The organism is Micromonospora chalcea, from assembly GCF_028768405.1.
Classification (GTDB): domain Bacteria; phylum Actinomycetota; class Actinomycetes; order Mycobacteriales; family Micromonosporaceae; genus Micromonospora; species Micromonospora chalcea.
Genome location: NZ_CP118233.1, coordinates 1,839,497 through 1,954,839, shown reverse-complemented (window position 1 = coordinate 1,954,839; position 115,343 = coordinate 1,839,497). Strand labels below are relative to the sequence as shown.

Annotated in this window: 88 protein-coding genes (2 of these 88 running past the window's edge); 51 read left to right on the top strand and 37 right to left on the bottom strand. The window is 73.6% G+C overall.

Going from position 1 to position 115,343, the window contains the following annotated elements; translation table 11 throughout:
• Positions 1-468: the beginning of a nucleotide disphospho-sugar-binding domain-containing protein gene (locus tag PVK74_RS09015; RefSeq protein WP_274478792.1), read on the bottom strand. It extends 696 nt beyond the left edge of the window; 468 of the gene's 1,164 nt are visible here — the first part of the coding sequence; it begins with the start codon at positions 466-468; the stop codon falls past the left edge of the window.
• 193 nt (positions 469-661) lie between these two features.
• On the opposite strand from PVK74_RS09015, the gene PVK74_RS09010 reads away from it, so the two are divergent.
• The gene (locus PVK74_RS09010; RefSeq protein WP_064445596.1) at positions 662-1,828 is read left to right on the top strand and encodes a cytochrome P450; all 1,167 of its coding nucleotides are present in this window, start codon (positions 662-664) and stop codon (positions 1,826-1,828) included.
• A 7-nt stretch (positions 1,829-1,835) separates the two neighbouring features.
• Here the strand turns inward: PVK74_RS09010 and PVK74_RS09005 are convergent, their stop codons facing one another.
• Positions 1,836-2,699, bottom strand: a complete 864-nt coding sequence (locus tag PVK74_RS09005) for a TauD/TfdA dioxygenase family protein (protein WP_064445597.1) — start codon at positions 2,697-2,699, stop codon at positions 1,836-1,838.
• A 161-nt stretch (positions 2,700-2,860) separates the two neighbouring features.
• On the opposite strand from PVK74_RS09005, the gene PVK74_RS09000 reads away from it, so the two are divergent.
• The 6 genes from PVK74_RS09000 (at position 2,861) to PVK74_RS08975 (ending at position 10,171) form a co-directional block, all read left to right on the top strand.
• Complete coding sequence (locus PVK74_RS09000) at positions 2,861-3,886, top strand: methyltransferase (protein WP_274478791.1); 1,026 nt, start codon at positions 2,861-2,863, stop codon at positions 3,884-3,886.
• Between the two features lie 244 nt (positions 3,887-4,130).
• Entirely contained in the window at positions 4,131-5,150 is a 1,020-nt protein-coding gene (locus PVK74_RS08995; RefSeq protein ID WP_210882484.1) for a polyprenyl synthetase family protein, read from the top strand.
• Positions 5,147-6,184, top strand: a complete 1,038-nt coding sequence (locus PVK74_RS08990; protein WP_064445599.1) for a UbiA family prenyltransferase — start codon at positions 5,147-5,149, stop codon at positions 6,182-6,184. The genes PVK74_RS08995 and PVK74_RS08990 overlap by 4 nt, the downstream gene beginning before the upstream one ends.
• Positions 6,181-7,881 (top strand): prenyltransferase/squalene oxidase repeat-containing protein, encoded by a 1,701-nt coding sequence (locus PVK74_RS08985; protein WP_274478790.1) that lies wholly within the window; start codon positions 6,181-6,183, stop codon positions 7,879-7,881. The genes PVK74_RS08990 and PVK74_RS08985 overlap by 4 nt, the downstream gene beginning before the upstream one ends.
• The gene (locus tag PVK74_RS08980) at positions 7,878-9,149 is read left to right on the top strand and encodes an FAD-dependent oxidoreductase (RefSeq protein WP_274478789.1); all 1,272 of its coding nucleotides are present in this window, start codon (positions 7,878-7,880) and stop codon (positions 9,147-9,149) included. Before PVK74_RS08985 ends, PVK74_RS08980 begins: the two co-directional genes overlap by 4 nt.
• Complete coding sequence (locus tag PVK74_RS08975) at positions 9,146-10,171, top strand: histidinol-phosphate transaminase (RefSeq protein WP_274478788.1); 1,026 nt, start codon at positions 9,146-9,148, stop codon at positions 10,169-10,171. The genes PVK74_RS08980 and PVK74_RS08975 overlap by 4 nt, the downstream gene beginning before the upstream one ends.
• Here PVK74_RS08975 and PVK74_RS08970 read toward each other — a convergent pair.
• Together PVK74_RS08970 and PVK74_RS08965 are read right to left on the bottom strand one after the other, a co-directional pair.
• Entirely contained in the window at positions 10,076-11,077 is a 1,002-nt protein-coding gene (locus PVK74_RS08970) for a 2-hydroxy-acid oxidase (protein ID WP_274478787.1), read from the bottom strand. The genes PVK74_RS08975 and PVK74_RS08970 overlap by 96 nt on opposite strands.
• Positions 11,078-11,092: 15 nt before the next feature.
• Positions 11,093-12,031, bottom strand: a complete 939-nt coding sequence (locus tag PVK74_RS08965) for a 3-oxoacyl-[acyl-carrier-protein] synthase III C-terminal domain-containing protein (RefSeq protein WP_064445604.1) — start codon at positions 12,029-12,031, stop codon at positions 11,093-11,095.
• A 71-nt stretch (positions 12,032-12,102) separates the two neighbouring features.
• Here PVK74_RS08965 and PVK74_RS08960 point away from each other — a divergent pair, with 71 nt between their 5' ends.
• The 9 genes from PVK74_RS08960 (at position 12,103) to PVK74_RS08920 (ending at position 24,194) form a co-directional block, all read left to right on the top strand.
• On the top strand, positions 12,103-13,299 hold the full coding sequence (locus tag PVK74_RS08960) for a glycosyltransferase (RefSeq protein ID WP_274478786.1): 1,197 nt from the start codon (positions 12,103-12,105) through the stop codon (positions 13,297-13,299).
• 48 nt (positions 13,300-13,347) lie between these two features.
• A complete protein-coding gene (locus PVK74_RS08955; RefSeq protein ID WP_210882509.1) occupies positions 13,348-14,325 on the top strand; it encodes an ATP-binding cassette domain-containing protein in 978 nt (325 codons plus the stop codon).
• Positions 14,326-14,348: 23 nt separating this feature from the next.
• On the top strand, positions 14,349-15,113 hold the full coding sequence (locus PVK74_RS08950) for an ABC transporter permease (RefSeq protein WP_030499122.1): 765 nt from the start codon (positions 14,349-14,351) through the stop codon (positions 15,111-15,113).
• Positions 15,114-15,234: 121 nt separating this feature from the next.
• Positions 15,235-16,887, top strand: coding sequence for a class I adenylate-forming enzyme family protein (locus PVK74_RS08945; RefSeq protein WP_420800518.1), 1,653 nt, complete (start codon positions 15,235-15,237; stop codon positions 16,885-16,887).
• Positions 16,888-16,931: 44 nt separating this feature from the next.
• A complete protein-coding gene (locus PVK74_RS08940; protein WP_274478785.1) occupies positions 16,932-17,408 on the top strand; it encodes a hypothetical protein in 477 nt (158 codons plus the stop codon).
• A gap of 347 nt (positions 17,409-17,755) precedes the next feature.
• Complete coding sequence (locus PVK74_RS08935) at positions 17,756-18,754, top strand: glycoside hydrolase family 11 protein (protein WP_064445607.1); 999 nt, start codon at positions 17,756-17,758, stop codon at positions 18,752-18,754.
• Positions 18,755-18,885: 131 nt separating this feature from the next.
• On the top strand, positions 18,886-19,314 hold the full coding sequence (locus PVK74_RS08930; protein ID WP_030499126.1) for a Fur family transcriptional regulator: 429 nt from the start codon (positions 18,886-18,888) through the stop codon (positions 19,312-19,314).
• Between the two features lie 23 nt (positions 19,315-19,337).
• On the top strand, positions 19,338-21,614 hold the full coding sequence (katG, locus tag PVK74_RS08925; RefSeq protein WP_113972965.1) for a catalase/peroxidase HPI: 2,277 nt from the start codon (positions 19,338-19,340) through the stop codon (positions 21,612-21,614).
• Between the two features lie 381 nt (positions 21,615-21,995).
• Complete coding sequence (locus tag PVK74_RS08920) at positions 21,996-24,194, top strand: carbohydrate-binding module family 20 domain-containing protein (RefSeq protein ID WP_274478784.1); 2,199 nt, start codon at positions 21,996-21,998, stop codon at positions 24,192-24,194.
• A 53-nt stretch (positions 24,195-24,247) separates the two neighbouring features.
• On the opposite strand, the gene PVK74_RS08915 is transcribed toward PVK74_RS08920, so the two are convergent.
• Positions 24,248-24,769 (bottom strand): RICIN domain-containing protein, encoded by a 522-nt coding sequence (locus PVK74_RS08915; RefSeq protein WP_043323284.1) that lies wholly within the window; start codon positions 24,767-24,769, stop codon positions 24,248-24,250.
• Between the two features lie 194 nt (positions 24,770-24,963).
• Here PVK74_RS08915 and PVK74_RS08910 point away from each other — a divergent pair, with 194 nt between their 5' ends.
• Positions 24,964-27,738 (top strand): helix-turn-helix transcriptional regulator, encoded by a 2,775-nt coding sequence (locus PVK74_RS08910; protein ID WP_274478783.1) that lies wholly within the window; start codon positions 24,964-24,966, stop codon positions 27,736-27,738.
• On the opposite strand, the gene PVK74_RS08905 is transcribed toward PVK74_RS08910, so the two are convergent.
• The 3 genes from PVK74_RS08905 to PVK74_RS08895 form a co-directional block, all read right to left on the bottom strand.
• Positions 27,666-28,883: an MFS transporter gene (locus PVK74_RS08905; protein ID WP_113972962.1), complete on the bottom strand. Its 1,218-nt coding sequence runs from the start codon at positions 28,881-28,883 to the stop codon at positions 27,666-27,668. The two genes, PVK74_RS08910 and PVK74_RS08905, sit on opposite strands and share 73 nt — an antisense overlap.
• A 76-nt stretch (positions 28,884-28,959) precedes the next feature.
• A complete protein-coding gene (locus PVK74_RS08900; protein WP_113972961.1) occupies positions 28,960-29,433 on the bottom strand; it encodes a hypothetical protein in 474 nt (157 codons plus the stop codon).
• Positions 29,434-29,507: 74 nt separating this feature from the next.
• Positions 29,508-30,320 carry a hypothetical protein gene (locus PVK74_RS08895; RefSeq protein ID WP_274478782.1) on the bottom strand — a complete coding sequence of 271 codons (813 nt, stop codon included), beginning with the start codon at positions 30,318-30,320 and terminating at the stop codon, positions 29,508-29,510.
• A 110-nt stretch (positions 30,321-30,430) separates the two neighbouring features.
• Between PVK74_RS08895 and PVK74_RS08890 the strand changes: the two genes are divergently transcribed.
• Together PVK74_RS08890 and PVK74_RS08885 are read left to right on the top strand one after the other, a co-directional pair.
• Complete coding sequence (locus PVK74_RS08890; RefSeq protein ID WP_064445612.1) at positions 30,431-33,109, top strand: cation-translocating P-type ATPase; 2,679 nt, start codon at positions 30,431-30,433, stop codon at positions 33,107-33,109.
• Between the two features lie 19 nt (positions 33,110-33,128).
• Positions 33,129-34,010: a universal stress protein gene (locus PVK74_RS08885; RefSeq protein ID WP_064445613.1), complete on the top strand. Its 882-nt coding sequence runs from the start codon at positions 33,129-33,131 to the stop codon at positions 34,008-34,010.
• Positions 34,011-34,059: 49 nt separating this feature from the next.
• On the opposite strand, the gene PVK74_RS08880 is transcribed toward PVK74_RS08885, so the two are convergent.
• Both PVK74_RS08880 and PVK74_RS08875 read right to left on the bottom strand, forming a co-directional pair.
• Positions 34,060-34,359 (bottom strand): STAS domain-containing protein, encoded by a 300-nt coding sequence (locus PVK74_RS08880; protein WP_043323291.1) that lies wholly within the window; start codon positions 34,357-34,359, stop codon positions 34,060-34,062.
• A complete protein-coding gene (locus PVK74_RS08875) occupies positions 34,356-38,510 on the bottom strand; it encodes a SpoIIE family protein phosphatase (RefSeq protein WP_274478781.1) in 4,155 nt (1,384 codons plus the stop codon). The genes PVK74_RS08880 and PVK74_RS08875 overlap by 4 nt, the downstream gene beginning before the upstream one ends.
• A 313-nt stretch (positions 38,511-38,823) precedes the next feature.
• On the opposite strand from PVK74_RS08875, the gene rph reads away from it, so the two are divergent.
• The 7 genes from rph to mmsB all read left to right on the top strand — a co-directional run bounded on the left by rph (position 38,824) and on the right by mmsB (position 48,724).
• Positions 38,824-41,418, top strand: coding sequence for a rifamycin-inactivating phosphotransferase (gene rph / locus PVK74_RS08870; RefSeq protein ID WP_274478780.1), 2,595 nt, complete (start codon positions 38,824-38,826; stop codon positions 41,416-41,418).
• A 48-nt stretch (positions 41,419-41,466) separates the two neighbouring features.
• Positions 41,467-41,835, top strand: a complete 369-nt coding sequence (locus tag PVK74_RS08865) for a MerR family transcriptional regulator (protein ID WP_069088436.1) — start codon at positions 41,467-41,469, stop codon at positions 41,833-41,835.
• A 42-nt stretch (positions 41,836-41,877) separates the two neighbouring features.
• Entirely contained in the window at positions 41,878-42,972 is a 1,095-nt protein-coding gene (locus tag PVK74_RS08860) for an oxidoreductase (RefSeq protein ID WP_064445616.1), read from the top strand.
• 174 nt (positions 42,973-43,146) lie between these two features.
• Entirely contained in the window at positions 43,147-44,523 is a 1,377-nt protein-coding gene (locus tag PVK74_RS08855; RefSeq protein ID WP_274478779.1) for a glycoside hydrolase family 10 protein, read from the top strand.
• Positions 44,524-44,718: 195 nt separating this feature from the next.
• On the top strand, positions 44,719-45,858 hold the full coding sequence (gene chvE / locus PVK74_RS08850; protein ID WP_043323299.1) for a multiple monosaccharide ABC transporter substrate-binding protein: 1,140 nt from the start codon (positions 44,719-44,721) through the stop codon (positions 45,856-45,858).
• 83 nt (positions 45,859-45,941) lie between these two features.
• Positions 45,942-47,480 (top strand): multiple monosaccharide ABC transporter ATP-binding protein, encoded by a 1,539-nt coding sequence (mmsA, locus tag PVK74_RS08845; protein ID WP_064445617.1) that lies wholly within the window; start codon positions 45,942-45,944, stop codon positions 47,478-47,480.
• Entirely contained in the window at positions 47,477-48,724 is a 1,248-nt protein-coding gene (gene mmsB / locus PVK74_RS08840) for a multiple monosaccharide ABC transporter permease (protein WP_064445618.1), read from the top strand. The genes mmsA and mmsB overlap by 4 nt, the downstream gene beginning before the upstream one ends.
• A gap of 59 nt (positions 48,725-48,783) precedes the next feature.
• On the opposite strand, the gene PVK74_RS08835 is transcribed toward mmsB, so the two are convergent.
• Positions 48,784-50,439: a glycoside hydrolase family 27 protein gene (locus PVK74_RS08835; protein ID WP_064445619.1), complete on the bottom strand. Its 1,656-nt coding sequence runs from the start codon at positions 50,437-50,439 to the stop codon at positions 48,784-48,786.
• 643 nt (positions 50,440-51,082) lie between these two features.
• Here PVK74_RS08835 and araB point away from each other — a divergent pair.
• The 9 genes from araB (at position 51,083) to PVK74_RS08790 (ending at position 63,350) form a co-directional block, all read left to right on the top strand.
• On the top strand, positions 51,083-52,756 hold the full coding sequence (gene araB, locus PVK74_RS08830) for a ribulokinase (protein ID WP_043323306.1): 1,674 nt from the start codon (positions 51,083-51,085) through the stop codon (positions 52,754-52,756).
• Positions 52,753-53,424, top strand: coding sequence for an L-ribulose-5-phosphate 4-epimerase (locus PVK74_RS08825; RefSeq protein WP_043323308.1), 672 nt, complete (start codon positions 52,753-52,755; stop codon positions 53,422-53,424). Before araB ends, PVK74_RS08825 begins: the two co-directional genes overlap by 4 nt.
• 96 nt (positions 53,425-53,520) lie before the next feature.
• On the top strand, positions 53,521-54,516 hold the full coding sequence (locus tag PVK74_RS08820) for an ABC transporter substrate-binding protein (RefSeq protein ID WP_043323310.1): 996 nt from the start codon (positions 53,521-53,523) through the stop codon (positions 54,514-54,516).
• A gap of 70 nt (positions 54,517-54,586) precedes the next feature.
• On the top strand, positions 54,587-56,128 hold the full coding sequence (locus PVK74_RS08815; protein ID WP_274478776.1) for a sugar ABC transporter ATP-binding protein: 1,542 nt from the start codon (positions 54,587-54,589) through the stop codon (positions 56,126-56,128).
• Positions 56,125-57,195, top strand: a complete 1,071-nt coding sequence (locus tag PVK74_RS08810) for an ABC transporter permease (RefSeq protein ID WP_043323315.1) — start codon at positions 56,125-56,127, stop codon at positions 57,193-57,195. The genes PVK74_RS08815 and PVK74_RS08810 overlap by 4 nt, the downstream gene beginning before the upstream one ends.
• The gene (gene yjfF, locus PVK74_RS08805) at positions 57,192-58,184 is read left to right on the top strand and encodes a galactofuranose ABC transporter, permease protein YjfF (protein WP_043323316.1); all 993 of its coding nucleotides are present in this window, start codon (positions 57,192-57,194) and stop codon (positions 58,182-58,184) included. The genes PVK74_RS08810 and yjfF overlap by 4 nt, the downstream gene beginning before the upstream one ends.
• A 26-nt stretch (positions 58,185-58,210) precedes the next feature.
• Positions 58,211-59,713 carry an L-arabinose isomerase gene (gene araA / locus PVK74_RS08800; protein WP_064445621.1) on the top strand — a complete coding sequence of 501 codons (1,503 nt, stop codon included), beginning with the start codon at positions 58,211-58,213 and terminating at the stop codon, positions 59,711-59,713.
• A 247-nt stretch (positions 59,714-59,960) separates the two neighbouring features.
• Positions 59,961-62,039 carry an RICIN domain-containing protein gene (locus tag PVK74_RS08795; protein WP_205796401.1) on the top strand — a complete coding sequence of 693 codons (2,079 nt, stop codon included), beginning with the start codon at positions 59,961-59,963 and terminating at the stop codon, positions 62,037-62,039.
• A gap of 321 nt (positions 62,040-62,360) precedes the next feature.
• Positions 62,361-63,350 carry a LacI family DNA-binding transcriptional regulator gene (locus tag PVK74_RS08790; RefSeq protein ID WP_176722811.1) on the top strand — a complete coding sequence of 330 codons (990 nt, stop codon included), beginning with the start codon at positions 62,361-62,363 and terminating at the stop codon, positions 63,348-63,350.
• Positions 63,351-63,470: 120 nt separating this feature from the next.
• On the opposite strand, the gene PVK74_RS08785 is transcribed toward PVK74_RS08790, so the two are convergent.
• The 3 genes from PVK74_RS08785 to PVK74_RS08775 form a co-directional block, all read right to left on the bottom strand.
• Positions 63,471-66,224 (bottom strand): beta-L-arabinofuranosidase domain-containing protein, encoded by a 2,754-nt coding sequence (locus PVK74_RS08785; RefSeq protein ID WP_274478775.1) that lies wholly within the window; start codon positions 66,222-66,224, stop codon positions 63,471-63,473.
• 55 nt (positions 66,225-66,279) lie between these two features.
• Positions 66,280-67,662, bottom strand: a complete 1,383-nt coding sequence (locus tag PVK74_RS08780; protein ID WP_187694449.1) for a glycoside hydrolase family 43 protein — start codon at positions 67,660-67,662, stop codon at positions 66,280-66,282.
• Positions 67,663-67,844: 182 nt separating this feature from the next.
• Positions 67,845-68,057 (bottom strand): hypothetical protein, encoded by a 213-nt coding sequence (locus PVK74_RS08775; RefSeq protein WP_069088443.1) that lies wholly within the window; start codon positions 68,055-68,057, stop codon positions 67,845-67,847.
• Between the two features lie 166 nt (positions 68,058-68,223).
• On the opposite strand from PVK74_RS08775, the gene PVK74_RS08770 reads away from it, so the two are divergent.
• Positions 68,224-69,450, top strand: coding sequence for a sensor histidine kinase (locus PVK74_RS08770; RefSeq protein ID WP_187694448.1), 1,227 nt, complete (start codon positions 68,224-68,226; stop codon positions 69,448-69,450).
• A complete protein-coding gene (locus PVK74_RS08765) occupies positions 69,438-70,094 on the top strand; it encodes a response regulator transcription factor (RefSeq protein ID WP_030499160.1) in 657 nt (218 codons plus the stop codon). Before PVK74_RS08770 ends, PVK74_RS08765 begins: the two co-directional genes overlap by 13 nt.
• Before the next feature lie 56 nt (positions 70,095-70,150).
• Here PVK74_RS08765 and PVK74_RS08760 read toward each other — a convergent pair whose 3' ends face one another.
• A complete protein-coding gene (locus tag PVK74_RS08760) occupies positions 70,151-71,317 on the bottom strand; it encodes a serine hydrolase domain-containing protein (RefSeq protein ID WP_274478774.1) in 1,167 nt (388 codons plus the stop codon).
• Between the two features lie 235 nt (positions 71,318-71,552).
• Between PVK74_RS08760 and PVK74_RS08755 the strand changes: the two genes are divergently transcribed.
• Positions 71,553-72,023, top strand: a complete 471-nt coding sequence (locus PVK74_RS08755) for a hemerythrin domain-containing protein (protein WP_043323332.1) — start codon at positions 71,553-71,555, stop codon at positions 72,021-72,023.
• 51 nt (positions 72,024-72,074) lie between these two features.
• On the opposite strand, the gene PVK74_RS08750 is transcribed toward PVK74_RS08755, so the two are convergent.
• Complete coding sequence (locus PVK74_RS08750) at positions 72,075-72,932, bottom strand: hypothetical protein (RefSeq protein WP_043323334.1); 858 nt, start codon at positions 72,930-72,932, stop codon at positions 72,075-72,077.
• A 350-nt stretch (positions 72,933-73,282) separates the two neighbouring features.
• Between PVK74_RS08750 and PVK74_RS08745 the strand changes: the two genes are divergently transcribed.
• From PVK74_RS08745 to PVK74_RS08725, 5 genes are all read left to right on the top strand, one after another.
• Complete coding sequence (locus PVK74_RS08745; protein ID WP_274478773.1) at positions 73,283-74,899, top strand: cellulose-binding domain-containing protein; 1,617 nt, start codon at positions 73,283-73,285, stop codon at positions 74,897-74,899.
• Positions 74,900-75,063: 164 nt separating this feature from the next.
• Positions 75,064-75,888, top strand: a complete 825-nt coding sequence (locus PVK74_RS08740) for an ABC transporter ATP-binding protein (protein ID WP_043323336.1) — start codon at positions 75,064-75,066, stop codon at positions 75,886-75,888.
• A 28-nt stretch (positions 75,889-75,916) separates the two neighbouring features.
• The gene (locus PVK74_RS08735) at positions 75,917-76,909 is read left to right on the top strand and encodes an ABC transporter substrate-binding protein (RefSeq protein WP_274478772.1); all 993 of its coding nucleotides are present in this window, start codon (positions 75,917-75,919) and stop codon (positions 76,907-76,909) included.
• Positions 76,910-76,914: 5 nt separating this feature from the next.
• Entirely contained in the window at positions 76,915-79,017 is a 2,103-nt protein-coding gene (locus tag PVK74_RS08730; RefSeq protein WP_069088447.1) for an iron ABC transporter permease, read from the top strand.
• A 45-nt stretch (positions 79,018-79,062) separates the two neighbouring features.
• On the top strand, positions 79,063-79,965 hold the full coding sequence (locus PVK74_RS08725; protein ID WP_274478771.1) for a siderophore-interacting protein: 903 nt from the start codon (positions 79,063-79,065) through the stop codon (positions 79,963-79,965).
• Between the two features lie 46 nt (positions 79,966-80,011).
• Here the strand turns inward: PVK74_RS08725 and PVK74_RS08720 are convergent, their stop codons facing one another.
• Genes PVK74_RS08720 through PVK74_RS08705 form a run of 4 tightly spaced genes read right to left on the bottom strand, consistent with a single transcriptional unit; the run spans position 80,012 to position 85,228 of the window.
• Entirely contained in the window at positions 80,012-81,796 is a 1,785-nt protein-coding gene (locus PVK74_RS08720) for an IucA/IucC family protein (protein WP_064445629.1), read from the bottom strand.
• Positions 81,793-82,377 carry a GNAT family N-acetyltransferase gene (locus PVK74_RS08715; RefSeq protein WP_113972947.1) on the bottom strand — a complete coding sequence of 195 codons (585 nt, stop codon included), beginning with the start codon at positions 82,375-82,377 and terminating at the stop codon, positions 81,793-81,795. The genes PVK74_RS08720 and PVK74_RS08715 overlap by 4 nt, the downstream gene beginning before the upstream one ends.
• Positions 82,374-83,648: a lysine N(6)-hydroxylase/L-ornithine N(5)-oxygenase family protein gene (locus tag PVK74_RS08710; RefSeq protein WP_210882560.1), complete on the bottom strand. Its 1,275-nt coding sequence runs from the start codon at positions 83,646-83,648 to the stop codon at positions 82,374-82,376. The genes PVK74_RS08715 and PVK74_RS08710 overlap by 4 nt, the downstream gene beginning before the upstream one ends.
• Before the next feature lie 26 nt (positions 83,649-83,674).
• Complete coding sequence (locus tag PVK74_RS08705; protein ID WP_069088450.1) at positions 83,675-85,228, bottom strand: pyridoxal phosphate-dependent decarboxylase family protein; 1,554 nt, start codon at positions 85,226-85,228, stop codon at positions 83,675-83,677.
• Between the two features lie 228 nt (positions 85,229-85,456).
• Between PVK74_RS08705 and PVK74_RS08700 the strand changes: the two genes are divergently transcribed.
• Together PVK74_RS08700 and PVK74_RS08695 are read left to right on the top strand one after the other, a co-directional pair.
• Positions 85,457-87,493, top strand: a complete 2,037-nt coding sequence (locus PVK74_RS08700; RefSeq protein WP_274478770.1) for a penicillin acylase family protein — start codon at positions 85,457-85,459, stop codon at positions 87,491-87,493.
• Positions 87,490-88,047 (top strand): GNAT family N-acetyltransferase, encoded by a 558-nt coding sequence (locus PVK74_RS08695; protein WP_274478769.1) that lies wholly within the window; start codon positions 87,490-87,492, stop codon positions 88,045-88,047. The genes PVK74_RS08700 and PVK74_RS08695 overlap by 4 nt, the downstream gene beginning before the upstream one ends.
• A gap of 13 nt (positions 88,048-88,060) precedes the next feature.
• Here PVK74_RS08695 and PVK74_RS08690 read toward each other — a convergent pair whose 3' ends face one another.
• On the bottom strand, positions 88,061-90,286 hold the full coding sequence (locus PVK74_RS08690; protein ID WP_043323352.1) for a hypothetical protein: 2,226 nt from the start codon (positions 90,284-90,286) through the stop codon (positions 88,061-88,063).
• Between the two features lie 174 nt (positions 90,287-90,460).
• On the opposite strand from PVK74_RS08690, the gene PVK74_RS08685 reads away from it, so the two are divergent.
• Both PVK74_RS08685 and PVK74_RS08680 read left to right on the top strand, forming a co-directional pair.
• Positions 90,461-91,378, top strand: a complete 918-nt coding sequence (locus tag PVK74_RS08685) for a thioredoxin family protein (protein WP_113972942.1) — start codon at positions 90,461-90,463, stop codon at positions 91,376-91,378.
• 22 nt (positions 91,379-91,400) lie between these two features.
• Positions 91,401-92,630 (top strand): epoxide hydrolase family protein, encoded by a 1,230-nt coding sequence (locus PVK74_RS08680; protein ID WP_274478767.1) that lies wholly within the window; start codon positions 91,401-91,403, stop codon positions 92,628-92,630.
• A gap of 53 nt (positions 92,631-92,683) precedes the next feature.
• On the opposite strand, the gene PVK74_RS08675 is transcribed toward PVK74_RS08680, so the two are convergent.
• Together PVK74_RS08675 and PVK74_RS08670 are read right to left on the bottom strand one after the other, a co-directional pair.
• A complete protein-coding gene (locus tag PVK74_RS08675; protein WP_030499177.1) occupies positions 92,684-93,649 on the bottom strand; it encodes a golvesin C-terminal-like domain-containing protein in 966 nt (321 codons plus the stop codon).
• Positions 93,649-93,801 carry a hypothetical protein gene (locus PVK74_RS08670; RefSeq protein WP_166456009.1) on the bottom strand — a complete coding sequence of 51 codons (153 nt, stop codon included), beginning with the start codon at positions 93,799-93,801 and terminating at the stop codon, positions 93,649-93,651. Before PVK74_RS08670 ends, PVK74_RS08675 begins: the two co-directional genes overlap by 1 nt.
• Before the next feature lie 210 nt (positions 93,802-94,011).
• Here PVK74_RS08670 and PVK74_RS08665 point away from each other — a divergent pair, with 210 nt between their 5' ends.
• Positions 94,012-95,247, top strand: coding sequence for a glycoside hydrolase domain-containing protein (locus PVK74_RS08665; RefSeq protein WP_274478766.1), 1,236 nt, complete (start codon positions 94,012-94,014; stop codon positions 95,245-95,247).
• Between the two features lie 55 nt (positions 95,248-95,302).
• Here the strand turns inward: PVK74_RS08665 and PVK74_RS08660 are convergent, their stop codons facing one another.
• The gene (locus PVK74_RS08660; protein ID WP_043323357.1) at positions 95,303-96,193 is read right to left on the bottom strand and encodes an SGNH/GDSL hydrolase family protein; all 891 of its coding nucleotides are present in this window, start codon (positions 96,191-96,193) and stop codon (positions 95,303-95,305) included.
• Between the two features lie 411 nt (positions 96,194-96,604).
• Here PVK74_RS08660 and PVK74_RS08655 point away from each other — a divergent pair, with 411 nt between their 5' ends.
• Positions 96,605-97,678 (top strand): hypothetical protein, encoded by a 1,074-nt coding sequence (locus tag PVK74_RS08655; protein WP_274478765.1) that lies wholly within the window; start codon positions 96,605-96,607, stop codon positions 97,676-97,678.
• Between the two features lie 63 nt (positions 97,679-97,741).
• Here the strand turns inward: PVK74_RS08655 and PVK74_RS08650 are convergent, their stop codons facing one another.
• From PVK74_RS08650 to PVK74_RS08590, 13 genes are all read right to left on the bottom strand, one after another.
• Positions 97,742-99,595, bottom strand: a complete 1,854-nt coding sequence (locus tag PVK74_RS08650) for an AfsR/SARP family transcriptional regulator (RefSeq protein ID WP_274478764.1) — start codon at positions 99,593-99,595, stop codon at positions 97,742-97,744.
• Positions 99,596-99,696: 101 nt separating this feature from the next.
• The gene (locus PVK74_RS08645; RefSeq protein ID WP_043323360.1) at positions 99,697-100,653 is read right to left on the bottom strand and encodes a Gfo/Idh/MocA family protein; all 957 of its coding nucleotides are present in this window, start codon (positions 100,651-100,653) and stop codon (positions 99,697-99,699) included.
• Positions 100,637-101,482, bottom strand: a complete 846-nt coding sequence (locus PVK74_RS08640) for an inositol monophosphatase family protein (RefSeq protein WP_064445640.1) — start codon at positions 101,480-101,482, stop codon at positions 100,637-100,639. The genes PVK74_RS08645 and PVK74_RS08640 overlap by 17 nt, the downstream gene beginning before the upstream one ends.
• Positions 101,479-102,012, bottom strand: coding sequence for a flavin reductase family protein (locus tag PVK74_RS08635; RefSeq protein WP_113972936.1), 534 nt, complete (start codon positions 102,010-102,012; stop codon positions 101,479-101,481). Before PVK74_RS08635 ends, PVK74_RS08640 begins: the two co-directional genes overlap by 4 nt.
• Positions 102,009-103,502 carry an amino acid adenylation domain-containing protein gene (locus PVK74_RS08630; RefSeq protein ID WP_113972935.1) on the bottom strand — a complete coding sequence of 498 codons (1,494 nt, stop codon included), beginning with the start codon at positions 103,500-103,502 and terminating at the stop codon, positions 102,009-102,011. Before PVK74_RS08630 ends, PVK74_RS08635 begins: the two co-directional genes overlap by 4 nt.
• 61 nt (positions 103,503-103,563) lie before the next feature.
• Positions 103,564-104,676, bottom strand: coding sequence for an acyl-CoA dehydrogenase family protein (locus tag PVK74_RS08625; protein WP_113972934.1), 1,113 nt, complete (start codon positions 104,674-104,676; stop codon positions 103,564-103,566).
• A complete protein-coding gene (locus PVK74_RS08620) occupies positions 104,669-105,829 on the bottom strand; it encodes an acyl-CoA dehydrogenase family protein (protein WP_274478763.1) in 1,161 nt (386 codons plus the stop codon). Before PVK74_RS08620 ends, PVK74_RS08625 begins: the two co-directional genes overlap by 8 nt.
• Positions 105,826-106,080: a phosphopantetheine-binding protein gene (locus PVK74_RS08615; protein WP_064445644.1), complete on the bottom strand. Its 255-nt coding sequence runs from the start codon at positions 106,078-106,080 to the stop codon at positions 105,826-105,828. The genes PVK74_RS08620 and PVK74_RS08615 overlap by 4 nt, the downstream gene beginning before the upstream one ends.
• 4 nt (positions 106,081-106,084) lie before the next feature.
• On the bottom strand, positions 106,085-107,332 hold the full coding sequence (locus PVK74_RS08610) for a type III PLP-dependent enzyme domain-containing protein (protein WP_274478762.1): 1,248 nt from the start codon (positions 107,330-107,332) through the stop codon (positions 106,085-106,087).
• Positions 107,325-108,824, bottom strand: coding sequence for a class I adenylate-forming enzyme family protein (locus tag PVK74_RS08605; protein WP_274478761.1), 1,500 nt, complete (start codon positions 108,822-108,824; stop codon positions 107,325-107,327). Before PVK74_RS08605 ends, PVK74_RS08610 begins: the two co-directional genes overlap by 8 nt.
• A complete protein-coding gene (locus PVK74_RS08600; RefSeq protein WP_064445647.1) occupies positions 108,821-110,065 on the bottom strand; it encodes an acyl carrier protein in 1,245 nt (414 codons plus the stop codon). The genes PVK74_RS08605 and PVK74_RS08600 overlap by 4 nt, the downstream gene beginning before the upstream one ends.
• Before the next feature lie 76 nt (positions 110,066-110,141).
• Complete coding sequence (locus tag PVK74_RS08595) at positions 110,142-111,356, bottom strand: inositol-3-phosphate synthase (protein WP_051610915.1); 1,215 nt, start codon at positions 111,354-111,356, stop codon at positions 110,142-110,144.
• Between the two features lie 39 nt (positions 111,357-111,395).
• On the bottom strand, positions 111,396-112,670 hold the full coding sequence (locus PVK74_RS08590; protein WP_274478760.1) for a DegT/DnrJ/EryC1/StrS family aminotransferase: 1,275 nt from the start codon (positions 112,668-112,670) through the stop codon (positions 111,396-111,398).
• A gap of 105 nt (positions 112,671-112,775) precedes the next feature.
• Here PVK74_RS08590 and PVK74_RS08585 point away from each other — a divergent pair, with 105 nt between their 5' ends.
• Together PVK74_RS08585 and PVK74_RS08580 are read left to right on the top strand one after the other, a co-directional pair.
• Positions 112,776-113,912: a glycosyltransferase gene (locus tag PVK74_RS08585; RefSeq protein WP_274478759.1), complete on the top strand. Its 1,137-nt coding sequence runs from the start codon at positions 112,776-112,778 to the stop codon at positions 113,910-113,912.
• Between the two features lie 14 nt (positions 113,913-113,926).
• A protein-coding gene (locus PVK74_RS08580; RefSeq protein ID WP_274478758.1) for a condensation domain-containing protein crosses the window boundary here: on the top strand, positions 113,927-115,343 show its 5' portion. It continues 23 nt past the right edge of the window; the window shows 1,417 of its 1,440 coding nt (coding positions 1-1,417); its start codon is at positions 113,927-113,929; the stop codon falls past the right edge of the window.

Sequence of the window (115,343 nt, the reverse complement as noted above, 5' to 3'; positions counted from 1 at the left end):
GGCGAGCGGCCCGACCACCGACTCCGGGTCGAGGCGCAGCGTGGTCGAGGAGTCCGGCCCCCACAGGTTCAGCACGCCGGGTACGCCGAGCGCGGCGGCGGCCACCGGCGCGGCCAGGTTGAACGGCTCCCAGAGGATCAGGTCCGGCCGCCAGGACCGGCCGAAGGAGACCAGCTCGTCGAGCACGGCGTCGGCGAAGCGGACCACCCCGCCGTCGGCGGTGATCGCCGGCTCCAGGGCGTCCGCCGTGGCGGGCCCGTCGAGCGGCGCCACCGCGCCGATCCGGCCGGCGAACGCGGCGGCGAAGTCGACGTCGGCGCCCAGCGGCACGGCGGCGAGCCCGGCCGAGCTGATCGCGGCGACCATCGAGGGGTGGCTGGCCACCCGCACCTCGTGGCCGGCGGCCTGGAGCGCCCAGCCGAGCGGGACCAGGCTGTAGAAATGCGACCGCCAGCCCCACGTCGACATCAGAATTCGCAGAGCCGCAGTCAAATCCCACCAATCCGCGCGTGAAACGGCAGTCCTGGCCAACCGATGCTAGGTGATGGAAGCGGTACGCGGAAGGTCGCGGACGACCGCAATGGATATTGACGCCGGGCTAACCGATGCTGGAGTCTTAGCCGGTGCCCGAGGTGGACCGCGATCGGCAGGCGGTGGTGCGTTGAGCGTCAATTCCGGGTTGCGTTCCTATCCGTTCGAGCCATTCACCGGCGATCTTCCGGCCGAGCTGCTGGAGATGGTCGTGACCGAGCCGGTCAGCCGGGTGCGGCTGCCCGACGGGCGGGCCGCCTGGCTGGTGCTCGGCTACGAGCAGTGCTGCACCGTGCTGGCCGACCCCCGTTTCTCCCGGCTTCCGCTCGGCGCCACCGCGACGCCGGACGGCGGCGGTCCCCGCGAGTTGAACATGGACGGTCCGCCGCACGCGGCGGTGCGCCGGGTGGCCGCGCGCGCGTTCACCGCCCGCCGCATCGAGACGTTCCGTCCCCGGGTGCAGCGGCTGGTGGACGAGCTGGTCGAGGCGATGCTCGCCGGCCCGCGCCCGGCCGACGTGGTGGCCGGGCTGGTCGCGCCGCTGCCGGTGTTCGTGGTGTGCGACGTGCTCGGCGTGCCGGCCGCCGACCGTCCCCGCTTCTACGCCTGGATCGAGGGGCTGAACTCGGTCACCGCGTACGGCTCGGCCGACGCCGCGACCGCGCAGGCCCAGCTGCGGGACTACCTGGCCGGTCAGCTCGCGCGTAAGCGGGCCGAGCCCGGCGACGACCTGCTCTCGGCCTGGGTCCGCGGCACGCACGAGCTGGCCGACGCCGAGCTGGTCGAGCTGGCCATGGGGGTGCTGCTCGGCGGGCTGGAGATCAACTCGACGAGCGCCGGCCTGCTCGCGCTGTTCCGGCACCCGGAGCAGCTGGCCAAGCTGCGCGCGGCACCGGAGAAGCTTTCCGCGGCCACCGACGAGATCCTGCGCTACACGTCGGTGAGCGCCATGTTCCGGGTGCAGGTGGTCCGGGAGGACCTGGTCCTCGGCGGCGTCGGCATGCGCGCCGGGGACTGCGTGATGGCGGTCCCGTGGGCCGGCAACCGCGACCCCCGGTTCTTTCCCGAGCCGAACGTCTTCGACATCGACCGCAGGCCGGACGCCCCGCATTTGACCTTCGGCTTCGGGCCGCACTTCTGCCTCGGTACGGCGCTGGGCCGGATGCAGGTGGAGCTGTCGCTGGGCGCGCTGCTGACCCGGATGCCGGCGCTCGCGCCGGCGGTGCCGCCGGCCGAGATCCCGTGGCGGCACGACCGGATGAACGGCGGCATCGCCTCGTTCCCGGTGACCTGGTGAGCGGCGGTCAGTAGCTCTCCACCGCGTTGACCCGGCCCGGCCAGTAGCGCTCGCCGGGCGCGGGCGCGTAGTGCTCCCAGCGCGGCGGGTTCCCGGTCGGGTGGTCGCCGAGCACGGTGATCCGCTGCCCGCGGCGCAGTCCCTCGTAGTCGTTCACCGCGTAGTGCTGGGTGACCCGGTTGTCCCAGACCGCGACGTCCCCGGTCCGCCAGCGGTAGCGGCAGGTGAACTGGGGACTCTCGGAGAAGGCGAACAGGTGCTCCAGCAGCGCGTCGCTCTCGTTGCGGGTCAGCTGCGGGATGTGCGAGGTGAACAGCCGGTTGACGTACAGCGATCGACGCCCGGTCTCCGGGTGCACCCGGACCACCGGGTGTTCGGCCCGGCTGGTGAACTCGGTGCCGATCCGGATGACGTGGATGGCGGTCAGCCCGTCGACCAGGTCACGCATCGGCGCGGAGAGCGCCTCGTAGACCCGGCACTGGTTGGTCCACATGGTGTCGCCGCCGACCTCGGGCAGCTGGACCAGGTGCAGGATCGAGGCGATCGGCGGGCTCTGGTGGAACGTCATGTCGGTGTGCCAGACGTCGACCTTGCCGCCGTCGGCGGAGTCGATGACGACGATCTCCGGGTGCCCGTCCAGCCGTGGCAGATAGGGGTGCAGCTCGACCTCGCCGAAGCGGCGGCCGAACGCCACGTGTGCGGCCGGCGTCAGCCCGGTCTGGCCGGCGAGGAAGACCACCTGGTGCTTGAGCAGCAGGTCGTGGATCAGCGCGAAGCCCTCGTCGGTGAGCGTGTTGAGGTCGATGCCGTGAACCTCGGCGCCCAGCGCGCCGGAGACGAGCCGGACCTCGGCCGCGATGGATGTGGTCATCGATGATCCCTCCGGTCTGCGCGCCACGGCTGGTCCGCGAATTGTTCCACGTCAGTGAATGTCCTCACCAGCCGTCGTCGTTGACTCACCCGGCGTACGCCTGGAACCATTCGGTGCCGGCGGGGGCGGCGAGGCCGGCCCGCGACGTGGAGGAGGCGCGGGTGGCGATCGATGCCCCGATCGAGGGTGACGCGGCGGAGCGGCTCGACCGGCTCACCGACCTGGCCACCCCGTTCGCGGTCCGTACGGCGGTGACCCTGCGCGTGCCGGACCTGATCGCCGACGGTGTCACCGGCCTGGCCGAGCTGGCCGGCGCCGCCGGGGCCGACGCCGCCGCGCTGGGCCGCCTGCTGCGCTACCTCGCGCACCGGGGCGTATTCGTCGAGGTGTCGCCGGACGTCTTCGGCCTGACCGACGTCGGCGAGCTGCTCTGCGACCGCGAGGGCGGTGGCCTCGGCGCCTATCTGGACCTCGGCGGCCTCGGCGCGCGGATGGACCTGGCCTGGGCCGGTCTGCCGCACGCGATCCGCACCGGCGGGCCCGGCTACCGCGAGGTGCACGGGCGGGACTTCTGGGCCGACCTGGACGCGCACCCGGACCACCGGGCCTACTTCGACGCGCTGATGCTCAGCCAGCAGCGGTTCACCGCGCCGGAGGTCGCGGCGCTCTACCCCTGGCGCGAGGCGGGCCACGTGGTGGACGTGGCCGGGGGCGCGGGCGGGCTGCTGCGGGAGGTGCTGGGCGCCCATCCGCACCTGCGGGGCACGCTCGTCGACCGCCCCGAGCCGGTGGCCACCGCCGCCGCGGCGTTCGCCGAGTGCGGCCTCGCCGACCGGGTCGAGACCGTGGTCGGGGACTTCTTCGCCCCGCTGCCGCCCGGCGCCGACGTGTACGTGGTCTCGCGCGCGCTCACCGACTGGAGCGACGCCCACGCCACGGCGATCCTGCGGCGCTGCGCCGAGGCGGCCGGAGCGGCCGGCCGGGTGCTCGTCATCGAGGTGCTGCCGACGGTGCCGCACGTGCCGCACCTGTCCGCGTACGACCTGCGGATGCTGGTGCTCGTCGGCGGCCGGGAACGCGGGTTGCCCGAGTTCGCCGCGCTGGCCGCCGCCGCGGGCCTGTCGCCCCGGCGCACGTACCACGGCGCCGACGGGCTCACGCTCATGGAGTTCGCCGCCGGCGCCTGAGGGCGCGTCGCACCTGTCCGGTGCCGTCCCGTGCGCCCGATCATTGACGTATATGCATCGACATGGCGGCCCTGGGTGGAAGGGCGGTTTTCTCTGGGCATCGGTCAATGTGCTGAGAAATGCGGTCACGACATTTGCCGCCACCCATATCCGCTCGCATTTATCAATGGTTGTTCGCGGGGAGGGCGGCCGGTAACGTCTCGCGTGGCGACTAGCCGATCCCTCGCGAAAGGGTCGACGCGTCATGACGGTTGCTGGCTCCACGCGATATCCGCCCTTCATCGACGACCTCGCCCGCAGCGAATCGGGACGGCTGCTGCGCGCCGAACTCGGACGGCGGTGGCCCGAGACACCCGACCAGCTCGACGCGATAGTGCGCTACGCGCTGCTGCCGGCGGGCAAGATGCTGCGCCCGATGATGACGCTGCACGCGGCCGAGGCGGTCGGCGGATCTCCCCGCGACGCGCTCGCCGCCGCGCTCGCCACCGAGTACCTGCACGTCGCGACGCTCGTGCACGACGACATCATCGACGCCGACACGCTGCGCCGCGGCCGCCCCGCGGTCCCGGTGGCGTACGGCATCCCCGGCGCCATCGTGGCCGGCGACCACCTGATCTTCCACGCCTTCCGGGCCGTCGTGGAGGGCGCTCCGGACACCCCCGCCGGCCCGGTCGTCGCCGCGGTGGCCGCGCTGGCCGAGGCGGGACAGGACCTGTGCCGGGGGCAGGCGCTGGAGGCGCGGCTCGTCGGCGACCTGGACGCGGGCGCCCGCTGGTATCCGGAGATGATCCGGCTCAAGACCGGCGCGCTGTTCCGCGCCGTGTGCGAGATCGGCGCGCTGCTCGGCGGCGCGGACCAGCCGGTTGCCGCCGCGCTGGCCCGGTACGGCGAGCACCTCGGGATGGCCTTCCAGATCCGCGACGACCTGCTGTCCTATCTGGCCACCCCGGAACAGACCGGCAAACCGGCGTCCAGCGACCTCAACAACGGCCGCCCCACCCTGCCGCTGCTGCTGGCGTACGACGCGGTCACCGACGCGACCCGGGTGGAGCTGCTGGCGGTGCTGCACCGGCGCGGCGCCGGTCCCGGCGACGTCGAGTGGGTCGCCGCGCTGCTGCGCGACGTCGGCGCGGTCGACGGCGCCCGCCAGCGGATGGTGGGGCACGCCGAGCGGGCCCGCGCCGAGCTGGCCGTGCTCACCCCGTCCGCGGGCGCGGACGTGCTCACCGGCATCGCGGCCTGGATGACGAGCGGGACGGCGTGAGCACGGCCGCCGCCGTGCGGGCACTGCGGGCCCACGTCGAGACCTGGCGGCCCTACACCCTCTGGTACGTGGGGCTGGTCGGCCTGGCCGGCGCCGCCGTGGCCGGCGGCCCGCACCATCCGTGGGTGCTGCTGTCGGCCTGGGCCGCGCCGACCGCCGGCTGGCTCGGCGGCCACTATCTCGGCGACTACTTCGACAGGCACCTGGACGCCGGCAGCAAACCGCACCGGCCGATCCCCTCCCGGCGCCTCGGCGCGGGCACCGCGCTCTGGTGCGGCTGGGCCTGTTTCACGCTGCTCGGCGTCCTGGCCGTGCTGGGCGGGTGGGGCACCACCGCGGCGGCGCTGCTGGCCGGGTGCGGCATCGTCGCGTACAGCAGGTGGTTCAAGGCCCGCGGCATCGCCGGAAACCTGGTCCGGGGCGCGCTCGGCGCGGTCGCGCTCGTCTACGGCGCGCTCGCCGCCGGCCTCGCCCCGGACCGCGCCTCGGCGACGCCGGTGCTGCTCGCGCTCGTCGTCGCGTTCTGGTCGCACGACGCGATGTCCAACCTGGTCGGCGCGTTGCGCGACATCGACGGCGACCGCGCGGGCGGTTACCGGACGCTGCCGGTGGGGCGGGGCGTGCCGTTCGCGGTGCGGACCGTGCTGGCGCTCTACGCCGTCGCGATCGCCGCCGCCGTGGCCGCCGGACTGCTCGCCGGCCGGGACGCGCGGACCGCGTACCTGATCACCGTGCTCGTGGTCCTGCTGACCGGCGTGGTGGCACTGGCCCCGCTGGTGCGCCGGCGCGGCGGCATGCCGGTCGTGGTGGCGCTGCGCGCGCACTCGGTCCTGGTGGTGGAGCGGGTCGCGCTGGCCTCCGCGGCGGTCGGGCTGGGCCTCGGCGTCGCCGTGCAGCTCGCGCTCGCGCTGCCGATGGTCGCGCTGACCTGGGTCGCGCAGCGCGCCATGCGTGCCCGGCACGAACTCGGTCCGCCGGTCGCGGGCCTGACCCTCGCCACCCGCAGTCGAGTACCGGTGGAGGACGCGCCATGACCACTGTGACCACCGAGGCCGTCGGGAAGGCCGTCACCGCCGGCGCGGAGGCGCTCCTGCGCCGGCGCCGCCCCGACGGCGCGTTCGGCGACGACCCGCCCGCCTCGGTGCTGGGTACCGCGGGCGCGGTGGCCGCGCTGCACGCCGCCGACCCGTCCGGCTGCGCGGACCTGGTCGGCGCCGGAACCGCGTGGCTGCGCCGGCAGCAGCACGACGACGGCGGCTGGGGCGGCGTGGTGGGCGCCGGCACCGAGGTCGTGCCCACCGCCGTCGCGATCGCGGCGCTGGCCCTGACCGCGCCGGCCGACAGCGCCGGGGCGATCGCGGCGGGCCGGACCCGGCTGGCCGCGCTGGGCGGCGTCGACACCGTCACCGACCCGGCCATCTCCTTGCTCTGCCGCCAGTTGCTCACCATGGCCGGGATGACCGCCGAGGCGGGCCCGCTGCGCCGGCTGCCACTGGAGATCGTCCTGTTCGACCGGGTACGCCGGCAGCGCCTGTCGTTCCGTACCGCGCCGTTCATCGGGCTCGCCCTGATGCAGGCCGACCTGCTGCCCACCGGCCGCCTGCGCCGGGCCACGCTGGGCCGGGCCCGGCCGGTGGCGCTGCGGCTGCTGCGGTCCATCCACGACCACGAGGGCGGCACCGGCGCGCTCAGCGAGGACCCGTGGCCGGCCGCGCTGGTGCTGCTCGGCCTGGCCCGCAGCGGCGAGGCGCCGGACATCGCCCGCGCCGTCGTCGGCTGGCTGCGCCGGGCGGTGCGCCCCGACGGCGCCTGGGACGCGGTCACCAACCTGGACCTGACCCGGACCGGGTACGCGGCGACCGGGCTGATCGCGGCCGGCTACGCCGACGACCCCCGGCTGCGCGCCACCCGGGAGTTCCTCCACGCCGGCCGCAAACCGGAGGCGTTCGAGGTGCTGGACGTGCCGCCGGGCGGATGGAGCTACTCGAACGCGCGCGGCTGGCCGGTGACGCTGGAGTCCGCCGAGATCCTCTCCGCGCTGGCCGGCTTTCCCGGGGCCGACGCCGACCCGGTCCTGCGCGACGGACTGGCGTGGCTGGTCGGCCGCCAGGACAGCCGCGGCTCGTGGAGCCTGTGGGTCCGTGACACCCGGCTCGCCAACGACGGTCCGTGCCCGGCCATCACCAGCCAGGCGATCCTCGCGCTGCACGACGCCGGCCACCCGGACGACCATCCGGCGATCGCCCGGGCGGCGGCCTGGCTGCTGACCCGGGCCGCGCCCGACGGCACGTTCGAGAACCTCTGGTACCGCGACCACACCTCCGGCACCGCCGTCGTGGTCGCCGCGCTGTCCCGGGTCGGGCACGCCCGGCACGAGGTGGTGCGCCGGGCGGCCCGGTGGCTGCGCGACACCCAGTTGCCCGACGGCTCGTGGGGGCCGGGCGACGGCACGGCGGGCTCGGTCGAGGAGACGTCCTGGGCCGTCCAGGGTCTGCTCGCCACCGGCGACCCGGACGCCGCCGGGGCGGTGGACCGGGGCGTGGCCCGGCTGGTCGCCGCCGCCGGGCCGGACGGGAACTGGCCGGCGGCCCGGGTGTGCAACTACATCCGCCACCACATGCGCTATCCCAACGCCGTGATCACCCAGGCGCTCGCGCTGCGGGCACTCGGCGAGTACCGCCGGGCCGCCGCCGCGCGGCCGGACGTGGCGCCGCCGGCGGTGACCCGATGACCCCCGACGTGGTGGTGGCCGGCGCGGGCGCCGGCGGCCTGGCCTGCGCCCGCGCGCTCGGCGCGCTCGGCCTGCGGGTGCTGGTGCTGGACCGGCAGCGCACCCCGGCGTCGATCGCCAAGGGCGAGATCCTGCAGCCCGAGACGGTACGCATCCTCGACTCCTGGGGCCTGCTGGACGCCCTGCGGGCCACCGGCGCGCGCCCGGTCGGGCGGCTGGCCATCCGCGACCCGGCCGGCGAGCCGTTGCTCTGCCTGGACTACGCGGGGCTGCCCGGCGCGTACCGGCAGATCCTCTGCGCCGACTACGGCGACCTGCGCCGCGTGCTCACCGACCGGCTGCCGCCCGCAGCGCGCATCCGGTGGGGAGCGCGGGTCACCGGCGTCCTGCGCGACAGCGACGGGCGCGTCGGCGGCGTCCGGTTCGTCGCCGACGGCGCCGAGCAGGAGATCCACGCGCCGCTGGTGGTCGCCGCCGACGGCATGTCGTCGCCGCTGCGCCGCGGCGCCGGGATCGCGGTCCGGCGCCAGGAGTACCCGCACGGCCTGGTCGCCTTCGACGTGGCCGGCGCCGACGTGGCCGAGGAGGTGTCCGCCTACCGCACCGGCCGGGGACTCTGCCTGGTCTACCCGCTGCCGGGCGGGCGGTGCCGCCTGTACGCGCAGGTGACGCCGGACGAGTTCCGGGGGCGCGTCGACCTGGGCGCGTGGTGCGACCGGCTGCTCGCCGACGTGCCGGCGATCCGCCCGCTGGGCGCGGCGTTGCGCGCGAGCCTGGACCGGCGCCAACTGCTCGCGGTCTACCGGCTGCGCAGCGCGCGCCTGGCCGTGCCGGGGCTCGCGCTCGCCGGCGAGGCCGCCCACGCGGTGCACCCGATGGCGGCGCAGGGCGTCAACAGCTCCCTCGGTGACGCCGAGACGCTCGCCGCCTGCCTGGCGGCCGAGGGCGGCGCGCCGGAACCGGCGGCGGTGGACCGGGCGCTGCTCGCCTTCGAGGCGGCGCGGCGGCCCCGCCTGGACCACGTCGCGACGGTCAGCCACAACGCCTCCCGCATGATCACCGCGGTGTCCGGGCTGCCGAAGCTGCTCGGCGCGCGGATGATGCGCCGCACCGCCGCCAACCCCCGCCTGCTCGGGCTGACCGCCGGCAACCTCTCCGGCACCGACGTCCGGCCGCTGTCCGCGGTCGACCGGATGTACCAGCTCGGGCTCCTGGCCGACCGGCGAGCGCACACCCCGCCGGTCCCGTCGGAAAGTGAGCGACCATGACGCCTGGCACCGCCGTCGGGACGCACCCGCCGGCCGACCTGTCCATGAACGAGACCCCCTACCCGCCGCTGCCGGGGGTGCGGCGGGTGGTCGCCGACGCCGCCGCGACGCTGCAGCGCTACCCGGACCGCACGTCGGCGGCGCTCGTGGCCGCGCTGTCCCGGCGGCTCGGCGTCGGACCGGAGGCGATCCTCGTCGGCCCCGGCTCGGCCGGACTGTGCCAGCACCTCGTGCAGTCCCTCGGGCCCCGGCCGGACGTCGTCCACCCGGCCCTGTCGTTCGAGGGCTACCCGCTGATCATCGGCAACGCCGGGGCCCGCGCCGTGCCGGTGCCGATGGACGGGTACGGCCACGACCTGCCCGCGATGGCGGACGCGGTGACCGAGCGGACCCGCTGCGTGCTGCTGTGCAACCCGAACAACCCGACCGGGGCGGCGCTGCGCCGCGACGACGTCGAGGCGTTCCTGGACCGGATCCCGGCCGACGTGCCGGTCATCGTGGACGAGGCGTACCGCGAGTTCGTCACCGACCCCCGCTCGCCGGACGGAATGGACCTGTACCGGGCGTACGACAACGTCTGCGTGCTGCGCACGTTCTCCAAGGCGTACGGGCTGGCCGCGCTGCGCGTCGGGTACGCCGTCGTGCCGCCCCGGCTCACCCGGGCCGCCGCGCTCACCGGGGCGGTGTTCTTCCCCTCCGCGCTCGCCCAGGCGGCGGCGGTGGCGAGCCTGACGCCGGAGGTGGACGCGGAGCTGACCCGGCGGTGCACGGAGCTGGTGGCGGAGCGTACCCGCCTGGTCGGCGCGCTGCGCGGCCTCGGGCTCACCGTGGCGCCCAGCGAGGCCAACTTCGTGTGGCTACCGCTGGGAGAGCGGGCCGTGCCGTTCGCCGACCGGGCCCGGGAGACCGGCATCCTGGTCATGGCGCTACCCGGCGCCGGGGTCCGGATCACCGTCGGTTCCCCGGAGGCGAACGAGCGGCTGCTCGCGTTCGTCCGCGCGGCGCTCGCCGACGGGCTCTGACCGGCCGGCCGGCGCCAGCGCGACCACGCTCAGGTAGTTCAGGCCGGGCTCGTAGTCGGCCACCACCACCGGCCGGGGCCGCGCCGCGTCCCCGGCGAGACGGTCCAGCAGCGCCCACCAGACCCCGGTGGACGGCTGCCTGCGCGGCCCGGTCGTCACCGCGGCGCCGCCGTGGCCGGGCCACACGGCGGCCAGGTCCGCGCCGAGCACGACCGCGACATCGGTACGTCCGGCCGTCAGCTCGCCCACCTCGGCCGCCGCGAGCGCGGCCACGTCGCCGGCGTCGACGTCCACGTGCTGGCGCAGCGCGGTCACCCGCGCGCCGCCGCCGAGCCCGATCAGCTCGGGACCGCCGGCCGCACCATCGCTGTCGCCGCCGGTCGCGCCGTCGTCGGCGAGCGCGTCGTAGAGCATGGCCACGGCCCGGTGGCGCGCCGGTACGGGCACCGCCGCGTCGTACGGCAGCACCGCCTGCTCGACGGTGAGCACCAGGGCGCGGCGGCACCCGTACGCGCGGGCGATCCGCAGCCCGGTGAACGCCGCCGCCGAACCCTGGTCGCAGAGCGCGAACGACATCGGCGTGCCCGGGCAGACGTGACTGAGGTACGCCGCGGTGGCCCGCCCGGGCAGCATGTCGTGCACGGCGAACGCCAGCACGAGCAGGTCCACCGGCTCCTCCGGCGGCACGACGGCGGGGATCAGCTCGGCGGCCATCTCCCCGTACGACTGGCCCAGCGCCGCCGCGGGCGCGTCGAACAGGCCGGCGGGCACACGCAGCCCGTACGGCCGGGTCAGGTCGGCCAGGTAGCCGGCGGCGCGCTCGCGCAGCACGGGGTCGCCGAGCAGCGCGGCCGGACCGGTGAACGTGCGCCGCGCGGCCCGCAGCAGGCGGAGTCCGGTCTCCATGGTGGCCTCCGCCGCTCAGTGCTCGAAGACCATGGCGGCGAACGTCGCGCCGTCCCCGGCGCCCACCGCCGCGACCAGATAGCGGTCACCGGGCCGGAGCAGGTCGCGCTGCCGGGCGGTGCGGTAGTTGACGAACGCGTCGGCGCAGAACACGTGCCCGGTCTCGGTGACGTTGTCCAGCAGCACCCGGTCCAGCGGCAGCCCGATCAGCCGGCACAGCCGCTTCCAGGTCATCAGGTTCACGTTGTGCGGCAGCACCAGCCGCAGCTCGGACAGCGTCGTGCCGGACCGCTCCAGCGCCCGGCCGATCACCTCGGCCAGCGCCGGCCGGTACGCCCGCTGGAACCGCGCCGGGGACTCGCCGCCGGCCACGTCGAACTCGCCCCGCTGGTGGCAGGCGTACGCGAGCAGCCGGTCCCGGCCGCCACCGGCGCTGAGCAGGCAGGCCGAGGCGCCCTCGCTGAACACCGACGTCTCCGGGATGAACTGGGCGTCACGGGTGAACGCCTTCTCGCCGGTCAGCACCAGCGCCAGCGGCGGGCCGTCCGGCGTGTCCGGTTCGGACGCGAGCAGCCGCCCGGCCACGTCGATCGCGGCGAGCGCGCTGGCGCAGGACTGCTGGGTGAGCGTGAACGCGAGCGCGTGGCCCAGCCCGAGCGCGCGGCACACCTCGTGCAGCGGGTTGACCGGGTAGGGGGTGACCACCGGGAAGGCCCGCCCGTACACCACGAACCGCACCCGCCGCCGCAGCGTGTGCAGCGCGGTGAGGCCGTGCGCGGCGCGCAGCAGCAGGTCGGTCAGGGACAGCCCGGGGTCGCGGCGGACCTCGGTCAGGCCGTGGAAGCGGCGGAACAGGCGCACCTGCATGTCGCTCAGGCCCAGTGGCGCGGCCAGGCTCTCGACCGGCACCCGGCGCTGCGGCAGGAACACCGAGACGGCCTCGATGGCCGTCATGCGCGAACCGTCACGACACGGATCAGATCAGTGACGCCGATGGATGTCAACGCGCGTGCGATCATATCGACGTGGCTCGCTTCCTGTTCGTCGTCCTGCCGGTGGAGTCCCATCTGAACGCGCCGGTCGCCATCGCCCAGGAACTGGAGGCGGCCGGGCACGAGGTGGCCTGGGTCGGGCCGCGCAGCGATCTGCGCCCGCTGGTCGGCCCGGACGCCACGCTGTTCCCCACCGGCAAGCGCTACTACCGCCCCGACGACGCGGCCGGGATGGCCTCGGTGCGCAGCCTCTGGGAGGGGCACGTGCTGCCCGCGAACCGGTTCATCCGCGACGCCGCCGACGCCGCCGTCGAGCGGTACCGGCCGGACGTGGTGGTGGCCGACCAGTACGCGCTGGCCGGCGCGCTCGCCGCGCACCGCCGCGGGCTGCCGTGGGCGACGTTCTGCGTCGGCATGCTGGAGCTGACACCGCCGACCGAGGAGATGCCCGAGTTCACCGGCTGGGTGGACGCCCAGGTCCGCCGCGTGTGGGCGATGACCGACCTGCCCGTGGACGAGACGATCGACCTGCGCTTCTCGCCGTACCTCGTGATCGGCCTGACCACGACGGCGCTCACCGGCCCGGCGCCGCTGCCGCCGGGCTGCGTGCTCACCGGGCCGGCGCTGGGACGGCGGCCGAACGCGCCCGCGTTCGCCTGGGAGGCGTGGGATCCCGGCCGCCGGCACGTGCTGGTCACGGTCGGCACGATGGCCGAGCACCTCGCCGCCGACTTCTACCGGCGGATGACGGCGGCGACCGCGCCGCTCGCCGACCGGGTCCAGGTGATCCTCACCGCCGGCGCCGGACTGGTGCCCGACCCGCCGCCGTACGTGCTCGTCGCGCCCCGGGTGCCGGTGCTCGAGCTGATGCCCCGGCTCGACGCCCTCGTGTCGCACGGCGGGCTGGGCACCGTGTCCGAGGCGCTGGCCCACGGTGTGCCGGTGGTGGTCGCGCCGATCCGGCACGACCATCCGGCGGTGGCGCGGCAGGTGCGCCGGGCCGGCGCCGGACTGGAGGTCTCCTTCGGCTCCGCGACCCCGGCGGAGCTGACCGCCGCGCTGAGCGCGGTGCTCGACGAACCCGCGTACCGGGCGGGAGCGCGCCGGGTGGGGGAGTCGTTCGCGGCGGCCGGCGGCGCCCGCGCGGCGGCGGCACGTCTCGCCGTGTTGGCACGCACGGCTCCCGACACTGACGCATCGACCGTTGTCCAACCGTCGGGGCCGAACTAGCCTGACCTGACGCACCCGCGCCGGCGTCGCGCCGCACGAGGAGGCTCGATGATCGAGGCCACCGGCCTACGCAAGTCCTTCCGGGTCGGACGTGGCCGCGGCGCCACCACTGTCGAGGCGGTACGCGGCGTCGACTTCGCGGTCCGGCGCGGCGAGATCGTCGGATTCCTCGGCCCGAACGGCGCGGGCAAGTCCACCACGCTGCGGATGCTCGCCACGCTGATCCGGCCCAGCGGGGGAGCGGCCACCATCGCCGGGGTCGACCTGCTGCGCTCGCCCGCGCAGGTGCGGCGGCGGATCGGCTTCGTGGCGCAGGCCAGCGGCACCTACGACGACTCGACCGCCCGGCGGGACCTGGTCCTCCAGGCCCGGATGCACGGGCTGTCCAAGTCGGTGGCGCAGGAGCTGGCCGCCGGGGCGATCCGCGCGTTCCAGCTCGACGACTTCGCCGACCGCAAGATCAAGACGTACTCGGGCGGGCAGCGCCGCCGCCTCGACGTCGCGCTCGGCGTCATCCACTCGCCGCAGGTGATGTTCCTGGACGAGCCGACGGCGGGGCTCGACCCGCCCAGCCGGGTCCGGATGTGGCAGGAGGTACGGCGGCTGCGCGAGGAGGGCATGACCATCTTCCTCACCACGCACTACCTGGACGAGGCCGACAGCCTCTGCGACCGCGTCTCGATCATCGACGCCGGGCGGATCGTGGCCGAGGGCACCCCGTCGGCGCTCAAGCGCGAGATCTCCGGCGACGTGGTCGCCGTCGACTTCGCCGCCGCCGACGTCGCGGACGAGACCGGCGGCGACCTGCCGGCCGCGACGAAGCTGCTGGCCGAGGCGCCGTACGTGCACGCGGCCGAGCCGGTCGACGGCACGCTGCGGCTCTACGTCGACAGCGCCGCCACGGCCATCCCGCAGGTCATGCGGGCGCTCTACGACCGGGGCATCGAGCCCGGCGCGATCGAGGCCCGCCGGCCCAGCCTCGACGACGTGTTCCTGGCCAAGACCGGCCGGTCGCTCGCCGAGTGACCGGACGCCGAGAGGAGTACGGCGTGAAGCTCGTCCGCGACACCTGGCTGATCTTCCAGCAGGAGGCCGGCCTGATGGTGCGCAACCCGGTGATGGTGGCGTTCAGCCTGGCCCAGCCGATCACCTACCTGATCCTCTTCGCGCCGTTCCTCAAGGTGGTGATGGTCGACCGGGGCGCCTCGACCTACGCCGACGCGTACCGCATCTACGTACCCGGCCTGTTCGTGGCGATGGGCCTGTTCGGCGGCCTGTTCGCCGGTTACGGGCTGCTCAGCGCGCTGCGCGCGGGCATCATCGACAGGTGCCGGGTGACGCCGGTGAGCCGGACCGGCCTGCTGCTGGGCCGGGCGCTGATGCACGTGTGCCTCAACGTGGTGCAGGCCATGGTGGTCACGCTCGTGGCGCTGCCGTTCGGCCTGCGGGTGCACCTGGCGAACCTGCTGGTGTCGTACGCGCTGCTGTCGGTGATGGTGCTGCTGAGCACCTCGATCTCGTACGACATCGCGTTGCTGGTCCGCAACGAGAACAGCCTCGGCGTGCTGGTGAACACCGTCGGGCAGCCGGTGTCGCTGCTGGCCGGCGTGCTCATCCCGCTCGTGCTGGCGCCGATGTGGATCCAGCGGGTCGCGGTGTGGAACCCGTTCGCCTGGGCCACCGACGGCATGCGGGCGCTGTTCGCCGGCCAGATCACCCAGAGCGTGGTCTGGCAGGGCGCGCTCATCATGTCCGGGCTGGCCGCGGCGAGCCTGTTCTGGTCGTCGCGCCTGTTCAACCGCGACGTCTCCTGACCGAGCGTACATCGAGCATTGTCTCAGCGTGGCGGGCGCTCTAGCCTGATCGTGTCCCCGCCCGGCGGCCGGTACGCCGCCGGCGCGGCCGTGACGTGTGTCAGCTGAGGAGGCGACTCGTTTGGGTGCCGACAACTTCCGCGCGACGCTGGCGGCCGACATGGAGCTGGGCGCGGGCAACGTGCTGCTCCGGCTGGCCGAGCACGGCGCCGACATGGACATGCCCCGGGTGACGTTCGACGTCGACGTCGACGGCATCCCCGCCTGGACGCCGCTGTCGCTGGCCACCCTGACCGAGCGGGTCGCGGCGCGGGCGGCGTGGTTCCGGGCGCGCGGCGTCCGCCGGGCCGACCCGATCGCGGTGTACGTGACCTCGGCGCCGGACGTGTTCCTCAACTTCCTGGCGCTGACCTGGCTCGGCGCGATCCCGGCGCTGATGAACGGCAACATGCCGATCGAGCTGGCGGCCGAGTTCGTGCGGCGGCTGCGCGCCGCCGGGGTGGTGGTCGACTCCGACCACGCCGCCCTGGCCGGGCACGACCTCGGCGCGCCGGTCCTCGGCGACGCGGCGCAGACCGGCGCGGGCGACCCGGCGCAGGCCCCGCCGCACCACCGGCACCACCCGCAGGACCCGGTGGTCATCACCCACTCCTCGGGCACCACCCGGGTGCCGGCGGCGATCGTCCACTCGCACCACGGCCTGTTCGCCGCGATCCGCGCGGTCCGGCTCACCGAGTCCCGGCCGTACGGCGAGGTGCGGGAGATGTCCGCGCTGCCGGCCGCGCACGCCGCCGGCATCATCACGCTCAACCAGGCGCTCTGCAACGGCTACCAGTTGCTGTGCCTGTCCGCGCAGGGCGGCCCGTTCGCGCGCAGCGCCGAGACGATCCTCTCCGCGATCGAACGGTGGCGCCCCACCGGCGTCTTCGGCTTCGCGGTGACCTGGTCCGAGCTGGCCCGGGTCGACCTCACCACCCGCGACCTCAGCTCGGTGCGCAACTGGTTCAACACCGGAGACTGCGCGCACGAGTCGCACGTACGCCGGCTGGTCGCGGTCGGCAGCCATCCCACGTACACCCGCGACGGCATGGTGGACGCCCCCGGCTCGAAGTTCGTCGACATGCTCGGCTCCACCGAGATGGGGCACGGCGCGTTCCGGATCACCCACCGGCTGGGCAGCGACCGGTACGACCGCTGTGTCGGCAAGCCGTACCCGTTCGCCGAGATCGCGCTGCTCGACGTGGAGACCGGTGAGGAGGTAGCGCCGGGGCAGGTGGGGCACGTCGGCCTGAAGTCGCCGACGCTGGCGCTCGGGTACTGGAACGACTCGGTCACCACGTACCGCACCCGGCTGGGCGGTTACTACCTCACCGGCGACCTGATGTACCGCGACGAGGCCGGCGACTACCACCACGTCGACCGGGCCAGCGACGCGGTCGACCTGGGCGGCGGGACCTGGCTGTACACCGCGCTGTCCGAGGAGCGCGTCCTGCGGCACTGCCCGGACGTCCGTGACTGCACTGTGGTCGCGGCGGCGGCCGAGGACGGCACGACCGTCACCGACGTGCTGCTCCTGCTCGCCGAGGACGCGGATCCGGCGCGCGACCGCACCGACCGGGTCCGGGCCGCGCTGGGCCCCGCGGTGGCCGCGACGCTGCGCCGGGTGGTGACCGTGCCGGACGGCGACGTGGTCATGGGACCCACCGGCAAGGTCCGCAAGTTCCTGATGCGACAGCGCCTGCTCGCCGGCGCCGCGGCGCCCGGCGCCGGCTGAGCGGGGGAGATCGACACCTGGCGCGGCCGTGCCAGAATCTGGCCGTGTCCTACCTCCCCTCGCAGCCGTACCCGCCGATGCACGGCGTCGTCCCGCTGATCGCCTACCCGCACCCGATCGCCCCGCCGCCGGGCTGCGGAGTGCTCGTGGTCTCGGTGAACCGGGGGCCGTACATGATTCCCGCGCCGGTCACCAGCCGCTTCAAGATCGACCGCCAGCTGGTCGCGATCCCGGGCGAGGGCACGTGGCACGTCGCCGTCCCGGCCGGCGGGCACGACGTCCGCTACACCGACTTCATGGGCGTCCCGCTGATGACCACGTCGCTCATGGTCCAGCCGGGAGCCGCCCACCACCTGGTGTTCCGCTTCGGCGGTTGGCGCAACCGGGTGCACGACGGGTACGGCACCGACGTGACGCGGTTCGGCCTGTGGTCGAACTACTCGGTCGCCCTCGTCACGCTCGTCGTCGGCGGGCTGGCCTGCTGCGGCGTGTTCGGGGTGATGCTGGGCTCGACCGGGTAGCGGTGCCCGGCGCGGGCCCGGCCTTGATCCGGAAAGCCGCCGAAACTTCCGGTCACCATCGCTTACTCGGCTCGTTCAAGAGACCTCCGGCAGGGCTGCGACAGCCTCACCCGGCAGCGCTACGCCCTATTTGTGCCACTTCGGGTTTCCACAACATTTCCGGAACTTGTTGACACGGAGAAATGAGCCTCCAATACTGTGGCCATCGGCGTATCTCGATTGACGTCGATGTCCGTCCACCGCCGTGGCGCGCAGTCGCCCGTCCCGCCGTCCACCAGCGGACGGCCACATGCGGCTCGTGCCACCCGGCTGGCCGCGCCAGCCGGTCACAGGGAGGAAACCCGTCCATGAACGACGCCCCCGTCCGCACGGGCAACCGCAGGCGCGGACGCCTCCGGATGCTCTTCGGCGGCGCCTGTGCCGTGGCGCTGATCGCCGCCGGGACGACGGCGGTCACGTCCGGCCCGGCCTACGCCGACACCACCGTCACGTCGAACTCGACCGGCACCAACAACGGCTACTTCTATTCCTTCTGGAAAGACAGTGGCAACGTCTCCATGACCATGGGCAACGGTGGTCAGTACAGCACCCAGTGGAGCAACATCAACAACTTCGTCGCCGGCAAGGGCTGGAACCCGGGCGGCCGCCGCACGGTCAGCTACTCCGGCAGCTTCAACCCGTCCGGCAACGCGTACCTGACGCTCTACGGGTGGACCCGCAACCCGCTCGTCGAGTACTACATCGTCGACAGCTGGGGCAGCTGGCGCCCGCCGGGCAGCGGCTACATGGGCTCGGTGTCCTCCGACGGCGGCACGTACGACATCTACCGCACCCAGCGGGTCAACGCCCCCTCGATCGAGGGCACGCGGACGTTCTACCAGTACTGGAGCGTCCGGCAGTCGAAGCGCGTGGGCGGCACCATCACCGCCGGCAACCACTTCGACGCCTGGTCCCGCTACGGCATGAACCTCGGTTCGCACGACTACCAGATCCTCGCCACCGAGGGCTACCAGAGCAGCGGCAACTCCAACATCACGATCGGCGGGACCAGCGGTAACCCGACCACCCCGCCGCCGAACAACGGTGGCTGCACGGTCAGTGTCAGCCGGGCCGAGGAGTGGGGCGACCGGTTCAACGTGACCTTCTCGGTCAGCGGCACCAGCAACTGGGTCGTCAGCATCCAGACCCAGGGCGGCCAGAGCCTGCAGAACAGCTGGAACGCCTCGGTCAGCGGCACCAGCGGCACGCTCACCGCGCGTCCCAACGGCAACGGCAACAACTTCGGCATCACGCTCTACAAGAACGGCAACAGCAACACGCCCACCGCGAGTTGCTCAGCCGCCTGAACCCTCTTCCGGGGAGGGTGCCGCGCCTGGCGCGCCACCCCCGTTTTCGTGTGCGCGGACGGCCGCGGTGGCGGCCGACACACCTGGGCAGAAACTTGATTCATTCCAAAAGACCGGGCTAAGGTCGTCGCATGACGGCCGACTTCGAGACGCAGCTCCGGGCGGTCTCGTTGCGGGTGACCCGGCCCCGGCTGGCGGTGCTCGCGGCGTTGCGCGACCACCCGCACGTCGACACCGACACCGTGATCGCGCTGGTCCGGGCGGAGCAGCCCACCGTGTCCCACCAGGCGGTCTACGATGTGCTGCGGGCCCTCACCGACGCCGGGCTGATCCGGCGCATCCAGCCGGCCGGCGCCACGGCCCGCTACGAGTCTCGGGTGGGAGACAACCACCATCACGTCGTGTGCCGTTCCTGCGGCGCCATCGCCGACGTCGAGTGTGCCGTCGGCAGCGCCCCCTGTCTCACCGCCTCCGACGACCACGGTTTCGTGGTGGACGAGGCGGAGGTCGTCTACTGGGGCGCCTGCCCCGGCTGCGCGGCCGACCGCACCGCCCAGTGATCCGCCAGTTCGGAAGGAAACAGATGAGCGACACCCAGGACAACCGGCCCGTCAGCCCGCAGGGCGTGGACGCGAAGGAGGCGGCCGGCTGCCCGGTCGCGCACGACTCCGTGACCGCGCACGGCAGCGAGAGCGAGAACCCGGCGATCGACTCGCCGACCCCGAAGACCGGCGGTCGTCCGCGCAGCAACCGTGACTGGTGGCCCAACCAGCTCGACCTGTCGGTGCTGCACGCCCACTCGGACAAGGGCAACCCGCTCGGCCCGGAGTTCAGCTACGCCCGGGAGTTCGCCAAGCTCGACGTCGAGGCGCTCAAGCGGGACATCACCGAGGTCCTCACCACCTCGCAGGACTGGTGGCCGGCCGACTTCGGCCACTACGGCGGCCTGATGATCCGGATGAGCTGGCACGCCGCGGGCACCTACCGCATCGAGGACGGCCGCGGTGGCGCCGGCGACGGCGGTCAGCGGTTCGCCCCGCTGAACAGCTGGCCGGACAACGCCAACCTGGACAAGGCCCGCCGGCTGCTCTGGCCGGTCAAGCAGAAGTACGGCCAGAAGATCTCCTGGGCCGACCTGCTGGTGCTCGCCGGCAACGTCGCGCTGGAGTCGATGGGCTTCAAGACCTTCGGCTTCGGCTTCGGCCGTGAGGACGTCTGGGAGCCGGAGGAGATCTTCTGGGGCCCCGAGGACGCCTGGCTCGGCGACGAGCGCTACGCCTCCGAGAAGGAGATGGTGGCCGGCGTCGGCGCGACCGAGATGGGTCTGATCTACGTCAACCCGGAGGGCCCGCGCGGCAACGCCGACCCGCTCGCGGCGGCGCACTTCATCCGCGAGACGTTCCGCCGGATGGCGATGAACGACGAGGAGACCGTCGCGCTGATCGCCGGCGGCCACACGTTCGGCAAGACCCACGGCGCGGGCCCCGCCGACCAGCACGTCGGCCCCGAGCCGGAGGCCGCGCCGCTGGAGGCGCAGGGTCTGGGCTGGCTCAGCACGTACGGCGAGGGCAAGGGCGGCGACACGATCACCAGCGGTCTCGAGGTGACGTGGACCGACAAGCCGACGCAGTGGTCCAACCGGTTCTTCGAGATCCTCTTCGGCTACGAGTGGGAGCTGACCACCAGCCCGGGTGGCGCCAAGCAGTGGGTCGCCAAGGACGCCGAGGCGATCATCCCGGACGCCCACGACCCGTCGAAGAAGCACAAGCCGACGATGCTGACGACCGACCTGTCGCTGCGCGTCGACCCGGCGTACGAGAAGATCTCCCGCCGGTTCCTGGAGAACCCGGACGAGTTCGCGCTGGCGTTCGCCAAGGCCTGGTACAAGCTGCTGCACCGTGACATGGGCCCGGTCAGCCGCTTCCTCGGCCCGTGGGTGCCGGAGGCCCAGCTCTGGCAGGACCCGGTGCCGGCCGTCGCGCACGAGCTGGTGAACGACGCCGACGTCGCCGCGCTCAAGGCGAAGGTGCTGGAGTCCGGTCTCACCACCGCCCAGCTGGTCTCCACCGCCTGGGCCTCGGCCGCGAGCTACCGCTCCACCGACAAGCGCGGTGGCGCCAACGGCGCGCGGATCCGCCTGGAGCCGCAGCGCAACTGGGAGGTCAACCAGCCCGAGCAGCTCGCCACCGTGCTGGCCACGCTGGAGGGCATCCAGCAGGAGTTCAACGCCGCCGGCGGCGCCCAGATCTCCCTCGCCGACCTGATCGTGCTGGCCGGCTCGGCCGCTGTCGAGCAGGCGGCGCGCGACGCTGGCGTCGAGCTGACCGTGCCGTTCCACCCGGGGCGTACCGACGCCACCCAGGAGCAGACCGACGTCGAGTCGTTCCGGGTGATGGAGCCGCGCGCCGACGGGTTCCGCAACTACCTGCGGCCGGGCGAGAAGACCCAGCCGGAGGTGCTGCTCGTCGACCGGGCGTACATGCTGAACCTGACCGCGCCGGAGATGACCGTGCTGGTCGGCGGTCTGCGCGCGCTCGGCAACAACGTCGGCGGCGCGTCGCACGGCGTGCTCACCGACCGGCCCGGCGTGCTCACCAACGACTTCTTCGTCAACCTGCTCTCCCCGGGCACCCGGTGGAAGGCGTCGGAGTCCGAGGAGCACGTGTACGAGATCCGGGACCTGGCCACCGACCAGGTCAAGTGGACCGCCACCGCGGTCGACCTGATCTTCGGCTCCAACTCGCAGCTGCGGGCCCTCGCCGAGGTCTACGCCAGCGACGACGCGCGGGAGAAGTTCGTGCGTGACTTCGTCGCCGCCTGGACGAAGGTCATGGAGCTGGACCGCTTCGACCTGGCCTGATCCGCCGTCTCCGAGCGAGCCCCGGTCCGTCGCGCCGCGACGGACCGGGGCTCGTCCCGTGTCCGGCGGGTGTCGGGGATCAGCGGCGCACACCCGGCCCGCAAGCGTTGGAAAATCTGCTCAGAAGTTGCGGTCGTCCCGCGAAGCGGTTTGTTTCGTCCCGAGCGTCGGGATCCCGGTCGAGCGCCGGATCGCTCGGTCCAGCGTGGATCGCCGCTGGTGGTCGGGGATCTGACCCCGCTCGTGTTGCCTGCGGGTTTCGAAAACTTTGCCGCAAGCTCTTGCAAAGAGTTTCATGGATGGCGCATCGTGTTCGCTACCCGGGACGGCCGCCCCACCCCCCGCTCACCCTTTCGAACCCACGGAAGAGGTCCCCCAACCATGCTTTCCGTCAGGCCACACCCCCGTGGCCGCGCCGGTCGCCTGCTGCTCGCCGCCGCGCTCGTCGCGGCGGGCGGCACGGTTGCCGTCGCGGCTGCCACCACCACCGCCGCACCCGCCCGCGCCGCCGTCGTACTCAACGACAGCGAGGTGACCGCCAACCTCTGGGAATGGAACTGGACCTCGGTCGCCGCCGCCTGCACCGACCACCTCGGACCGGCCGGCTACGGCGCGGTGCAGGTGGCACCGCCGCAGGAGTCGGTGAAGCTGCCCGCCAGCGCCGACGGCGCCTACCCGTGGTACGAGGTGTACCAGCCGGTGTCGTACAAGCTGGACAGCCGGTTCGGCAACCGCCAGCAGTTCGCCGCGATGGTCACCGCCTGCCACAACGCCGGTGTGCGCGTCTACGTCGATGCGGTGGTCAACCACATGGCCGGCACCAACAACCCGGCCGGTACGCGCGGCTACGCCGGCACCGAGTTCTCCGGCTACAGCTACCCGGCCGTGCCGTACGGCGACGGCGACTTCCACCGTCCCGGCGACAACTGCCCGACCGGCGGCGCCATCAACGACTGGAACAACGAGGCCCAGGTGACCAGCTGCGAGCTGCTGTCGCTGTCGGACCTGTACACCGAGAAGGAAGCGGTCCGGAACAAGATCGCCGCGTACCTCAACGACCTGATCGGGCTCGGCGTCGACGGCTTCCGGGTCGACGCGGTCAAGCACATCCGCAAGGACGACTTCGCGGCCATCCTCGGCAAGCTGAACAACACGGTCGTCGAGGGCCGGCGCCCGTACGTCGCGCAGGAGATCTTCGACGGGGCGAGCAACTCCGCGCTGCAGGCCCGCGCGTACATCGCCAACGGCGACGTGCTCGACTTCGCGTACGCCAAGGGCATCCGCTCGGCGTTCCAGGGCTCCATCTCGGCGCTGGCCAACGTGCCGAACTGGAACCTCGACGCGCCCGGCGCCAACGTCTTCGCCATGGTCACCAACCACGACCTGGAGCGCGACGGCGTGGTGCTGTCGTACAAGAACGGCACCGACTACGTGCTGGCCAACTACTTCGCGCTGGCCTACCCGCACGGCAAGCCGTCGGTCTACGACAGCTTCACCTGGTCCAACCGCAACCAGTCCCCGCCGCACGACGGCACCGGACGGGTCACCGACACGGTCTGCGGCGCCGCCTGGACCTGCCTGAGCCGCACCACCGGCGTCAAGGGCATGGTCGGCTGGGCCAACACCGCCCGCCCGGTGAAGACCGTCTCGGACTTCACCACGGTGAACAGCAACGTGATCGGCTTCCACCGGGGCGACCGGGCGTGGATCGGCATCAACGACTCCGGCTCCGCCACCACCGCCACCTTCACCACCGGGCTCGCCGATGGCCGGTACTGCGACGTCATCTCCGGCGTCGCCACCGGCAGCGGCTGCACCGGCTCCACGGTGACCGTGTCCGGCGGCCGGGCCACCGTGACCCTCCCGGCCAACGACGCGGTCGCGATCCACATGAACGCCCGGCCGGGCGCGAGCCCGTCCCCGTCGGCCTCCCCGACCGTGTCGCCCTCGCCGACCGTGTCCCCCACGGTGAGCCCGGGTGACCGGATCGCCACCACGTTCACCGTCACCGCGAACCTGGCCGCCGGGCAGGACGTCCGCGTCGTCGGCAGCATCCCCGCGCTGGGGTCGTGGACGCCCGCGAGCGGCGTCAAGCTCACCGCGCAGGGCGGCGGCGTCTACCGTGCCACCGTCGACCTGCCCCGGTCCACCGCGGTGGAGTACAAGTTCGTCAAGCTGACCGCCGCCGGCGCGGTCACCTGGGAGTCCGGCGCCAACCGGACGCTCACCACGCCGGCCACCGGCACGTACGCGGTGACCGAGACGTTCCGCGGTGACACGGTCTCCACGGCTGTGGCCACCACGTTCTCCGTCACCGCGACCACCGCCTACGGGCAGAACGTGTTCGTCGTCGGCAACATACCGGCGCTCGGCGGCTGGAACCCGGCCGCCGCCGTGGCGCTCTCCTCGGCCGCGTACCCGGTCTGGCGGGCCACCGTCGACCTGCCCGCGAACACCGCTGTCGAGTACAAGTACGTCAAGAAGAACCCGGACGGGACGGTGACCTGGGAGTCCGGCGCGAACCGGACGTTCACCACGCCGGCCGGCGGCACCCGGGCCGTCACCGACACCTGGCGCTGACGATCGTGCGGCCCGTCCCCCTCACCCCTGGGGACGGGCCGCATCCGCGCCGGTCAGACCGCCGCGAACGACCAGACCTGGGCCGGGTTGCCGAACCCGGTGCAGCGGTAGATCTGGACCGTCGCGCCGTCGGCGTCCGATCCACTCCGCACGTCCATGCACCGGCCACCGACCTGCGACTTGATCTGGTGCACCCCCGCGAACGAGTTCGGGTCGACCGTCCACTTCATGCTCGACGTGCCGGTGCAGGCCCACTGCTGCAACGGCGTGCCGTCGGCGTTCACCCCGTTGCGGACGTCCACGCACATGCCGCTGAACTGGTTGACGAACGTGTAGGTGTCCCTTCCCACCGGCGACCAGCGCTGCACGGCCTGGCCGTCACAGGTGCGCTGCACGACCCGGCCGCCGAGCGACGACGGGGCGCCGGACCGGTCCACCTCCAGGCACTTGCCGCTGCCGTAGTTGACGATGGCGTAGTGGCCGCTGGCGGCCTGTGCCGGCGGGCCGTACGCCACCCCGAACCCGGCGGCGAGCAGTCCCGCCGCCAGCACCCCGGCCGCTCTCTTCCCGATCATGGTGTCTCCCCTCGGAGTCGTGTCGTCGTCCCGGATCCGCCGGTGGTCACCGGCCGGACGACTGGGGAAGACGCTAGGGAGCCACGACGGCACCCGGATCCGGGTTCCTCCTAGTCGACGAGGCCGCGCGGGCACCCTGTCGGGTTCGCGTCGCGCCCGCCCGGACGGACCACACCGGCGGCTAGCGTGCGGTCATGGGCAGCGGTCCGGCGCCGGCCGGTGCCGTCGGCACGGCCACGGACACCGGTGATGACGCCCTGCTCGGGCGCGCCGACGAGTGCCGGCGGCTCGGCGCGCTGCTGGCCGACGCGGTCGACGGTCACGGCGGCGCCCTGGTGCTGCGCGGTGCGGCAGGCGTGGGCAAGACGGCGCTGCTGCAGCACTGTGCCGCCCGGTCCACCGGGATGCGGGTGCTGCACGCCACCGGCGCGCCGTTCGAGGCGGACCTGCCGTTCTCCGCGCTGCACCAACTGGCGCGGCCACTGCTGCACCGGCTCGGCGATCTGCCCGCGCAGCAGGCCGACGCGCTGCGTACCGTATTCGCCATCGACGGCAGTTCCCGTCCGGTCAACCGGCTCGCCGCGTACGTGGCGACGCTGAGCCTGCTCACGACGGCGGCCGAGGACACGCCGGTGCTCTGCCTGGTCGACGACGCGCACTGGATCGACCCGGCCTCCGCCGAGGCGTTGCTGTTCACCGCCCGGCGGCTGCTCGCGGACCGGGTCGCCGTCGTCTTCGCGGCCCGCGACGCCCCCGCGTTCCCCGCGCCCGGCCTGCCGGAGCTGCCGCTGACCGGTCTGGCGCGCGACGACGCGATCCGGCTCGCCATGCGCGCCGGCCTCGACCGCCGGGTGGCCGCCGACCTGGCGGCGGCCACCGCCGGCAACCCGCTCGCGCTGACCGAGCTGCCGGCGACGCTGTCCGAGGAGCACCGCAACGGGTGGCTGCCGCTGCGGGAGCCTCTCGTGCTCGTCGAACGCATCGAGACGACCGTCCTGGCGCACGCCCGCGGGCTGCCCGACGACACCTGGCGTGCGCTCGTCGCCTGCGCGGTCACCGAGGTCACCACCCCGGCGCTGCTGGAGCGGATCCTGGTGGCGGACGGGCTGCGCCTGGGCGTGCTGGACCCGGCGGTCGACGCCGGGCTGATCCGGGTGACCGACCGTGAGGTGACGTTCCGCCACCCGCTGACCCGCGCCGCGGTGCACTCGGTCGCCGGCCCCGGCCGGCGGCGGGCCGCCCACCTGGCGGTGGCCGCCGCGCTCACCGGCGACGACACCGCCGACCGCCGGGCCTGGCATCTCGCGGCCGCCACCACCGTGCCCGACGAGGGCGTCGCCGCGTTGCTGGCCGACTCCGCCGAGCGGGCGCAACGCCGGGGCGGCGTGGTGGCCGAGGCCCGCGCCTACGAACGGTCCGCCCGTCTCACCCCGGACCCGGACGTACGCGCGTCCCGGCTCGCCGCCGCGTCGCGCGCCTGGGCCAACGCCGGCGCGAGCCGGCACGCGATCACGCTGGGGGAGGAGGCGATCGGACTGACCCGGCGCGTCGACCTGCGCTGCCGGGTCAAGCCGTTGCTCGCCCACCTGGCGCAGCAGCACGGTGACACGGCGGGCGCCGAGGCGTACCTGGCCGACGCGCAGGCGTACGCGCAAGCGGATCCGCTCGGCGCGGCCCGGCTGATGAGCGCCCGCGTCAACCAGTTCTGGGCGCGGCTGGACGTCACCGGCATGGTGCCGCTGTGCGCGCGGGTGGCCGAGCTGGCCGCCGCGGACGCGGGCGCGACCTGGCCGAAGGGCCCGATCCGGCTGGCCGCGGCACAGGTGCTGGCCGGGCTGCCCGAAGGGGTCGCGTCGGCCCGTGCCCTGGTCGCCGCCTGCGCCGGCCACGCCGACGGCTCGGCGGCGGAGCTGGCCGAGGTGTTCTGCTGGCTCGGGGACCACGACACCGCGCGGGCGCTGCTGGAACCGGAGATCGACCGGGCCCGCGCCGCAGACGACGTGTTCCTGCTGGCGTACGCCCTGCCCCGGCTCGCCGGGCTGGAGTGGCGCACCGGCCGGCTGCACGCGGCGTACCAGGCCGCCGCCGAGGCGGTCCGGATCGCCGAGCAGGTGGCGCTTCCGGTGCTGCGGGCGGAGGCGCTGGCCGCGCTGGCCCTGGTGGAGGCGCTGCTCGGCGAGGAGCCGGAGGCGCTCGCGCACGTCGAGGACGCCCGCCGGCTCCTGCCGGGCGAGTTCCGGGAGATCGAGGTCCGGCTCCGCTACGCCACCGGAATCGCGGCGGTGGTGGGGGCGCGCTGGCAGGACGCCGTGACCGAGCTGGAACGGGTCCGCCGGGCCCAGCGCGACGGCGGCATCGCCGAACCGGGGTGGCTGCCCGTCGCGGCCGAGCTGGCCGAGGCGTACGCGCACCTGTCCGACCCGCAGCGGTCGGCGCGGCGGCTGCGCGACCTGGCCGGGGCCGGCGGTGCCGCCGCCCGCGCCGCCGCCGCGCGCGTCGAGGGCCTGCTCGCCGGCGAACCGGACCTGGACGAGGTCTTCGCGGCGGCGCTGGCCCGGTGCGATCCCGCCGTCGTCCCGCTGGAACGGGCCCGGACGCTGCTCAGCTACGGGCAGCGGCTGCGCCGGGCCCGGCGCCGCCGGGACGCGCGGGTCCAGTTGCACGCCGCGCTGCGGTTGTTCGAGGTGCTCGGCGCGCAGGGCTGGGCGCGGCGGTGCCGCACCGAGATCGACGCCACCGGCCGGCGGCCGCCCGAGCCCGGCGACCGGACCGTCGACCGGCTGACCGGCCAGGAACGCCTGATCGCCCTGCACGTGGCGGAGGGCCTGACGAACCGGGAGATCGCGGCCCGGGTCTTCCTGTCGCCGAAGACCGTCGAGTACCACCTCGGCAACGTCTACCGGAAGCTTCGGCTGCGCTCCCGGCCGGAGCTGATCCGCCACCTGTCCGGCCCGCCGGCCGCGGGCTGACGACCCGGCCGGGCGGCCGCCAGTGCCGCGGCCAGGCACGCCACGGCGGCGAGTACCAGCGGCGGCCGGCCGCCGACCGCGACCGCCGCCGACCCGAGCGGGATGGCCAGCGTGATCGGGCCGAACATCACCGTGTTCGCCGTCCCGGCGACCCGCCCGAGCATCTCCCGCGGCGTGTACGTCTGCACGGCGGTGACCGCCGCGACGAGCGTCCACGGCAGACCGACGCCGATCACCACCGAGGCGGCGACCGTGCCCGGCCACCACGGCAGGCAGCGTCCCAGACAGCCGGCCGCGAACAGGACCGCGCCGGCGACCCCCACCGTGATCTCGCCGTGGCGGCGGACGAGCCGGCCGACGACCAGCCCGGCGAGCAGCGATCCGCCACCCTGCGCGCCGGCCAGCACGCCGAGAAAGGTGGACGGCAGCCCGAGGCCGGTCACCACCACGTCGTACAGCGCCGCGGTGGTGAAGCCGGACATCGCGATGGACGCCGCCGCGAGCGCCACCGGCACGCGTACCGCCCGCCGGGCCAGGAGCGCGGTCAGCCCGGCCCGCAGCCCCACCGCGGGTGCGGTCGGGGGAGCGGACGCCGCCCGGGCCAGGCGTAACGCGCCGTACAGGGCGGCCACGAGCACCGGTACGACGGCGGCGAGCACCGCGACGACGTGCCCGCCCCGCCACGCGTACAGGCCCGCCCCGGCCAGCGGCGCGACCAGCTTCACGCCCTCCTGCGCGCTCGACCGCCAGCCGTTGACGTCGGCCAGCCGGGCCGGTGGGAGCGCGGCGGGCAGCAGCGCGGTCTCGCCGGCGTCGACGAGCACGTATCCGATCCCGTAGGCGAGCGAGACGGCGTAGATCAGCCACGCCTGGCCGGGCCCGCGCACCGCCAGCAGGCTCAGCAGCGCGGCGGCGAGAGCGAGGTTGACGCCGACCACCAGGGGACGCCGGGGGACCCGGTCGAGCAGGCCGCCGAGCCAGGGGCCGGCCAGCGTCGGGGCGTAGACGCAGAGACCGGCCAGCGCCGCGAGCCCGGTGGAGCCGGTCAGGTCCAGGATCCAGATGCCGGAGACCAGGGCCATGGCGCTGCCGCCCAGGCCGGACAGCAGCGAGACGGCCACGAACAGGACGGCGTTGCGGCGCATGGGTCCCCCGAGAGTTGAGCCTGGAGGACTCATCCTCGGAACATGAGCCGGGGCGTGGCAACACTTCGGAGCTACGTCAATTTCTTGTTGACAGTGTCGCCGTGATGCGCCCGGCGGCGTCGCGTACCGGAGGCGGCAGCCGGAGTCCGGCCCCGGCGAGATCGTCGGCGAGGTGCGCGGCCAGCGCGTACAGCGGCCCGGCGGGGGCGTCGAGCGCGAGCGCGCAGGTACGGCGCGTCAACGCCGCGCGGGGGAAGCGCCCGTCCCACGCGCGGTCCGTCTCGATCCAGCGGCGCAGGTCGGCGACCGCCGTCCGCAGCACGGGCAGGTCGGGGGCGCCGGCCGGGTCGAGCCGGGTCACGCGGGCCCGCCGGGCCGCCGCGAGACGCTGCCGGCGCTGCTCGGCGGCCTGCCGGCTGCCCAGGCCCAGCGCCCGCGCGATGTCGGCCCAGGTGGCGCCGTCGTGCCGGGCCCGGTCGATCAGGTCCAGCTCGCGGTCGTCCAGCCGGACCCGGGTCGCGGCGATCTCGGACAGGTCGGCCAGGCTCACTCGTCAACGCTACATTGACACGGGCCCGAGAAGGTCAGTCCTCCGGCCGTCGCGCGGCAAACCGGGCTGGTGTCTCAGCGCGGCGGCGAGACGTACAGGCCCGTCCGGCAGCCGGTCTCGCCCGGCTCCAGCCAGATCCGGTCGTACCCGGGGGATTCGATCTTCCCGGCCGGGGTGCGGACGAGCAGGAGGCAGTCCCGTTCGGCCGGTACGCCGACGGCGGCGACGAGCGCGCCCTCGTGCACCGTCGTGTCGACGGTGATCCAGTCCTGCGGGAACGCCGCCCGCACCGCGCCCGCAAGGGTGTCCGGGGTGGCGGTACGCAGCACGGCGGTGAGCCGCTGCCGCCCGTCCTCGGGCACCTTCGGCACCGGCGCAGCGGTGGGTGGCGAGGGCGCGGCCCCGCTCGGACAGTCGATCTCGTGGTACGTCGTGTAGCGGTAGAGCTGGAACTCGTACCGGTAGCAGCGGGTGGCGTCGCCGGCGCTGTTGCTCGCGCCGCCGACCGACACCGGCGGTCGTTCCGGCACCGTCACCACGAACCGCACGTCGACGGTGGCCCGCTCGTCTCTGGCGGTGCGGCCGGACCAGGCCAGGGCCTCCCGCCGGACCGTCTCGTCATCGCCCAACGCGGTGCCCTGCGGCTGCTGGACGATCTCGGCCGCCGCGATCGACCCGGCGTCGCGGACCCGGTTGCGGTGCCCGAGCTCCGTGTTGAGCTGCTTCGCCTCCGCCGCCGCGACGTCGCGCGCCAGTTCGTCGCCGCTCTCCTCGCCGAATCCCCTTCCGCATCCGACCGACGCGAGCAGGAGCACCGCGAGCGCCCAGCGGACCGGCCGGTGACGGGACGGGGGTGTCGGCCCGGCGGCGCTGCGTGTCCGGTTCACCGCACGGACGTTACCGACGAGTCGGACGCCGCGCTGCCCCGTACCGCGGGGGCCGTTGGTCCCGGGTCCGACAGGCCCTCGGCCCTGCGAGCCGCGCCCGCGCACCCGGCATGCTGGGAGTGCCCGGCGCGGGCGGCGACGACATGGAGGGCAATGTGGTGATCAACGGCGGGCAGGGCACGGTGACGCCCACCGAGATCTCTCCGGCCCCCGCGACCGGGCTCGGCTCGGCCGAGGCGGCCGCCCGGCTGCGCGCCGACGGGCCGAACACGGTGGCCGCGCCACGCAAGCGCGGGCTGGCCGGCCGGATCTTCCGTCAGCTCACCGACCCGCTGGTGGCGCTGCTGCTGGCCGCCGCCGTGGTGACCACGCTGCTGCGCGACTACCCCGACACCGCGGTGATCGTGCTGGTCGTCCTGATCAACACGGCGATCGGCGTGGTGCAGGAGGTACGCGCCGACCGCGCGGTGGCGGCGCTGGACCGGCTCGCGGCGCCGACCGCGCGGGTGGTCCGCGACGGCCGTGACCTCGTGCTCCCCGCCGCCGACCTGGTCCGGGACGATCTGGTCCGGCTGGAGGCCGGCGACGTGGTGCCCGCCGACCTGGACCTCACCGACGCGGTACGGCTCAGCCTGGACGAGTCGGCGCTCACCGGTGAGTCGGTGGCGGTGACCCGGGTCGCGGGGGAGGAGGCGAGCGCCGGCACGGTGGTCACCACCGGCCGCGCCACCGGGACCGTGGTACGCACCGGCGCGGCGAGCGCGCTGGGCCGCATCAGCGCCCTGGTCGCGGCGACCCGCCCGGCGCCCACCCCGCTGCAACGCCGCCTGTCCTCGCTCGGCCGGGTGCTCGGACTGACCGCCGTGGTGCTCTCCGGGCTGGTCTTCGCGCTCGGCGTGTTCGACGGACGCCCGGTCACGCAGATGGCGGTCACCGCGGTGAGCCTCGTGGTGGCGGCCGTACCGGAGTCGCTGCCCGCCGTCGTCACGCTCGCGCTCGCCCTGGGCGCACGCCGGATGGCCGGCAGCCGGGCCATTCCCCGGCGGCTGCACGCGGTGGAGACCCTCGGGTCGGTCACCGTGATCGCCTCCGACAAGACCGGCACGCTCACCGAGGGCCGGATGGCGGTGCAGCACGCGGTCGTGCCCGGCCGCGACCGCTACGCCGTGACCGGCACCGGCTACGCGCCCGACGGCGAGGTGCGCCACCGGGGCGAGCCGGTGAGCGCCCCGGACGAGCTGCGCGCCCTCGCCCGCGCCGGGCTGCTCTGCAACGACGCCACGCTGACCCCGCCGACCGGCGAACGGCCGGAATGGACAGCGATCGGCGACCCGCTGGAGGCCGCGCTCGTCACGTTCGCGGCCCGCTGCGGTCTGGACCCGGAGACCACCCGCGAGGCCTGGCCCCGGGTCGCGGAGGCCCCGTTCGACCAGGACCTGCGCCGGATGACCACCGTGCACCGCCGCTGCGACGGGCGCTACCTCGTGGTCTGCAAGGGCGCGCCGGAGAACCTGCTGGCGCCGCCGCTGATGGACGCCGGCGCCGAGGAACTGGCCGAGCTGACCGATGCCGCGCACCGGCTCGCCGCCGAAGGGCTGCGGGTGCTGGCGGTGGCCTCGGCCGTGGTCGACACGCTGCCGGACCCGGCCCGGCCGACCGGCCTGCGCCCGCTGGGCCTGGTCGCGGTCGGCGACCCGCTGCGCACGGCGGCACCCGGCATCGCGGCGGGCTTCGAGCAGGCCGGCATCCGGCTGGTCCTGATCACCGGCGACCACCCGGCGACGGCCGCCGCCATCGGCGGCCGGCTCGGGCTCTGGCGCGACGGCGACCCGCTCGCCAACGGCGACGACGGCGACCCGGGCGGCGCCCACCCCGACACCCGGGTGTACGCGCGGACCCAGCCGGAGCAGAAGCTCGACATCATCGCCGGCCTTCAGGACCGGGGACACGTCGTGGCGATGACCGGCGACGGCGTCAACGACGCCCCGGCGCTGCGCCGGGCGGACATCGGCGTGGCGATGGGCGGCGGCACCGAGGTAGCCCGGCAGGCCGCCGACCTGGTGCTCGTCGACGACGACCTGACCACCGTGGCGACCGCCATCGGCGAGGGCCGCCGGATCTACGACAACATCCGCCGGTTCCTGCGCTACGCGCTCGCCGGCGGGGTCGCCGAGATCGCGGTGATGCTGCTCGGACCGCTGGTCGGCCTGCCGGTGCCGCTGCTGCCGGCGCAGATCCTCTGGATCAACCTGCTCACCCACGGCGTACCCGGGGTGGCGCTGGGCGCGGAGCCGGCCGAGCCGGGCACGCTGCGCCGCCGTCCCCGCTCGCCGCAGGAGTCCGTGCTCGGCGGCGGCCTCGGCCGGGACGTGCTGGTCACCGGCGCGCTCATCGCCGCCGCGACGCTCGGCGCCGGCGTGTGGGCCGCCGCGGCGGACCGGCCGTGGCAGTCGGTGGTCTTCGTGGTGCTCGGCCTCGCCCAGCTCGGCGTGGCGCTGGCCGTCCGCGCGACCCGGGCGCCCGGCTCGCGGGAGCACAACCGCGCCCTGCCGGTGGCGGTCGCGATCTCCGCGGTCCTCCAGGTCGCCGGCGTGCTGCTGCCGCCGCTGCGCGAGCTGCTCGGCACGTCCCCGCTGAGCGCGCTCGACCTGCTCGCCTGCGCCGCGATCGGCGTCCTGCCCGGGCTGGTGCTGCGGCTGACCCGCCGCTCCGGTACGGCCGACGGGACCGACGGCCCTCGCGCCGGGACCCAGGACCCTGCCCGGCCGGCCGCCGGACGGGCAGGCTGAGGACAGTGAAGGAGGCGTCATGACAATCCACTCGCAGGCCCCCGTCGTGGTGGGCGTGGACGGGTCGGCCACCGCCCTGGACGCGGTCCGGGTCGCCGCCCGCGAGGCCGCCGACCGGAACCGGCCGCTGCAGGTGGTGCACGCGTTCATCTGGCCGCTGACCCGCGCGCCGCTCACCCCGGCCCCGGGCGCGCCCGCCGGCGCCGGCCTGCGCAACCAGGCCGAACGGTGCGTCGCCGAGGCGGTCGCCGAGGCCGGCAAGGTAGCGCCGGACGTACCGGTCACCGGCGTGGTGGTCGACGGCGCGCCGGCCGCGGTGCTGGTCGCCGAGTCCCGCGACGCCGCGCTGATCGTGCTCGGACACCGCGGCCTGGGCGGCTTCGCCGGCCTGCTCATCGGCTCGGTCACGCTCCAGGTGTCCGCCCGCGCCCACTGCCCGGTGCTGGTGACGCGCGGCGAGGCACGCGCCGACGGCCCGGTCGTGGTCGGCGTGGACGGCTCCGAGCTGTCCACCGCGGCGGTCGGGTTCGCGTACGAGGAAGCCGCCCGCCGGGGCGCCTCGCTGATCGTGGTGCACGCCTGGCTGTACCCCACCCCGATGGGCCCCGGCGACATCCTGCCCCTGGTGTACGACCCGGAGGCGCTCGCCGAGGAGTCCCGGCGCGTCGTCGCCGAGTCTGTCGCCGGCTGGTCGCAGCGTTACCCCGACGTGCCGGTGCGGCAGCGGTCGATCCGCGGCGCCCCGGCCCGGGTGCTGGTCGAGGAGTCGAAGGACGCCCAGCTGGTGGTGGTCGGGGCGCACGGCCGTGGCGCGTTGGGCGGGCTGCTGCTCGGCTCGGTCAGCCACGCGGTGCTGCACCACGCCCACTCGCCGCTGGTGATCGTCCGCGACGCCGCCTGACTCCGCGACAGCGCCTGTTTCCGCGACAGCGCCTGACGCCGCGGCGGCGTCAGGCGCGGCGGACCGTGGTGAGGTCGGCCAGCCCGGAGATGGTCAGCAGCGGCTCCAGCAGCGGACCGGCGACCAGCGCGATCCGGTCGGCGTGCGGGAACAGTGCGGCCAGCCCGGCGCTGTCCAGGTACTCGACCTTCGTGAGGTCCACAACCAGGGGTTCGCCCTCGGGCCGTACCCCCTCGGCCAGCGCGTCGGCGAACGAGGACGCGTTGCTCATGTCGATCTCGCCGACGGCGGTCAGCACGCGGACGCCGTCGGGACGGTCGCTCGTGGTGAGAGTCAGGGACGCGCTCATGCGGTGATCCTCGCCTGCATGTCGACGGTGGTGCCGGTCGCTCCCGGGGTGACGCTGATGCTGTCCATCAGCGCGCGCATGAGCACGAGCCCCCGGCCGCGGTGCGGATCGGGGGGTTGCTCGCGCTCCCGCCAGTGACCGCTGTCGGTCACGCTCAGGCGCAGGTTGTTCGCGGTGGCGGCGGCGCGCAGCCGGATCCGCCCGCCGGGGTTGTCGCGGTGCCCGTGCTCGATCGCGTTGGCGCACGCCTCGCCGGCCGCGACCAGGATGTTGTAGGCGTGGGCCGGGGCCAGCCCGCAACGGTCCAGCCATCCTCGCAGCGCGGTACGCACCTCGGCCAGCCGCGTCGACTCGGCCGGGAACTCCAGCTCCAGCGGCCCGGGATGGCGGTAGAGCAGCAGCGCCACGTCGTCGTGGTAGCCGCCGTCGGGCGTGAGCCGATCCATGATCTCGGTGGCGAGCACCTCCACCGGCGCGTGGTGGCCCTGCTGGATGGCGTCGGTGGCGCGGGCGATGCCGACGGTGATCGGCTGGCGGCGGCGTTCCACCAGGCCGTCGGTGTAGAGCATCAGGGTGGCGCGCGGCGGCACGGTGGCCTCCGCCTCCGGTCGTTCCTCACCCGCGCGGACGGCCAGCGGCCGGGACCGGCCGTGCTGCAGGAGCTGGGGAGTGCCGTCGGCGCCGACCACGATGGCCGGCGGGTGACCGGCGCTGGAGTAGCGCATCAGGCCGGTGACCGGGTCGAGGACGCCGCAGAAGACGGTGGCGCAGGACGCGCCGGGAAGCAGCGCGGCGAACCGGTCCAGCGCCGCCAGCGTCCGGGCCGGGCTGGGGTCCTGCAACAGCAGGGCGCGGCACGCGCTGCGCAGCTGCCCCATCACGGTGGCGGCCCGCAGCCCGTGTCCCACGCAGTCGCCGACGACGATGCCGATGCGCCCGTCCGGCAGCTCCACCGTGTCGTACCAGTCGCCGCCGACCTTCAGCGGCACCGCGGCGGGGGCGTACCGCACGGCGAAGCCGGCGGGCAGTTGCGCCGGGCCGAGGATCGCCCGTTGCAGGGCCAGCGCGGTCTCCCGCTGCTGGTCGATCTGGTGCACCCGGTGCAGCCCCTGACCGATGTGGCCGGCCAGCAGCGCCAGCAGGGTCTGGTCCTGCTCGGTGAAGGGCCGCTTCTCGCCCAGGTCGATCCAGAGCGCCATGGTGCCGTGCGGGTGCTCGACTGCGATCCCGGCGCCGTGCCGGCGTGTCGCCACCGGCGTCAGCAGCGGGGTGTCGCGCAGCGCGAGCAACGCCTGCCGGCGTTTGGCGGGCAGCGTCGCCCACCGGGCCGCCGGGTCGGTGCCGGTCACGTCGGGGGTGGGCAGGTCACCGAAGACGGCGGTGAGCACGCCCGCGGCCCGCCACAGCTTGCGCAGCTCGTCCAGCACGCCGTGCAGCGCGTCGGTGAGGTCGTCGGCCCGGGACAGGCGCATGCCGAGCCCGGCCAGGGCGGTCTCCCGCTGGACCGCGTAGTGCTCGGCGGTGACGTCACGGAACGTGCCCACGATCATCCGCCGGCCGCTGTCCGGGTCGTCCACCTGGTTGAACGCGGCAGAGATCCAGATCCGGTGCCCGTCGCGATGGGTCACCGGCACGGTGTAGGTGCCGCGGGACTGGCCGACCAGCCTCGAGAACGCGGCGGCCACCTGACGGTGCGCGTCCGGTTCGGCCTCCTGGTCCGGCCACCACGGCTGTACCGGCGGATAGGGCAGGCCCTCGGTCCCGTAGCCGAGGACGTCGGTGAACGCCGCGTTGATCTCGACCACGGCGCCGTCCTCGTCGCAGACGAAGAACGCCTCCTGCAGCGAGTCGACGAGCGCGGTGCGCCAGCGCGCGTGGTGGTTGCGCAGCCGCGCCAGCTCCACGTTGGCGCGTACGCGGGCCAGCAGCTCGGCGGCCGGGAACGGCTTGACCAGGTAGTCGTCGGCGCCGGCCTCCAGCCCTTCGATCGAGGCCTCCTGGCCCGCGCGGGCGGACAGCAGCAGCACCGGCGTGCCGGCCGTACGGGGATCGGCGCGCAACGCGGCCACCAGTTGCAGGCCGTCGAGCCGGGGCATCATCACGTCGCTGACCACCAGGTCGGGCGTCTGCGCGCGGGCGGCGTCCAGCGCGGCACGCCCGTCGGCGACCGTGTGCACCTCGTGTCCGGCCGAGCGCAGCAGCCGGGTGAGGTACTCCCGCATGTCGGCGTTGTCGTCGGCCACCAGGACGCGGGCCGGCGCGCCGCCGGGCAGCGGATGCACCGGGCCCTCCGTGGCGGCGGGCCCGTCCTCGCCGACGACGGCGCCCGGGTCGGCGGGCAGCCAGCGCAGCGCCTCCTGCACGAACGGCTCGGCCGACCCGGGCGCCCGGCCGGCGCCGGCCGGGGTGAGCGCGTCGGCGGGCAGGTGGGCGGCGCCGAACGGCAACCGGACGGTGAAGGTGGTGCCGCGGCCCACCGTGCTGTCCGCGTCGATGTCGCCGCCGTGCAGCGAGACCAGTTCCTTGACCAGGGCGAGGCCGATGCCGCTGCCCTCGCCGGAGCGGGACCGGGCGTTCTCGATGCGGTGGAACCGCTCGAACAGGCGCGGCATCTCCTCGGCCGGGACGCCGATGCCGGTGTCGGAGATCCGCAGCACGGCCATCCCGTGCTCGGCGTCCATCCGCACCCGCACCGTCCCGTCGAAGGTGAACTTCAGCGCGTTGCTGAGCAGGTTGAGCACCACCTTCTCCCACATGCCCCGATCCACGTGCACCGGCTCGGGCAGGGGCGCGCAGTCGACCTCGAAGGAGAGGCCGGCGCGCTCGATCGCCGACCGGAAGACGCTGGCCAGGTCGGCGGTCACCGCGGCCAGATCCACCGGCTCGTAGCGGGCCTGCATCCGGCCCGCCTCGATGCGGGAGAAGTCGAGCAGGCTGTTGACCAGCTTGCCCAGGCGCAGCCCGTTGCGGCGGATGACGTCCAGCTCCGTGCGGACCCGCTCGTCGGCGTCGTGCAGCCGGCCGCGCAGCTCGTCCACCGGCCCCATGATCAACGTGAGCGGGGTGCGGAACTCGTGACTGATGTTGGAGAAGAAGGCGGTCTTGGCGCGGTCCAGCTCGGCGAGCTCCTCGGCCCGCCGCTGCTGCGCCTGATAGCTGCGGGCGCTCGCGATGCCGGTCGCCAGGTGCCCGGCGGTCAGCTCCACGAAACCGCGGTAGCCGTCGTCCAGCGCCCGGTAACGGTTGAGTCCCGCCACCAGGAACCCGTACGGCGCGCCGCCCTGCTGCCGTAGCGGCACCAGCAGGGCCTCGGCAGGCGGGGCGGGCCAGACACCCGCGGGCAGGTCCGCGAAGGCCGGGCCGTCGAGCGTCACCCGTACCGGGTCGCCCTCGGTGAGGGCGCCGGCCGGCCACGGGGCGGCGGGGTCGGTGAGGGACAGCGTGGCCGGGGCCGCCGGGTGACCGGCCGGCAGCCCGGTCGCCTCCGCCAGCCGGGCGTCGCCGTCCTGGTCGTACAGGTAGGTGAGCGTGAACGGCAGGTCCTGCGGGTTGCGGGCCAGCTGGCGGCTGACGAACGTGAGCGTCTCCTGCTCGGTGCGGATGACGCTCGGGTCCGAGCCGAGGTCGCGCAGCGTGGCCATCCGCCGCTCGCCGATGACCCGCTCGGTGTCCTCGCTGACCACGCAGAGCATCCCGACGAGGCTGCCGTCGTCGTCGCGCAGCGGGCTGTAGGAGAACGTGTGGTAGGTCTCCTCCCGGTAGCCGGCCCGCTCCAGGAACAGCAGCAGCCCCTCGTCCCAGGTCGCCTCGCCGGTGCGCAGCACGGTGTCGACGCGGGGACCGATGTCGTCCCAGATCTCGGTCCACACCTCGTTCGCCGGGCGGCCCAGCGCCCACGGGTACTTGCGGCCGAGCGTGTCCCGCCGGTATGCGGCGTTGCAGAAGAACGTCAGCTGCGGTCCCCAGGCCATCCACATCGGGAACCGGGAGGACAGCAGGATCCGCACCGAGGTCCGCAGGCTCTGCGGCCACGTGTCCGGCGGCCCGAGCGGGTGCGCGGACCAGTCGACGCGGGCCAGGTCCGGCCCGATCTCACCGTCGGCGGCGAAGACGTCGGCGCGCGTACGCGGGTCGGTGTCAGCGCCGCTCATCGCCCGAGTCTCCCCCACCCCGTCCGATCCCGCTCGTCCGGGCCGCGTCGCGGCCTCGTGATCGCTTCTTGCCCCGTCGCGCCCCCGGCACTCCACCCGGGGCGGGGAGATCTGACTCACGTGACGGCAGCGGGTCAGGGCAGGGGTTCGTGGTGCGGCCCAAAACGAAAGGCTGCGGCATAACGAAAGGCAAGGAGACAGATCTCCTTGCCACTATCAATGTATATCGCACCCCCGGTCTTGCCGCAAGGCCCCGGTGATGCCGCAGAATCATCGGCCGATGCGGGTTGAGCTGCGAAAACGGGGGCACGGCATGACCGGACGGTACGTGTGGCAACTGCACGAGGTGGACGAGGCGCGGATCGCCGCGGTCGGCGGCAAGGGCGCGCACCTGGGGGCGCTGACGCGGATCGACGGGGTGCGCGTACCCAGGGGTTTCTGCGTGACGACGGACGCCTTCCGGCTGGTGGCGCGGACGCCGGCGCTGGCCGGCCCGCTGGACCGGCTGGCCCGCGCGGACGCGGACGACCCGGCGGCGCTGCGCACGGCCGCCGCCGAGGTCCGTCGCGCCGTCGAGCGGACCGCCCTGCCCGGCGACGTCGCGGCGGCGGTCACCGCCGCGCTGGCCGCGCTCGGGGCGGACGCCGCGTACGCGGTGCGCTCCAGCGCGACCGCGGAGGACCTGCCGGACGCCTCGTTCGCCGGCCAGCAGGACACCTACCTCAACGTGGTCGGCACGGCCGAGGTGCTGCGGCACGTCAGCCGCTGCTGGGCCTCGCTGTTCACCGACCGGGCGGTGACCTACCGGCGGCGCCACGGCATCGACGACCGCGCCGTGGACATGGCGGTGGTGGTGCAGCGGATGGTCTTCCCGGACGCCGCCGGGGTTCTGTTCACCGCCGACCCGGTCACCGGCGACCGGCGGGTGGTCTCGGTGGAGGCGGGCTTCGGGCTGGGCGAGGCCCTGGTCTCCGGCCTGGTGAACCCGGACGTGTTCACGGTGCGCGACGGCGCTGTCGTCGGCCGGCGGATCGGCGCGAAGTCACGGGCGACGCACGCGGCGCCCGGCGGCGGCACCCGGCAGGCGCCCGTCGACCCGGCGCGGCAAGCCCAGCCCGCGCTGACCGACGCGCAGGCGGTACGCCTCGCCGCGCTGGGCCGGCGGATCGAGGCGTACTTCGGCTGCCCGCAGGACGTCGAGTGGGCGGTGACCGGGGACGACGTCCACATCCTGCAGAGCCGGCCGATCACCACGCTGTTCCCGGTGCCGGCTGCCGCCGCCGACGGGACGTTCCACGTCTACCTGTCGGTCGGCCACCAGCAGATGATGACCGACGCGATGAAGCCGCTGGGCCTGTCGATGTGGCGGCTGACCGCCATGGCGCCGATGCACGAGGCGGGCGGCCGGCTGTTCGTCGACGCCACACCGCACCTGGCCACCCCGGCGGGCCGTACCGCGTTCCTGGGCATGATCGGCCGGGCCGACCCGCTCACCCGGGACGCGCTGGAGACGGTCCTGGCGCGGGACGTCCTGCCGGCGACGCCGGACCCGGACCCGGCTCCGGCCGGGCCGCCGACGGGCGGGCCGCCGCCGATCGACACCGATCCGGCGATCGTCACCGGCCTCGTCGCGCGCAGCCGGGAGTCCGTCGCCGCCCTGCGCCGCGACATCGAGGGCCGCAGCGGACCGGAGCTGTTCGACTTCCTGATCGAGGCGTTCGCCGAGCACAAGCGGGTGCTCACCGATCCGGTGAGCGCCCAGGTGATCATGGCCGGGATGCAGGCCGCCTGGTGGCTCAACGACAAGCTGGGGGAGTGGCTCGGCGAACGCGACGCCGCCGACACGCTCACGCTGTCCGCGCCCGGCAACGTCACCGCCGAGATGGGGCTGGCGCTGCTCGACGTGGCCGACGTGATCCGGCCGTACCCCGAGGTGGTGGCGTTCCTGCGGGACGCCGGCGACGGGTTCCTGGACGAGTTGCCGAAGCTGCCCGGCGGCGTCGAGGCGCGCGCGGCCGTCGATGGCTACCTGGACCGGTACGGCATGCGCTGCGTGGGCGAGATCGACATCACCCGGCCACGGTGGGGCGAGCGCCCGGCCACGCTCGTGCCGCTGATCCTGGACGACGTCCGCACCTTCACCCCGGGCGCCGCCGCGCGTCGCTTCGCCCAGGGCCGGGAGCGGGCCGAGGCGAAGGCCCGGGAGGTGCTGGACCGCCTGCGCGCGCTGCCCGACGGTGAGCGCAAGGCCGCCGAGACGCAACGCATGATCGACCGGGTACGCACGTTCGCCGGCTACCGCGAGTACCCGAAGTACGACATCGTGAGCCGCTACGCCGTCTACAAGCAGGCGCTGACGGCCGAGGCCGGCCGGCTGGCGCGCGCCGGTGTGCTCGCCGGTCCGGAGGACGTCTTCTTCCTCACCTTCGACGAGTTCCGCGAGGTCGCGGCCACCGGGCGGGCCGACGCCGGGCTGATCCGGCGGCGCCGCGGGGAGTTCCGGGCGCACCAGGCGCTCACCCCGCCCCGGGTGCTCACCTCCGACGGAGAGGCGCTCAACGGCTCGTACCGGCGCGACGACGTTCCCCCGGGCGCCCTGGCCGGGCTGGCGGTCTCGGCCGGCGTGGTCGAGGGGCGGGCGCGGGTCGTGACGGACCTGACCCGGGCCGACGTGGAGCCGGGCGACATCCTCGTCACCGCGTACACCGACCCGAGCTGGACGCCGCTGTTCGTCGCAGTCGCGGGACTGGTGACGGAGATCGGCGGCCTGATGACGCACGGCGCGGTGATCGCCCGCGAGTACGGCCTGCCCGCGGTGGTGGCGGTGCCGGACGCGACCCGGCTGATCCCCGACGGCGGGCGGATCCGCGTGCACGGCACCGACGGGTACGTCGAGCTGCTGTCCTGACCGGCGCGGCATGCTCGATGATGGAGGTCCGGCGAGCGGGGAGGCGCGATGCGGATCGGGGAGCTGTCGGCGCGTACCGGGGTCAGCGCCCGGTCCATCCGGTACTACGAGCAGCAGGGCCTGCTCGCCGCCCTGCGCACGCCGAGCGGCCAGCGGGTCTTCGCCGAGTCGGCGGTGGACCGGGTCCGGCTCATCCAGCGGCTGTTCGACGCCGGGCTGAGCAGCCGCCGGATGGCCGAGCTGCTGCCCTGCGTGACCGACCCGGAGATCCGCACCTCGTGGCTGACCGACCGGCTGCGCGAGGAACGGGCCCGGATGACCGCCGAGATGGCACGGCTCGCGCACGCCGTCGCGGTGCTCGACGACGTGGTGGCCGACATGACGGTGACCGAGGACACCCGGGATCCGGCCGCCTGAGCGCTTGCAGTTGACACCGGTGTCAACTCCTAGCGTCGGGGCATGAACGCGACACTGGACACCGCATCGCCGGTGACGCCGCTGCTGGAGCCGGTCACCGTCGCCGGCCTGTCGTTGCCGTCCCGCTTCGTGATGGCGCCGATGACCCGCAACCGCGCGCCGGGCGGCGTGCCGACGCCGGAGATGGCCGAGTACTACCGGCGCCGCGCCGCGGCGGGCGTCGGCCTGATCGTCACCGAGGGCGTGCTGGTGGACCATCCCAGCGCCGGCCACGAGGACACCGTGCCACGGATGACTCCCGGCGCGGCCGAGGCCGGCTGGCGCGGCGTGGTCGAGGCGGTGCACGCCGCCGGCGGCCGGATCGCCGCGCAGCTGTGGCACCTGGGCAGCCTGCGCGAGCCGGTGGACGGCGCTCCGGCGTGGACCCCCTCGGGGGTACGCGAGCCGGGCCGCCCCGCGCCGCACGCGATGACCGCCGCCGACGCGGACGTCCTGCTGGCGGCGTACGCGGACGCGGCAGGGGTGGCGGTCCGGGCCGGGTTCGACGCGGTCGAGATCCACGCCGCGCACGGTTACCTGCTGGACGAGTTCCTGTGGCCGTACACGAACCGCCGGACCGACGCGTTCGGTGGCTCCCCGGCGCGGCGGGCGGCGTTCCCGGCGGCCGTGGTCCGCGCGGTGCGCGAGCAGGTCCCGGCACACCGGCCGGTGATCGTGCGGTTCTCCCAGTTCAAGGAGCGGGCGTTCGACGCGCGGATCGCCGAGACCCCGGCCGAGCTGGCGCGGATCCTCGGCGCGTTCGCCGAGGCCGGCGCGGACGTGCTGCACGCCTCGCAGCGTCGCTTCTGGGAGCCGGCGTTCCCCGGCTCGCCGCTGAACCTGGCCGGCTGGGCGAAGCGTCTCACCGGTCTGCCGTCGATCACCGTCGGCTCGGTCGGACTGCGCCGGGACTTCCTGCGCGCGGGCGGCCCGGAGTCGGTGGCGGGCCTGGCCGCGCGGCTGGCGGACGGGGAGTTCGACCTGGTCGCGCTGGGCCGCGCGCTGCTCGGCAACCCGGCCTGGGTGACGCACGCCGCGGCCGGCCGGCTGGACGAGATCGTCGACTACCGCAAGGCGCACGAGGACGTCTATCCGTAGGCGCCAGGGGTTGACGCCGGGGGATGTTATCGCTCACAGTCGATGGCAGGGCATGAGCGCCGCAAGGCTCACCGGGCGAGCCGCGCTGGTCGTACCCCGACACCGTCACCGGACGCGGAGTCGGGGGAGTCGCACCACCACCACCATCGCGTAACCCCCGGAAGAGGAATCCGCATGAGACGAAAGAGAGCCTTGCTGACCACCGGCATCCTGGCCGGCGCGCTCGCCGCCGGCATGGCGGTGGCCCTGGCGCCGGCCGCGAGCGCCGGCACCACGCTGCGCGCGGCGGCGGCCGAGAAGGGCCGCTACTTCGGCGCCGCGGTCGCCACCAACAAGCTGTCCGACAACACGTACGCCACGGTGCTCAACCGCGAGTTCAACTCCGTGGTGGCCGAGAACGAGATGAAGTGGGACGCCACCGAGCCGCAGCAGGGGCGGTTCAACTACAGCGGTGGCGACCGGCTGGTCAGTCACGCCCGCGCGAACGGGATGTCGGTGCGCGGGCACGCGCTGCTCTGGCACCAGCAGCAGCCGTCGTGGGCGCAGGGTCTGTCCGGCAGCGCGCTGCGCAACGCCGCGATCAATCACGTCACCCAGGTCGCCACCCACTTCCGGGGGCAGATCTACGCCTGGGACGTGGTGAACGAGGCGTTCGCCGACGGCGGCAGCGGCGGGCGCCGTGACTCGAACCTGCAGCGCACCGGCAACGACTGGATCGAGGCCGCGTTCCGGGCCGCCCGCGCCGCCGACCCGGGCGCGAAGCTCTGCTACAACGACTACAACACCGACGGCATCAACGCGAAGTCGACCGGCATCTACAACATGGTGCGCGACTTCAAGTCGCGTGGCGTGCCGATCGACTGCGTCGGCTTCCAGTCGCACCTGGGCACCACGATCCCCGGTGACTACCAGGCCAATCTTCAGCGCTTCGCGGACCTGGGCGTGGAGGTCCAGATCACCGAGCTGGACGTGATGACCGGCGGCAACCAGGCGAACATCTACGCCGCCGTCACCCGGGCCTGCCTGGCGGTGTCGCGCTGCGCCGGCATCACGGTGTGGGGCGTGCGGGACTGCGACTCGTGGCGCGGCTCGGACAACGCGCTGCTGTTCGACTGTTCAGGCAACAAGAAGGCGGCGTACAACGCCGTGCTCGACGCGCTGAACTCCGGCACCAACAACCCGCCGCCGACCACCACCCCGCCGCCGAACAACCCGACCACCCCGCCGCCCAACAATCCGACCACGCCACCGCCGGGTCAGGGCGGGTGTACGGCCTCGGTGACGCTGAACTCCTGGTCCGGTGGCTTCGTCGCCAACGTGAAGGTGACAGCCGGCTCGTCGGGCACCCGGGGATGGACCGTCACCATGACGCTGCCGGGCGGCGCGAGCGTCACAAACACCTGGAGCGCCACCGCGAGCGGTAACAGCGGCACGGTGCGGTTCACGAACGTCGACTACAACGGCCAGCTCGGCGCCGGCCAGAGTGCCGAGTTCGGGTTCCAGGGCAACGGAAGCGGATCGGGCATGACGCCCACCTGCTCCGCCTCCTGAGCTCAGGCGTCGCGGGGGCGGTACGACGTGCCGCCCCCGCGACGTCCGGTCGCGTCCTACCTGGAGCGCCGTCTCTGTTACAAGAAAGAGACATGCACATTTCGCGCGATTGGTTGACGGGGCAACTTGTGAGCGTTAACACTCGCCGTGACGGTTACCTGTGTCACAGGGGCCCACGGAGGGGAGAGGACGCTCGTGCGCAGACGAATCCTGGCCGCAGTCAGCGGCGCCGCGCTCGCGATCAGCCTGGCCGCGTGCAGCGGCGAGGGCGCCGGAGGCGGCTCGGACACCAGCTCCGCCAAGCCCGGCGACCTGACGATCGGCGTCTCGATGCCGACCCAGACCTCGGAACGGTGGATCGCCGACGGCAACTCGGTGAAGGAGAAGTTGCAGGCCAAGGGCTACAAGGTCGACCTGCAGTACGCCGGGGACGACATCCCCACCCAGTCGCAGCAGATCGACCAGATGATCACCCAGGGCGCGGACGTGCTGGTCATCGCCCCGATCGACGGCACCGCGCTCAGCGGCCAGCTCCAGGCCGCCGCGGCCGCGAAGATCCCGGTCATCTCCTACGACCGGCTCATCCGTAACAGCCCCAACGTCAGCTTCTACGTCAGCTTCGACAACTACAAGGTGGGCGTGGCGCAGGCCAACGCGCTCCTGGTCGGCCTCGGCCTGCTGAACAAGGACGGGTCCAAGGGCGCCGCGACCGGCCCGTTCAACGTGGAGCTGTTCGCCGGCTCGCTCGACGACAACAACGCCGGCTTCTTCTTCAACGGCGCGATGGACACGCTCAAGCCGTACTTCGACGCCGGGACGCTGAAGGTCAAGTCGGGGCAGACCAAGATCGAGCAGGCCGCCATCCTGCGCTGGCAGCAGGAGACCGCGCAGAAGCGGATGGAGGACCTGCTCACCTCCAGCTACAACGACGGCAGCAAGGTCGACGGCGTGCTGTCGCCCTTCGACGGCCTCTCCCGGGGCATCATCACCGCCCTGCAGAACGCCGGTTACCGCGGCGGCGCCAAGAAGATGCCGGTGGTGACCGGGCAGGACGCCGAGGTCGCGTCCGTCAAGCTCATCAACGACGGCGTGCAGAGCTCCACCGTGTTCAAGGACACCCGCCTGCTGGCCGAGCAGGCGGTGATCGCCGCCGAGGCGTTCCTGCGCAAGGAGGAGCCGAAGGCCAACGAGACCAAGGCGTACAACAACGGCGTCAAGGTCGTGCCCGCGTTCCTGCTGCCGGTCCAGACGGTCTACAAGGAGGACATCAAGTCCGTCCTGATCGACTCCGGTTACCTGACCGAGCAGGAGGTCGCCGCCGGCCGAGCCGGCTGATCCGGCCGGCGGGCCCGGTGGCGCGGTACGCCACCGGGCCCGCCCCGCTCCGGACACCACGACCACGAGCAGGACGGATACCCATGAGCGACCACATCCTCGAGATGCGTGGCATCACGAAGACCTTCCCCGGGGTCACCGCGCTGCAGGACGTCTCGCTCGCCGTACGGCGCGGCGAGATCCACGCGATCTGCGGCGAGAACGGCGCCGGCAAGTCCACCCTGATGAAGGTGCTGTCCGGGGTCTACCCGGCGGGCAGCTACGACGGCCAGATCGTCTTGGACGGCGAGCCGGTCGGCTTCCGGGGCATCCAGGACAGCGAAGCGCGCGGCATCGTCATCATCCACCAGGAACTCGCGTTGGTGCCGTACCTGTCGATCGCCGAGAACATCTTCCTCGGTAACGAGCGCCGGGGCCGCGGCGGGCTCATCGACTGGCACCGCACCAACGCCGAGGCCGCGGCGCTGCTGCGGTCGGTCGGGCTGCACGAGAACCCGGTCACCCCGGTCATCCAGCTGGGCGTCGGCAAGCAGCAGCTGGTGGAGATCGCCAAGGCGCTGTCCAAGAAGGTGCGGCTGCTGATCCTCGACGAGCCCACAGCGGCGCTCAACGACGTCGACTCGGCGCACCTGCTCGACCTGATGCGCAGCCTCCGCGACCAGGGGATCACCTGCATCATGATCTCGCACAAGCTGGGTGAGATCACGGCGATCGCCGACTCGACCACCGTCATCCGCGACGGCCGTACCGTCGAGACGCTCGACATGGCCGACGGCGGCGCGACCCAGGACCGGATCATCCGCGGCATGGTCGGGCGCGACCTGGCCACCTTCTACCCGACCCGCGACGTGACCCCCGGCGAGGAGGTGCTGCGGATCGAGGACTGGACGGTGCGGCACCCGACACAGGACCGCCTGGTGGTCGACCGGGCCTCGCTGCACGTGCGCGCCGGTGAGGTCGTCGGCATCGCCGGCCTGATGGGCGCCGGGCGCACCGAGCTGGCGATGAGCGTGTTCGGCCGCGCCTACGGCCGCGACATCAGCGGCCGTCTGTACGTCAAGGGCCGCGAGGTGCGGGCGCGCACGGTGGCCGAGGCGATCGCCAACGGCATCGCGTACGCCACCGAGGACCGCAAGCACTACGGCCTCAACCTCATCGACGACGTCCGGGGCAACATCTCGGCCGCCGCGCTCGACAAGCTCGCCCGCAACGGCTGGATCGACGGCAACCGGGAGATCCAGGTCGCCGAGCGGGGACGGCGCGACATGAACATCAAGGCCCCGACCGTGATGTCGGTGGTGGGCAAGCTCTCCGGCGGCAACCAGCAGAAGGTCGTGCTGGCGAAGTGGCTGTTCACCGACCCGGACGTGCTGATCCTCGACGAGCCGACCCGGGGCATCGACGTCGGCGCGAAGTTCGAGATCTACACGATCGTCAACCGGCTGGTGGCCGAGGGCAAGGCGGTGGTCCTCATCTCCTCCGAACTGCCCGAGCTGCTCGGCATGTGCGACCGCGTCTACACCCTCGCGGCCGGCCGGATCACCGGGGAGATGCCGGTGCGCGAGGCCACCCAGGAGAACCTGATGGAACTCATGACCAAGGACAGGGATCTCGTCCGATGACCAGCACGAAGCCCACGCCCCAGAAGGTCGCCGCGCCCGACACCGGCGCGGCCGCGAGCCTGCACACCGGCACCAGCGACCCGCGCACGCTGATCCTCGGCAACCTGCGGCAGAGCGGCATCTACATCGCCCTGGTGGTGATCGTCGCGCTGTTCGCGGTGCTCACCGACGGTGTCTCGCTCAGCCCCGGCAACCTGACCAACATCGTGCTCCAGTACTCCTACATCCTGGTGCTCGCGATCGGCATGGTCATCGTGATCATCGGCGGCCACATCGACCTGTCCGTGGGATCGGTGGTGGCGCTCACCGGAGCGGTCTCCGCGGTGCTCGTCATCCGGGAGGGCATGCCCTGGTGGGCCGGCGTGCTGGCCGCGCTCGCGGTGGGCGTCGCGGTCGGCGCGTGGCACGGGCTCTGGGTCGCGTACGCCGGGATCCCGGCCTTCATCGTCACCCTGGCCGGCATGCTCCTGTTCCGCGGCCTCACGCTGCGGGTGCTGGACAACATCTCGCTGTCGCCGTTCCCCGAGGAGTACCAGCGGGTCGCCGCCGGCTTCCTCAACGGACTGCTGGGCGGCGAGGGCTACGACGCCTTCACGCTGTTCATCGGCGCGTTCGCCGTCGTCGGGTACGCGGTGGCCGTGTTCCGGACCCGGATCGCCCGGGTGCGCCACGAGCAGCCGGTGGAGTCGTTCCCGCTGTTCGTCCTGCGGATCGTGGTGGTCGGCGCCGTGGTCATGTGGTTCGCCTGGCAGCTCGCCAACGCCCGCGGCCTGCCGATCGTGCTCATCGTGCTGGCCGTGCTGGTGCTGATCTACGGCCTGCTCACCCGCCGTACCGTGTTCGGCCGGCAGGTGTACGCGATCGGCGGCAACCTGCCCGCGGCGATGCTGTCCGGCGTCCGGGTGAAGCGGGTCAACTTCTGGATCTTCGTCAACATGGGCTTCCTGTCCGCCGTGGCGGGCGTGATCTACTCGTCCCGGTCCAACGGCGCCCAGCCGGCCGCCGGCAACATGTTCGAGCTGGACGCGATCGCGGCGGCCTTCATCGGCGGCGCGGCGGTCACCGGCGGGGTCGGCACCGTGGTCGGCGCCATGGTGGGTGGCCTGATCATGGCGGTGATGAGCAACGGGATGCAGCTCATGGGCGTCGACCAGTCCGTCCAGTCGGTGGTGAAGGGTCTCGTCCTGCTCGTGGCGGTGGCGTTCGACATCTGGAACAAGCGCCGGGCGGCCGGCGCCCGGTGACGGCCGGCCGGACGCTCGCCCCTTCGTCCGGCCGACCGCCGTTCACCGGCCGCAGCCGCTCACGCCCGGCTCCACCGTTGGTTGGTGTTGCCGTGGCAGGTCCAGACGATCACCCGGGTGCCGTTGGCGGTGCCCGCGTTGTCGACGTCCAGGCACAGCGACGGGAAGCGTCCGTTGCTCACCGTGCCGTTGCCGTTGATGGTCCACTGCTGGTTGGTCCCGCCGTTGCAGTCCCAGATCTGCACCCGGGTGCCGGCGGTCGCGTTCGTCGGCACGTCCAGGCACTTGCCGAGCACCTGCAACGCCTGCCCGTTGGCCGTGAACTGCTGGTTGGCGTTGTTGTGGCAGTCCCAGATCAGCGTGCCGGTGCCGTTGGCGGTGCCGGCGTTGTCGACGTCCAGGCACCGGCCGGACGACTCGCTGCGCAGCCGGAACGTGGTCGGGACCGGTGGCGGGGTCGTGGTGCCGCCGCCGCTGACCCGGTAGACCACGGTGCCGTGGGCCGGGACGCTGGCGGAGATCGTGCCGCTGGTGCTGGAGGTGGCGTCGGTCCAGGCGTCGCGCAGCGTGAACGAGCTGCCGCTCTTGCCGATCGCCGCCGCCGTGGTGGAGACGGTGGTGGTCGAGCTGCCCTGGTTGAACAGGGCGACCGCCACGTCGCCGTTCGCCAGCGGCTTGGCCAGCACCCGCCGGGTGCCGTCGAAGGACACCTGGACCGCCTGACGGCCGAGCGTGTCCTGGTTGATCGCGACCAGGTTGGCGTTGCGCAGGATCGCCAGTGTGGCCGCGTTCGCCGAGCGGACGTCGTTGCCCATCATCAGCGGCGCCGCCAGCATCGACCAGAGCGCGAAGTGGCTGCGCATCTCGGTGTCGTTCATGCCCCCTCGGCCGACCTCCAGCATGTCCGGGTCGTTGAAACCGCCGGGGGCGGCGTACCCGGCCAGGGGCACCGTGACGTCGACGATGTTCTGGATGCCCATCGGGTAGCCGTTGGTCTGGCCGGTGTTCCACGCGTTGGTGATGTCCTCGGTGGTCCGCCAGAGGTTCGCCACGTCGCTCCAGTTGCGCTGCGGCCCGGTCTTGGCGTGGTAGCTGTTGGGGTTGATGCTGTAGACGATCGGCCGGCCGGTGGAGGCCAGCGCGTCGCGCATGATGCCGAACCGCGCCACCTGGTCGTTTATCGTCCCGGTGCCGGAGCACCAGTCGTACTTGAGGTAGTCCACGCCCCACGCGGCGAACTGCCGCGCGTCCTGGTACTCGTGGTTGAGGCTGCCGGTGGCGCCGGGGAACGCGCCGCCGACCTGGGCGCAGGTCTTGTCCAGCGGCACCTGGTAGATGCCGAACAGCAGGCCACGGGCGTGCAGGTAGTCACCGAGCGCCTTCATCCCGCTGGGAAACCGCTGCGGGTGCGCCTGGAGGTTGCCCTGCGCGTCCCGGTTCGGGTTGAACCAGCAGTCGTCCACGACGACGTACTTGTACCCGAGGTCGCGCAGTCCGTTGGCGACGATCGCGTCGGCGGTCTGCTGGATGAGGGTCTCGTTGATGTTGCAGCCGAACGTGTTCCAGGTGTTCCACCCCATCGGCGGCGTACGGGCGACGCCGTTGTCCAGCGCCCGGGCCGGGCGTGGGGCGACTGCCCCGTCGGTGACGGTGGCTGCGAGCGCCACCGCCGCGACACCCAGGACGGCGAGCGTCCGTCGGGTCCATCTGCGCACTGGGTCCTCCTCGGTGGCCGGGCGCCGTCCGTGCCGGTACCCGGAAGGGAGCGGCCCGCCGGTTGCACGGCGTCGCCCGTGGTCCACGGGGACGGACGCGGCACGGCAGTTCCACCAGGGCCGGTCGGTGCCGGCGGGCGCTCGTGGGTGGTGGGGTTCCGGCGGTCGACGGGGTCGCCGTCCGTCGCCGCCCGGCTGCGGCGCCGGGGTTTCCCGGACAGCGGCGCCACAGTGTGTGGGGATGGCGAAATGTTATCGCTGACATCAAACACTGTAAATAGCCTGGCGACCCTCGGGCGGCTTGCGGCGGCCTGCTGCCGAGGGTGCCGCGGCGAGAAAAAGAGCCGCTGAGCGGCCTTCTGGGCGGCCCCGCGGCGGCATCTGGGCCCTCGGGCCGGGGGAGTCGGGAGCGCCGAGAGAATTTCCGGAAGTTCCATCGATTGTTGTCGCTAACAGGCCGTCTGCCCGAGGTTCGACCGCGCCGTCGGCGTGGATCTCCCGGCCGGCGGCCGGGCCGGTCCGCGCGGGGCGGAGGCCGCCGGTTCCGGGCGCCGCCGCTCGTTACGTAGCTGTTGCCCGGACGTGTCTTGACGGATGTGTATGTGAGCGCTAACACTAACTCCGTGACACGGCGGAGGTGCAAATGAGCGAAGTGGACGCGACCGACCGGTACGTGATCGGGGTCGACTTCGGCACGTTGTCCGGCCGGGCGCTGGTGGTCCGGGTCCGCGACGGCGCTGAACTCGGCACCGCGGTGCACGACTACCGGCACGGGGTCATCGAGACCGCGCTGCCCGACGACGGCCCGGCGTTGCCGCCGGACTGGGCGCTGCAGGACCCCGACGACTACCGCGACGTGCTGCGCCACGCCGTACCGGCAGCGCTCTCGGCGGCCGGCGTGGACCCGGCACTGGTGGTCGGGATCGGCATCGACTTCACCGCCTGCACGGTCCTGCCGACGCTCGCCGACGGCACGCCGCTGTGCGAGATCCCGGAGCTGCGCCACCGGCCGCACGCCTGGGTCAAGCTCTGGAAGCACCACGCCGCGCAGCCGCACGCCGACCGGATCAACGCGCTGGCGCACGAACGCGGCGAACCGTGGATCGGCCGCTACGGCGGCAAGATCTCCGCGGAGTGGCAGTTCGCCAAGGGGCTGCAGATCCTGGACGAGGACCCGGAGATCTACCGGCGCGCTGAGCGCTTCATCGAGGCGGCCGACTGGATCGTCTGGCAGCTGTGCGGCGTCGAGACGCGCAACGTCTGCACCGCCGGCTACAAGGGCATCCGGCAGGACGGCCGCTACCCGTCCCCGGACTACCTGGCCGCGCTCGACCCGGACTTCACCGACTTCGTCACCAAGCTGGACGGTCCGCTGCTGCCGCTGGGCGCGCGGGCCGGCGCGCTCGACGCCCGCGCCGCCGCCTGGACCGGCCTGCCCGAGGGCATCGCGGTCGCGGTCGGCAACGTCGACGCGCACGTCACCGCCGCCGCCGCCCAGGCGCTGCGGCCCGGCCGGCTGGTGGCCATCATGGGCACCTCCACCTGCCACGTGCTCAACGGCACCCACCCGGCCGAGGTGCCGGGCATGTGCGGCGTGGTCGACGGCGGCATCAGCCCCGGCGCCTGGGGCTTCGAGGCCGGGCAGAGCGGCGTGGGGGACATCTTCGGCTGGTTCGTGCGCCACGGCGCCCCGGCCGGATTCGACTCGCACGAGCGGCTCACCGAGGCCGCCGCGGCCCAGCCGGTCGGCGCGCACGGCCTGGTGGCGCTGGACTGGTGGAACGGCAACCGGTCGCTGCTGGTCAACCACGACCTGAGCGGGCTGATCGTCGGGCTGACGCTGGCCACCCGGCCGCCGGACGTCTACCGGGCGCTGCTGGAGGCCACCGCGTACGGCACCCGGATGATCGTCGAGGCGTTCGCGCAGGCCGGAGTGCCGGTCGACGACCTGGTGGTGGCCGGCGGGCTCACCTCCAACCGGCTGCTGATGCAGATCTACGCCGACGTCACGAACCGGCCGCTGAGCATCATCGGCTCCGCCCAGGGGCCGGCGCTCGGCTCGGCCATCCACGCCGCGGTCGCGGCCGGCGAGTACCAGTCGATCCACGAGGCGTCCGCCGCGATGGGACGGATCGAGGAGGCGGTCTACCGGCCCGTACCGGAGAACGTCCGGGCGTACGACGCGCTCTACGCGGAGTACCGCGCGCTGCACGACCACTTCGGCCGCGGCGCGAACGACGTCATGCTGCGCCTGCGGGCGATCCGCAACGCGGCGGTCGACGCCCGCGCCGCCGCGCCCTTGGAGGTGGTCGGATGAACAGCCAGGTCGCCGAGCTGCGCGAGACGGTGGCCCGCCTGCACCGCGAGCTGACCCGCTACGGGCTGGTGGCCTGGACCGCCGGCAACGTCTCGGCCCGCGTACCCGGTCAGGACCTGATGGTCATCAAGCCCAGCGGCGTCGACTACGACGACCTGACCGCCGAGTCCATGGTGGTCTGCGACCTGAGCGGCACTGTCGTCGACGGCGGCGGCTCGCCGTCCAGCGACACCGCCGCGCACGCCTACGTCTACCGCGCGATGCCCGAGGTCGGCGGCGTGGTGCACACCCACAGCGGCTACGCCACCGCCTGGGCGGCCCGGGGCGAGGCGATCCCGTGCTGGCTGACCGCGCAGGCCGACGAGTTCGGCGGGGAGATCCCGGTCGGGCCGTTCGCGCTGATCGGCGGCGACGACATCGGCAAGGGGATCGTCAGCACGCTGTCCGGGCACCGCTCGCCCGCGGTGCTCATGCGCAACCACGGCGTGTTCACCATCGGCCGGGACGCCCGGGCGGCGGTCAAGGCCGCCGTGATGTGCGAGGACGTCGCCCGCACCGCGCACCTGGCCCGAGCGCTCGGGCAGCCGCTGCCGATCGCGCCGGCCGACATCGACTCGCTCTACGACCGTTACCAGAACGTCTACGGCCAACGCCCGCCGGCGCCCTGACCCCGGACCGAGCGCCGCGCACCCACCCCACCACCACACCCGGACGCACCGGCTCCCCGCCGCGCGTCCGGAACATCCAACCCCGGAGGAGAACCGATGAGTACCAGGAGCACGGCCCGCAGGGTCATCGCCGCGCTCGCCGGCGTGCTGCTCGCCGGCAGCATGGCGGCCTGCGGCAACAGCGACACCGGTGGCGATTCCGGTGACGGCAACGACAAGATCGTCCTGGGTTTCTCCCAGGTGGGCGCCGAGAGCGGCTGGCGCACCGCGAACACCACCTCGATCAAGGAAGCGGCCGCCGAGGCCGGCATCGAGCTGAAGTTCGACGACGCGCAGCAGAAGCAGGAGAACCAGATCAAGGCGATCCGCAACTTCATCCAGCAGAAGGTCGACGTGATCGCCTTCTCGCCGGTGGTGGAGTCGGGCTGGGACACCGTGCTCAAGGAGGCCAAGGACGCGAAGATCCCGGTCATCCTGACCGACCGCGCGGTCGACTCGGCCGACAAGTCGCTCTACAAGACGTTCCTCGGCTCGGACTTCGTCAAGGAGGGCCGCCTCGCCGGCGAGTGGCTGGTGGAGCAGAAGAAGGCGGCGTCCGGCCCGGTCAACATCGTCGAGCTGCAGGGCACGACCGGCTCGGCCCCGGCCAACGACCGGAAGAAGGGCTTCGCCGAGGCGATCGCCGCCAACCCCAACCTGAAGATCGTCGCGTCGCAGTCGGGTGACTTCACCCGGGCCGGCGGCAAGCAGGTCATGGAGCAGTTCCTCAAGGCCAACCCGAAGATCGACGTGCTCTTCGCGCACAACGACGACATGGGTCTGGGCGCGCTCGAGGCGATCAGCGCGGCGGGCAAGACGCCCGGCAAGGACATCACCATCATCACCGTCGACGCGGTGAAGGACGGCATGCAGGCCCTCGCGGACGGCAAGTTCAACTTCATCGCCGAGTGCAGCCCGCTGCTCGGCCCGCAGCTGATGGAGCTGGTCAAGAAGGTCAAGGCCGGCGAGGAGGTCCCCGCCCGGATCGAGACCGAGGAGACCACCTTCACCCAGGAGCAGGCCAAGGAGGCACTGCCCAACCGCAAGTACTGACCCACCCCGGGGGTCGCCGTCGCGAGACGGCGGCCCCCGTGCCACCACCGTCTAGAAGAGGTCCGATGGGATGACGGGTAACCGTCCGGTCCTGACCATGACCGGCATCAGCAAGACCTTCCCCGGGGTCCGCGCGCTGCACGACGTCGACTTCCGGCTGTTCCCGGGCGAGGTCCACGCCCTGATGGGTGAGAACGGCGCCGGCAAGTCCACCCTGATCAAGGTGCTGACCGGCGTCTACGGGACCGATGCGGGAGCCATCACCCTCGACGGCGAGCAGGTCTCGTTCAGCGGGCCGATGCAGGCCGCCGCGGCCGGCGTCAGCACCGTCTACCAGGAGGTCAACCTCTGCACCAACCTGTCGGTGGCGGAGAACGTCTTCATCGGCCGCGAGCCGCGCCGGCTCGGCGCGGTGCGCTGGGGCGAGATGCGCCGGCGGGCCCGCGACCTGCTGGCCCGGCTCGACCTCGACCTCGACGTCTCCGCGCCGCTGGGCACGTACTCGCTCGCGGTGCAGCAGATGGTCGCCATCGCCCGGGCGATCGACGTGCAGGCCCGGGTGCTGATCCTGGACGAGCCGACGTCCAGCCTGGACGCCGGCGAGGTGGCGCAGCTGTTCCGGATCATGCGCCAGCTCCGTGACGAGGGCATCGCGATCCTGTTCGTCACGCACTTCCTCGACCAGGTCTACGGCATCGCGGACCGCATCACGGTGTTGCGCAACGGCACGCTGGTGGGGGAGTACCGCACCGAGGAGCTGCCGCAGTTCAGCCTGGTCGAGAAGATGATCGGGCAGGAGCTGGACGTGCTGGAGCGGCTCGACGAGCAGCAGAAACGCGCCACCGTCGACACCGCGGACGAGGCCCCGCTGGTGGACGCCGACGGGCTGGGCCGGCGTGGCGCGGTCGCCCCGTTCAGCCTGCGCATCCACGCCGGTGAGGTGGTCGGCCTGGCCGGACTGCTCGGCTCCGGCCGTACCGAGGTGGCGCGGCTGATCTTCGGCGCGGACCGGGCCGACCACGGCCAGGTCCGGCTCGACGGCGGCCGGGCGCCGGTGCGCAACCCGATCCAGGCCATCGGCCAGGGTGTCGGGTTCTGCTCGGAGAACCGGCGGGCCGAGGGCATCGTCCCGGAGCTGACGGTCCGGGAGAACATGATCCTGGCGATGCAGGCCGCGCGCGGCTGGCTGCGTCCGATCCCGCGCCGCCGCCAGGACGAGCTGGTCCGCAGGTACGTCGAGGCGCTGAGCATCCGCCCGGCCAACCCGGAACTGCCGGTGCGCAACCTGTCCGGCGGCAATCAGCAGAAGGTGCTGCTGGCCCGCTGGCTCATCACCGAGCCGCGCCTGCTCATCCTGGACGAGCCGACCCGCGGCATCGACGTCGGCGCGAAGGCCGAGATCCAGAAGCTGGTGGTGCAGCTCTCCGACGGCGGCATGGCGGTGCTGTTCATCTCCGCCGAGCTGGAGGAGGTGCTGCGCCTGAGCCACCGGGTCGCGGTCATGCGCGACCGCGAGATGGTCGCCCAGCTCGACAACGACGACACGCTCGACGCCGACCGCGTCATGCGCACCATCGCCAGCGGCACCACGCGGAAGGAGGTGACCCGATGACCGCCGTCGCCGCCCGCCTCCGCCCGCTCACCGGCCACCGCCTGTTCTGGCCGGCGCTGGTGCTCGTGGTGATGCTCGCCGCGAACACCGTCTACCGTCCCGGCTTCCTCGCCGTCGAGGTCAAGAACGGCCACCTGTACGGCACGCCCATCGACATCCTGCGGCTGAGCGCGCCGCTGATCCTGGTCGCGCTCGGGATGACGCTCGTCATCGCCACCGGCGGCATCGACCTGTCCGTCGGGTCGCTCTGCGCCATCAGCGGCGCGATCGCCTGCCTGCACATCAGCGGGGCGGCCGACCAGAACAGCCCGGCCACGGTGGCCACCGCGCTGGCGCTGGCCTTCGGCGCCGCGCTGGTGCTCGGCGCGTGGAACGGCGTGCTCGTGGCGGTCATCGGCATCCAGCCGATCATCGCCACGCTGATCCTCATGGTGGCCGGCCGGGGCATCGCCCAGCTGGTCACCGAGGGGCAGATCATCACGATCAACTCCGGGCCGTACCGGGCGATCGGGCTCGGGCACTTCCTGACGCTGCCGCTGGCCATCCTGATCGCGCTCGCCGCCGCGCTGCTGGTGGCCGCGTTCACCCGGCGTACCGCGCTCGGCCTGATCGTCGAGTCGGTCGGCGGTAACGCCGAGGCCAGCCGGCTGGCCGGCATCCGGTCGCGGCGCATCGTCTTCCTCGTCTACGTGATCAGCGCCGCCTGCGCCGCGCTCGCCGGCTTCATGGTCACCGCGAACGTGTCCAGCGCCGACGGCAACGCCGCCGGCCTGTGGATCGAGCTCGACGCGATCCTGGCGGTCGTGATCGGCGGCACGTCGCTCGCCGGTGGCCGGTTCTCCCTCGGCGGCACCGTCCTCGGCGCGCTGATCATCCAGACCCTGACCACCACCGTGTACGCCATGAACATCTCGCCGCAGACGTCGCTGCTGTTCAAGGCGGTCGTCGTCATCGCCGTCTGCCTCGTGCAGGCCCCGGCGTTCCGCGCCCGGCTGCGCCGGCGGCGGCGCGGGACCGAGCCCGGGCCGGCGGCGCCGCAGCGGGAGAAGGAGCAGGTGCCGGCATGAGCAGCACGTCGTTGACCACCGGCCGCTCCTGGCGGCCCAGCCTGCCCCGGCGGCACGTCCCGGTGCTGGCGACGCTCGCCCTGCTGCTCGTCATGTACGGCATCGGCGTGTCCCAGTACCGCGCGTTCTCCAACATCCAGGTCGTCTTCAACGTCTTCATCGACAACGGCTTCCTGCTCGTGGTCGCGGTCGGCATGACGTTCGTGATCCTCACCGGCGGCATCGACCTGTCCGTCGGCTCGGTGGTCGCGATGACCGCGATGGTGTCGGCGTCGCTGCTGCGCGACGGCCTGCCCGCGGCGCTGGTGCTGGTCATCGCGCTGCTGATCGGCCCGACGCTGGGCTTCCTGATGGGCTGCGCGATCCACTTCTTCGAGATCCAGCCGTTCATCGTCACACTCGCCGGGATGTTCTTCGCCCGCGGCATGTGCACGTTCATCAGCGACTCCTCGATCTCCATCACCGACGGCTTCTGGACGTCGATGTCGCAGCAGCGCATCGGCGACCCGGCCGGCAACTTCGTCTCGATCAGTGTGCTCATCGCGTTCGCGGTGGTGCTGATCGCGGCGTACGTGCTGGCGTACACCCGGTTCGGCCGCAACGTGTACGCGGTCGGCGGCAACGCGCAGTCGGCGCTGCTGATGGGCCTGCCGGTGGCGCGGACCCGGATCGCCGTCTACACGATCAGCGGGCTCTGCTCGGCCATCGGCGGCATCCTGCTGTCGTTCTACACGCTCTCCGGCGCGCCGCTGATCGCCGTCGGGATGGAGCTGGACGTGATCGCGGCTGTGGTGATCGGCGGCACCGTGCTCACCGGCGGTTCCGGGTACGTCTTCGGCACCGTGCTCGGCGTGCTGGTGCTCGGCGTGATCCAGACCCTGATCACGTTCGACGGCAGCCTCAACTCCTGGTGGACCAAGATCGTGATCGGCGGGCTGCTCTTCGCGTTCATCCTCCTCCAGCGCCTCATCGGCATCCGGTTCAAGTGACGGTTCCTAGCGCGGAAGGCAACAACATGGCAACTCACCCCCAGCCCGAGGTCTGGTTCCTCACCGGCAGCCAGGGCCTCTACGGCGAGGACACCCTGCGGCAGGTCGCCGAGCAGTCCCGGCAGATCGCCGCGCGCCTGGACTCCTCGCCGGACATCCCCGTCCGCGTGGTCTGGAAGCCGGTCCTCACCTCCAGCGCGGACATCCTGGCGGTGTGCCGGGACGCGGCCGTGCAGGGCGCGGTCGGGGTGATCGCCTGGATGCACACGTTCTCCCCGGCCAAGATGTGGATCGCCGGGCTGGACGCGCTACGGACGCCGCTGCTGCACCTGCACACGCAGGCGAACGTGGCGCTGCCGTGGGACGAGATCGACATGGACTTCATGAACCTCAACCAGGCCGCCCACGGCGACCGGGAGTTCGGGTTCGTCCAGACCCGGCTCGGGGTGGCCCGCAAGACCGTCGCGGGCCACGTCACCGACCCGCGCGTCGTCGGCCGGGTCGCGGCCTGGGCCCGGGCCGCCGTCGGCTGGTCGGCGCTGCGGACGCTGCGGCTGGCGCGCTTCGGCGACAACATGCGCGACGTCGCGGTCACCGAGGGGGACAAGGTCGAGGCGGAGCTGCGCTTCGGCGTATCGGTGAACACCTACGGCGTCAACGACCTCGTCGCGGCCGTCGACCAGGTGGCGGACGCGCAGGTGGACGACCTGGTCAAGGAGTACGACGACACCTTCCGGGTGGCGCCGGAGCTGCGGCCCGGCGGGGACCGGCACGACTCGCTGCGGTACGCGGCGCGCCAGGAGCTGGGCCTGCGCGCGTTCCTGGAGGCCGGCGGGTTCCGGGCGTTCACCACGAACTTCGAGGACCTCGGCGGGCTGCGCCAGCTTCCCGGGATCGCGGTGCAGCGCCTGATGGCCGACGGCTACGGCTTCGGCGGCGAGGGCGACTGGAAGACCTCGGTGCTGGTGCACACGCTCAAGGCGATGGCCGTCGGGGTGCCGGGAGGCACCTCGTTCATGGAGGACTACACCTACGACCTGACGTTCGGCCAGGAGCTGATCCTCGGCGCGCACATGCTGGAGGTGTGCCCGAGCATCGCCGCCGACGTGCCGAGCGCGCAGGTGCATCCGCTGAGCATCGGCGGGCGGGAGGACCCGGTGCGCCTGGTCTTCGACGCCGCCCCCGGCCCGGCCGTGGTGCTGGGCATGGCGGACATGGGGGAGCGGTTCCGGCTGGTGGCCAACGCGGTGGACGTGGTGCCGCCGCCGCACCCGCTGCGCCGGCTGCCGGTGGCGCGCGCGGTCTGGCGTCCGCAGCCCGACCTGGCCGGCTCGGCGGAGGCGTGGATCACCGCGGGCGCGCCGCACCACACCGTGCTCTCCCAGGCCGTCGGCGTGGAGGAGCTGCGTGACCTGGCCGCGATGGCTCGGACCGAGCTGGTGGTCATCGACGCGGAGACGCGCCCGCACCGCTTCGCCGACGAGCTGCGCTGGAACCAGGCGTACTACCGGCTCGCCCGGGGCTTCTGAACCCCCTCGCCGCCCGCCGCGCCGACCCCGCGTGGCGGGCGGCGTGTTACGCCTTGACGAACGCCATGTTATCGCTCACAGTCGATGGATAGGGTCACCGGCACCGCTCGCGGGCCGTTCCGGGCGCGATCTGCGCCGCAGTTGCCAGGGATCCGACTCCCGCCTGGGTGGGCATCGCTGTTAGCGATAACGCCGACGTCGTCGGCGCGCGTCGCCGTGCCCGGGCTCCGGTCGACGAAGGAGGATCATGGTGACGGCTCGACTGTCCCGTGGACGTGGACGCCTGTCCCGGCTGCTGGCCGGGGTGGTGGCGCTGCTTGTCGGTGGCGTGGTGGTGGGCGCCGTGCCCGCGCCCGTCTCCGCGGCCACCGTGGACACCAGCGCGTACTACGTGCTGGTGAACCGCAACAGCGGCAAGGCGCTGGACCTGTACAACCAGGCGACGAACGACGGCGCGCGGATCACCCAGTGGACGCGCAACGACGGCGCCTGGCAGCAGTGGCAGTTCGTGGACTCCGGCGGTGGCTACTACCGGCTGCGCTCCCGGCACTCGGGCAAGGTGCTGGACGTGACCGGCGCGTCCACCGCCAACGGGGCCGCGGTGGTCCAGTGGACCGACCACGGCGGCACCAACCAGCAGTTCCGGCTGGCCGACTCCGACAGCGGGTACGTCCGGCTGATCAACCGGAACTCGAACAAGGTGATGGAGGTGCAGAACGCCTCCACCGCCGACGGCGGCAACATCGTCCAGTACGACGACTGGAACGGCGCGAACCAGCAGTGGCAGCTGGTGCGGGTCGGCGGCAACCCGGGTGACCCGGGCACGCCGAGCGGCAACTTCACCAACCCGGCGGTCTGGCAGGACTTCGCCGACGTCGACATCATCCGGGTCGGCGACGTCTACTACATGTCCGCCTCCACTATGCACTACTCGCCCGGCGCGCCGGTGCTGCGCTCCTGGGACCTGGTGAACTGGGAGTTCGCCGGGCATTCGGTGCCGCGGCTGGAGTTCGGCACCAAGTACGACCTGAGCGCCAGCGAGCAGGCGTACGTGGACGGCATCTGGGCGTCGACGCTGAACTACCGGCCGAGCAACCGCACGTTCTACTGGGCCGGGTGCATCGATTTCGCGCAGACCCACATCTACACCGCCACCGCCGTGGACGGCGCGTGGAGCCGCCTCGCCACCATCCCCAACTGCTACTACGACGCCGGCATGCTGATCGACGACAACGACACCATGTACGTCGCGTACGGCAACGGCACGATCAGCGTGGCCCAGCTCTCCGCCGACGGGCGCAGCCAGGTGCGGGCGCAGCAGGTCTACCAGACGCCGTCGAGCATCGGCACGCTGGAGGGGGCGCGCTTCTACAAGCGCAACGGCGCGTACTACATCTGGCTGACCCGGCCGGCCAACGGCCAGTACGTGCTGAAGTCCACGAACGGCCCGTTCGGCCCGTACGAGCAGCGGCAGGTGCTGCTGAACCTGCCCGGCCCGATCTCCGGTGGCGGCGTGCCGCACCAGGGCGGGCTGGTGCAGACGCAGACCGGCGCCTGGTACTACATGGCGTTCACCGACGCCTACCCGGGCGGCCGGATGCCGACGCTGGCGCCGATCACCTGGACCTCCGACGGCTGGCCGCAGCTGCAGACCGTCAACGGGGCCTGGGGTGCGAGCTATCCCAACCCGCTGCCGACCCGCCCGGTCAAGCCGCTCACCGGCACCGACACGTTCTCCGGCACCACGCTCGGCCCGCAGTACGAGTGGAACCACAACCCGGACAACAGCAGGTGGTCGGTGAACAACGGCCTGCGCCTGCAGACCGCCACCGTCACCAACGACCTGTACCGGGCCCGCAACACGCTCACCCACCGCATCCAGGGTCCGACCTCGACCGGCACCATCGAGCTGGACTACTCGACCATGCGCGACGGTGACCGGGCCGGCCTGGCGATGCTGCGGGACAGTTCGGCCTGGATCGGCGTACGGCGGGACAACGGCGCGACCCGGGTGGTGATGACAAACGGTCTGACCATGGGCTCGAACTGGAACACCACGAGCACCGGGACGGAGATCGCCAGCGCGGCGGTGTCCGGCGGGCGGATCTGGTTGCGGGCCAACGCCGACATCCGGCCCGGCTCCGGACGGCAGGCGCGGTTCTCCTACAGCACCGACGGGGTGAACTTCGTGTCGCTGGGCAACGCGCTGACGCTCAACAACGCGTGGCAGTTCTTCATGGGCTACCGGTTCGGCTTCTTCAACTACGCCACGCAATCGCTTGGCGGTGCGGTGACGGTGCGGCAGTTCTCGCTGACGACACCGTGACAACGGTCACCATTCGCGGCCGTTGACACATCTTCCATAGCCCGGGGTGCGGCTCCGGCAATCGCCGGAAATGCCGCACCCCGGGCCCAATTCCACCCGCTCCGAGCTGCCTGTTCGTGCCGCTGCGCAACGGAAGGGAATGAGCCGCCTGTCGATTCCGCGATAATCGGCGCGCCACGGTGGGAACGGTCGATCTGCGGTAGCGATACCGATGGGACCGCTGGCGTAGACTGTCGCCACCCGGGACGGTCCGGTCGAGATCGACCGGGTGTGGCCGCCGCGGGCAGTGGCGAAAGTGAGGTGGCCGTGCGCGGTCCTGCGATGACGGACGTGGCTCGCCTCGCCGGGGTTTCGCACCAGACGGTCTCCCGGGTGCTCAACGGGCATCCCAACGTGCGTGAACAGACCCGGCTGCGGGTCCAGGCCGCCATCACCGAGCTCGGCTACCGGCCCAACCGCGCGGCCCGCGCGCTGGTGACCGGCCGTTCCCAGGTGATCGGCGTGGTCGCGCAGAACACCACGCTGTACGGCCCGGCGTCGCTGCTGGCCGCGCTGGAGCAGACCGCCGCCGAGGCGGGTTTCGCGGTGAGCGTCGGCAGCGTCCGCGACCTCGACCACCGTTCCATCTCGGCGGCGGTGGAGCGGCACCTGGCGCACCGGGTGGCCGGCATAGTGGTGATCGCGCCGGTCGAGTCGGCCGGGGAGGCGCTGGAACGGCTGCCCCACGACGTGCCGCTGGTGACAGTCGACGGCGACCCCCGGCGGCCGATCCCGCTGGTCACCGTCGACCAGGTCGCCGGCGCCCGGGCCGCCACCGAGCACCTTCTCGCCGCCGGGCACCGCACCGTCTGGCACGTGTCCGGCCCGTCGGACTGGTTCGACAGCGCCGGCCGGATCGAGGGGTGGCGCGAGGCGTTGCGGCAGGCGGGCGCCGAGGTTCCGCCGCTGGTCCCGGCGGACTGGTCCGCTGCCGCGGGTTACCGGTGCGGGCAGATGCTGGCCCGGATGCCGGAGGTCACCGCGGTCTTCACGGCGAACGACCACCTGGCGCTGGGCGTGCTGCGCGCGCTGCACGAGCACGGCCGCCGCGTACCGGACGACATCAGCGTCGTCGGGTTCGACGACGTGCCGGAGGCGGCGTACTTCATCCCGCCGCTGACCACGGTGCGGCCCGACTTCACGGCGGTGGCCGCGGCGAGCCTGGACCTCCTGCTGGCCCAGATCGAGTCGGAGTCGGCAGGCCCGCTGCGCCAGACCATCGCCCCGACGCTGGTTCCGCGCCGAAGCGTGGGCCCACCCCCCACCCGCTGACCCACCCGGCGCCCCACCCGCCCTCGCCGATCTTGCACTTCGCGCCCGCAGGATGTCCGGTTGGCGAACTTCGCGGGGGCCGAAAGCGCAAGATCGGCGAGCTGGGGCGGCGGGAGTGGGTCAGAGGAAGCGCCAGCGCTGGTGGGCGGCGCCGGTGTCGTCGGCGAGGACCGCCTGCGCGCCCTGGGCGCCGGAACCGCCGCTGAGGCCGAGCACACGGCCCCCGTTCGCGCACTGGATCCGGAACCAGCCGCCGCCGTGCCGCAGCCGCCACCTGTGGTCGGCGGCGCCGTTGTCGGCCCACTGGACGATCCGGGCGCCGGCCGCTGTCGAGGCGCCCTCGACGCCCAGCACCTTGCCGCTGTTGCCGTTGCGCAGCCGCAGGTAGCCGCCGGTGTCCACGAGCGCGGTCCAGAGGTGGTCGGCGGTCCCGGTGTCGCCCCACTGGATGACCGGCCCGCCGTCGGCGGTGGACATGTTCTGCACGCCGAGCACCAGCCCGCTGCCGAGGTTCTGGATCCGCCGCGCCCCGTTGGGCAGGAACCGCCACTGGTTGTCCAGGCTGCCGTTGTCCGGGTCCTGCACGGCGAACGCGCCCTGCGCGGTCGAGCCGCCGGAGATGCCGAGCAGCTTGCCGGTGTGCACGTTGCGCAGCTTGTGGCTGCCGTCGCCGACGTCGACGACGGCCCAGAGATGGTCGGCGGTGCCGTTGTCCGCCCACTGCAGGATCCGGGCGCCGTCGGCGGTGGACATGTTTTCCACGCCCAGCACCTTGCCGCTGTTGACGTTGCGCAGCCGCAGCGCCGACCCGTCGACCACGAGCTGCCAGTCGTGGTCGGCGGTGCCGGTGTCACCCCACTGCAGCGCGAGCCCGCCGTCGGCGGTGGACATGTTCTGGATCCCGAGCACCAGCCCGCTCGCCGCGTTCGCCAGCCGGAAACTCGCCTCGCCGCCGCCACCACTGCCCGTGCCGACCCGCCAGTAGACCGTGTAGTTGTGCCCGTGGGCGTCGTAGAACGGGCCGAGGTTGACGGTGGCGCCGTCGGCCCGGGCGGTGAACGCGAGACTGCCCGTGCCGGTACGGGTGACCGAGGCCGGGTCCAGCGTCGGCAGCGCGCTCAGCGTGGTGTTGCCGTAGTTGCCGGAGAGCACCACCGGCCCGTACGTGATCGCGGCGACCGCGGCGTCGTCGTTGGCGGCCACCGTCGCCACCCGCATCGGCAGCCGGACCGTTACCGTGTCGCCGGAGGTCCAGTCGCGGGTCAGGGCGGCGTAGCTGCCGGGCGTGGTGGCGATGCCGGCCGCGACGCCGTTGACGCTGACGCTCGCCCCGCTGGTCCACGCCGGGATCCGGATCCGCATCGTCCACGAGCCGCTCACCGAGCCGGTGACGGTCAGCGTCGTGGTGTCGCCGACCGGGTACGAGGTGGCCTGGGTGACGGTGATGCCGCGCTGGCTCCAGGTGAGCACCGAGGGCATGAACAGGTTGACGGTCAGCGTGGTGCCGTTGTGGAAGTAGATCGCGTCGGCGAGCGTGGTGTTGGTCTCCAGCCCGGTGCCCTGGCAGCACCAGAAGGAGTTGTAGTCGGTGCTCCAGGTGCCGCCGCCCCACGCCGGGCCGACACCGCGCCGCCCGCCCGGGTTGAGCGGGGTGAAGTACGTGACGTGACCGTGCGCGTCGGCCGGGTTCTGCTGGCCGATCATGTGGTTGAGCAGCGCGCGCTCGTAGAAGTCGACGTACGCGACCCGGTCCGGGTCGAGCTGCCACAGCTCCCGGGTCAGCTTGAGCATGTTGTACGTGTTGCACGCCTCGCACGTGTCGTTGCGCAGGTAGCCGGCGATCGCGTTCGGGGCACGGAAGTGCTCGGCCTGGCTGTTGCCGCCGATGGCGTACGTGTGCGCGCCGACGGTGATGGCCCACGCGTTGGTGGCGATGTCCCGGTAGCGGGTGACGCCTGTGGCCTTGTACTCCCGGGCCGCGCCGATCCACTTGGGCACCTGCGTGTTGGCGTGCAGCCCGTTGAGCTGGTCGGAGTTGGCGGCGAGCGGGTTGAACACGGCGGCGTGGTCGAACCGCTGCGCGACGGTCAGCCACCGCCCGTCGCCGGTCTGCTGGTAGAGGTCGGTCAGCACCGCGTTCATGCCGCCGAACTCGGTGCCGAGCATGGCCTGCATCTGGGCCGAGGTGAGCCGGCCGGTGCGCTGGTCGACCCAGCCGGCCAGCGCCAGCAGCACGTCCCGGGCCTGGGTGCTGCCGATCAGCCGCCACACGTCCAGCAGCCCGGCCAGCGTCTTGTGGATGCAGTAGTAGGGGACGTTGCCGTTGCTGAGCGTCCGGGCCTCCAGCGCGGTGAAGTCGGACTCCGGGAAGCCGGACAGGTAGCCGGCGCTGAACCCGGCCGCGCCGTTGTTGGCCTGGCAGCGGGCCAGCTCGGCGACCATGGTGAGCGCCTTGTCCCGGCAGGTGGTGTCGCCGAGCACCGCCCACGCCTGCGCCCAGGCGGTCAGGAAGTGACCCTGCATGTGGGTGCGGAACGGGAAGTTCGGCGCGTCCCAGCCACCGTTGGCGGCGGCGCCGCCGGTGGACAGGCGGTGGTTGGCCCGGAAGTTGTAGAGCAGCCGGTTGACGTCCACGAAGCGCAGGTACGCCACTGTGCGGTTCTCGTTGTCCTGCCACCGGCTCGCGGTCAGCCGGACCTGGCCCGGGTCGAACGCGTACGCGGACACGCCGATGTCGGGGCGGGCCGGTGGCAGCGCGGCGTGCGCCGTACCGCCTGCGGTGACGGACCCGGCGGCGGCGCCGGCGGTCGCCGCGACGGCGGTGGCGCCGGTGGCGCGGAGCAGGAATCGGCGGTTCACCAGGGGAGCGGGCATGGCGGCCTCCGTGGCGGGGGACGGTGGTGGCGGGGACGGTGGTGGTGGGGAACGGCTACGCGGTGACCCGGAAGGTGGCGTCCTGCCGGTCGACCGCGGGGGAGCCGGCGCCGAGCGGATCGATGCGCAGCCGGTAGTCGTAGTGCCGCAGGTAACGGGTGGGGTAGTTGTACGAGCGGAACGACGACCAGGTGGCGTCGGCCAGGCCGGCGGTGCGGTGGAAGGTGGCGTCGGCGCGGAACGTGGCGGTGCCGTCGTTCGGGTCCAGCCGGACCGCGTAGTCGTAGTGCCGCAGGTAGTTGCCGGGGTAGTTGACCGACTCGAACGAGACGCCGGCGGCGTCGGCCAGGCCGGGGACCATCCGCCACATCTGGTCCTGGTACGGGTCGAACGGGTACGCGTCGACGCGGGCGATCCGGTCGGCGTGCCGCACGTAGCGGTCGGGGAAGTTCGACGACTTGAGCCGGACCCAGTTCGGCGTGCCCCAGCGGTTGACCAGCCCGGCGTACTCGGCGTCGGTGATGCCGATCATCGAGCCGTGTTTGGAGTTCAGCGGCGGTGTGTAGTCCCGCTGGTTCAGCGGCGTCCACGAGTTGCCGGAGATGGTCGTCGTGGACCAGGCGTAGTAGTCGTTGTTGACCGGGCTGAACGAGTCGCCCCACAGCCGCCAGCCGCCCTCGTTCGTGCGCAGCAGCAGCGGCGCCTCGATCGCGTTGCCCTGCCGCAGCCCGCTGGTGTACGTGGTGAAGCTGTTCGGCGCGGCGGTGGTGGAGCGGGCGCCGTAGAGATGTCCGTCGTCGAGGTTCTTGTAGTAGAGGTACGTGGTGCCGCCGTCGACCACCACGTCGCCGTCGAGCACGCCGAAGGCGGGGCTGAAGTAGACCTGCGGTGCGCTGACGGTGCGGAAGTCGCTGGTGTAGTTGACCAGGAACACGTCCCGGCCGTTGTTGGCGGAGTAGACGATGGCGTACTGCCCGCGGGTGGCGTCCCAGAACGCGGTCGGCGCCCAGGTGTGGGTGTCGAGCGTGTGCATGCGGATGCGGCGGTAGCCGGTGAACGCGGTCAGATCGGCCGAGTCCCACACGTGCAGGTACTGGCTGGTCAGCCCCCAGTTGGTGCCCTTGAGGTCGGTGGCCAGCACCACGAACGTGCCGTCGGTTCTGCGCAGCACGAACGGGTCGCGCAGGCCGAGCTGCCCGGCGGTCGGGGTGACCACCGGGTTGTTCTGGTTCAGCGGAGTCCAGTTCAGCCCGTCCCGGCTGACGGCCAGGTGCAGGCCGTAGTCGGCGCCGAGGCCGTTCGGCGTCTCGGTGAAGTAGGCCATCGCGTAGGCGGTGTTCGCCGCCGCGAACGCGCCGCGGGGCAGGCTGAGCGCGCCGGAGGCGGCGGCAGCCGCGGACAGGGCGCCGACTGTGAACGCGCGTCGGGTCAGGGGCACGACGGGGGCCTTTCTCTGCGGTGGAGATGACGGCCGCGTTAACGCTAACAATGCCCCTTAGCCTGGCGTTCATATAGCTGACTGTCAATCGATTCGCAGCGCTGACGCGAACGCCGCAGGGCGGGCCGCGAGAACGAGCGGCCCGCCCTGCGGCGGCTGTCCGGCGCCCGGCCGGCGACGGATCAGCGGTTGCGGTAGTGGTCGACGGCAAGCGTCCCACCGCTCAGCAGCGCCAGCGCGCCGAAGGCGGAACCGGCCCACGGGTTGCCGACGACGCTCGACAGCACCACGTTCGCGGCCACGCTCACGATGAGCACCAGCCAGAGCAGCGGGCGCATCCGGGTGACGGACGTCGGGGCGGCGGCGGTCTCGGCGGTACGGTCCAGGTCGTTCACGGCTGCCTCCTCGGTGTTTTCTGCTACCACCGACACTAGGGAGCCGGCCGGTCGGGAACGATCCCGCCAGCACGACAGTCCTGGTACAGCAGGCTGTACTTTCCGCGCCCGGGGCTGCCGGGCCGCGACCACCGTGACCTATCGTTTCGCCCGGGGGTGGGCCGGGATGGAGTACGTGCGGAGGCGGTTCCGCGTGGCGGTGGACGCTCTGGAGCACCTCGTCGGCGGGCTGGGCACCGCCGTGCTGGCCCTGGGCACGCTGCTCGGGATGCTCGTCGTCGCGGCGGCGTGCGTCGGCGGGGTCGGGCTGCTGCTCGTACCCGGACTGCTGCAGGCCGTGCGGTCGGTGGCCGACCGCGAGCGCGCCCGGCTGTCCCGGTGGGGAACGCCGATCCCGGCGCCCGGCCCGGTCCCGGCCGGGGTGCGCGCGGCGCTGCGCGACCCGGTGGTACGGCGGGAGCTGCGCTGGGTGGCCGTCCACGGGACGCTCGGCTTCGGGGCCGGGCTGCTCGCGCTGGTGCTGCCGATCTACGCCGTGCAGGACATGACGTTCCCGCTCTGGTACCGGCTGGTGCCGCCGGAGGCCGGCGCGCCCGGCATCGGCTGGTGGCACATCGACGGGCTCGGCGACGCGCTCGCGGTCGCCGTGCTCGGGGTCGGCTGGCTGGTTCTCGCGGTCACGACCGGCCCGGCGCTCGCGCGGATCCAGGCCCGGCCGGGCCGGCGGCTGCTGCCCCCGCCGCCCGGGTTCGACCTGTCGCTGCGCGTCGCCGAACTCACCGCCACCCGGGCCGCCGCGCTCGACGCCCACGCGGTGGAGCTGCGCCGCATCGAACGCTCGCTGCACGACGGCACCCAGAACCGCCTGGTCGCGGTGAACGTGCTGCTGGGTGCCGCGCGGCGGGCGCTGCGCCGCGATCCGGCCCGCGCCGACGAGATCCTGGAACGCGCGCAGAACGCGGCGGAGCAGGCGCTCGGCGAGCTGCGTACGGTGGTGCGCGGCATCCTGCCGCCGGTGCTCGGCGACCGAGGGTTGGCCGGGGCGCTGACCGGACTGGCGGCGGAGTGCGCGGTGCCGTGCCGCCTGTCGGTGGACGTCGACGTGCGCTGCGCGGCGTCGGTGGAGGCCACCGCGTACTTCGTGGTGGCCGAGGCGCTGACCAACGTGGTCCGGCACAGCGGCGCGAACGGCGTCGAGGTCGTCGTGCGCCGGGAACGGGACCGGCTGCTGGTGACGATCACCGACGACGGGCGCGGGGACGCCGACGAGACGCGCGGCTCGGGGCTGACCGGCATCCGCCGCCGGGTCGAGGCCTACGACGGGCGGATGACGCTCACCAGTCCACCGGGAGGACCGACGAGGATGCACGTGGAGCTGCCATGCGGATTGTGATCGCCGAGGACGACGCGCTGCTGCGCGAAGGGCTGGCGCTGCTGCTGCGCGCCGAGGACCTGGACGTGGTGGCCACCGCCGGCACGCCGGGGGAGTTCCTGACCGCTGTCGACGAGCACCGGCCGGACGTGGCGATCGTCGACGTGCGGATGCCACCCACCCACACCGACGAGGGCATCGTCGCCGCGGTCGAGGCCCGTCGCCGACGTCCCGGCCTCGCGGTGCTGGTCCTGTCGGCGTACGTCGAGCAGGCGTTCGCCACCGAGCTGTTCGCGGTCGGCGCCTCCGGGCTCGGCTACCTGCTCAAGGAGCGGGTGGGCCGGGTCGAGGAGTTCCTCGCCGCGCTGCACCGCGTCGCGGGCGGCGGCAGCGTGATCGACCCCGAGGTGGTCGGGCAACTGCTCGCCCGCAACCGGCGGCCGGACACCGCGCTGGCCGAGCTGTCGCCGCGTGAGCACGAGGTGCTGGCGCTGATGGCCGAAGGGCTGGGCAACGGCGCGATCGCCGAGCGGTTGTTCGTCACCGAGGGCGCTGTGCACAAGCACATCCGCAGCATCTTCGCCAAGCTGAGCCTGCCGCCGGACGACCGCGCCGACCGCCGGGTCACCGCGGTGCTGCGCTACCTCGACGACGGCCGCCGGTAGCGCACACGCACGCGCGCCGCCTCGCGGTGAGGCGGCGCGCGGACGGGTCGGCCGGATCAGCGGCGGGTGCCGCACAGGGCCGCGTCGACGGTGCTGGTGACCGCCTCCAGCATCTCCAGGCTGGTCGGCAGCGCGGTCACCGCGACCACGGCGCTGCGCCCGTCGGTGGTGGACAGGTTGCGCGTCTCGAAGCCCTGGATGTCGCCGCCGTGCCCCCAGGCGTGACCGCCGCAGGGCAGCTCGTGCCGGGCGATGCCCAGGCCGTACTCCCACACCCCGTTGGGCTCGAAGTCGGGCGCCGGCACCGTGCGCGTCAGCGCCGCCTGCTGGGCCGGCTTGAGCAGCTTGCCCGCCAGCAGCGCCTCGAAGAACGTGCGCAGGTCCGACGGCGTGGAGACGAGCTGACCGGCGGCCCAGCCCAGCGACGGGTCCATCCGGGTCACGTCGACCCACGGCGCGCCCGGCTCCACCGCGACGTATCCGCGCGGCAGGCGGCCCGGCAGGTCCTGCTCGCCGGTCTGCGGCCAGTACGTGTCACGCAGCCGCAGCGGCTCGATGATCCGCCGGGTGATCTCCTCACCCACCGGACGCTTGGTGACCCGCTCGACGATCAGCCCGGCCAGCACGAAGTTGGTGTTGCTGTACTCCCACTTCTGACCCGGCGGGAAGCGCCGCGACTGGGTGAGCGCCTCGTCCAGCAGCCGGCGCGGGTCGAAGTAGTCGCTGCGGCGGTCCACCAGATCCTGCGCCTCGCTGAACACGACCTCGTCGTAGTCGGGCAGGCCGCTGGTCTGCTGCAGCAGCTGGCGTACGGTGATCCGCCGCCCGTCGTTGCCGTTGGCGCGCACCATCCCGGGCAGGTAGCGCTCGACGGTGGCGTCGAGGTCGATGCGGCCCTCGCCGACGAGCTGGAGAACGACCACCGCGGTGAACGTCTTGGTGTTGCTGCCCACGCGCACCCGGGCGTCGCGGGGGATCGCGGCGCCGGTGCGCAGGTCACCCACGCCCGCGGTGTAGTCGCGCACCCGGCCGTCGCGGCGTACGGAGGCCAGCACCCCGGGGAATCCATGCTCGGTGACCAGGCCGTCCAGTCGCGTCTGGACGGCGTCGGCGGCGGGACGCCGGACGTCGGTGGTCGTGGCGGACGCGGCGGGCACACCGAGCGCGGTGACGGTCAGCAGGGCCGTGGCGCCGACGGCCATCGGGAGGGTACGGCGGGTCATGGGAACTCCTCGACGGAGGTGAACGGGTACGGCCTCAAGCCTCGCCAGAACCGGTCCCGCGTTCCATCCCACCAGCTACCGAGCCGGGGTAGCGCTGGCACTACTTGATCGCTCCCGGCGTCGCCGGTTAGGCTCCGCGCAGCGTCGCGTGCCGGTGGCAGACCGTGTCAGGCATGGAGGCGCCGGATCGAAGGGAGCACGACGATGACACTCGTCGTCCCTTCGCCCTCGCCACGTGGCTGAGGGCGAACAGACCAGGCTGGTGGCCTGGAGCCGGGAGATGCGCGCCGTCCACGAGCGGCTGCGCGAGGCGCTTGAGGTGACCCGGCTGGCGCTCGCCGCCGGTGAGCCGGCACGGCCCGCGACACGGGACCTGCTGCTGTTCTGCCACGGGTTCTGCGCGGCGCTGACCGCGCATCACGAGGGCGAGGACCGCAGTCTCTTCCCGGCGATCGCGACGCGCCATCCGGAGCTGCGCGAGACGCTGGACCGGCTGCGACAGGACCACTCGATGATCGGCTACCTGCTGGCCGGGCTGGGTGCGGCGGTGGCTCGCGACGCCCCGCCCGACGAGCTGGCCCGGCACCTGGAGGGCGTGTCGGCGATCATGGAGTCGCACTTCCGGTACGAGGAGCGGCAGCTGCTTTCGGTGCTGGAGACGCTGGCGCTGGACGCCGACCCGGCCGACGTCCTCGGACCGCTGTGACCCCGGGTCGCGGCCCGGCGGGATGCGCGCCGCCGGGCCGCGACCGGGCGTTCAGTTCAGGCCGCAGGTGGCCAGCGCGTCCAGGTTCGGGCGCTGCGCGCCGACCCGGTTGAACGCGATCTCGATGCGGTCGAGCGCCGCGACGCGCTTGCTGCGCAGCGGCCCGAGGATCGCGTTGTCGATGAAGGCCGGTCCGCCCTCGGGGCGCACCGCGAGCTGGGCGAGGCGGGCGTTCGCCTCGGCGATCTGCTTGTCCAGCGTGGCCAGCTCGGCCTGCACCTGGCCGGCGGCCGCCGCCGGGACGGCAGGCAGCGCGACACGCGGGCAGTTGACCGTCCGGGCCGGTCCGGCCGCGTTGCCGTTCTGGCCGCCGTTGTTCCCGTTCTGGCCCCCGGCGTTGCCGTTCTGACCGCCCGCGTTGCCGTTCTGGCCGCCGGCGTTCTGGCCGGCGCCGCCGTTGACGGCGCTCGGCACGCCCGGGGCGTTGAGCGAGCAGGCCGCCAGCGCGTCCAGGTCCGGGCGCGGCGCGCCGATCCGGTTGAACGCGATCTCGATGCGGTCGAGCACGGCGACGCGCTTGCTGCGCAGCGGGCCGAGGATGGCGTTGTCGATGAACGCCGGTCCGCCCTCGGGGCGTACCGCCTGCCGGGCCAGCCGCTCGTTCTGCCGGGCGATCTCCTGGTCCAGGTTGGCCAGTTCCCGCTCCACCTGGGCCGATGCCGCCGCCGGTATGGCCGGCAGCTTGTCGCGTACCGTCGGGCAGTTCACGGTCTGCGCGGCGGCGGTGGTGGCCGGGCGGTTGTTCTCGCCCGCCGACGCCAGTTGCAGCCCACCGGCGAACAACAGCGCCGCGAGGGCGCCCACCCCGCCGAGCTTCAGGACCGCGGTCTTGCGCGTACCCCTGGCCATGCACCTCTCCTCTGGTTGACCGGGAGGGTGCGGCGGCTGCCGCGCCGTCTCCACGGTGCGAAGTGACGACTGGAGGAATCGTGCTCGTGCCCGCTCCGGCATCGCGGTTCCGGCCGATGTTCCCGTCGGCAGTGGATACGGACGGCGGCGCGAGATCGTTCAGCGCACCCCCGGATGTTTGACCGCATCGACGTCCGTCGTTAGGCTGCGCTGAAAGCGCTTACTGCGCGGGAGACGTGAGCGTTCGGCATGACACGGACGTCCGGGCGACAAGGCCCGCCCCTGACACCGACCGGGCATCGGTGCCGGTAGCGGCGTGGGCACCGCACCACCACCCGGAGGAGACCATCATGATCAACCGACACCGTCGTACGGTGTTGTGGACATCGGCCGCGGCGACGGCGGCGCTCGCCGCGTCCGGCCTGGCCGTCGGCGCGACCGCCGCCCAGGCGGCCGCCGGCTGCCGCGTCGACTACGCCGTCACCGCGCAGTGGGGCGGCGGCTTCACCGCCAACGTCAACCTGACCAACCTCGGCGACCCGCTCAACGGATGGGCCGTCACCTGGACGTTCGCCGCCGGGCAGACCGTCGCCCAGGCCTGGGGCGCCGAGATCACCGCCAGCGGCGCGTCGGTGCGGGCCGCCAACGTCAGCTACAACGGCAGCCTCGGCACCAACGCGAGCACGTCGTTCGGCTTCAACGGCACCTGGAACGACACCAGCAACCCGGTCCCGACCTCGTTCGCCGTCAACGGCGTCACGTGCACCGGTGGCGTCACGCCCACCACCGGCACGCCACCGACCAGCGCCCCGCCGAGCAGCCCGCCCCCGAGCACCCCGCCGCCGACGACGCCGCCACCGACCACGCCGCCGCCGGCCGGCGGCGCGATCTACGCCGCGCCGAACGGCACCGCCGGGGCGGCCGGCACCCAGGCCAGCCCCACCACCATCGCCGCGGCGATCACCCGCGTCGGCGTCGGCGGCACGATCTACCTGCGCGGCGGCACCTACAACCTGTCCCAGACGGTCACCGTCGCCGCCGGCAACAACGGCACGTCGAGCGCCCGCAAGAACCTGTACGCCTACCCGGGCGAGACGCCGATCCTGAACTTCTCGGCGATGAGCGAGGACCCGGCCAACCGGGGGCTGGCGCTGAACGCCTCGTACTGGCACGTGCGCGGGCTCGTGGTGGAGCGCGCCGGTGACAACGGCATCTTCGTCGGCGGCAGCAACAACATCATCGAGCGGACGGTGACCCGGTTCAACCGCGACACCGGGCTGCAACTGTCCCGGATCGCCTCCAGCACGCCCCGCGACCAGTGGCCGGCCAACAACCTCATGGTGAGCGTGGAGTCGCACGACAACGCCGACTCCGACGGCGAGGACGCCGACGGCTTCGCGGCCAAGCTCACAGTCGGCGGCGGCAACGTCTTCCGGTACGCGGTGTCGCACCACAACATCGACGACGGGTGGGACCTCTACACCAAGTCCGACACCGGCGCGATCGGCACGGTGACCATCGAGGACTCCCTCGCATACAGCAACGGCACGCTCAGCAACGGCACCCAGAACGGCAACGGCGACCGCAACGGCTTCAAGCTCGGCGGTGAGGACATCGCCGTCAACCACACCGTGCGGCGCACCATCGCGTACCGCAACGGCAAGCACGGCTTCACGTACAACCGGAATCCGGGCACGATGACGATCTCGAACAACCTGAGCATCGACAGCACCGAACGGAACTTCTCGTTCGACGCCGGCACCTCGGTCTACCGGAACAACACCTCCTGCCGCTTCGCCGGCAGCGGATCGAACGACAGGACCGTCGGGAACGTGGACGGCTCGAACCAGTTCTGGTCCGGCTCCAACGGTTCCCGCTGCGCCACGTACTCCGGTGCCCTGGCCTGGTCCTTCGCCGGCGACGGCCGCCTCACGGTGACCCTAGGCGGCCGCCAGGTCTCGCTCTGACCCCGGCACCCCACCGGGTTGATCATGAGGTTGGCGGCCGGATCGGAGATCGACATCGCCGTCAACCTCATGATCGACCGGGTCGGGGCCGGGGTGGGGGAGGGGAGATCGGGCCGAAGGACCGGCTTGACAGGATGATCGAGTCTTAGGTTAGCCTAACCTGCGTGACGAGCGAAGTTGCGCGGGCCGACGGCCTGACGGGCAGTGAGCTGCGGCTGGGCTACCACGGCAAGACGGTGGTGCACGACGCCGCCATCACGCTGCGCCCCGCGGCGGTGACCGCGCTGGTCGGCCCGAACGGCAGCGGCAAGTCGACGCTGCTGCGCGGGCTGGCCCGCCTGCACCCGCTGGAACACGGCGAGGTCGTGCTCGCCGACGGCACCCCGGCCCGGGCGCTGTCCCCCCGGGACTTCGCCCGCCGGGTCACGCTGCTGGCGCAGAGCCGCCCCACCCCGAGCGGGGTCACGGTGCGGGACGTGGTCGGCTACGGCCGGCACCCCTACCGGCAGCGGTGGCGCGCCGGCGACCCCGACGGGCCCGCCGCGATCGACCGGGCCATGACCGTGACAGGTGTCGACGGCATGGCCGGCCGGCCGGTCGACGAGCTGTCCGGCGGCGAGCTGCAACGCGTCTGGCTGGCCACCTGCCTGGCCCAGGACACCGCGATCCTGCTGCTGGACGAGCCCACCACGTTCCTGGACCTGCGCTACCAGGTGGAGATCCTCGACCTGATGCGCGACCTCGCCGACACCGCCGGCGTCGCCGTCGGCGTGGTGCTGCACGACCTCAACCAGGCCGCCGCCGTCGCCGACCAGGTCGTGCTCCTGCACGAGGGCCGGGTCCGCGGCACCGGCACGCCGCACGAGGTGTTCACCGAGGCGGCGCTCACCGAGGCGTACGGCATCCGCGTCGAGGTGATCGTCGACCCGGTCACCAACCTGCTCTCCACACGTCCCGTCGGCCGGCACACGACCCGTATCCCCGCCTGACCGATCCCTGCACACAGAAGAGAAACCGATGCTGCGTACCCGCCTGACCCTGCTCGCCGCCGCCGCCGCGGCGAGCGCGCTGCTGATCGCCGGCTGCGGCACCACCGAGGAGCCCGCCGCCGCACCGTCCTCCTCCGACGCCGCGCCCACCGGCCCGGTCACCGTCACCGACAGCCGGGGCAAGACCATCACGCTCAAGAGCCCCGCCACCAAGGTCGTCGGCCTGGAGTGGGGCGAGGTCGAGATGCTCGTCGGCCTCGGCGTGATGCCGGTCGGCGTGGCCGACCCCAAGGGGTACGCCACCTGGGTGACCGCCGCCCCGCTCGACCCGAGCGTCAAGGACGTCGGCACCCGGGGTGAGCCGAGCGTCGACTCCATCGTCGCCCTCCAGCCGGACCTCGTGGTGATGGAGGCCGAGCGCGGCTCCGCCGTCGTCACCCAGCTGGAGAAGTACGTCCCGGTGCTGGTCACCAAGGGCAGCGACGCCTCCGACAACATCGGCCGGATGCGCTCGGACCTGAAGATGATCGCCACCGCGACCGGGCGCACCGCGCAGGCGGACAAGCTGCTCGCCGACTTCGACGCCGCGCTCGCCGACGGCAAGAAGAAGATCGCCGACGCCGGTGCGGCCGGCAAGCAGTTCGCGATCGCCGACGGCTGGAAGGAAGGCAGCACCGTCTCGATCCGGATGTTCGGCGAGGGCGCGCTCGTCTCCCAGCTCGGCATCCAGCTCGGCCTCAAGAACGCCTGGACCGGCAAGACCGACGAGATGTGGGGCCTGGGCCAGACCGACGTCGAGGGCATGACCGTCCTCAAGAGCCAGGACCTGCACTTCTTCTACAACGCCTCGGACGGCACCGACGTGTTCGCCGACGGCCTCGCCGGCAACGCGATCTGGCGTTCCCTGCCGTTCGTCCAGCAGAACAAGCTGCACAAGATGCCCAACGGCATCTGGACCTTCGGCGGCACGCTCTCCGCCAAGCAGTACATCGACGAGCTGGTCAAGGTCTACACGGCTTGAGCGCGATGACCGCCCCCGCCCCACCGGGGCCGGCCACCCGGCCGGCCCCGGCCGGGCCGCCGCCCGCCCGGCGCAGCCGGGTCGCCGGCGCGTTCGCCCTCGCCGCCGCGCTGCTCGTCGCGATCACCGCGGTGCACCTCACCCAGGGCACCTCCTCGGTCGGGGCGCTGGACCTGCTCCGGCTGCTCACCGGCGGCGACGACGAGACCGCCCGGGTGCTCGTCGCCTCCCGCCTGCCCCGGCTGCTCACCGGCCTGGCCGTCGGCGTCGCGCTCGGCTTCGCCGGCGCGGCGTTGCAGTCGACCACCCGCAACCCGCTCGCCTCGCCGGACACGCTCGCCGTCAACGCGGGCGCGCACCTGGCGATCGTCTCCACCGCCGCGTTCGGGATCGCGCTGCCCGCGCTGCCCGCGGGCGGGCTGGCGTTCTGCGGCGGACTCGCCGCCGCCTCCCTGGTCATGCTGCTCTCGGCCGGCGGCCAGGCCGCCACCACCCGGCTCATCCTCGCCGGCTCGGCCACCGCGATGGCGCTGTCCTCGCTGACCATGCTGCTCATGCTGCTGTTCGAGCAGGCCACCATCGGCCTGTTCGCCTGGGGCAACGGCTCGCTCGTGCAGGGCGACCTGGTCGCGTTCACCCAGCTCGCCCCCGTGATCGCTGTCGCCGCACTGGTGCTCGTGGCACTCGGGCACCGGCTGGACCTGCTCGCCCTCGGCGACGACACCGCCACCGTGCTCGGGCTCAACGTGCGTCGTACCCGGCTCACGGTCGTGCTGCTGGCGGTGCTGCTCTCCGCCGCGGCGGTCACCCTGGCCGGCCCGATCGGCTTCGTCGGTCTCGGCGCGCCGGTGATCGTCCGGCTGCTCGGCAAGTGGGTGCCCGAGGTGCACCGGCACCGCGTCCTGATGCCGCTGTCCGGCATCGTCGGCGTGGTCATCGTGCTCGGCTCCGACGTGCTGCTGCGCGCCGTGCTCGGCGGCCAGGCCGGTGTCGACGTGCCGACCGGCGTGGTGACCACGCTCTTCGGCGCGGTGCTGCTGGTGTGGCTGGCCCGCCGCCACCGCGACGCCGGACCGACCCGGCAGGCGCCGGGCGGCCACGCCGCCGTGCGCTCCCGGGGCTTCGTCGCCGCCGTCGTCGCGGTCTGCGCGGTCGTCGTCACCGCCGCGCTGGTGCTCGGCATGCTCGCCGGTGACACCTGGGTGCTGCTGGGCGACATCGTCAACTGGGTGCAGGGCCGCACCGGACCGGCGTACACCTTCGTGCTGGACGCCCGCTGGCCGCGCGTCGCCGCGGCGCTGCTGGCCGGCGCCGCGCTGGCCCTGGCCGGCACCACAGTGCAGGCGGTCTGCCGCAACCCGCTGGCCGAGCCGGGCATCCTCGGCATCACCGGCGGTGCCGGCATCGGCGCGGTGTCGCTGCTGACGTTCGCGCCGATGGCCGGCGTGCTCGCCCTGTCCGGCGCCGCCGGTCTCGGCGCGGTCGTCGCGTTCGCGCTGGTCTACGGCCTGGCCCGGCGGCGGGGACTCAACTCCGATCGGCTGGTGCTGATCGGGTTCGCGGTCTGGCAGGGCGGCACGGCGATCATCACGTTCATCGTGGTGTCCTCCGACCCGTGGAACACCGGCAAGGCGCTGACCTGGCTGTCCGGCTCCACCTACGGGCGCACCGCCCCGCAGGTGCTGCCGGTGGCGATCGCGCTGCTGGTCGCGCTGCCGGTGGTGGCCGCCGTGCGCCGCGAACTGGACCTGCTCGCGCTCGACGACGACACGCCCCGGGTGCTCGGCGTCCGGCTGGAACGCGCCCGGCTCGTCGCGCTCGGCCTGGCGGCGCTGCTCACCGCCACCGCCGTGTCGGCGGTCGGCGTGATCGGCTTCGTCGGCCTGGTCGCGCCGCACGCGGCCCGGGCGCTCGTCGGCGGGCGGCACACCCGCGTCCTGCCGGTCGCGGTGCTGCTCGGCGCCACCCTGGTCAGCCTCGCCGACACGCTCGGCCGCAGCGTCATCGCCCCCGCCCAGGTCCCCGCCGGTCTGGTCACCGCCATGATCGGCACCCCGTACTTCGTCTGGCTGCTGTGGCGTTCCCGCGCCGCCGCGGCCGCCCGTTGACCCGTTCGCCGACGAACCACCCCGCGCACGTGAGAGGAATGACGCATGACCAGCACCCTGGCCGTCGCGCCCTGGCGAGTCTTCACCGTCGAGGTCCGCGCGCTACGCCGGCTCGGCCCGTCGTTCCTGCGCGTGACGCTCACCGGCCCGGACCTGGACCGGTTCGCCGACAACGGGTACGACCAGCGGATCAAGCTGGCCCTGCCGCCGGTCGACGGCGCGTCGGGGGAGCTGCCCGACGGGCCGGACTGGTTCCCGCGGTGGCGTGAGCTGCCGGACGCGCTGCGCAGCCCGATCCGCACCTACACGGTCCGCGCGGTCCGGCCGGAGGCGTACGAGGTGGACGTGGACATGGCGCTGCACGGCGACGGCGGCCCGGCCACCCGCTGGGCCCGGCGGGCCCGCCTCGGCGACCGGATCGCCGTGGTCGGCCCGGACGCCGGCTGGGACGGCCCGCACGGCGGTGTCGAGTTCCAGCCGCCCGCCGGGGCGACGCTGCTGCTGGCCGGCGACGAGACCGCCGCGCCGGCGATCTGCGCGATCCTGGAGCGGCTGCCCGCCGACGCGCGCGGGCACGCGCTGGTGGAGGTGCCGGAGACCGGCGACGAGCTGCCCTGCCGGCCCCCGGCCGGCGTCACGGTGACCTGGCTGCCCCGCGACGGCGCCCCGCACGGCAGCCGGCTCACCCCGGCCGTGACGAGCCTGGCCGGCCGGCTGGTGCCGGTACCTGTCGCGGCGGGCGCCGCGCCGCTGGCCGAGGTGGACGTGGACCGGGACATCCTCTGGGAGGTGCCGGAGCGGCCCGACGGCGCGGCGCTCTACGCCTGGCTGGCCGGGGAGGCGGCGGTGATCCGCGGCCTGCGGCGGCACCTGGTCACCGAGCGGGGCGTGGACCGGCGCGCGGTGGCGTTCATGGGCTACTGGCGGGCCGGTCGCGCGGAGAACTGATCGTCTCGCGGGAGCGGGCCGGCGCACGACGCGCCGGCCCGCTTCGTCATCCGCGCGGCGCGTACGGGGCGAGCGGGTTGACCAGCGTGCCGGCGAACTGCAACGCGGCCGACGGGTCGGACAGGTCCACCATCTGCTGGTTGTTGCGCAGCTGGAGCCGGTTGAGGCAGGACAGCGTGAACTCCGGCGCGAACAGGTCGTGCCGGCGCATCCGGTCGGCCAGGTGCGGCACCGTGGCGGCGTAGTCGGCGGCGCACGCGGCGACGGTGCGCCAGAACTCGGCCTGGTCGAGCACGCCCCGGGTGTGCAGGGTGGCGCTGAGGTGCCGCAGGAAGCAGTCGAAGACGTCGGTGAAGATGGACAGGATCTTCTCGTCCTCGGGTACGGCGGCCCGGATCCGCCGGACCCGCTCCGGCAGGTCCGCGTCCGGGTCCATCACCACGATCTCCTCGGCGATGTCCTTGAACACGACCCGCTCGACGACGCCGTCGCGCAGCACCAGGATGACGTTCTCGCCGTGCGGCATGAACGCCAGGTCGTGGGCGTACAGGCTGTGCAGCAGCGGCACCAGGTAGGCGTCCAGGTAGCGGCGCAGCCAGTCGGCCGGGGCCAGCCCGGACTCGTCGATCAGCGCCGCGGCCAGTGACCGGCCGTCGCGGTCCAGGTGCAGCAGCGAGGCCATGGTGGCCAGCCGCCGCCCGGGTTCCAGCCCGGGCACCGGGCTCTCCCGCCACAGCGCCGCCAGCATCTTCCGGTACGGCGAATAGCGATCGGTGGCCGCCTCGTACTGCCGGTGCCGGTAACCGATCGCGGCGCGCTCCCGGATGATCGACAGGCCGGTGCGCTTGAGCACCGGGTCGCCCTCGATCAGCCCGGCCAGCCAGTCGTTGATCGCCGGCGTCGCCTCCATGTACGCGGCGGACAGCCCACGCATGAAGCCCATGTTCAGCACCGACAGCGCGGTCTTCACGTAGTGCTTCGCCGGGTCGCTGACGTTGAAGAAGGTGCGGATGGACTGCTGCGCCAGGTATTCGTCCGGCCCCTCGCCGAGGCAGACCAGCCGGCGCGCGGCCACCTCACCGGCGAACGTGACGGCGAGCTTGTTCCACCACTGCCACGGGTGCACGGGGACGAACAGGTAGTCGGCCGGGTCCAGGCCCAGCCCGGTGAGCGTGCCGGTGAACCCGGCCAGCGTCGCCTCGCCCAGCTCGGCCCGCATCAGCGTGTCGTAGTCCAGGTCGTCGGCGCAGGTGAACGTGGTGTGGTCGCGGTGCGCGGCGAGCCAGAGCAGCCGTACCGGCGCGGCGGCCTCCGGGGCGTACGCGCGGTACTCGTGCACGCCGAAGCCGAGGCGGCCGTTGTTGGCCACGAAGCAGGGGTGGCCCTCGGTCATGCCGGTCTCGATCGCCTGGAACCCGGCGGCGGCCAGCTCGGCGGCGCTCACCGCGGGCTTGGCCAGCTTGTACGCGGTCCCGGCCAGCGTGGAGGTGATCTCCTCCAGGTAGACCGGCAGGATCGCGTCGGTGAGGCCGAGCGCGCCGCGCAGCTCCACGCACAGATCCACGGCGTCCGGCGGCAGGTCCGCGCCGTCGCGGCGGCGCACGATGCTGTCCGCGTCGACCTCCCAGTGGTCCAACGCCAGCCGCCGCGCGGCGAACCGGTACTCGACGGCGGCGTCGTCGCTGCGGACCAGCCACTGCCCGGGGCCGGTGGGCTCGGGGGTGATCAGGCGCTCGTGGGCGAACTCGGCGAGCGCCTTGCGCACCAGCAGCCGGTTGGCGGTCGCCCACGCCTCGGGGGTCAGGTGGTCCACTGCTGCGCTGGCGTTCACGCCGGTGCCCCTTCCTCGCCTGCGGGCGCGCCGGTGGCGGCCCGGAACTGGTCCCGGGTGCAGACGCTGAGCAGCGCCTCCTTCTCGGGCTTGCGGATCGGGCCGACGACGGTGAAGCCGACGGCCGCGTTGAGCGCGTGCACCGCCGTGTTGCGCACGTCGGGTTCCACCACCACGCGGCGGGTCGCTGGGTCGGCGAACAGCCAGGCCATCACCGTGGTGATGACGGCGCGGGTGAAGCCGTGCACCGGCGTGTCGGCGGGCGCGCAGAGGAAGTGCATGCCCACGTCGCCGGGCTCCGGGTCGTACAGGCCGACCAGCTCGACGTGCGCCGGGTCGTACCGTTCGGCCAGGAACGCCGGGGTGCCGCGCCACGACCCGAGGTACGCGTCGTGGTGCGGGTGGTCGGCGATGCGCCGGTACTCGGCGGCGACGGCGGCCACGTCGGCGTCCTGCATCAGCCAGAACGCGGACTTGGGATGGGTGACCCAGCGGTGCAGCAGCGCGGCGTCGGCGTCCGGGTCCAGCGGGCGCAGCGTGAACTCGCCCAGCGCGTCGTCGACGCGGGTGAACGCGCTCACGCCGGCGCTCCGAACTCCTGGAACGCGATGCTCTTCTCCACCGGGTAGTGCTCGCGGCCGGTCATCTCCCGGATCAGCCACGAGTTGCGGTACGGACCCATGCCCAGGTCCGGCGAGGTGATGCTGTGCGTGTGCGTGCCCCCGTTCTGCAGGAACACCCGGCGGCCGGTGTGGTCGACGCTGTAGTTGCGGGCCACGTCGAAGCGGCCGTGCGCGTCGAAGCGCAGCCGGTCGCGTACCGGCGCGAGGAACTCCGGCACCCGGTAGTGGTAGCCGGTGGCCAGCACCAGTCCTGCGGTGTCCAGCGTGAACGCGCGGTCCTGCTCGGTGTGGCGCAGCCCGAGCCGGTAGCGGCCGTCGGCGTACGCCGCCTCGACCAGTTCGGTGTTCGTCAGCAGGCGGGTGGGCGCCGGTCCGTGCAGGCTCTTGGCGTACAGCAGGTCGTAGATGTCGTTGATCAGGTCGGCGTTGATGCCCTTGAACAGCGGCTTCTGCGCGGCCTCCAGCGCGTAGCGGGTCGGCTCGGGCAGCGCGTGGAAGTAGTCCACGTAGTCCGGCGAGGTCATCTCCAGCGTGAGCTTGGTGTACTCCAGCGGGAAGAACCGGGGCGAGCGGGTCACCCAGGTGAGCTGGTAGCCGTACGTGTCGATGTCGCCGAGCAGGTCGTGGTAGATCTCGGCGGCGCTCTGGCCGCTGCCGACGATGGTGATGCTGTCCTTGGCCCGCAGCGCCTCCCGGTGTTCCAGGTAGCGCGAGTTGTGGATCAGGTCACCGCCCAGCCCGGCGCAGGCCGGCGGCAGGTACGGCGGGGTGCCGGTGCCGAGCACGAGGTGCCGGGCCCGGTGGGTGACCGGCCCGTCCGGCGTGTCGGCGCGCACCACGTACCGGTCGTCGGTCGCGTCGTACTCGACGGCGGTGACGGCGTGCCGGAAGCGCAGGTTCGGCAGCTTGGCGGCGGCCCAGCGGCAGTAGTCGTTGTACTCGGCGCGCAGCGGGAAGAAGCTCTCCCGGATGTAGAACGGGTAGAGCCGCCCGGTCTCCTTCAGGTAGCTCAGGAACGAGTACGGCGAGGTGGGGTCCGCGAGCGTGACCAGGTCGGCGATGAACGGCGTCTGGAGCCGGGTCGATTCGAGCAGCATGCCGGGATGCCAGTCGAAGCTGTCGCGGGCCTCCAGGAACAGCCCGTCGAGGTCGTCGATCGGCGCGGTGAGGCAGGCCAGGCCGAGGTTGTAGGGGCCCAGCCCGACGGCGATGAAGTCGTGGGTCGACATGGGGTTCTCGTTCTCCTCGACGGGGGTCAGCCGACCGGGCAGGACAGCTCGGCGGCAGCGGTCCGGGCGTACCAGGCGGCGTGGTCGGCGATGAGGTCCAGCACGTGGGCGATGTCGTCCACTGTGGTCTCGGGGTTGAGCAGCGTGAGCTTCAGGTGGTGCGCGCCGTCGACCTTGGTGCCGGCGACCAGGGCGGCGCCGGAGGCGGCCAGCGCGTCGCGGGCGTGCAGGTTGGCCTCGTCGGCCAGGTCGGGGGCGAGGCCGGACGGCCGGTAGCGGAAGACCACTGTGCTCAGCTGCGACGGTGCGGCCACCTCGAAGCGCGGGTCGGCGTCGAGCCGCTGCCACGCCTGCGCCGCGAGGTCGACGACCTGGTCGAACAGCTCGCCGACCGCGTCCGGCCCCATGATCCGCAGGGTCAGCCAGAGCTTGCAGGCGTCGAACCGCCGCGTCGTCTGGATGCTCTTGTCGACCTGGTTCGGGATGCCCTGCTCGACGGCGCGGGCCGGGTTGAGGTAGTCGGCGTGCCAGGTGGCGTGGCGCAGCGCCCGGCCGTCGCGCACCAGCAGCGCGCTGGAGCTGACCGGCTGGAAGAACGACTTGTGGTAGTCGACTGTCACCGAGGTGGCCCGCTCGATGCCGTCGAGCAGGTGGCGGCGGGTGGGGGAGACGAGCAGCCCGCAGCCGTACGCGGCGTCGACGTGCATCCAGACGCCCGCGTCGGCGCAGATGTCGGCGATCTCGGGCAGCGGGTCGATGCTGCCGAAGTCGGTGGTGCCGGCGGTGGCGACCACTGCCATCACCACCTGACCGTCGCGGTGGCAGTTGTCGATAGTGCGGGCCAGCTCGTCGGCGCGCATCCGGCGGGCCGCGTCGGTGGGTACGGTGAGCACCGCGTCGGCGGCGAGGCCGAGCAGCTTGGCGGCCTTCTGCACGCTGAAGTGCCCGGCCGCGGAGGTGATGACGCGCAGCCGGGACAGCACCTGCGGCCGGTCCGGCCGGGTGGCCGCGCCACCCACCGCCCGGCGGTACGCCTCCTCCCGGGCCAGCAGCATGGCCTGGAGGTTCGACTGGGTGCCGCCGCTGGTGAACACCCCGTCGGCGGTCGGACCCAGCCCGATCCGCCCGGCCGTCCACTCGATCAGGCGCCGCTCCATCAGGGTGGCTCCGGTGCTCTGGTCCCAGGTGTCCAGTGAGGAGTTCACCGCGCTGAGCACCGCCTCGCCGAGCAGCGCCGGGATGACCACCGGGCAGTTGAGGTGGGCGAGGTAGCGCGGGTGGTGGAACCACACCGCGTCGCGTAGCCACACGTCGTGCAGCTCGTCCAGGGCGGCGTCGGTGTCGCCGAGCGGCCGGTCGAGGTCGATGCCGCCGATGAGCGGCGCCAGCTGGTCGGGCGTGACGCCGGTGAACGGCGTGTCCACCTCGCCGACCCGCCGGGCGACCCGGTCGACGCCGCGCGCCAGCACGTCCCGGTACCGCCCGAGCGAGCCGGCGTTGAACAGGTGGTCGCGGGCCGTGGCGGCGGCGCGGCCGGTGTCGGTGGGCGCGGCGCCGGTCGGGCTCCCGATCGAACTCATGCGACTTCCCAGCGGTCGTACGGACAGGACGTGCGGCCACAGCCGCGGCGATCAGGTTAGGTTAGGCTCGCCTAACTAGCAAGCGCGACTCGGTGCGCTTTGTCCTGGAACTACCGCCGGTTGGCGCCTGCCGCGTGTCGCGGTAAGGTCGCCCTCGGTTAGGGGAGGTTATCCTAAGTTGACTGTGGAACGGAACCGCCGCCCGGCGCGCCGAGGCGGGCCGAGACGGTGACGCGCGTCGATCGCGATCAGTGGGGCGTGCCGCAACTGTGGGCCGGTGACGCCGACGCGCTGGCCCGTCTGCAGGGGCGTGTCGCCGCGACCGACCGGGCGTGGCAGATCAGCGTCGAACGATGGCGTGCCGAGGGCCGCCTGGCCGCCCACGTCGGACCGTCCGAGCTGGCGTGGGACCGGTTCGCCCGCCGCGTACGGCTGGACGACACCGCCCGGCGCTGCTACGAACGGCTGGACCCGGACACCCGGCGGTGGGTCGAGGCGTACGTGGACGGGGTCAACGCCGGACTCGCCGAGGGCGCCGCCGCCGCGCCCGAGTTCGCCGCCACCGGCGCCGCGCCCGAACCCTGGCGCCCCTGGTCACCGCTCGGCGTGTTCCTCGTCCAGCACGTGCTGTTCTCCACCTTCCCGAACAAGCTCTGGCACGCGCACGTGGCCCGCACGCTCGGCCCCGATGCGGCCGGACTGTTCGCCGTGGAAGGACCGGCGTCGTCGGGCAGCAACGCCTGGGCGCTGCCCGCCGACCCGGCCACCGGGCGCGGCCCGCTGATCGCCGGCGACCCGCACCGGCTGCTCGAACTGCCCGGCGTCTACCAGCAGGTCCGGCTGGCCTGCCCGGAGTTCGACGTGGTCGGCCTCGCCTTCCCCGGCGTGCCGGGCCTGCCGCACTTCGGCCACACCGGGCACGTGGCCTGGGCCGTCACCAACGCGATGGCCGACTACCAGGACCTCTACCGCGAGCGGCTGCGCCGCGACGGCGACCGGGTGCTGGCGCGCGACGCCGACGGCTGGACCCCGGTCGCGCGTCACGTCGAGGAGATCGAGGTCCGCGGCGGCGACCCGGAGACGGTCGAGGTGATCGAGACGCCGCGCGGGCCGGTGATCGACCACGACCGGGTCACCGGCGAGGCCATCGCGCTGCGCGCCCCGAGCCGGGTGGAGGCCCGGCTCGGCTTCGAGGCGCTGCTGCCGCTGCTGCGCGCCCGGCGCGCCGCCGACGTCGCCGACGCGCTGCGCCACTGGGTCGAGCCGGTCAACAGCGTGCTCACCGCCGACACCGAGGGCGGCGTCCGCCGTCTGGTCGCCGGCCTGGTCCCGGTACGCGACGAACGGTGCCGCCGGGAGCCGGTGCCGGCCTGGGAGCCGGCCTACCGGTGGCGGGGCGACTACGTGCCGCCGGTGGACGAGAGGGTCGACGGCGTGGCGGTGTGCGCCAACGACCGCCGCGACGACGTCGCAGCGCACGGCGTCGACTTCGCCCCGCCGCACCGGGCGCGCCGGATCCGCGCGCTGCTCGCCGAGGGCGCCGAGGCGTCCACAGTGCACACCGACGACCGGCTCCCGGCCGGACCGCTGTACCGGCTGCTCGACCGGCTCGACCCGGGCCGGCTCGACGAACCCGCCCGCGCGCTGCTGCGGCGGCTGCGCCGATGGGACCGCGCGATGGCGGGCGGGTCGGCCGAGGCGGGCGCGTACGCGGCCTGGCGGGCGGCGCTGGCCCGGCGGCTGCGCGTACACCCGAGGTTGCGTGCGCTCGACGAGCCGTGCGGGTTCGACGAGTTGTTCGCCCCCTGGACCGACCCGGCGGCGCGGATCGGCCTGGCGCTGGATCACCTCGCGGCCGGGTTCGACCTCGCGGAACCGGCGGCCGAGGCGCTGGCCGAGGTGGCCGCCGGCCCGCCGCCCGGTGAGTGGGGCAGCCGGCACCTGCTGCACCCGGTGCACCTGGGCGTCGCCCCGGCGGTCACCGACGCGGTGACCGCGATGCGGGAGCGGGTGGCGCTGGCCGGTGACACCGACTGCGTGCTGGCCACCTCCAGCGTGCCGGGCGTCTCCGACGCCTGCTGGCGCGGCCCGGTGGCCCGCTACGTGTGGGACCTGACCGACCGGGCGGCCAGCCGCTGGATCGTCCCGTTCGGCGCGTCCGGGCGCCCCGGCGATCCGCACTTCGCCGACCAGCTGACCCACTGGGCCGCCGGGACGCTGATCCCGGTGCCCGCCGGCCCACTGACGGGAGACGAGACGACGTGATCCACCTGGAGTCGATTCCCGGCCTCGGCGCGCTGGCGCTGGAGCCGCTCCGCCCCGAGCGGGACGCCGGCCTGCTGCACGGCTGGGTGATCCGGCCCCGCAACCGGTTCTGGGGCATGGGCTCGCACACCGTCGACCAGGTACGCGACATCTACGCGTTCGTCGACGGGCTGGAGACCCACCACGCGTACCTGATCCGGCTCGACGGCGAGCCGATCGGGCTGTTCCAGACGTACCAGCCGGAGGCGGACCCGGTCGGCGAGCGTTACCCGGTGCAGCCCGGCGACGTGGGGATGCACCTGCTGCTCGACCCGCCCCGGCGGTACCCGCGTGGCGTGACCGGCGCGGTCTTCCCGGCCCTGATGCGGTTCCTGCTGCGTGACCCGGCCGCGCGTCGCGTGGTGGCCGAGCCGGACGTGCGCAACGACGCCATGCTGCGCCGCCTGCGCATCGAGGGCTTCACGCTCGGTGAGGAGATCGACATGCCGGACAAGCGGGCGAGGCTGGCGTTCCTCACCCGGGAGCGGTTCGAGGCGGAGCACCCGCCCGCGTGAAGCCATGCCCGCGTCACGGCTCGGCGGCGCGCAGCCGCCCGGCCAGGTCCCGCACCGTCTCGGCGTACGCCGGGTCGTCCTCCGACGGGAGGTGACCCTTGATCGGCGGGGGGACGCTGTCCCAGGGCGGGGCGACCAGGCTCTCCGGATCCCGGAGGCGACGGTCCACAGTTGCCTCCGGGCCGGTGACGCGGGCCGGCTCGTCCGGGCGGTGCGGGGAGAAGATCCATCCGCCCAGCGCGTCGGTGTCCCGCCACAGGTTGCGCCAGCGCCAGCCGATCCGGCCGCCGATCCCGCGCAGCATCTCGCCGCCGACGTAGGCGGGGAACAGGCGGGCGTAGAGCCGGCGCAGCGGCGAGCTGTAGGTGAGCAGGGCGACCCGCGCGCTGACCTCCGCCGGTAGCTGCAGGACGGTGGCGGCGACGAGCACCGAGCCGTGGCTGTAGCCGGACAGCAGCACCCCGTTGCCGCTGTGCACCAGGTACGTGATGCGCCGGGCCAGCTCCGGCACGGCCCGCTCGGCGTAGCAGGGCGGTGCGAACGGGTGTGCCGCCCGGGGCCAGAACGTGGCCAGGTCGAAGAGCACGCCGACGTGGTGCCGGAACCCGGGACTGCGGTAGGCGAAGATCCCGGCGAGGATGAGGGCCAGCACCGCCGCCGAGATCGCCACCCCGCCCACCTCGATGCCGAACATGACCAGCTCCGCCGGGACGTGCGTGCGGTGCTCCAGCGTCTCGCCCGGATCGGGACGGACCAGCGCCATCGCGGTGGTCGCCGCGCCCAGTCCGGCCATGACGGCGAACAGCACCGCCAGCGGCACCAGCAGGTCGGTGAACCGGGCCCGCACGATCATCGTCCGGACCTGCCGCAGCCGGGGCGCCGCCTCGGCCGGCGGCGACGGGAAGTCCCGCTCGACGATCGCCCCGGCGGCCCGCATCCGGCCGCGCCGGGACACCAGCGCCACCACTGCCGCGACCACCAGGGTGACCAGCAGCGCGCGGAAGAAGCCGTAGATCGCCCAGGTGTACGCGTGCGCCGGGCCCGGTATGTCGTCCGCCGGGGACACGCCCCGGTCCAGCAGGTCGGCGGTGCGCTGGACCAGCTCGGCGGAGTACGCCACCGCGAGCCCGCCCGCCGCCGCGGCTACCACGAGCGCCCCGAGCCCGTTCGGCGGCTGGTGGCCGCGGACTCGTAGGCGGTGCCAGATCAGCACCGCGGCCAGGCCGCCGAGCAGTACCGCGTGCGTGACCAGCAGCCAGGTCAGGATCGAGCCGTAGCCGGGCAGCCCGCCGCCGGCACGCCAGCGGGCCGGGGCGAACAGCAGATACCCGGCCACCACGACGGTGAGCCCGATCGCGGTGCCGCGCAGCACCCGGGCGACCCGGTCACGTCGCGGGTCGGTGGGCGCCCGGTCGACGAGCGGCGGCACGCAGACCAGGACCAGGCAGGCGAGCAGCACCGCGCCGGTGACCGCCAGCAGCACCGCCACCGTGGGCGGGACGCCCTGCGCGGCCCGGGCGGCGAGGAGACAGCCGTCGAGGGTGGCGAAGGCCGCCGCGATGTGGATCGAACGCAGCCGGCCCATCAGCGGCTCGGTGTCCCACTGGCCGATCGTGCTCAGCGGAGGCCCGGCCGTCGCCCGCTCCGGCGCCCGGAACGCGGTGAACGAGCGTCCCGGCCGCCGGGAGCCCCACCAGACCAGGCTCACCGCGGCCGCCGGGACCAGCGCCAGCACCACCAGCCGCAGCCCGACCGGCCGCCCGCCCATCCAGGACAGCCACTCCCGGTCGGCGACGCACGCCGGGACGGACAGGCACTGCCAGGCCACCAGGTCCAGCGCGACCCCGGCCCCGGCGAGCACGTACAACGCGGTCAGGCTCAACCCCAGCACCCGGCACAGCGCCCGCACCACCGCGCCGCCGACGGCGTCCCCCGGCCGCATCCACACGGCCACGTTGAGCAGCATGAAGGGCATCAGGAACAGCAGCGAGAGGGTACGCAGCGCGGTGCCGGACGGCAGGTCGTTCCACTGGTACGCCTCCAGCGTCACTCCGCTCGCGCCGCGCCCGTCGGCCAGGTCCGGACGGGGACGGTAAAAGCCGGCGCTGCGGTCGCCCGCGACCTGCCGGACCAGCGGCCGGCCCAGCACCTCGGCGGCCCCGCCCGCGGAGACCCCGTGCACCCGCAGCTCCACCACCTCGCCCGGCGGGGCCTGCGCCCGCCCTGGTCCAGCCGTCATCGACCCTCCGCGACGTCCCGGCCGCCCACGCCGCCTGGCACGGCCCGCCCTCGGGTGGCGCAGCGTCCTACCCCGCCGGGCGGCGGGCAAACGCCCGCGCACCTGCCTCGGGCGGCCGTTCGAAACCGTGCCGTCCGGGTAACCGCCGACGGTCCGCCGAGGAAGGGGTCCCGCATGACCGGTGCTTCGCGTGACGACCTTGCCGTGGCGACCCGGCTGCCGCCGATCGACGTCCGCCGGTGGGTGAACTCCGCGCCGCTGACGCCGGAGGAGCTGCGCGGGCGCGTGGTTCTGGTCGACGTCTGGGAGTACACCTGCGTGAACTGGATCCGCACCGCCCCGTACGTGCGGGCGTGGCACCGCGACTACCGGGATCTGGGGCTCACGGTGATCGGCGCGCACGCGCCGGAGTTCGCCTTCGGCCGGCTCGCGGAGAACATCGACCGGGCGGTCCGCGACCACGGTCTCACCTACCCGATCGCGATCGACGACGACTACACGTTCTGGCGCGCGCTGCGCAACGACGCCTGGCCCGCGCGGTACCTCTTCGACGCCGACGGGCGGCTGGCCGACCGCTGGGTCGGCGAGGGCGGCTACGACCGCACCGAGACGGAGATCCGGCGGCTGGTCGAGTCCGCCGCGCCCGGGACCGCGCTGCCGCCGGTCACCCCGGAGGTGACAGCGTTCGTGACGAGCCGGCAGCCCACGTACGCGGGGATCACCCCGGAGACCTATCTCGGCGCCGAGCGGGGCGTGCCCGGCACGTACGCGCTCACCGGCGACTGGCGGGTCGAGGGCGAGTACGTCGAGGTCGCGGGCGGCCACGCCGAACTGGTCCTGCCGTTCACCGCCGGGGAGGTGAACCTGGTGGCCGACCCCGGACCGGCGGGACCGGCCGGGGTTCGCGTGCTGCTGGACGGGAAACCGGCCGCTGACGCGCGCGGCGCCGACGTGGACCCGGACAGCCGGGTCGTCGTCGACCGGGCGGCCATGATCCGGCTGGTCGACGGCGCGCCGCCGGGGGAGCACCGGCTCACCCTGCGCGCCGAGCGGCCCGGTCTCCGCGCGTACGTCTTCACGTTCGGTCCCTGACCCGACCCGAGGAGGACAACCCGTGGCCGTCAAGACCCTGACGCCGACGCGTACCGGCGCCGACATCCGCGAGTTCCGCGTCGACGTGCCGGAGGCGGACCTGCAGGACCTGCGGACCCGGCTCGCGGCCACCCGGTGGCCAGAGCGCCAGACGGTGGACGACCAGTCCCAGGGTGTGCCGCTGGAGACCAGCCAGGCGCTGGCCCGGTACTGGGCGACCGAGTACGACTGGCGCAAGGTCGAGGCGCGGCTCAACGACCTGCCGAACTTCGTCACCGAGATCGACGGCCTGGACATCCACTTCATCCACGTCCGGTCCCGGCACGACGACGCGCTGCCGCTGATCGTCACTCACGGGTGGCCGGGATCGGTGATCGAGCAGCTGAAGATCATCGGCCCGCTCACCGACCCGACCGCGCACGGCGGCCGCGCCTCGGACGCGTTCCACCTGGTGATCCCGTCGATGCCCGGCTACGGCTTCTCCGGCAAGCCGGACGGGCCCGGCTGGGACCCGCAGCACATCGCCCGCGCCTGGACCGAGCTGATGCGGCGGCTGGGTTACACCCGGTTCGTGGCCCAGGGCGGCGACTGGGGCGCGCTGATCACCGACATGCTCGGCGTGCAGGCGCCGCCGGAGCTGGCCGGCATCCACACGAACATGCCGTGCGTGGTGCCGCCGGACATCGACGCGCTGCTGCAACGCGGCATCACCGGCGTGAACAACCCCCTCGCGGAGCTGCCGGCCGGGCTCTCGGACGAGGAGCGGGCCGCCTGCGAGCGGATCGACTTCTTCTGGAAGCACTCCGCGTACGCGCTGATCATGACGACCCGCCCGGAGACGCTGACGGCGCTCGCCGACTCGCCGGCCGGGCTGGCGACGTTCATGCTCGACCACGACGCAGCCAGCCTGGATCTGATCTGCGCCGCCTTCGCCGGCCGGCCCGGCGGCCTGAGCCGCGACGACATCCTGGACAACGTCACGCTCTACTGGCTGACCAACACCGGCGTGTCCTCGGCCCGGCTGTACGCGCAGAACGCGCTGTCGTTCTTCGCCGCGAAGGGCGTCCGGGTGCCGGCCGCGGTGAGCCAGTTCCCGGACGAGATCCTGCTCGCGCCGCGCAGCTGGGCGGAGCGGGCGTACCCGAACCTGATCCACTACAACCAGCTGGACCGGGGTGGGCACTTCGCCGCCTGGGAGCAGCCGGAGTTGTTCGCGCTGGAGATGCGGGCGGCCTTCCGCTCGCTGCGCTGACTGCCGGGACGGATGCGGCCGGGTGGGATGTCCATCCGGCCGCGTCCGCGGATTCAGACCTCGGTCAGCCGGACCGCGTCGGCGATGACCAGGCCGGCGGCGGAGCTCCACCGGCTGACCGCCACCCGGTTGGCGTCCCCGGCCGGCAGCGTGAACGTGCCGAGTGAGCGCCACTGCCCGCCGGTCGCCCGCTGGTCGACGGTGACCGTCCGGTTGCCGGTGGTGGTGGCGACGATGTACGGCGTGGCCGCGTTGTAGCCCGCGTTCGCCGGCCACCACGCGTCGACCCGGTAGTTGCCGGTACGGGGGACGTTGAACTTGTACCAGGCGGCGTCGCTCGCGGCGACCGGGTCCGCGTACCGGTAGTCGGCGCCGTAGCGCTGCCCGGAGTAGGTCGAGGTGCCCCAGTTGGCGCTGGCGGTGAACCGGCCCGCGGTGGCGTTGTCCACCGTCGACGTCCAGCCGGTGCCGCCGCCGGCCATCTTGGCGGCCACGTCGGCGCGCATCGTGTTCAGGTCGATGAAGGACGGGTCGATCTTGCCGGTGGTGCTGGTCTCCCGGTGCCCCCGGGCGTAGCTGGAGTCCCGGCCGAGCCGCTTGAGCACGGCGGCGGTGGCCGCGATGCTCGCGTTGTACTGGGCGGTGGTCATCCGCTGGTCGACGCCGTTGTAGTCGATCTCCCAGCCGATCATCAGGGTGTTGCCGTCGCCGGCCGGGATCGGGCCGCTGCCGCCGCTGGTGCCGGCGTGGTTGCACCGGCCGGCCGAGATCACGTGGAACACGCCGTGGTAGTCCACGAGCGCCTGGCAGAGCGGGCCGGGCAGGTCGGAGCGGCCGTTGATGCAGATGTTCAGCGCCGGGTGCGGGTTGGTGGCGCTGGACGTGGCGGCGGTGTGGTGCCAGAGCACGCCGATCGGGTCGAACGAGCCGGAGCGCATCCGGTTGAGCCAGTCGCCCTCGACCACCACCTGCACGCCGGCGGCCCGCAGCACGTCAACGAGCCAGGGAATGGTGGCCATCACTGCTCCCGGAGCAGGTCGGCGAGGCACTCGGCCTTCGGCGCGGCGTGCGCCGTACCGGGACGGACGGCCACCACGAGGGCGGCGGCCGCCAGGGCGGGTACGCCGAGCAGACCTCGGCGTCGCAGACGGGGGGATCGTGACGTGGGCATGGCGCTCCTCGGGTGACGGCGCAGTATCGATCGACGCTCGTGAGTGTGGGCACGCTATCCCGGCGTCGGGCGCTCTGTCGATACCCTTCAATGATCGTTTCCATTGTGAAAACTTTCGCCACCGCCATCTGTCGTCGTTCGTCGATGCGTGGTAGAAATCCTGCCCAAGTCTCGCCGTCGAGCGAGGAATCCTTCACAGGAGGGGCGCCGATGAGAGCGTTCGTCACGGCCCTGACACTTCTCGTTGTGGCCGCGGCCGCGGCCCCGGCCACCGCGGCCGCCCCGGCCGCGGCCGCCGCCACTGTCGCCGCGGTCGGCCCGCAGCCCGGCACCTTCACCGGCAAGGGCTTCGACACGTGCACCGCGCCGTCGCAGGCCGCGATGGACGCCTGGCTGACCGCCTCGCCGTACCGCGCGGTCGGCGTCTACATCAGCGGCGCCAGCCGCACGTGCGCCCAGCCCAACCTGACCGCGACCTGGGTCGCCGACCAGACCCGCAAGGGCTGGCGGCTGATCCCGATCGAGCTGGGCTACCAGGCGCCGTGCGGCACCCGTACGCCGAAGATGTCCGCCGACCCGGCCACCGCCCGCGGGCAGGGCCGGACCGCGGCGGACAGCGCGGTCGCCGCCGCGACGGCGCTCGGCATCGGCGCGGGCAGCACGCTCTACAACGACATCGAGCAGTACCCGTCGAACGCGAGCTGCCGGGCCGCCGTGCTCTCCTTCCTCTCCGGCTGGGTCGAGCGGCTGCACACGCGCGGTTACCTCGCCGGCATGTACTCCAGCGGATCCTCCGGCATCACCGACGTCTGCGCCGCCTACGACGACACCCGGTACCTGCGCCTGGACCAGATCTGGATCGCCTGGTGGAACGGCGTCGCGGACACCGACGGGGGCACGTACTGCGCCGACGACCGCTACGCCGACCAGCAGCGCCTGCACCAGTACGCCGGGGACGTCACCGAGACGTGGGGCGGCGTGACCATGAAGATCGACCGCAACTACCTGGACGTACGGGCCGGCACCCCGCCCGCGACGTGGAGCGTCACGGTCGACAACGCCACGTCGGGCGGGTTCAGCGCGGGCGCGGCCTGGGGCGCCTCCGCGTACTCCGGGCAGCGCTACGGCGCCGACTACCGCTTCGCCACGCCGGTGGCGGCCAGCGACGTGGCCTGGTTCCGGGCGAGCCTGCCCGCGACCGGCGCCTACGAGGTGTCGGTGTGGTACCCGGCCGACCCCGGCTACAACGACCGCACCCCGTACCTGGTCGCCACCACGACCGGCAACCGGTCGGTGGCGGTCGACCAGCGCACCGGCGGCGGACGCTGGGTCTCGCTCGGTGTGTTCACGCTCGCCGCCGGCGCCGGGGACAAGGTCGGGGTGAGCCGCTGGAGCGCCGGGACCGGGTACGTGGTCGCCGACGCGGTCCGTATCACCCGGGTGTGAGCCCGCGGGCCGTGAGCCGGTTCCGCCTCGGCGGGGCCGGCTCACGGCGTCCGGGTCAGCTCAGGTGCGCCAGCAGGGCGGTGGCCATGCCCTGCTCACCGCGGGCGTTCGGGTGGAACGGCGCGGCCGAGTTCTGCGGCACCAGCCCCTCCACCCAGCGGGTGCCGCTGCTCTTGCACGCGTCCCGGCCGATCGACGGGGTGTAGACGTCGGCGTAGCTGGCCCCGCCCGCCGCCGCGGTGTCGGCGAGCATCGTGTTGAGCGCCTTCTGGACGCCGCGCAGGTACGGCACGTCCTGGTAGGCGATCGGCACCACCGGCCAGCAGCCGTACCCGCTGTCGGGCAGGATCGCCGGATAGCCGAGCACCACCACGCGCGCGTTCGGCGCGGCCTGGCGGACCGCCCGCAGCACGGCCGTCACCTTCGGCGCGGCGGCGGCGATCCGGGCCCGCAACTGGTCGGTGCCGCCCGCGGTGAACCGGTCCTTGCAGGGCGACCCGAGCGGGCTGCTCACGCTCGCCTCGGCGCAGTCGCCGATGATGCCGGAGAAGCCGATGTCGTTGCCGCCGATCTGGACCGTGACCAGCGCCGTGCTGGCGGTGACCGCGTTGACCTGCGGTGGCAGCGCGATGCCCAGCGCGCCGTCGCCGCCGTACAGGATGTCCTCGGTGGTGGCCCCGGAGCAGCTCACGTCGGTGAACGACGACGAACCGGCGGACGCCGCGACCAGGGACGGGTAGTTGCGGTTGGAGCGCAGGCAGTTCAGGTCGACCTGGGTGGGCACGAGCGGGGCGGAGGTGTAGGAGTCGCCGAGCGCCACGTACCGCCCGGTGGGCGCGGCGGCGACGGCGGGCGCGGTGGCCGCGAGCAGCACGCCGGCGGTGGCGGCGGCGACCGCGGCGAGTCTGGTGGCGGTCCGCATCAGCGGCAGGCGGGGACGGTTCATGGGGCCCTCCCGGAGGGGTCCTGGTGGTGGTGCTGGGATTCTGTCCACGCCTATGGCGCACGTCAATATAGACAGGGCTCACTAAAGCGTGTCCCGGGATGTGGTCCGGCACTGCCTGGTGGAGGGTCGCCGACGCGGCCTCAGGTGTTGTGTGCGTCACACTTTTCGGCGTCCCCGGAGTCGGGTGCCGGGAGCCCGTAGACGGGTCGATTCGTTGCGGCGCAACGCTCCCCGGCACTGTCACTCCTGGTGGGTGGGCCGGGGCCGGATTCGCGGAGGCACGCACCGGAGCCACCCCGGCACGGCTGGTGAGCGACCGATCGAACGTCGGCGATCCCGGATTTGCGGCCGTCATTACGCTGCGAAGTGGTTGATCGCCGGAACCACGGACGACAGGTGGAAGAACCTCAGATGAGTGACAATCACCCTCCCTACGGAGGCTATCCGGACCCGAACGCCGGAGCGTGGGGCAACCAGCCCGACCCGAACGCCCCGTACGGTGCGCAGCCGGCCTCCGGCGCGCCCTACGGCTCGCCGCCGGCGTCAGGTGCCCCCTACGGTTCGCAGCCGGCGTCGGGCGCGCCCTACGGCGCCCAGCCGGCCTCCGGCGCACCGTACGGCGCCCAGCCCGCTTCCGGCGCGCCCTACGGATCGCAGCCGGCCTCCGGCGCGCCGTACGGGGCGCCGCAGCCCGCGGTGTCGTACGCGGGGCAGGCCGGCTTCCCGCCGCCGGCCGCGCCCTACGCGCCCGGCACGCCCCAGGGCGGCGGCGGCAAGAGCAAGGGGCTGATCGTCGGCCTCGCCGCCGGTGCGGTGACGCTGACGCTGCTCTGCTGCGGCGGCGGGCTCGCCTACGTCGCCTTCAACGGCGACGAGGAGGACCCGAAGCCGGTCGCCTCCGGCAGCGCCACCCCCGGGCCGGACGGCAGTCCGTCCGCGACCCCCAGCGCTGACGGGCCGGAGTCGCCCGGGCCGGACGGTCCCACCAACAACGACGCGATCACCGCGCGGTACGCCAGCGAGATGTCGGCGGTCTGCGACGGGGGGCCGATCCTCAACGCCGCCCCGTACACCGCGCCGGCGGGCTCGAAGGCGTACGTCTTCTCCAACTCCCCGGACCGGCCGACGTTCTGGTCGCAGAAGACGATCAGCTCGGCCAAGCCGTACTACGCCAAGTCGGCGGACTTCGCCACCGTGTCCGTCATCGGCTGCCTCAAGATGGTCGAGGGCAGCGAGGGCACGCCGAAGAAGTGCCAGTACAAGAACAGCGAGGACAAGGTCGTCACCGTCGACTACATCTCCTCGCGGTACACGCTGACGTTCCACGCCGCCAAGACCGCCGAGAAGGTCGGTGACGGCGGCACGGTGAACGCTCCGGCCGCCCGCTGCCCGAGCTTCATCTCCTACAACAAGGTGACGATGAAGTCGTACGCGACGCCGGACAGCGGCACCATCGAGGCCGCGCTGGACCGCTTCCTCAAGTGAGGAGACCCGGATCGGGGTGTGCGCGTCGGCTGACCCGCACACCCCGATCCGGCTGCCGGCGGGTCAGGTGGCCGGCAACGGGCGGCCGTGCGCGTCCACACACTCGCGGGCGAAGAGCCGCAGCAGCTCCGGCAGGTGGAAGTGCTGGCCCGGATCGTCCGAGTCGACGGGCAGCAGCAGATTGTGCTGGACCAGGTGCTCCACCATCCGGTTGGCCTGCTGCCGGGGCAGGCGCAGGATCTCCACCGCGCTGGCCGGGGTGATGAACGAGCCGGCGCGGGCCAGCGCGCGCAGCGCCCGGCGGGCGTCGACGTCCAGCGCCTGGTAGCTGACCGAGAGGCTGTCGCGCACCGAGATGTCCCCGACGGCCAGCTCGGACAGCCGGTTCTCCTCGTCCTCCAGGTGCGCGGCGAAGCCGGGCAGGGCGACGTCGGGCTGGGTGACGAGCCGGCTGCCGACGATCCGCAGCGCCAGTGGCAACAGGTCGCAGGCCGCGGCGATCCGGCCGAACACCTCCGGTTGCTCACGTACCCGGCGCTCACCGGCGATCGTGGCCAGCAGTTCCACCGCGTCGGCGCGGTCGAGCGCGCCGAGCGTCAACCGCCAGCCGACGTCCAGGTCCAGCAGGCGCTGCCGGCTGTTGATCAGCACCAGGCTGCGGCCCGCGCCGGGCAGCAGCGGGCGCACCTGCTGCGCGCAGTGGACGTCGTCGATGATGAGCAGCAGCCGTCGGCCGGCGAGCGCGCACCGCAGCGCGGCGGAACGCTCCCGGATGTCCTCGGACACGTCGGCCAGCGGTACACCCAGCTCGACGAGCAGCTCCCTGATCAGTTCGCCGCTGCCGCGGGGTGTCTCGTCGCTGCTGTCGAAGCTGACGAAGAGCTGACCGTCGGGAAAGAGGTCGGCCAGGTCGTACCCGCTGGACACCGAGAACGACGACTTGCCGACGCCCGGCGCGCCGGACACGAGCACGACCCCGGCGTGCTCGTCGGCGCCGGCCGGGTCGGCGATCCCCTCGGCGATGGTGCGGAGCTGGCTGGCCGTGGTGTCCCGGCCGACCAGGGACGGCGGCTTCATCGGCAGGGCCTGCGGGCTCGGCGGCGGGCCGGGCGGCGCCGCGGGCCGGGCGCCGAGGGCCGCCGGCCAGCCGGACGGTGGTCGGACCTCGGCGGAGTCCCCGTCCAGCGCGGCCTGGAGGGCGCCCTGGAGGGTGGGACCGGGGTCGACGCCGAGCTCGTCGACGATGCCGCGCCGGGCCTGCTGGTACACGGCCAGCGCCTCGGCCACACGCCCCTCCAGCGTCAGCGCGGTCACCAGCTGCGCCTGCCGGCGTTCGTCGAGCGGCTCCTCGGCCACCATCCGGCGCAGCGACGGGATGACCCGGGCCGGTTGCCGCAGTCGCAGGCGCAGGTCGAACAGCTCGGTGGTGATCTCCCGGTGCTGCTCCCGCAGCGCCGTGACGGTCGCGCCCAGGTCGGTGCCCGGATCCGCCAGGTCCTCCAGCGGGGGCCCGCCCCACAGCTCGACCGCCTGGTCGAACAGCTCGGCGGCGACCTCCGGCCGGTCCCCCCGCGCGGCCCGGCGGGCGTCGTCGGTGAGACGCCGGAACCGCAGCAGGTCCAGCTCGTCCTCGTCGACCCGCAGGTGGTAGCCGGTGCCGTCGTGGACCAGCCGGTCGGCCGAGTCGCCGCCGCGGTCCAGCGCCTGCCGCAGCCGGTGTACGTACGTCCGCAGGTTGCGTACCGCCGACGCGGGCGGCGCGTCCGGCCACAGGCCGTCGACCAGCCGGGAGGTGGCGACCGTGCGCCCCGGGCTCAGCAGCAGCACGGCGAGCAGAAGGCGGGGCTTGGTGCCGGTGAGCGTGATCGGGTGATCGTCCACGTGAAGGGCCAGCGGGCCGAGGACACTGAACTGCATCGATGTATTCCCCCGCTCCGCAGGACCGTCCACAGTGTGGTGCACGGCTGGAATTCCCACCTTCGGCTGGGGAATACCTCGATCCCAGATGGTGCAAGTTGTCACCGATCGGTGTGTATCTCGTGACCCCGGGTGAGTTGCGCCGTCGCCCGGTGCGCCGCGTCGAGCACCGCCACCGCGTCCGCCACCCCGGCGCCCGCCGACCGGCCCGCGCGGACCAGCTCGGCGAAGTCCTCCGCCTGGCAGGCCAGGGCCGCGTACATGGTGGCGTCCCCGTCGGCCGGGTCGAGGAAGGTCAACCGCTCGTGGTCCCGGGTGCCGAACACCTCCACCGTCGCCATGTCGCCGCCTCGGTGGTGCCGGCCGAGCGAGACCAGCGCGGTACCGCCGCCGGACAGGCCGAGCAACGCCTGCGCGCTGTCCACGTCCCGGCCGCGTACCGCCGGGTCGGTGACCGGACCGGCGGGCTGCGCGGCGACCCGGTCGATCTCCTGCCCGGTCAGCCACCGGATCTGGTCGAACTCGTGCACGCCCATGTCCACGAAGATCCCGCCGCTGCCGGTGCGGAACGCCGCCGCCGGCGGCTCGCCGTCCCACTGCGACGCGGCCACGAACAGGACCTCGCCGAGCGCGCCGCCGGCGATCCGCTCGCGCAGCCGGCGCAGCTGCGGGACGAACCGCCGCCAGTAGGCGACCTGGAACGGGATCCCGGCGGCGGCGGCCACCCGCCCCGCCTGCGCGGCCCCGGCCGGGTCGAGCCCGGCCGGCTTCTCGCACAGCACCGGCAGCCCGGCCTCGGCGGCGGCCGCGACCAGCTCGCCGTGCCGGCCGGTGGGCGCGGTCACCAGGAGACCGTCCGGCGTGGCGTCCGCGAGCAGGTCCGCCACGCTCGGGTACGCGGGCAGCCCGGCCGCGGCGACCTCCGCCCGTGCCGCCGGAACCGGGTCGACCACGTGCCGGATCCGGACCGTCCGGTGGTCGGCCAGGGCCCGCAGGTGGTGGCGGCCCATCCGGCCCGCCCCCACAAGTGCCAGCCGGAACTCATCGCTGCCGGTCATCGTCGGTTCCCTTCTTCTCGTCGGCGTCGTCCGTACGGTCGGGGCTCAGCCAGCCGGCCAGCGCGGCCACGACGGCCGGCGCGCCGGTGGCCAGGACCGCCATCCCGTCGTGGCGCCACCGTCGGGTCACCCCACCGGCGGCCTCGACCAGCGCGGTGCCGGCCGCGACGTCCCACGGCGCGGGGTCGAAGCTGACGAACGCGTCCAGTTCCCCCCGGGCCACCGCCGCCAGGTCGCAGACCGTGGAGCCGGAGTTGCGCAGGTCGGCGACGAGGGGCGCGACGCCGACGAGCGACTGGTACGCCCGCCGCCGCGGGCCGGGCGCGTTCGGCACCGCGAACGCCACCAGGGCGTGCCCCGGCGCGGCCTCCCGGTCGACGGTGACCGGGACGTCGCCGTCGAGCGCGCCGTCGCCGTCGAGCACCAGGCAGGCGCCGGTTGCCGGTTGCAGGATGGTGGCGGCGACCACCTGGCCGTCGCCGTCGTCGCAGCCGGTCGCCACCGCGATGCTCACCGCGTAGCGGCTCGCCCCGTGGCTGAAGTTCAGCGTGCCGTCGAGCGGGTCGACGATCCAGCGCAGGCCGGAGCAGCCGGCGCTGAGCCCGGACTCCTCGGCCAGGACGGCGTCCTGCGGCCGGTCGCGGGCGAGCAGGTCGAGGATGGCCCGTTCGCTGGCGTGGTCGGCGGTGGTCACCGGGTCCTGCGCCGCCCCGCCCTTGTGCATGGTCCGGAAACCCTGGCTCCGTGCCTCGCGGATCGCGTCCGCCCCGGCCCGCGCGGCGCGCAGGCTCAGGTGGCGCAGGTCGCCGGGAGCGGCGCCGATGCTCATCGCGCCACCTGCGCTTCCGCCGGTGCGGCGACCCGCGCGTAGTGGCCGTCCACGAACAGCAGCGGTGGGGTCGGCCGGAGCAGGCCGGCGGAGCGGACCGCGCCGATCAGCACGGCGTGGTCACCGGCCGGGTCGGCGGAGACGGCCTCGCAGCCGAAGTACGCCACCCCGTCGGTCAGGCGCGGGCAGCCGGTCGCCCGCTCCGCGTCGTAGGTGACACCGGTGAAGCCGTCGGCGCCGCTGGGCCGTCCCCGGCTGGCGAACCAGGCCGCCTCCGCGCGCTGGTCGTCGGCGAGCACCGTCACCGCGAAGCGCCCGGTACGCCGGACCGCGCCGAGCAGCCGGCAGTCCCGCCGCAGGCAGACCAGCAGCATCCGGGGCGACAGCGACACGGTGGTGAAGGAGTTGACCGTCATGCCCACCGGGCCGTCGGGTCCGACGGCCGTCGCCACCGCCACTCCGGTGGCGAACCGCCCGGCCACCGAACGGAACACCCCTTCCTGCTCGTGTCCGTCTCCTGTCCCGGTCATCGTCGTTCTCCTCTCGTCGCGCTGCCGACCAGGTCGGCGGTCCGGCGCCGGTCGGTCTTGCCGTTGGCGTTCGTGGGAAGCGCGGCCACGTGGTGGATCCGGGCCGGCACCATGTAGCCGGGCAGCCGGTCCGCGCACCGGCGGGTCAACTCGGCGGTGATCCCGGCGGCGCCGGTGTAGACGGCGCGCAGGGCGACGTCGGCGCCCGCGCCGAACGCCAGCACCACCGCGTCCTGCACCCCCGGATGGCCGCGCAGCACCATTTCGATCTCGCCGAGTTCGATCCGGTAGCCGCGCAGCTTCACCTGGTCGTCCAGGCGGCCGTGGTGCACGAGCGTGCCGTGCTCGCGGCGGACCCGGTCCCCGGTGCGGTAGTACCGGCGACCGGCGTACGTGACGAACCGGTCCTCGTCGTCGGCCGGGTCGAGGTAGCCGTCGAACCGCTGCGGCCCGTGCACGCACAGCTCGCCGTCGTCACCGCCGACGGTGCCGTCCTCGCCGCGCAGGATCGCGTCGAGCCCGGGGTGCGCGTCACCGATCGGCACGGTGCCGTTCGAGGTGGCCGGCCAGTCCGCCGGATCCGCAGGCAGCCGGTGACCGGTGCAGGTCACGGTCAGCTCGGTGGGACCGTAGAGGTTCTCCACCACGCTGCCCGGCGCCGCCGCCGCCCACGCCCGCGCCTGCTCCAGCGTCAGCGCCTCGCCGGCGAAGAGGCTGTGCCGCAGACCCGGCATGGCGCCGGGGGAGAGCATCCGCATCCGGCGGGCCAGCGAGACCACCGAGGGCACCGAGAACCAGTGCGTGATCCGTCGTTCGTTGACGAACCGCACCGGCGTCAGCACCTCGTCGGGCTGCGGCACCACGAGCGTGGCGCCGCCGCCCCAGGCGACGAACATGTCGAAGACGGACGGGTCGAAGGTCAGGTCGAAGGTCTGCGACAGCCGGTCGCCCGGGCCGACCGGGTAGCGGTCCCGGCAGCACGTGAGGAACGCGTCGACGTTGCGGTGCCGGATCGGCACGCCCTTGGGCCGCCCGGTCGAGCCGGAGGTGAACAGCAGGTACGCCACGTCGTCCGGCGCCACCGGGGCGGCCGGCGGCGGGACGCCCGGCGCGCCGTCGAGGCGTACGGTCACGACGTCGCCCGCGACCTGCGCCGCCGTCGCGGCGCCGGCGTCGTCGACCACCAGCGCGTCCACCCCCGCGTCCCGGCACAGCCGGGCGGTGCGGGCCGGTGGGAAGGCCGGGTTGAGCGGCACCACCACCGCTCCGGCGCGCAGCGCGGCCAGATAACCGGCGTACGCGGGCAGGCTGCGGGCGGCCAGCAGGCCGACCGCGCGCGGGCGTCGGCCCACCTCGGTGTGGATCCGGCCGGCGAGGCCGTCGGCGAGGTCGCGCAGCCGGCGGTAGGTCACCGGCTCCCCGCCGACCTCCAGCGCGACCGCCTCCGGCACCCGTGCCGCGGTTCGCTCGAACCACTGGTAGAGACTCACGGCGTTGCTCCCTTCGCTGTGCTGTCGTCGATCGGCGTCCCGCCGCCACCGCGGGACGCCCTCAGGTCACCGCGCCGGCCAGCTCGTCGGCGTGGTCGGCGATGCCGGCGAGCATCGCTCCGGTTGCTCCACCGGCGATGCCGAACATGGCCGCCTCGGTGCGCAGCTGCGCCTCCCCGCCGTCGCGGAACGCGTCCGCGCCGCGCAGGCGCACCGCCTCGGCGGCGACCCGGTCCACGGTCTCGGCGGCGCTGACCTTGAGCAGCATCCCGGTGACCGCGGACGGGACGGCCGCCGGCGCGTCCAGCAGCGGCGCGCACAGCGCGTCGAGCTGGTGCGTGGCGACCAGGCACCGGGCGTACCGCTCGCGGACCGCCGGGCGGTCCCACAGCGTGCCCGCCCCGGCCGGCCGGCGCCGCAGCCAGTCGCGCAGGCCCGCCAGCATCCGGTGGCACATCGCCCGGGCCCACAGCGCCCCGGCGACCCGTTCGACGCCGACCTGCCGGGCGAACCCGGCCAGCGCCCGGCCGGGGCGGCCAAGTACGGCGTCCGGGGCCAGCGCCACGCCGGCGAAGCGCAGGTGGCCCACACCGGACCCGGCGAACGCCCGGCCGGCGGATCCGACTGTCACGCCGGGCGCGTCGGCCGGCGCCAGCACCCAGCAGAAGCTGGTGAAGTGCCGCGCCTCGCGGTGCCGGGCCAGCACCAGCGCCGCGTCGCAGCTCGTCGCGTTGGTGATCCAGTCCTTGCCACCGTCCAGGACGGCGCCGTCGTCGCCCAGCTTCACCCGGGTCGTGGCGTCGAGCAGGTCCGATCCCGACCCGGCGGCGTCGGTGACGGCCAGCGCCACCACGGTCTCGCCGCGCAGCATCCCGCGTCGCGCGCGCTCGGCCGGCCCGGTCGCGCCGGCCAGCAGCGGCAGCACCGTGGCGACCTGGACGCAGACCGACAGCGTCACGCCGAGCGGGCACCGGGCGTCCAGCTCGGTGAGCAGGGCCGACAGCCGCCGGGGGTCGGGCTGGACGCCGTCGGCGTAGAGCGCCTCGATGGTCCCGGCGGCGCCCAGCGCGCGCCACACCGCACCCGGGTCGGTGGGGTCCACGCCGGACAGCGCGGCGCCCGCCGGGGCGGCGTGGTCCCCGGCCGACGTCGGTGTCGCCCTCGGCTCAGGCAAGACGCACCCCCGGGTCGCGCAGTGACAGCGCCCCGTTCGCCAGGCGCAGCCGGTCGTTCGCGTAGTTCAGCGAGGCCGAGCGCAGATCCCGGAACGTGCGCTCCAGCGCCAGCGGCGAGTCGGTCAGGTAGCCGTGGCGCAGGCCCGCCAGCTCGACCAGTTCGTGCGCGGCGGCGAAGGACTCCTCGGCCGCGCGGATCTTCAGCGTGTTGAGCAGCAGTTGCACCGGCGCCGCCGACATGTCCGGCGCGTCGGTGACCACCGAGACGGTGTGCCGCAGCAGCGCGTGCGCCGCGTCCAGCCGGGCCCGGATCCCGGCCAGCCGCAGCAGCACCAGCTCGGAGGAGGGGGCGAACTGCCGCCGTCCCGCCTCGCTGCGGGCGTGCCGCAGCACCCGGGCGTACGCGCCGGCCGCCGCCCCGATCCAGGCCGCCGCCCAGCCGACGTGCGCCAGCGGCGCGAAGACAGTGGTGGCGATCTCCCGGAACCCGCCGTGTTCGCCGATCACCTGCCACTGCGGCACCGCGCCGCGCAGCCGCATCGGGACGCTGTGCGTGGCCCGCATGCCCAGCGGACGCCACCCGCCGGTGACCTCGACCTCCACCTGGTCCCGGTCGGCGTAGACCAGGTCCACCTGGGCCGCCGAGCCGGCGCCCGGGGCGCGGGTGGTGATCAGGAAGGCGTCCGCGTACGGGCCGCCGGTGACGATCGGGGCCTGCCGGTCGACGCGCAGCATCTCGCCGTCGTGCTCCAGCGCCGACTCTGCGGTCAGCAGGTGACCGCCCTTGCCGGCCTCGGTGGTGACCGAGCCGAGATACCGCTCGCCCCGGGCCACCGACGGCAGCACCTCGGCGCGCAGCTTCTCCCCGCCGTACGCGGTGATCGCGGCGACCTGCTGGCAGTGCATGGCGAAGACCATCGCCACCGACATGTCCACCCGGCCCAGTGCCAGCGTGACGTCGACCAGGTCCGGCAGCGTCCCGCCGGCGCCGCCCTCGGCTTCGGGGACCAGCAGCCCCAGCAGCCCGGTACGACGCATGGCGTCCAGCGCCTCGGTGGGGAAGGCCGCGGTCTCGTCGGCCTCCCGGGCGTGCTCCGCCGCGATCTCGGCGACGGTCTCGACGGCCGGGGCGTACCCGGCGACGGCCGTCATCGGGAACCACCGCCGACCGGTGTGCGCAGCTCCTCGACCACGCCCCACAGCCCGCCGGCGGTGGCGAACGTGGAGTCGACCAGCTTGTCGTCGGGCACGGCGACCCCGAACGTCTCCTCGATGGCGAACAGCAGCTCGATCTCGCGCATGGAGTCCAGGCCGAGGTCGCGCAGCCGGGCGTCCTCGGTGATCTCCTCCTTGCCGGCGAACTTGAGGAACGGCCGGAGCAGCTCGGTGAATTCGGTGTTCATGACGTCACCTTTCTTCTCGTGGTTCGTCAGTGGCTCCCGGCGGGTCGACCGGGTGCCGTGTCAGGGTCAGCCGGGACGTCTCGACGACGCGGTCGCCGTCGCAGACGACCTCGACCGGCGCCGGGTGGCCGAGGAAGGCCAGCAGGCTCGCCGAGAGCCCGTACGCCCCGACGTTCGGCACGGCGAGCACGTCGCCGGGCCGTACGTCGGGCAGGCTCGCGGCTCGGGCCCAGGTGTCCAGCGGCGTGCACAGCGGCCCGGCGACGATCGCGGCCTCCAGTGGCGCGCCGTCGCGGTCGTCAGCGGCGTGCAGGGCGGGCACGAGCGGCGGCAGCCGGCGCAGGCCGGACATCCCGCCGAGGTGGTTGATGCCGGACTCCAGCACCACCACCGGCGTGCCCTGCGACCGCTTGACGTCCAGCACCCGAGTCAGCAGCGTGCCGGCGGTGGCGGTGAGGAACCGTCCCGACTCGAAGGCCACCGTGGGCGCGCCGTCGCGCCAGCCGGGGAAGAGCCCGTCCAGGGCCGGGCCGACCCGGTCGGCGAGGCCGGTCAGGTCCGCGTTGTGGCCGGGCCGGGCGAACGGCGCGCCGAAGCCGCCGCCGAGGTCGAGCAGGGTCAGGTCGATGTCGAGCAGGTCCCGCAACCGCCGGGCGGTACGCGCCGCGGCGGTGAACTGGGACACCAGCGCATCCACCGAGTCGACGTTGCTGCCGGTGTAGAGGTGGAACCCGCGTACCGGGGCCGACGGGCGGGAGCGGAACCGGTGCGGTTCCCGCTCGATCCAGTCGGCGTCGGCGCCGAACTGGGACGCGACGCCGGTCATGGTGAGCCCCTGACCCGGGTTGGGCACCCGGTCGTTGACCCGCAGCAGGCAGCGCAGTTCGACGCCGTGCGCGGCGGCGATCCGGTCGGCCTGGTCCAGGCCCTCGGGCGAGTCGACGGAGAACCAGCGGACACCGGCACGCACCGCCTCGGTCACCTCGGCGTCGCGCTTGCCCGGTCCGGTGTAGAGCATGCGCTCGCCCGGCACGCCGGCCCGCAGAGCCGCGGCCAGCTCGCCCGGCGAGCAGATCTCCGCGTCGCAGCCGGCGGTGTGCAGCGCCGCGACCAGTGCCGGGTGCGGGTTGGCCTTGAGCGAGTAGAACAGCCGGCTCGGCGCGGGCAGCGCGGCGACCAGGGCGGCGTGGCTGGCGCGTACCCGGGCCAGGTCGTAGCGGTAGGCCGGGGTGTCGAAGGGCAGGTCAGCCATCGTGCTCACCCGCCAGCCGGGCCAGCGCCCGCCGGTCCACCTTGCCGTTGCCGGTGAGCGGCAGGTCGGGCAGCACGACGCAGCGCGCCGGCACCTTCATCTCCTCCAGCTGCTCCCGTAGCCGGCGCAGCACGTCGGCGGGGGTGAGCGCGGCCACCACGAACAGCGTCGCGCCGTCGTGGCCGTCGGCCGGCGGCAGCACCCCGGCCGCGGCCACGCCGTCGACCCGGTACGCCGCGGCCTCCACCTCGGTGGCGCTGACCCGGGTGCCCTTCTCCTTGTAGACGTCGTCGCGCCGGCCGGCGAAGTGGACGTACCCGTCGTCGTCCACGTGGCCGTGGTCGCCGGTGTGCAGCTGCGGGAAGAGCCCGTGTACGCGGCGGAACCGCTGGGCGGTCAGCTCGGGCCGCCGCCAGTAGCCGGCCATCACGTGCGGGCCGCGTACCACCAGCTCGCCGGGAACGCCCGGTGGTTGACGCCGCCCCTCGGCGTCCACTGTGAAGATCTCGGTGCCGGGTAGCGCCCGCCCGCAGGCGCCGGGCCGGCGCAGGTCGGCGTCCGGCGGCATGATCGCCGCGCGTTTGCACTCGGTGAGGCCGAACATGAGCTGGACGCTCAGGCCGGGCAGCAGCCGGCGCAGGCCGGCCAGCACCTCCGGGGGCATGGCGGCGCCGGTGTTTGTGAGCAGGCGCAGCGGCGGGCGCGGCGCGCCCGCCCGGCCGAGCAGCCGCAGCAGGTTGATCGCCAGCGACGGCACGCAGGGCAGCACCGTGGCGCCGGACTCGACCAGGCTCACCAGCAGGCGGCCACCGGTCTCCGCGCTGTCGCCCAGGCGCAGCCGGGCGCCGGCGACGGTGCTGAGGAAGATCTGGTAGAGGCCGTAGTCGAACGACGGCGGCAGCAGGACGTGCACCACGTCGTCGGGCCGGTAGCGCAGCTCCGACTGGATCGCCCGGACGGCGAACGTGACCTGGGCGTGCGTGGAGACCACGGCCTTGGGCATGCCGGTGCTGCCGGAGGTGTAGATCAGGCAGACCGGGTCGACGGCCAGCGGGCCCGGCCCGGCCGGCGCGTCGCCGCCGGCCGCGCCGGATGCCGCGCGCCGCAGCGCGGCGGCCCCTCGCGCCGGGACGCCACGGGCGTGGCACAGGCCGGTGAGCACCCGGTCGTCGGTGAGGACCAGGACCGGTTCGGCGTCGTCCAGCACGTGGGCGAGGGCGACCTCGGGGGCCGGCGTCCGGAGAACGACGAAGACCGCGCCGGTACGGGCGACCGCGTACAGCAGCGCCGGCAGCGTCGCGTCGGCGGGCAGCGCCACCAGCACCCGGTCGCTGCGCCGGACGCCCTGCCCGCGCAGCCAGCCGGCCAGGCGCAGGCTGTCGGCCCGCACCTGACGGTACGTGCGCTCGACGGTCCCGTCCCCGGCGGCGGGCGCGTCGGGGCGCGCGCCGGCGGTGCGGTCCAGCAGGTCGTGCAGCAGTTCGGCACTCATCGGGCACCTCCGGTGGCGGCGCCGAACATGGCGCACAGGGAGCCGACGTCGCGCAGGTCGGCCGCGGAGAGCGCGGTGGCCGGAACCTCGACGCCGAGCCGCCGCTCGACCCGGTCGATGACGTCCACCAGCCGGAACGAGTCGAAGCCGGGAAGCTCCCGGAGCACGTCGGTGGTGCGCAGCGTCGAGCCGTCCAGGTCCAGGGTTTCGCCGAGCGCGCCGAGCACCGCGGCGCGTACGCCCTCCCCACCTGCCGGGTCCGGCGCGGGCGGCACGGCGTCGTGGCCGGGCGTGGCGGCCGGTTCGGCGATCGACTCCAGCGCGTCGAGGTGGTCGGAGATCAGCTCGCCGAGGGCGTCCGCCAGTTCCGGCGCGGCCGGCCGGCCCGCCTGGGCCCGTCGCAGCGCCACGTAGCTGCGCGTGGCGAGCTGCTGCCAGCGGGCGGCCTGCCCGGCCAGCGCGGCGGCGGCCTCCGGCGCGACCGCCGCGAGCCAGCGCTCGTGCAGGTCGCGTGCGCGCGCCAGCAGCCAGACGTCGAGCACGAAGCGGTGCAGCCCGGCCACCGTGTCCAGGGCGGCGCCGGTGCGGTCCAGGTAGCGGGCGATCTCCGGGCGGGCCCGGCGAGCCCGGGCGGCGTTGCCGGCGAGCATGGCGGGCACGTCGATCGCCGGCGCCGGGTGCGCCGTCACCGCCAGCGTGTGCGCGCCGCCGGCCAGCGCCGCGTCGAACGCGGCGGTGGGCAGCCGCCACACGCCGGGCCGCGCGGGTCCCCAGGCGGTGTCGTTGTGGTACGCGTCGACCACCGTGACCTGATCCGGCCCGGCCTCGGTGGCGAGGAAGCTGTGCCGCATGTGCTCGTGCCCGTGGTAGGGACACCACGGCAGGTCGTACGCGTCGGCGGTGACGTAGAGCGGCTGGCCGGGCGCGCACAGCCGGCGGACCTGCGGGCCGTCGAGCTGCATCCACCGGCCCTCGACGCGCAGGCCCAGCAGGTCGACCGCTTCGGCGGCCCGGTCGTCCGAGGTCGCCTCGACGGAGATCAGAGCGTCCTGATCCCGGGTGCGGAACCCGTACCGGGCGCCGAGGGCGAGATGGCTGCCGGACCCGTTCGCGTAGTCGGCGAGCAGAGCGAAGCTCGTCTGGAGACAGTCCAGCGCGGTCGCGTGCAGACCGGTCAGGATCGGCGTCCACACCGGATCCGTGCTCGGCCGGTCCGGCGCGTTCGGGACGTGTGGGGACATGGGAGGCTCCTCGATGCGGATACGTGGGGCGGGGCCGCCGGCGCGGGAGTCGCCGCGCCGGCGGCCGGTACGAAGGTCAGCTGTCGCCGCGGCCGTCCAGCCCGTTGGCCCAGCTGGCGAGCGCCTGCGCCTGCTCGGCCAGCGCGTGCTCGTCGGTGCCGATCGGGTCCTTGAAGAAGAACCCCAGCTCCTCGATCGGGCCGACGTGCCCGGCGCGGTGCGCCGCGGCGGTCAGCCGGGCCAGGTCGAGCACCAGCGGGGCGGCCAGCGTGGAGTCCACCCCGCTCCAGGTGAGCTGCATGGACATCCGGACGCCGAGGAAGCCCTCGAACGAGACGTGGTCCCAGGCGGTCTTGTGGTCGCCGAGGTCCGGCACGTTGTCGATGTGCAGCGGGGCGGTGACGTCCTCACCGAGCAGCGCGGGCAGCACGCCCGACTTCGAGCTGAGCTTGCTGCGGGCGTTGCGCGGGTCCTCCAGCGTCGCCCCGTCACCGCCGCCGAGCAGGTTCACCCCGGCCCAGGAGAGCACGTGCAGGGCGCGGCTGGTGAACATCGGCGCCAGGGCGGTACGCAGCAGCGTCTCCCCGGTCTTGCCGTCGGAGCCGGCGAACGGCACCCGCTCCCGCTGCGCCAGCATCTCCAGCGCGGGCAGCCGGGCGCCGGTGGACGGGGTGAAGTCGACGAAGCCGCAGCCGGCCCGGAACGCCGCGTACGCGACCACCGAGCTGGCCGGCAGCGCCTTGTCGTCCGGGTCGGCCAGGGCGCGGGTCAGCGCGTCCAGGTCGTCGTGCTCGGGCCGGTGGTCGGCCGGCGGCTCGGTGGAGGACACGTTGATGACGACGACCCGGGACAGCCCGTGGCGGGCGCGGAACTCCTCGATGTCGCCGGCCAGCCGGTCGACCACCTCGGCCAGCGGTCCGGTCTCGGTACGCGCGTCGTAGCCGGTGCGCAGGTTCTGCTCGACCTCGGGCAGGCTGCCCCGCACGGCGGCCAGCACCGGCGCCGGGATGACACCGGAGTCGACGAGCGACTCGGCCTTCTTCTCCAGCGGCGTGTCGACGATGTCGTGCCCGCCGACCACCAGGTCGGTCCAGCTCACCAGCGGCGCGTCGCGCAGCATTCCGGTGTCGGTGACGCAGCCGGTCGAGTCGGCCATGCCGGCGCGCAGCGCCAGCAGACCGGTGATCGCCGTGGTGGCGACCGAACCGCGGGCGCCGTTGAGCCACACGCCGACGGGTGCGTCCGTTTCGGGGGACGGGGCGTGCGAGGTCTCGCGTTGGGTGACGGTCACGGGAAGACTCCTTCTCTGGGTGCGCCGGGACGGCGCGGTTCAGCGGGTGAGCACCTTGGTGACGGCGGCGGCGATGTCCTCCATGTCCTGTTCGGTGCCGAGGAAGGTGCTGTGGTGTGTCTGGACGGTGTGTGCGGCGAGCCACTCGGTGTTGGGGTACGTGCGCTCCCGGTGGATCGCCGCGAAGCGTTCGGCCAGCGGCGCGAGCAGCGGCTTCGTCCACGGCTGCAGCAGGCGGCTGCGGTGCAGCGGCTCGTCGGTGCAGTAGAACCGCCGGCCCAGCTCGGCGGTGAGCGCGGCGGCCACGGCGGCGTTGTCCAGGCCGGCCGGCAGCTCGTCGAAGACGATCGTGCCCTCGTAGATCGAGATGCGGGTCTGCCCCGGCGCCGGTTGCAGCAGCCGTACGCCGTCGACACCGTCCAGCAGCTCGCCGAGCAGCCGGTAGTTGTGATTGCGCACGTCGTGCTGGCCGTCCAGGACGGCCAGTTGCGCGCAGGCCACGGCGGCGGAGAACTCGCTCAGGCAGAAGTTGGCGCCCTGCACACCGGCGCTCTCCTCCAGGTCCAGTTCGCCGGCCGGCGTCCGGTCGCCCCGGTAGCGGCGCGAATCGGCCCGCAGCTCCTCGAGCACCGGCGCGAGCGTGTCGTCGTCGGTGACCACGGCCCCGCCCTCACCGCAGGTGAGGACCTTGCCGTGCTGGAAGCTGAAGCAGCCGAGCCGGCCGAGCGAGCCGGCCTGGCGGCCCTGCCAGGTGGCGCCGTGGGCCTGCGCGCAGTCCTCCACGACGGAGATGCCGCGCGGCCGGGTGACCGCGTCGAGCGCCGGCACGTCGGCCATGTTGGAGGCCCAGTGCACGGCGACCACGGCCCGCGGGTCCACGGACAGGTCGAGGTCGTCCGGCCCGACGCAGCCGGTGTCCCGGTCGACGTCGACGAGCACCGGGACCAGGCCGGCGCGCAGCGCGGCGGTCGCGGAGGCGGTCCAGGTCAGCGCCGGTACGAGCACCGTCTCGCCGTAGCCGAGGCCGAGTGACTCCAGGGCCACCACCAGGGCACTGGACCCGTGGTCGACCGGCACGCAGTGGCGGGTGCCGACGTAGCGGGCGAAATCGGCGGCGAAACGTCGCTCGAACAGGACGGTGTCGCCGACGGACGGGCTGCTGATCGCCCACCGGCCGCCGGTCAGCACCGCGGACAGGTTGGCGGCGGCATCCGGCGCGGGGGTCGGCCAGCGTGGCCATGGGCGGTGCGGCGGGCGGACCGGCCGGCCGCCGTCCACGGCGAGCCGCCGGTCGATGGGGATGGAGGTCGTCATGCCTTCGACCTTGATGGCCATCGATACATCAGCGGTACATGTGCGATGGCCGCAACGGCCGGCGCTGTGTATCGGCGCTGTACCCCGGTGGTCGAACCTCGGGGCATGAGCCGATCCGCATCGCCCGTGGGCGAACCGACCGAACCCCGCGCCGTCACGCGCGGCGTCTCCGTGGTCATCCCGGTCAAGGACCGGGTGGCGGAGATGCGCCGCCAGCTCCGCAGTCTGCGCGACGCCGCCCCGAACTGCCCCGAGCCGGTGGAGGTGGTGGTCGTCGACGACTCGGCGCCCGCCGCGGCCACCGCCCACCGGGCGGCCTGCGCCGAGTACGGCGCCCGCTACGTGCGCGGGCCCCGGCACGTCGGGGCCAAACGGAACCTGGGCGTCCGGCACGCCCGCCACGACCTGGTGCTGTTCACCGACTCCGACTGCCGGGTGCCGGCCGACCTGATCACCCGGTACGCGGCCCGGCTGCGCGCCTCCGGCGAGGAGGTCGCCGGCGTCACCGGCCCGGTGATCGTCGAGCCCGGCGACAGCGCGTTCTTCCGCGTGATGCGCCGCTCCTACCTGCTGCTCGGCGACCTGACCCGGCCGCTGCACTACGAGCGCGTGTCCTGGGGCGCCGGCGCGAACATGGCCGTCAAGCGTGCCGTCTTCGAGGCGGTCGGCGGGTTCCCGGAGGACTCCCCGATGCCGCTGGGCGGGGAGGACCTGCACCTCGGGCTGCTCCTCACCGACGCCGGCTACGTGCTGCTCACCGACCCGGACGGCGTGGTCACCCACGACACCGGCGTCGCCGACACCTTCCGCGCGGTCGCCTACCGGTTCACCACGTACGGGCGCTCCGAGCAGTGGCTCTGCCTGGCCCACCCGCACCGGCGCCGGTTCGTGCTCAACACCGCCAGCACGCTCGCCGTGACCGCGCTGGCCGGGCTGCTGACCGCCCGGCGCAGCGGGGGACGCAGCCTGCTCGCGGTGCCGGCCGTCGCGGCCGCCGTGATCGCCGCGAAGACACCCGGCCGGCTCGGCGGCGACCGGGGACCGCGCGCGGTGGCCGAGTCGATGGCCTGCGCGGCGATCGAGACGCTCTTCGACGGGGCCGCGTTCGTCACCTCGCTGCGGCTCGGCCGTCCCGACCTGCTCTTCACCGGCTTCCGCGCGCCGGACGAGGCGGACTACCAGCCGGACGAGACGGACCACCGGCAGGTCGCGCCGGTGGCCGCGCCGCCGGTGGCGGCCTGACGGGGGGAGTGGCAGTGCCGACGACGTACCCGCTGGCCCCCGGCCAGCAGATGATGTGGGAGTTCATGACCGCGCTCGACCCGGCCCGTCCCGGCGCCTCACGGCTCGTGGTGGTGGAGTTCCGCCGGTTGCGGGGCGCGCTGCGGGTCGACGTGCTGCGGCAGGCGATGCAGGACGTGGTGGACCGGCACGACGCGCTGCGGATGCGGTTCGACCGCATCGGCGTGCAGCCCGAGGTGCGGATCCTGCCGCACGTGGAGTCGCCGCTGGAGTACGTCGACCTGTCCGGACTGCCGCCGGCCGAGCAGCAGGCCCGCGTCGAGCAGATCGCGTACGCGCACCGCAACGACGCGTTCGACCCCGGCCGGGCGCCGCTGTGGCGGGCCGCGCTGGTCCGGCTCTCCGCGACCGAGCACGTGCTCGCGCTCTGCTTCTTCCACATGGTCTCCGACGGCTGGTCGTGCCGCGTCGTGGTGGAGGACCTGTGCCACGCGTACGCGGCCCGGCTCGGCGCGGCCGACCCGCAGCCGCCGCTGGGCGTGGACCCGGCCGCGCTCGCCGCGCTCCAGGAGGCGGAGCAGTCCGGCAACGGCGTCGACGCCGCCGCCCGGGCCGCGTACTGGCGGGACCGGCTGCGGCCGGTGGAGCCGTACCAGCTCTTCCCGGCGTCGCCGCCGGCGCCGGACGTCGCGCTCAGCGCCGAGGTGGCCACCCGCTTCGCGTTCCCGCCCGAGATCACCGCGCGGCTGCGCCCGGCCGCACGGCTGGCCCGCACCAGCCCGTACGTGCTGCTGCTCGCGGCGTACCTGGTGCTGCTGTCGCGGCGGGCCGGCCGGTCCCGGGTGGTGCTGGGCACCACCACGCTGGGCCGGGAGAGCCCGCTGTCCCGGCAGCTCGTCGGGCAGTTCACCAACAACGTCTACCTGCCGGTCGACGTCGCGCCGGACGCGCCGATGAGCGCTGTGGTCGGTGCCGCGCACGCCTCGCTGGCCGGGGCCGTCGCGCACGCCACCGCGTACCACCGGCTGGCCCGGGCGGTCCGTCCCGGCTTCGCGGCGATCCGCCCCTGGCCGGACAACCACCTGTTCGACGCCTGGTTCCAGTCCGCCGCGTCGGCGTCGCCGGTGCTGCACTGCCCGGATCTGCGGGTGGAGCCGGTCGACATCACCGCCCGGGCCGCGCCCGGCACCCCGCCGCCGGTGGTCGCCGCCGACGTGCCGCCCGAGTGTCTGCCCGTCTGGGTCAAGCGGGGTTCACCGATCGTCGTGGTGGACGACGACCGGGCCGGCGGCGTGGTGATCCGCAACCGGGGTGTCTTCGGCGACGACCTGGTACGCGGGCTGATCGACGACTACGTCGCGGTGGTCTCGGCGCTCGTCACCGACCCCGGCACCACACCGGAACGGGTACGCCTTCCTGACGGTGCGTGCT

Excerpts from the sequence above, each read along its gene's own strand:
- PVK74_RS08620 (WP_274478763.1), bottom strand. The coding sequence starts at position 105,829 with ATGACGGCCGTCGCCGGGTACGCCCCGGCCGTCGAGACCGTCGCCGAG.
- PVK74_RS08590 (WP_274478760.1), bottom strand. The coding sequence starts at position 112,670 with ATGACGACCTCCATCCCCATCGACCGGCGGCTCGCCGTGGACGGCGGC.
- PVK74_RS08600 (WP_064445647.1), bottom strand. The coding sequence starts at position 110,065 with ATGTCCCCACACGTCCCGAACGCGCCGGACCGGCCGAGCACGGATCCG.
- PVK74_RS08865 (WP_069088436.1), top strand. The coding sequence starts at position 41,467 with ATGCGGATCGGGGAGCTGTCGGCGCGTACCGGGGTCAGCGCCCGGTCC.
- PVK74_RS08935 (WP_064445607.1), top strand. The coding sequence starts at position 17,756 with ATGAACGACGCCCCCGTCCGCACGGGCAACCGCAGGCGCGGACGCCTC.
- PVK74_RS08650 (WP_274478764.1), bottom strand. The coding sequence starts at position 99,595 with ATGCAGTTCAGTGTCCTCGGCCCGCTGGCCCTTCACGTGGACGATCAC.
- PVK74_RS08995 (WP_210882484.1), top strand. The coding sequence starts at position 4,131 with ATGACGGTTGCTGGCTCCACGCGATATCCGCCCTTCATCGACGACCTC.
- PVK74_RS08730 (WP_069088447.1), top strand. The coding sequence starts at position 76,915 with ATGACCGCCCCCGCCCCACCGGGGCCGGCCACCCGGCCGGCCCCGGCC.
- PVK74_RS08860 (WP_064445616.1), top strand. The coding sequence starts at position 41,878 with ATGAACGCGACACTGGACACCGCATCGCCGGTGACGCCGCTGCTGGAG.
- PVK74_RS08980 (WP_274478789.1), top strand. The coding sequence starts at position 7,878 with ATGACCCCCGACGTGGTGGTGGCCGGCGCGGGCGCCGGCGGCCTGGCC.
- yjfF (WP_043323316.1), top strand. The coding sequence starts at position 57,192 with ATGAGCAGCACGTCGTTGACCACCGGCCGCTCCTGGCGGCCCAGCCTG.
- PVK74_RS08710 (WP_210882560.1), bottom strand. The coding sequence starts at position 83,648 with ATGTCGACCCACGACTTCATCGCCGTCGGGCTGGGCCCCTACAACCTC.
- PVK74_RS08670 (WP_166456009.1), bottom strand. The coding sequence starts at position 93,801 with ATGCCCACGTCACGATCCCCCCGTCTGCGACGCCGAGGTCTGCTCGGC.
- PVK74_RS08785 (WP_274478775.1), bottom strand. The coding sequence starts at position 66,224 with ATGCCCGCTCCCCTGGTGAACCGCCGATTCCTGCTCCGCGCCACCGGC.
- PVK74_RS08725 (WP_274478771.1), top strand. The coding sequence starts at position 79,063 with ATGACCAGCACCCTGGCCGTCGCGCCCTGGCGAGTCTTCACCGTCGAG.
- PVK74_RS08705 (WP_069088450.1), bottom strand. The coding sequence starts at position 85,228 with ATGAGTTCGATCGGGAGCCCGACCGGCGCCGCGCCCACCGACACCGGC.
- PVK74_RS08765 (WP_030499160.1), top strand. The coding sequence starts at position 69,438 with ATGCGGATTGTGATCGCCGAGGACGACGCGCTGCTGCGCGAAGGGCTG.
- PVK74_RS08810 (WP_043323315.1), top strand. The coding sequence starts at position 56,125 with ATGACCGCCGTCGCCGCCCGCCTCCGCCCGCTCACCGGCCACCGCCTG.
- PVK74_RS08760 (WP_274478774.1), bottom strand. The coding sequence starts at position 71,317 with ATGACCCGCCGTACCCTCCCGATGGCCGTCGGCGCCACGGCCCTGCTG.
- PVK74_RS08975 (WP_274478788.1), top strand. The coding sequence starts at position 9,146 with ATGACGCCTGGCACCGCCGTCGGGACGCACCCGCCGGCCGACCTGTCC.
- PVK74_RS08795 (WP_205796401.1), top strand. The coding sequence starts at position 59,961 with ATGGTGACGGCTCGACTGTCCCGTGGACGTGGACGCCTGTCCCGGCTG.
- PVK74_RS08815 (WP_274478776.1), top strand. The coding sequence starts at position 54,587 with ATGACGGGTAACCGTCCGGTCCTGACCATGACCGGCATCAGCAAGACC.
- PVK74_RS08665 (WP_274478766.1), top strand. The coding sequence starts at position 94,012 with ATGAGAGCGTTCGTCACGGCCCTGACACTTCTCGTTGTGGCCGCGGCC.
- PVK74_RS08635 (WP_113972936.1), bottom strand. The coding sequence starts at position 102,012 with ATGACCGGGACAGGAGACGGACACGAGCAGGAAGGGGTGTTCCGTTCG.
- araA (WP_064445621.1), top strand. The coding sequence starts at position 58,211 with ATGGCAACTCACCCCCAGCCCGAGGTCTGGTTCCTCACCGGCAGCCAG.
- katG (WP_113972965.1), top strand. The coding sequence starts at position 19,338 with ATGAGCGACACCCAGGACAACCGGCCCGTCAGCCCGCAGGGCGTGGAC.
- rph (WP_274478780.1), top strand. The coding sequence starts at position 38,824 with ATGACCGGACGGTACGTGTGGCAACTGCACGAGGTGGACGAGGCGCGG.
- PVK74_RS08875 (WP_274478781.1), bottom strand. The coding sequence starts at position 38,510 with ATGAGCGGCGCTGACACCGACCCGCGTACGCGCGCCGACGTCTTCGCC.
- PVK74_RS08910 (WP_274478783.1), top strand. The coding sequence starts at position 24,964 with ATGGGCAGCGGTCCGGCGCCGGCCGGTGCCGTCGGCACGGCCACGGAC.
- PVK74_RS08985 (WP_274478790.1), top strand. The coding sequence starts at position 6,181 with ATGACCACTGTGACCACCGAGGCCGTCGGGAAGGCCGTCACCGCCGGC.
- PVK74_RS08880 (WP_043323291.1), bottom strand. The coding sequence starts at position 34,359 with ATGAGCGCGTCCCTGACTCTCACCACGAGCGACCGTCCCGACGGCGTC.
- PVK74_RS08920 (WP_274478784.1), top strand. The coding sequence starts at position 21,996 with ATGCTTTCCGTCAGGCCACACCCCCGTGGCCGCGCCGGTCGCCTGCTG.
- PVK74_RS08645 (WP_043323360.1), bottom strand. The coding sequence starts at position 100,653 with ATGACCGGCAGCGATGAGTTCCGGCTGGCACTTGTGGGGGCGGGCCGG.
- PVK74_RS08655 (WP_274478765.1), top strand. The coding sequence starts at position 96,605 with ATGAGTGACAATCACCCTCCCTACGGAGGCTATCCGGACCCGAACGCC.
- PVK74_RS08610 (WP_274478762.1), bottom strand. The coding sequence starts at position 107,332 with ATGGCTGACCTGCCCTTCGACACCCCGGCCTACCGCTACGACCTGGCC.
- PVK74_RS08930 (WP_030499126.1), top strand. The coding sequence starts at position 18,886 with ATGACGGCCGACTTCGAGACGCAGCTCCGGGCGGTCTCGTTGCGGGTG.
- PVK74_RS08750 (WP_043323334.1), bottom strand. The coding sequence starts at position 72,932 with ATGGCCAGGGGTACGCGCAAGACCGCGGTCCTGAAGCTCGGCGGGGTG.
- PVK74_RS08955 (WP_210882509.1), top strand. The coding sequence starts at position 13,348 with ATGATCGAGGCCACCGGCCTACGCAAGTCCTTCCGGGTCGGACGTGGC.
- PVK74_RS08735 (WP_274478772.1), top strand. The coding sequence starts at position 75,917 with ATGCTGCGTACCCGCCTGACCCTGCTCGCCGCCGCCGCCGCGGCGAGC.
- PVK74_RS08605 (WP_274478761.1), bottom strand. The coding sequence starts at position 108,824 with ATGAGTGCCGAACTGCTGCACGACCTGCTGGACCGCACCGCCGGCGCG.
- PVK74_RS08970 (WP_274478787.1), bottom strand. The coding sequence starts at position 11,077 with ATGGAGACCGGACTCCGCCTGCTGCGGGCCGCGCGGCGCACGTTCACC.
- araB (WP_043323306.1), top strand. The coding sequence starts at position 51,083 with ATGAGCGAAGTGGACGCGACCGACCGGTACGTGATCGGGGTCGACTTC.
- PVK74_RS08615 (WP_064445644.1), bottom strand. The coding sequence starts at position 106,080 with ATGAACACCGAATTCACCGAGCTGCTCCGGCCGTTCCTCAAGTTCGCC.
- PVK74_RS08855 (WP_274478779.1), top strand. The coding sequence starts at position 43,147 with ATGAGACGAAAGAGAGCCTTGCTGACCACCGGCATCCTGGCCGGCGCG.
- PVK74_RS08965 (WP_064445604.1), bottom strand. The coding sequence starts at position 12,031 with ATGACGGCCATCGAGGCCGTCTCGGTGTTCCTGCCGCAGCGCCGGGTG.
- PVK74_RS08675 (WP_030499177.1), bottom strand. The coding sequence starts at position 93,649 with ATGGCCACCATTCCCTGGCTCGTTGACGTGCTGCGGGCCGCCGGCGTG.
- PVK74_RS08905 (WP_113972962.1), bottom strand. The coding sequence starts at position 28,883 with ATGCGCCGCAACGCCGTCCTGTTCGTGGCCGTCTCGCTGCTGTCCGGC.
- mmsB (WP_064445618.1), top strand. The coding sequence starts at position 47,477 with ATGACCAGCACGAAGCCCACGCCCCAGAAGGTCGCCGCGCCCGACACC.
- PVK74_RS08820 (WP_043323310.1), top strand. The coding sequence starts at position 53,521 with ATGAGTACCAGGAGCACGGCCCGCAGGGTCATCGCCGCGCTCGCCGGC.
- PVK74_RS08640 (WP_064445640.1), bottom strand. The coding sequence starts at position 101,482 with ATGAGCATCGGCGCCGCTCCCGGCGACCTGCGCCACCTGAGCCTGCGC.
- PVK74_RS08660 (WP_043323357.1), bottom strand. The coding sequence starts at position 96,193 with ATGAACCGTCCCCGCCTGCCGCTGATGCGGACCGCCACCAGACTCGCC.
- PVK74_RS08915 (WP_043323284.1), bottom strand. The coding sequence starts at position 24,769 with ATGATCGGGAAGAGAGCGGCCGGGGTGCTGGCGGCGGGACTGCTCGCC.
- PVK74_RS08690 (WP_043323352.1), bottom strand. The coding sequence starts at position 90,286 with ATGACGGCTGGACCAGGGCGGGCGCAGGCCCCGCCGGGCGAGGTGGTG.
- PVK74_RS08885 (WP_064445613.1), top strand. The coding sequence starts at position 33,129 with ATGACAATCCACTCGCAGGCCCCCGTCGTGGTGGGCGTGGACGGGTCG.
- PVK74_RS08585 (WP_274478759.1), top strand. The coding sequence starts at position 112,776 with ATGAGCCGATCCGCATCGCCCGTGGGCGAACCGACCGAACCCCGCGCC.
- mmsA (WP_064445617.1), top strand. The coding sequence starts at position 45,942 with ATGAGCGACCACATCCTCGAGATGCGTGGCATCACGAAGACCTTCCCC.
- PVK74_RS08890 (WP_064445612.1), top strand. The coding sequence starts at position 30,431 with ATGCTGGGAGTGCCCGGCGCGGGCGGCGACGACATGGAGGGCAATGTG.
- PVK74_RS08685 (WP_113972942.1), top strand. The coding sequence starts at position 90,461 with ATGACCGGTGCTTCGCGTGACGACCTTGCCGTGGCGACCCGGCTGCCG.
- PVK74_RS08825 (WP_043323308.1), top strand. The coding sequence starts at position 52,753 with ATGAACAGCCAGGTCGCCGAGCTGCGCGAGACGGTGGCCCGCCTGCAC.
- PVK74_RS08745 (WP_274478773.1), top strand. The coding sequence starts at position 73,283 with ATGATCAACCGACACCGTCGTACGGTGTTGTGGACATCGGCCGCGGCG.
- PVK74_RS09005 (WP_064445597.1), bottom strand. The coding sequence starts at position 2,699 with ATGACCACATCCATCGCGGCCGAGGTCCGGCTCGTCTCCGGCGCGCTG.
- PVK74_RS08770 (WP_187694448.1), top strand. The coding sequence starts at position 68,224 with ATGGAGTACGTGCGGAGGCGGTTCCGCGTGGCGGTGGACGCTCTGGAG.
- PVK74_RS08790 (WP_176722811.1), top strand. The coding sequence starts at position 62,361 with ATGACGGACGTGGCTCGCCTCGCCGGGGTTTCGCACCAGACGGTCTCC.